General features: G+C 66.5%; 96 protein-coding genes, 2 tRNA genes, 1 other RNA gene, 7 pseudogenes and 1 riboswitch (2 of these 107 running past the window's edge). Of the genes and pseudogenes, 76 read left to right on the forward strand and 30 right to left on the reverse strand.

Translation table 11 applies throughout. The features are described 5' to 3' along the window. Window positions 1-319, reverse strand: partial view of an Lrp/AsnC family transcriptional regulator gene (locus tag ACIDOCELLA78_RS99120; RefSeq protein WP_201727730.1) — the 5' portion only. The gene continues 128 nt to the left of window position 1, outside the view; the window shows 319 of its 447 coding nt (coding positions 1-319); it begins with the start codon at window positions 317-319; the stop codon falls past the left edge of the window. Between the two features lie 115 nt (window positions 320-434). Between ACIDOCELLA78_RS99120 and rocF the strand changes: the two genes are divergently transcribed. The 20 genes and pseudogenes from rocF to ACIDOCELLA78_RS99220 all read left to right on the forward strand — a co-directional run bounded on the left by rocF (window position 435) and on the right by ACIDOCELLA78_RS99220 (window position 19,869). After that, entirely contained in the window at window positions 435-1,403 is a 969-nt protein-coding gene (rocF, locus tag ACIDOCELLA78_RS99125; protein WP_249675038.1) for an arginase, read from the forward strand. Further along, window positions 1,400-2,047 (forward strand): annotated as a pseudogene (locus ACIDOCELLA78_RS99130) (ornithine cyclodeaminase); the annotation flags it as partial. The gene rocF and the pseudogene ACIDOCELLA78_RS99130, both read left to right, overlap by 4 nt. Window positions 2,048-2,126: 79 nt before the next feature. Then, the gene (locus tag ACIDOCELLA78_RS99135) at window positions 2,127-2,954 is read left to right on the forward strand and encodes an IS5 family transposase (RefSeq protein WP_201727504.1); all 828 of its coding nucleotides are present in this window, start codon (window positions 2,127-2,129) and stop codon (window positions 2,952-2,954) included. Between the two features lie 25 nt (window positions 2,955-2,979). After that, window positions 2,980-3,405: pseudogene (locus tag ACIDOCELLA78_RS99140) on the forward strand (ornithine cyclodeaminase); the annotation flags it as partial. Between the two features lie 281 nt (window positions 3,406-3,686). Next, a complete protein-coding gene (locus ACIDOCELLA78_RS99145) occupies window positions 3,687-4,229 on the forward strand; it encodes a hypothetical protein (protein WP_201727731.1) in 543 nt (180 codons plus the stop codon). Between the two features lie 373 nt (window positions 4,230-4,602). Next, window positions 4,603-5,001, forward strand: a complete 399-nt coding sequence (locus ACIDOCELLA78_RS99150) for an NADH-quinone oxidoreductase subunit A (RefSeq protein WP_201727732.1) — start codon at window positions 4,603-4,605, stop codon at window positions 4,999-5,001. Between the two features lie 4 nt (window positions 5,002-5,005). Next, window positions 5,006-5,701: an NADH-quinone oxidoreductase subunit B gene (locus ACIDOCELLA78_RS99155; RefSeq protein WP_201727733.1), complete on the forward strand. Its 696-nt coding sequence runs from the start codon at window positions 5,006-5,008 to the stop codon at window positions 5,699-5,701. A gap of 10 nt (window positions 5,702-5,711) precedes the next feature. Then, window positions 5,712-7,489, forward strand: a pseudogene (gene nuoC, locus ACIDOCELLA78_RS99160) (NADH-quinone oxidoreductase subunit C/D). Beyond that, window positions 7,476-7,973 carry an NADH-quinone oxidoreductase subunit NuoE gene (gene nuoE, locus ACIDOCELLA78_RS99165; RefSeq protein ID WP_201727734.1) on the forward strand — a complete coding sequence of 166 codons (498 nt, stop codon included), beginning with the start codon at window positions 7,476-7,478 and terminating at the stop codon, window positions 7,971-7,973. The pseudogene nuoC and the gene nuoE overlap by 14 nt, the downstream one beginning before the upstream one ends. Continuing rightward, the gene (locus ACIDOCELLA78_RS99170; RefSeq protein ID WP_201727735.1) at window positions 7,973-9,277 is read left to right on the forward strand and encodes an NADH-quinone oxidoreductase subunit F; all 1,305 of its coding nucleotides are present in this window, start codon (window positions 7,973-7,975) and stop codon (window positions 9,275-9,277) included. The genes nuoE and ACIDOCELLA78_RS99170 overlap by 1 nt, the downstream gene beginning before the upstream one ends. After that, window positions 9,274-10,500, forward strand: a complete 1,227-nt coding sequence (nuoG, locus tag ACIDOCELLA78_RS99175) for an NADH-quinone oxidoreductase subunit NuoG (RefSeq protein WP_249675040.1) — start codon at window positions 9,274-9,276, stop codon at window positions 10,498-10,500. Before ACIDOCELLA78_RS99170 ends, nuoG begins: the two co-directional genes overlap by 4 nt. A 155-nt stretch (window positions 10,501-10,655) precedes the next feature. Further along, window positions 10,656-11,981, forward strand: coding sequence for a molybdopterin-dependent oxidoreductase (locus ACIDOCELLA78_RS99180; protein WP_374223221.1), 1,326 nt, complete (start codon window positions 10,656-10,658; stop codon window positions 11,979-11,981). Beyond that, window positions 11,978-12,949: an NADH-quinone oxidoreductase subunit NuoH gene (nuoH, locus tag ACIDOCELLA78_RS99185; protein WP_201727736.1), complete on the forward strand. Its 972-nt coding sequence runs from the start codon at window positions 11,978-11,980 to the stop codon at window positions 12,947-12,949. Before ACIDOCELLA78_RS99180 ends, nuoH begins: the two co-directional genes overlap by 4 nt. A gap of 13 nt (window positions 12,950-12,962) precedes the next feature. Continuing rightward, a complete protein-coding gene (gene nuoI / locus ACIDOCELLA78_RS99190; RefSeq protein WP_007423370.1) occupies window positions 12,963-13,475 on the forward strand; it encodes an NADH-quinone oxidoreductase subunit NuoI in 513 nt (170 codons plus the stop codon). Window positions 13,476-13,506: 31 nt separating this feature from the next. Continuing rightward, the gene (gene nuoJ, locus ACIDOCELLA78_RS99195) at window positions 13,507-14,007 is read left to right on the forward strand and encodes an NADH-quinone oxidoreductase subunit J (RefSeq protein WP_201727737.1); all 501 of its coding nucleotides are present in this window, start codon (window positions 13,507-13,509) and stop codon (window positions 14,005-14,007) included. Window positions 14,008-14,011: 4 nt separating this feature from the next. Next, window positions 14,012-14,320, forward strand: coding sequence for an NADH-quinone oxidoreductase subunit NuoK (gene nuoK, locus ACIDOCELLA78_RS99200; RefSeq protein WP_174502903.1), 309 nt, complete (start codon window positions 14,012-14,014; stop codon window positions 14,318-14,320). 4 nt (window positions 14,321-14,324) lie between these two features. Next, window positions 14,325-16,181, forward strand: a complete 1,857-nt coding sequence (nuoL, locus tag ACIDOCELLA78_RS99205) for an NADH-quinone oxidoreductase subunit L (RefSeq protein ID WP_201727738.1) — start codon at window positions 14,325-14,327, stop codon at window positions 16,179-16,181. Further along, the gene (nuoM, locus tag ACIDOCELLA78_RS99210; RefSeq protein ID WP_201727739.1) at window positions 16,178-17,695 is read left to right on the forward strand and encodes an NADH-quinone oxidoreductase subunit M; all 1,518 of its coding nucleotides are present in this window, start codon (window positions 16,178-16,180) and stop codon (window positions 17,693-17,695) included. The genes nuoL and nuoM overlap by 4 nt, the downstream gene beginning before the upstream one ends. Further along, the gene (locus ACIDOCELLA78_RS99215) at window positions 17,692-19,146 is read left to right on the forward strand and encodes an NADH-quinone oxidoreductase subunit N (protein ID WP_201727740.1); all 1,455 of its coding nucleotides are present in this window, start codon (window positions 17,692-17,694) and stop codon (window positions 19,144-19,146) included. The genes nuoM and ACIDOCELLA78_RS99215 overlap by 4 nt, the downstream gene beginning before the upstream one ends. Before the next feature lie 291 nt (window positions 19,147-19,437). After that, the gene (locus tag ACIDOCELLA78_RS99220) at window positions 19,438-19,869 is read left to right on the forward strand and encodes a CBS domain-containing protein (RefSeq protein ID WP_201727741.1); all 432 of its coding nucleotides are present in this window, start codon (window positions 19,438-19,440) and stop codon (window positions 19,867-19,869) included. A 48-nt stretch (window positions 19,870-19,917) separates the two neighbouring features. Here ACIDOCELLA78_RS99220 and ACIDOCELLA78_RS99225 read toward each other — a convergent pair. From ACIDOCELLA78_RS99225 to thyX, 3 genes are all read right to left on the reverse strand, one after another. Further along, window positions 19,918-19,992: transfer RNA gene (locus tag ACIDOCELLA78_RS99225), tRNA-Thr, on the reverse strand. A gap of 47 nt (window positions 19,993-20,039) precedes the next feature. Then, entirely contained in the window at window positions 20,040-21,266 is a 1,227-nt protein-coding gene (gene hemA / locus ACIDOCELLA78_RS99230) for a 5-aminolevulinate synthase (RefSeq protein WP_201727742.1), read from the reverse strand. Window positions 21,267-21,397: 131 nt separating this feature from the next. Continuing rightward, window positions 21,398-22,330: an FAD-dependent thymidylate synthase gene (gene thyX, locus ACIDOCELLA78_RS99235; RefSeq protein WP_201727743.1), complete on the reverse strand. Its 933-nt coding sequence runs from the start codon at window positions 22,328-22,330 to the stop codon at window positions 21,398-21,400. A 60-nt stretch (window positions 22,331-22,390) separates the two neighbouring features. Between thyX and ssrA the strand changes: the two genes are divergently transcribed. Then, window positions 22,391-22,734: a transfer-messenger RNA gene (gene ssrA / locus ACIDOCELLA78_RS99240) on the forward strand. Window positions 22,735-23,101: 367 nt separating this feature from the next. On the opposite strand, the gene ACIDOCELLA78_RS99245 is transcribed toward ssrA, so the two are convergent. Beyond that, window positions 23,102-23,533 (reverse strand): hypothetical protein, encoded by a 432-nt coding sequence (locus ACIDOCELLA78_RS99245; protein ID WP_201727744.1) that lies wholly within the window; start codon window positions 23,531-23,533, stop codon window positions 23,102-23,104. Further along, window positions 23,530-24,075, reverse strand: a complete 546-nt coding sequence (locus ACIDOCELLA78_RS99250) for a ParA family protein (protein WP_249675043.1) — start codon at window positions 24,073-24,075, stop codon at window positions 23,530-23,532. The genes ACIDOCELLA78_RS99245 and ACIDOCELLA78_RS99250 overlap by 4 nt, the downstream gene beginning before the upstream one ends. Before the next feature lie 138 nt (window positions 24,076-24,213). Between ACIDOCELLA78_RS99250 and ACIDOCELLA78_RS99255 the strand changes: the two are divergent. The 26 genes and pseudogenes from ACIDOCELLA78_RS99255 to ACIDOCELLA78_RS99380 all read left to right on the forward strand — a co-directional run bounded on the left by ACIDOCELLA78_RS99255 (window position 24,214) and on the right by ACIDOCELLA78_RS99380 (window position 55,491). Further along, a pseudogene (locus tag ACIDOCELLA78_RS99255) lies at window positions 24,214-25,619 on the forward strand (NAD(P)H-hydrate dehydratase). An 89-nt stretch (window positions 25,620-25,708) separates the two neighbouring features. Beyond that, window positions 25,709-25,888, forward strand: coding sequence for a hypothetical protein (locus tag ACIDOCELLA78_RS99260; protein WP_201727745.1), 180 nt, complete (start codon window positions 25,709-25,711; stop codon window positions 25,886-25,888). A gap of 122 nt (window positions 25,889-26,010) precedes the next feature. Beyond that, window positions 26,011-26,119: riboswitch (glycine riboswitch) on the forward strand. Between the two features lie 146 nt (window positions 26,120-26,265). Further along, window positions 26,266-27,366, forward strand: coding sequence for a glycine cleavage system aminomethyltransferase GcvT (gene gcvT / locus ACIDOCELLA78_RS99265; protein WP_201727746.1), 1,101 nt, complete (start codon window positions 26,266-26,268; stop codon window positions 27,364-27,366). 11 nt (window positions 27,367-27,377) lie between these two features. Then, window positions 27,378-27,752, forward strand: a complete 375-nt coding sequence (gene gcvH / locus ACIDOCELLA78_RS99270; protein ID WP_201727747.1) for a glycine cleavage system protein GcvH — start codon at window positions 27,378-27,380, stop codon at window positions 27,750-27,752. Between the two features lie 14 nt (window positions 27,753-27,766). Beyond that, window positions 27,767-30,648: pseudogene (gcvP, locus tag ACIDOCELLA78_RS99275) on the forward strand (aminomethyl-transferring glycine dehydrogenase). 91 nt (window positions 30,649-30,739) lie between these two features. Beyond that, window positions 30,740-31,318 carry a lipocalin family protein gene (locus tag ACIDOCELLA78_RS99280; protein ID WP_249675046.1) on the forward strand — a complete coding sequence of 193 codons (579 nt, stop codon included), beginning with the start codon at window positions 30,740-30,742 and terminating at the stop codon, window positions 31,316-31,318. 83 nt (window positions 31,319-31,401) lie between these two features. Continuing rightward, the gene (locus ACIDOCELLA78_RS99285; protein WP_201727750.1) at window positions 31,402-33,144 is read left to right on the forward strand and encodes a S49 family peptidase; all 1,743 of its coding nucleotides are present in this window, start codon (window positions 31,402-31,404) and stop codon (window positions 33,142-33,144) included. A 308-nt stretch (window positions 33,145-33,452) separates the two neighbouring features. Continuing rightward, window positions 33,453-33,911, forward strand: a complete 459-nt coding sequence (gene mraZ / locus ACIDOCELLA78_RS99290) for a division/cell wall cluster transcriptional repressor MraZ (RefSeq protein ID WP_201727751.1) — start codon at window positions 33,453-33,455, stop codon at window positions 33,909-33,911. Continuing rightward, a complete protein-coding gene (gene rsmH / locus ACIDOCELLA78_RS99295) occupies window positions 33,908-34,849 on the forward strand; it encodes a 16S rRNA (cytosine(1402)-N(4))-methyltransferase RsmH (RefSeq protein WP_201727752.1) in 942 nt (313 codons plus the stop codon). Before mraZ ends, rsmH begins: the two co-directional genes overlap by 4 nt. Beyond that, window positions 34,846-35,700: a hypothetical protein gene (locus ACIDOCELLA78_RS99300; protein ID WP_201727753.1), complete on the forward strand. Its 855-nt coding sequence runs from the start codon at window positions 34,846-34,848 to the stop codon at window positions 35,698-35,700. Before rsmH ends, ACIDOCELLA78_RS99300 begins: the two co-directional genes overlap by 4 nt. Then, complete coding sequence (locus tag ACIDOCELLA78_RS99305; RefSeq protein WP_201727754.1) at window positions 35,697-37,787, forward strand: penicillin-binding protein 2; 2,091 nt, start codon at window positions 35,697-35,699, stop codon at window positions 37,785-37,787. Before ACIDOCELLA78_RS99300 ends, ACIDOCELLA78_RS99305 begins: the two co-directional genes overlap by 4 nt. A gap of 4 nt (window positions 37,788-37,791) precedes the next feature. Then, on the forward strand, window positions 37,792-39,237 hold the full coding sequence (locus ACIDOCELLA78_RS99310; RefSeq protein ID WP_201727755.1) for a UDP-N-acetylmuramoyl-L-alanyl-D-glutamate--2,6-diaminopimelate ligase: 1,446 nt from the start codon (window positions 37,792-37,794) through the stop codon (window positions 39,235-39,237). Further along, complete coding sequence (murF, locus tag ACIDOCELLA78_RS99315) at window positions 39,234-40,589, forward strand: UDP-N-acetylmuramoyl-tripeptide--D-alanyl-D-alanine ligase (RefSeq protein WP_201727756.1); 1,356 nt, start codon at window positions 39,234-39,236, stop codon at window positions 40,587-40,589. Before ACIDOCELLA78_RS99310 ends, murF begins: the two co-directional genes overlap by 4 nt. Then, a complete protein-coding gene (gene mraY / locus ACIDOCELLA78_RS99320) occupies window positions 40,589-41,677 on the forward strand; it encodes a phospho-N-acetylmuramoyl-pentapeptide-transferase (protein ID WP_201727757.1) in 1,089 nt (362 codons plus the stop codon). The genes murF and mraY overlap by 1 nt, the downstream gene beginning before the upstream one ends. Further along, window positions 41,674-43,059 carry a UDP-N-acetylmuramoyl-L-alanine--D-glutamate ligase gene (murD, locus tag ACIDOCELLA78_RS99325; RefSeq protein WP_201727758.1) on the forward strand — a complete coding sequence of 462 codons (1,386 nt, stop codon included), beginning with the start codon at window positions 41,674-41,676 and terminating at the stop codon, window positions 43,057-43,059. The genes mraY and murD overlap by 4 nt, the downstream gene beginning before the upstream one ends. Continuing rightward, window positions 43,059-44,222, forward strand: coding sequence for an FtsW/RodA/SpoVE family cell cycle protein (locus tag ACIDOCELLA78_RS99330; RefSeq protein WP_201727759.1), 1,164 nt, complete (start codon window positions 43,059-43,061; stop codon window positions 44,220-44,222). Before murD ends, ACIDOCELLA78_RS99330 begins: the two co-directional genes overlap by 1 nt. After that, window positions 44,219-45,355, forward strand: coding sequence for an undecaprenyldiphospho-muramoylpentapeptide beta-N-acetylglucosaminyltransferase (gene murG, locus ACIDOCELLA78_RS99335; protein ID WP_201727760.1), 1,137 nt, complete (start codon window positions 44,219-44,221; stop codon window positions 45,353-45,355). Before ACIDOCELLA78_RS99330 ends, murG begins: the two co-directional genes overlap by 4 nt. Further along, on the forward strand, window positions 45,352-46,791 hold the full coding sequence (murC, locus tag ACIDOCELLA78_RS99340) for a UDP-N-acetylmuramate--L-alanine ligase (RefSeq protein WP_201727761.1): 1,440 nt from the start codon (window positions 45,352-45,354) through the stop codon (window positions 46,789-46,791). The genes murG and murC overlap by 4 nt, the downstream gene beginning before the upstream one ends. Next, window positions 46,788-47,712: pseudogene (gene murB / locus ACIDOCELLA78_RS99345) on the forward strand (UDP-N-acetylmuramate dehydrogenase). The gene murC and the pseudogene murB overlap by 4 nt, the downstream one beginning before the upstream one ends. Beyond that, entirely contained in the window at window positions 47,709-48,614 is a 906-nt protein-coding gene (locus ACIDOCELLA78_RS99350; protein WP_201727762.1) for a D-alanine--D-alanine ligase, read from the forward strand. The pseudogene murB and the gene ACIDOCELLA78_RS99350 overlap by 4 nt, the downstream one beginning before the upstream one ends. After that, the gene (locus ACIDOCELLA78_RS99355; RefSeq protein ID WP_201727763.1) at window positions 48,602-49,480 is read left to right on the forward strand and encodes a cell division protein FtsQ/DivIB; all 879 of its coding nucleotides are present in this window, start codon (window positions 48,602-48,604) and stop codon (window positions 49,478-49,480) included. Before ACIDOCELLA78_RS99350 ends, ACIDOCELLA78_RS99355 begins: the two co-directional genes overlap by 13 nt. A gap of 13 nt (window positions 49,481-49,493) precedes the next feature. Further along, complete coding sequence (ftsA, locus tag ACIDOCELLA78_RS99360) at window positions 49,494-50,801, forward strand: cell division protein FtsA (protein WP_201727764.1); 1,308 nt, start codon at window positions 49,494-49,496, stop codon at window positions 50,799-50,801. A gap of 64 nt (window positions 50,802-50,865) precedes the next feature. After that, window positions 50,866-52,431, forward strand: a complete 1,566-nt coding sequence (gene ftsZ, locus ACIDOCELLA78_RS99365) for a cell division protein FtsZ (RefSeq protein ID WP_201727765.1) — start codon at window positions 50,866-50,868, stop codon at window positions 52,429-52,431. Window positions 52,432-52,629: 198 nt separating this feature from the next. Further along, on the forward strand, window positions 52,630-53,004 hold the full coding sequence (locus ACIDOCELLA78_RS99370) for a hypothetical protein (protein ID WP_201727816.1): 375 nt from the start codon (window positions 52,630-52,632) through the stop codon (window positions 53,002-53,004). A 51-nt stretch (window positions 53,005-53,055) separates the two neighbouring features. Beyond that, window positions 53,056-53,682, forward strand: coding sequence for a DUF4131 domain-containing protein (locus ACIDOCELLA78_RS99375; protein ID WP_249675049.1), 627 nt, complete (start codon window positions 53,056-53,058; stop codon window positions 53,680-53,682). Window positions 53,683-53,757: 75 nt separating this feature from the next. After that, a complete protein-coding gene (locus ACIDOCELLA78_RS99380; protein ID WP_201727483.1) occupies window positions 53,758-55,491 on the forward strand; it encodes an IS1634 family transposase in 1,734 nt (577 codons plus the stop codon). 67 nt (window positions 55,492-55,558) lie between these two features. Here ACIDOCELLA78_RS99380 and ACIDOCELLA78_RS99385 read toward each other — a convergent pair whose 3' ends face one another. Next, on the reverse strand, window positions 55,559-55,708 hold the full coding sequence (locus ACIDOCELLA78_RS99385) for a hypothetical protein (RefSeq protein WP_249675051.1): 150 nt from the start codon (window positions 55,706-55,708) through the stop codon (window positions 55,559-55,561). On the opposite strand from ACIDOCELLA78_RS99385, the gene ACIDOCELLA78_RS99390 reads away from it, so the two are divergent. Then, complete coding sequence (locus ACIDOCELLA78_RS99390; RefSeq protein WP_283770809.1) at window positions 55,695-56,357, forward strand: ComEC/Rec2 family competence protein; 663 nt, start codon at window positions 55,695-55,697, stop codon at window positions 56,355-56,357. The two genes, ACIDOCELLA78_RS99385 and ACIDOCELLA78_RS99390, sit on opposite strands and share 14 nt — an antisense overlap. After that, the gene (locus ACIDOCELLA78_RS99395; protein WP_283770812.1) at window positions 56,246-57,025 is read left to right on the forward strand and encodes a ComEC/Rec2 family competence protein; all 780 of its coding nucleotides are present in this window, start codon (window positions 56,246-56,248) and stop codon (window positions 57,023-57,025) included. The genes ACIDOCELLA78_RS99390 and ACIDOCELLA78_RS99395 overlap by 112 nt, the downstream gene beginning before the upstream one ends. A 531-nt stretch (window positions 57,026-57,556) precedes the next feature. Here the strand turns inward: ACIDOCELLA78_RS99395 and ACIDOCELLA78_RS99400 are convergent. The 3 genes and pseudogenes from ACIDOCELLA78_RS99400 to ACIDOCELLA78_RS99410 all read right to left on the reverse strand — a co-directional run. After that, window positions 57,557-58,048, reverse strand: a pseudogene (locus tag ACIDOCELLA78_RS99400) (glycosyltransferase family 2 protein); the annotation flags it as partial. Then, on the reverse strand, window positions 58,038-59,522 hold the full coding sequence (locus ACIDOCELLA78_RS99405; protein ID WP_201727766.1) for an exopolysaccharide biosynthesis polyprenyl glycosylphosphotransferase: 1,485 nt from the start codon (window positions 59,520-59,522) through the stop codon (window positions 58,038-58,040). The gene ACIDOCELLA78_RS99405 and the pseudogene ACIDOCELLA78_RS99400, both read right to left, overlap by 11 nt. Before the next feature lie 51 nt (window positions 59,523-59,573). Then, window positions 59,574-60,014 carry a GtrA family protein gene (locus ACIDOCELLA78_RS99410; protein ID WP_201727767.1) on the reverse strand — a complete coding sequence of 147 codons (441 nt, stop codon included), beginning with the start codon at window positions 60,012-60,014 and terminating at the stop codon, window positions 59,574-59,576. Between the two features lie 188 nt (window positions 60,015-60,202). Here ACIDOCELLA78_RS99410 and ACIDOCELLA78_RS99415 point away from each other — a divergent pair, with 188 nt between their 5' ends. The 8 genes from ACIDOCELLA78_RS99415 (at window position 60,203) to pqqE (ending at window position 67,378) form a co-directional block, all read left to right on the forward strand. Then, on the forward strand, window positions 60,203-60,700 hold the full coding sequence (locus tag ACIDOCELLA78_RS99415) for a (2Fe-2S)-binding protein (RefSeq protein ID WP_201727768.1): 498 nt from the start codon (window positions 60,203-60,205) through the stop codon (window positions 60,698-60,700). Window positions 60,701-60,766: 66 nt separating this feature from the next. Continuing rightward, window positions 60,767-63,172, forward strand: a complete 2,406-nt coding sequence (locus tag ACIDOCELLA78_RS99420; RefSeq protein WP_201727769.1) for a xanthine dehydrogenase family protein molybdopterin-binding subunit — start codon at window positions 60,767-60,769, stop codon at window positions 63,170-63,172. Between the two features lie 12 nt (window positions 63,173-63,184). Next, on the forward strand, window positions 63,185-63,979 hold the full coding sequence (locus ACIDOCELLA78_RS99425) for a xanthine dehydrogenase family protein subunit M (RefSeq protein WP_201727770.1): 795 nt from the start codon (window positions 63,185-63,187) through the stop codon (window positions 63,977-63,979). Window positions 63,980-64,197: 218 nt separating this feature from the next. Continuing rightward, on the forward strand, window positions 64,198-64,275 hold the full coding sequence (pqqA, locus tag ACIDOCELLA78_RS99430; protein ID WP_174504788.1) for a pyrroloquinoline quinone precursor peptide PqqA: 78 nt from the start codon (window positions 64,198-64,200) through the stop codon (window positions 64,273-64,275). 58 nt (window positions 64,276-64,333) lie between these two features. Then, window positions 64,334-65,257 carry a pyrroloquinoline quinone biosynthesis protein PqqB gene (gene pqqB, locus ACIDOCELLA78_RS99435; protein ID WP_201727771.1) on the forward strand — a complete coding sequence of 308 codons (924 nt, stop codon included), beginning with the start codon at window positions 64,334-64,336 and terminating at the stop codon, window positions 65,255-65,257. Next, window positions 65,254-65,994: a pyrroloquinoline-quinone synthase PqqC gene (pqqC, locus tag ACIDOCELLA78_RS99440; protein ID WP_201727772.1), complete on the forward strand. Its 741-nt coding sequence runs from the start codon at window positions 65,254-65,256 to the stop codon at window positions 65,992-65,994. Before pqqB ends, pqqC begins: the two co-directional genes overlap by 4 nt. Further along, window positions 65,991-66,266, forward strand: coding sequence for a pyrroloquinoline quinone biosynthesis peptide chaperone PqqD (gene pqqD / locus ACIDOCELLA78_RS99445; protein ID WP_201727773.1), 276 nt, complete (start codon window positions 65,991-65,993; stop codon window positions 66,264-66,266). Before pqqC ends, pqqD begins: the two co-directional genes overlap by 4 nt. Further along, window positions 66,263-67,378 carry a pyrroloquinoline quinone biosynthesis protein PqqE gene (pqqE, locus tag ACIDOCELLA78_RS99450; RefSeq protein ID WP_201727774.1) on the forward strand — a complete coding sequence of 372 codons (1,116 nt, stop codon included), beginning with the start codon at window positions 66,263-66,265 and terminating at the stop codon, window positions 67,376-67,378. Before pqqD ends, pqqE begins: the two co-directional genes overlap by 4 nt. Here the strand turns inward: pqqE and rlmB are convergent. After that, window positions 67,360-68,190 carry a 23S rRNA (guanosine(2251)-2'-O)-methyltransferase RlmB gene (gene rlmB / locus ACIDOCELLA78_RS99455; RefSeq protein ID WP_201727775.1) on the reverse strand — a complete coding sequence of 277 codons (831 nt, stop codon included), beginning with the start codon at window positions 68,188-68,190 and terminating at the stop codon, window positions 67,360-67,362. The two genes, pqqE and rlmB, sit on opposite strands and share 19 nt — an antisense overlap. A 65-nt stretch (window positions 68,191-68,255) precedes the next feature. Between rlmB and ACIDOCELLA78_RS99460 the strand changes: the two genes are divergently transcribed. Further along, window positions 68,256-68,341: transfer RNA gene (locus ACIDOCELLA78_RS99460), tRNA-Tyr, on the forward strand. A gap of 77 nt (window positions 68,342-68,418) precedes the next feature. Here the strand turns inward: ACIDOCELLA78_RS99460 and ACIDOCELLA78_RS99465 are convergent. Together ACIDOCELLA78_RS99465 and pncA are read right to left on the reverse strand one after the other, a co-directional pair. Further along, window positions 68,419-71,517, reverse strand: coding sequence for an AsmA-like C-terminal region-containing protein (locus ACIDOCELLA78_RS99465; protein WP_201727776.1), 3,099 nt, complete (start codon window positions 71,515-71,517; stop codon window positions 68,419-68,421). A gap of 13 nt (window positions 71,518-71,530) precedes the next feature. Beyond that, the gene (gene pncA / locus ACIDOCELLA78_RS99470) at window positions 71,531-72,142 is read right to left on the reverse strand and encodes a bifunctional nicotinamidase/pyrazinamidase (protein WP_201727777.1); all 612 of its coding nucleotides are present in this window, start codon (window positions 72,140-72,142) and stop codon (window positions 71,531-71,533) included. A gap of 126 nt (window positions 72,143-72,268) precedes the next feature. Between pncA and ACIDOCELLA78_RS99475 the strand changes: the two genes are divergently transcribed. Further along, a complete protein-coding gene (locus ACIDOCELLA78_RS99475) occupies window positions 72,269-73,021 on the forward strand; it encodes an SDR family oxidoreductase (RefSeq protein WP_201727778.1) in 753 nt (250 codons plus the stop codon). 11 nt (window positions 73,022-73,032) lie between these two features. Beyond that, window positions 73,033-74,814, forward strand: coding sequence for an IlvD/Edd family dehydratase (locus tag ACIDOCELLA78_RS99480; RefSeq protein ID WP_201727779.1), 1,782 nt, complete (start codon window positions 73,033-73,035; stop codon window positions 74,812-74,814). 88 nt (window positions 74,815-74,902) lie between these two features. Here ACIDOCELLA78_RS99480 and ACIDOCELLA78_RS99485 read toward each other — a convergent pair whose 3' ends face one another. The 5 genes from ACIDOCELLA78_RS99485 to ACIDOCELLA78_RS99505 form a co-directional block, all read right to left on the reverse strand. Continuing rightward, window positions 74,903-75,697 (reverse strand): YiiX/YebB-like N1pC/P60 family cysteine hydrolase, encoded by a 795-nt coding sequence (locus ACIDOCELLA78_RS99485; protein ID WP_201727780.1) that lies wholly within the window; start codon window positions 75,695-75,697, stop codon window positions 74,903-74,905. Window positions 75,698-75,829: 132 nt separating this feature from the next. Further along, a complete protein-coding gene (gene cueR, locus ACIDOCELLA78_RS99490; protein WP_201727781.1) occupies window positions 75,830-76,243 on the reverse strand; it encodes a Cu(I)-responsive transcriptional regulator in 414 nt (137 codons plus the stop codon). Window positions 76,244-76,268: 25 nt separating this feature from the next. Continuing rightward, window positions 76,269-79,331 (reverse strand): efflux RND transporter permease subunit, encoded by a 3,063-nt coding sequence (locus tag ACIDOCELLA78_RS99495; protein ID WP_201727782.1) that lies wholly within the window; start codon window positions 79,329-79,331, stop codon window positions 76,269-76,271. A 7-nt stretch (window positions 79,332-79,338) separates the two neighbouring features. Further along, window positions 79,339-80,523, reverse strand: a complete 1,185-nt coding sequence (locus ACIDOCELLA78_RS99500) for an efflux RND transporter periplasmic adaptor subunit (protein WP_201727783.1) — start codon at window positions 80,521-80,523, stop codon at window positions 79,339-79,341. Then, window positions 80,520-81,848: an efflux transporter outer membrane subunit gene (locus ACIDOCELLA78_RS99505; protein ID WP_249675078.1), complete on the reverse strand. Its 1,329-nt coding sequence runs from the start codon at window positions 81,846-81,848 to the stop codon at window positions 80,520-80,522. The genes ACIDOCELLA78_RS99500 and ACIDOCELLA78_RS99505 overlap by 4 nt, the downstream gene beginning before the upstream one ends. Window positions 81,849-82,675: 827 nt before the next feature. On the opposite strand from ACIDOCELLA78_RS99505, the gene ACIDOCELLA78_RS99510 reads away from it, so the two are divergent. Together ACIDOCELLA78_RS99510 and ACIDOCELLA78_RS99515 are read left to right on the forward strand one after the other, a co-directional pair. Then, the gene (locus ACIDOCELLA78_RS99510) at window positions 82,676-82,912 is read left to right on the forward strand and encodes a TetR/AcrR family transcriptional regulator C-terminal domain-containing protein (RefSeq protein WP_249675057.1); all 237 of its coding nucleotides are present in this window, start codon (window positions 82,676-82,678) and stop codon (window positions 82,910-82,912) included. 130 nt (window positions 82,913-83,042) lie between these two features. Then, the gene (locus ACIDOCELLA78_RS99515; RefSeq protein ID WP_249675059.1) at window positions 83,043-84,374 is read left to right on the forward strand and encodes a glycosyltransferase family 1 protein; all 1,332 of its coding nucleotides are present in this window, start codon (window positions 83,043-83,045) and stop codon (window positions 84,372-84,374) included. A 17-nt stretch (window positions 84,375-84,391) separates the two neighbouring features. Here the strand turns inward: ACIDOCELLA78_RS99515 and ACIDOCELLA78_RS99520 are convergent, their stop codons facing one another. Then, window positions 84,392-84,967 (reverse strand): FkbM family methyltransferase, encoded by a 576-nt coding sequence (locus tag ACIDOCELLA78_RS99520; protein ID WP_201727819.1) that lies wholly within the window; start codon window positions 84,965-84,967, stop codon window positions 84,392-84,394. Window positions 84,968-85,125: 158 nt separating this feature from the next. Between ACIDOCELLA78_RS99520 and ACIDOCELLA78_RS99525 the strand changes: the two genes are divergently transcribed. Beyond that, window positions 85,126-86,802 (forward strand): IS1634 family transposase, encoded by a 1,677-nt coding sequence (locus tag ACIDOCELLA78_RS99525; protein WP_201727475.1) that lies wholly within the window; start codon window positions 85,126-85,128, stop codon window positions 86,800-86,802. Window positions 86,803-86,835: 33 nt separating this feature from the next. Here the strand turns inward: ACIDOCELLA78_RS99525 and ACIDOCELLA78_RS99530 are convergent, their stop codons facing one another. Next, on the reverse strand, window positions 86,836-88,860 hold the full coding sequence (locus ACIDOCELLA78_RS99530) for a type I polyketide synthase (RefSeq protein ID WP_307850861.1): 2,025 nt from the start codon (window positions 88,858-88,860) through the stop codon (window positions 86,836-86,838). 599 nt (window positions 88,861-89,459) lie between these two features. Here ACIDOCELLA78_RS99530 and ACIDOCELLA78_RS99535 point away from each other — a divergent pair. Continuing rightward, window positions 89,460-90,500 (forward strand): polysaccharide biosynthesis/export family protein, encoded by a 1,041-nt coding sequence (locus ACIDOCELLA78_RS99535; protein WP_249675064.1) that lies wholly within the window; start codon window positions 89,460-89,462, stop codon window positions 90,498-90,500. Window positions 90,501-90,622: 122 nt separating this feature from the next. On the opposite strand, the gene ACIDOCELLA78_RS99540 is transcribed toward ACIDOCELLA78_RS99535, so the two are convergent. The 5 genes from ACIDOCELLA78_RS99540 to ACIDOCELLA78_RS99560 all read right to left on the reverse strand — a co-directional run bounded on the left by ACIDOCELLA78_RS99540 (window position 90,623) and on the right by ACIDOCELLA78_RS99560 (window position 96,434). Beyond that, window positions 90,623-91,918, reverse strand: a complete 1,296-nt coding sequence (locus tag ACIDOCELLA78_RS99540; protein WP_201727786.1) for a capsule biosynthesis protein — start codon at window positions 91,916-91,918, stop codon at window positions 90,623-90,625. Further along, entirely contained in the window at window positions 91,915-92,913 is a 999-nt protein-coding gene (locus ACIDOCELLA78_RS99545) for an NAD(P)-dependent oxidoreductase (RefSeq protein WP_201727787.1), read from the reverse strand. The genes ACIDOCELLA78_RS99540 and ACIDOCELLA78_RS99545 overlap by 4 nt, the downstream gene beginning before the upstream one ends. After that, window positions 92,910-94,067 carry a GNAT family N-acetyltransferase gene (locus ACIDOCELLA78_RS99550; protein ID WP_201727788.1) on the reverse strand — a complete coding sequence of 386 codons (1,158 nt, stop codon included), beginning with the start codon at window positions 94,065-94,067 and terminating at the stop codon, window positions 92,910-92,912. The genes ACIDOCELLA78_RS99545 and ACIDOCELLA78_RS99550 overlap by 4 nt, the downstream gene beginning before the upstream one ends. A gap of 112 nt (window positions 94,068-94,179) precedes the next feature. Beyond that, on the reverse strand, window positions 94,180-95,226 hold the full coding sequence (locus ACIDOCELLA78_RS99555) for a hypothetical protein (RefSeq protein WP_201727789.1): 1,047 nt from the start codon (window positions 95,224-95,226) through the stop codon (window positions 94,180-94,182). Beyond that, a complete protein-coding gene (locus tag ACIDOCELLA78_RS99560) occupies window positions 95,223-96,434 on the reverse strand; it encodes a glycosyltransferase family 1 protein (RefSeq protein WP_249675066.1) in 1,212 nt (403 codons plus the stop codon). Before ACIDOCELLA78_RS99560 ends, ACIDOCELLA78_RS99555 begins: the two co-directional genes overlap by 4 nt. 162 nt (window positions 96,435-96,596) lie before the next feature. On the opposite strand from ACIDOCELLA78_RS99560, the gene ACIDOCELLA78_RS99565 reads away from it, so the two are divergent. Genes ACIDOCELLA78_RS99565 through ACIDOCELLA78_RS99580 form a run of 4 tightly spaced genes read left to right on the forward strand, consistent with a single transcriptional unit; the run spans window position 96,597 to window position 100,449 of the window. Then, entirely contained in the window at window positions 96,597-97,655 is a 1,059-nt protein-coding gene (locus tag ACIDOCELLA78_RS99565) for a 2-aminoethylphosphonate ABC transporter substrate-binding protein (protein ID WP_201727790.1), read from the forward strand. A gap of 48 nt (window positions 97,656-97,703) precedes the next feature. Beyond that, window positions 97,704-98,789: an ABC transporter ATP-binding protein gene (locus tag ACIDOCELLA78_RS99570; RefSeq protein ID WP_201727791.1), complete on the forward strand. Its 1,086-nt coding sequence runs from the start codon at window positions 97,704-97,706 to the stop codon at window positions 98,787-98,789. After that, entirely contained in the window at window positions 98,786-99,643 is an 858-nt protein-coding gene (locus ACIDOCELLA78_RS99575; protein WP_201727792.1) for a 2-aminoethylphosphonate ABC transporter permease subunit, read from the forward strand. Before ACIDOCELLA78_RS99570 ends, ACIDOCELLA78_RS99575 begins: the two co-directional genes overlap by 4 nt. Further along, a complete protein-coding gene (locus tag ACIDOCELLA78_RS99580) occupies window positions 99,640-100,449 on the forward strand; it encodes an ABC transporter permease subunit (RefSeq protein WP_201727793.1) in 810 nt (269 codons plus the stop codon). Before ACIDOCELLA78_RS99575 ends, ACIDOCELLA78_RS99580 begins: the two co-directional genes overlap by 4 nt. Window positions 100,450-100,570: 121 nt before the next feature. Here the strand turns inward: ACIDOCELLA78_RS99580 and ACIDOCELLA78_RS99585 are convergent, their stop codons facing one another. Next, window positions 100,571-101,797 carry a hypothetical protein gene (locus ACIDOCELLA78_RS99585; RefSeq protein WP_201727794.1) on the reverse strand — a complete coding sequence of 409 codons (1,227 nt, stop codon included), beginning with the start codon at window positions 101,795-101,797 and terminating at the stop codon, window positions 100,571-100,573. A gap of 515 nt (window positions 101,798-102,312) precedes the next feature. Between ACIDOCELLA78_RS99585 and ACIDOCELLA78_RS99590 the strand changes: the two genes are divergently transcribed. The 7 genes from ACIDOCELLA78_RS99590 (at window position 102,313) to ACIDOCELLA78_RS99620 (ending at window position 107,581) form a co-directional block, all read left to right on the forward strand. After that, window positions 102,313-103,434, forward strand: coding sequence for a sigma-54-dependent Fis family transcriptional regulator (locus tag ACIDOCELLA78_RS99590; RefSeq protein WP_249675068.1), 1,122 nt, complete (start codon window positions 102,313-102,315; stop codon window positions 103,432-103,434). A 251-nt stretch (window positions 103,435-103,685) separates the two neighbouring features. Further along, entirely contained in the window at window positions 103,686-104,678 is a 993-nt protein-coding gene (locus ACIDOCELLA78_RS99595; RefSeq protein WP_201727795.1) for a hypothetical protein, read from the forward strand. Window positions 104,679-104,744: 66 nt separating this feature from the next. Continuing rightward, on the forward strand, window positions 104,745-105,065 hold the full coding sequence (locus tag ACIDOCELLA78_RS99600) for a hypothetical protein (protein WP_201727796.1): 321 nt from the start codon (window positions 104,745-104,747) through the stop codon (window positions 105,063-105,065). A gap of 23 nt (window positions 105,066-105,088) precedes the next feature. Then, window positions 105,089-105,805, forward strand: a complete 717-nt coding sequence (locus tag ACIDOCELLA78_RS99605; protein ID WP_201727797.1) for a C39 family peptidase — start codon at window positions 105,089-105,091, stop codon at window positions 105,803-105,805. A 28-nt stretch (window positions 105,806-105,833) separates the two neighbouring features. After that, window positions 105,834-106,550: a hypothetical protein gene (locus ACIDOCELLA78_RS99610; RefSeq protein WP_214006269.1), complete on the forward strand. Its 717-nt coding sequence runs from the start codon at window positions 105,834-105,836 to the stop codon at window positions 106,548-106,550. A 14-nt stretch (window positions 106,551-106,564) separates the two neighbouring features. After that, window positions 106,565-106,948 (forward strand): hypothetical protein, encoded by a 384-nt coding sequence (locus tag ACIDOCELLA78_RS99615; protein WP_201727799.1) that lies wholly within the window; start codon window positions 106,565-106,567, stop codon window positions 106,946-106,948. A gap of 153 nt (window positions 106,949-107,101) precedes the next feature. After that, window positions 107,102-107,581: a hypothetical protein gene (locus ACIDOCELLA78_RS99620; RefSeq protein ID WP_201727800.1), complete on the forward strand. Its 480-nt coding sequence runs from the start codon at window positions 107,102-107,104 to the stop codon at window positions 107,579-107,581. Between the two features lie 181 nt (window positions 107,582-107,762). On the opposite strand, the gene ACIDOCELLA78_RS99625 is transcribed toward ACIDOCELLA78_RS99620, so the two are convergent. Next, window positions 107,763-109,235, reverse strand: a complete 1,473-nt coding sequence (locus tag ACIDOCELLA78_RS99625) for a hypothetical protein (RefSeq protein WP_201727801.1) — start codon at window positions 109,233-109,235, stop codon at window positions 107,763-107,765. Window positions 109,236-109,612: 377 nt separating this feature from the next. On the opposite strand from ACIDOCELLA78_RS99625, the gene ACIDOCELLA78_RS99630 reads away from it, so the two are divergent. After that, window positions 109,613-110,809, forward strand: coding sequence for an ROK family transcriptional regulator (locus ACIDOCELLA78_RS99630; protein ID WP_201727802.1), 1,197 nt, complete (start codon window positions 109,613-109,615; stop codon window positions 110,807-110,809). 102 nt (window positions 110,810-110,911) lie between these two features. Here the strand turns inward: ACIDOCELLA78_RS99630 and ACIDOCELLA78_RS99635 are convergent, their stop codons facing one another. From ACIDOCELLA78_RS99635 to hpnD, 3 genes are all read right to left on the reverse strand, one after another. After that, a complete protein-coding gene (locus ACIDOCELLA78_RS99635; protein WP_201727480.1) occupies window positions 110,912-111,946 on the reverse strand; it encodes an IS630 family transposase in 1,035 nt (344 codons plus the stop codon). A 317-nt stretch (window positions 111,947-112,263) separates the two neighbouring features. Next, on the reverse strand, window positions 112,264-113,496 hold the full coding sequence (gene hpnE, locus ACIDOCELLA78_RS99640; RefSeq protein WP_201727803.1) for a hydroxysqualene dehydroxylase HpnE: 1,233 nt from the start codon (window positions 113,494-113,496) through the stop codon (window positions 112,264-112,266). Further along, window positions 113,493-113,734 carry the 3' end of a presqualene diphosphate synthase HpnD gene (hpnD, locus tag ACIDOCELLA78_RS99645; protein ID WP_249675071.1) on the reverse strand. It continues 625 nt past the right edge of the window, so 242 of the gene's 867 nt are visible here — the last part of the coding sequence; its start codon lies off the right edge, out of view; it ends in the stop codon at window positions 113,493-113,495. The genes hpnE and hpnD overlap by 4 nt, the downstream gene beginning before the upstream one ends.

A 113,734-nucleotide genomic window follows, 5' to 3' on the forward strand; every position in this document is an offset into this window, starting at 1 on the left:
CGACGATGAGATCCCATTTGCCGTTCGTGGTGTGGATCTCGATGATTTCGGGAAAGCCGCCGAGGGCGCGGACGACCTGGTCCGCGGCGCGCCCCTCGACCTCGATCAGCATGATCCCCCGCACGGGGGCCGCGACCGTATCGGCACGCAGCACGACCGTGTAGCCGATGATCACCCCGCCACGCTCCAGCCGTTCGATCCGGGCGCGAACCGTGGCGCGCGAGACGCCCAGCGCGAGGGCGAGGTCGGAAATGCTTCGCCTGCCATTGTGGCGCAACAGGGTGATGAGTCTGTCATCGAGAGAGACGGGCTGTTCCATGGAGGGGTTCCGCATTCTGATCAAAAATATCAGGCAAACTGGCAAAACAGGTAGTCATTTTTATCAATAATTCGGCTCACCTCCGCCATCGTTCCGTAGTTCCCTTGGAGGATGGATGCAGATTGATCGCGGGGGTGTGATGGCGCAGCAAAAGCGATGCCGGCTGATTGGCGCCCCGGTTCAGGACGGGGCGGGACGACCTGGCTGCGATATGGGGCCAAGCGCCTTCCGGGCGGCCGGGATCGCCAGGGCGATCGCCGAACTCGGCCATGCCGTGGAGGATCTGGGCAATGTCGCCCCTGCGCCGGCCCGGCCGGCGCCTCATGGCAATCGCGCGATCCGGGAGTTGCCGGCGGTTGTGGGCTGGACGTCGGCCCTGGCCGATGCGGCCTATGCCGCGTTCGATTCGCCCGATGTGTTTCCGGTTTGCCTCGGCGGCGATCACAGCCTTGCCGCGGGATCGCTGACCGGGCTTTGCCGCAGGGTGACGGAGTGGCGGAAGACGTTTTTCGTGCTGTGGCTGGATGCCCACCCGGACCTGCATACTCTGGAGACGACCAGAAGCGGCAACTTGCACGGCGTGCCGATGGCCTATGCGACCGGGCAGCCGGGGTTCGAGGGGTTCTTCCCGCCGCAGCCGGCCATCGTCGACCCCGCGAATGTCTGCATGCTCGGCATCCGCAGCGTCGATCCGGCGGAGCGGCGGGTGATCGAATCTGCCGGCATGACCGTTCACGATATGCGGGCGATCGACGAGCACGGCATTGCGCCATTGCTCCGCGCGTTTCTGGGGCGGGTGGCGGCGGCGGGCGGGCACCTGCATGTGAGTCTCGATGTCGATTTTCTCGACCCCGGGATTGCGCCGGGCGTGGGGACGACGGTGCCTGGCGGGGCGACGGTCCGCGAGGCGCATCTCGTCATGGAAATGCTGCATGACTGCGGCCTCGTCGGCAGTGTCGATCTCGTCGAACTCAACCCGTTCCTCGATGAACGCGGACGCACCGCCGTTCTGATGGTTGACCTGCTCGCCAGCCTTCTCGGCCGGCGGGTGCTGGATACCCCGACAAGGAGTTACGCCGGATGAATCCGAGATTGAACATCGTGCCGTTCGTGAATGTCGACAACATGATGAAGCTGGTGCTGCGCCACGGCGTTGAACAGTTCATCACCGGGCTGGCCGCTCAGATCGAGGATGATTTCCGACGCTGGCCGAGCTTCGACAAGACCCCCCGCGTCGCATCGCACAGTCCCGAGGGGGTGATTGAACTGATGCCCACCAGCGATGGCCGGACCTACGGGTTCAAATACGTCAACGGCCATCCGAAGAACATGCGCGAGGGGCGGCAGACGGTCACCGCTTTCGGGGTTCTCGCCGATGTCGGGACCGGTTATCCCGTTCTGCTTTCGGAAATGACACTCCTCACGGCGCTGCGGACCGCGGCGACCTCCGCGGTCGCGGCAAGGCGGCTCGCCCCGCGGGACGCCCGATGCATGGCCATTATCGGCAATGGCGCGCAGTCGGAATTTCAGGCGATCGCGTTCCGCAGCCTGCTTGGACTCCGCCAGCTCCGGCTGTTCGACATCGATGCGGCCGCGACGCGCAAATGCATGCGCAACCTGTCTGGATTCGATATCGACGTAACGCCCTGCCGGTCGGCGGAAGAGGCGGTGTCCGGCGCGGATATCATCACAACGGTCACGGCGGACAAGCAATACGCCACGATTCTGAGAGCCGGACCGAAAAAGATAGTTGAGCGATTTCAGTAAGTTGTGATTCAGTTCGTTTGCGAAGACGGACGGAGACACGATGACCTGGACTGAAATCGCTCGGCGACGATATTGCCGGGCCGGATTGCGCTACGCAAGCGACCTCACCGACGCTGAATGGGCCATGATCGAGCCGTTCATGCCCGCTCCGCAGCATCGAGGCCGACCCCGAAGGGTGGCGCTTCGAAGGATTGTGGAGGCCATCTTCTACATGCTGGCAACCGGCTGTCAGTGGCGCCAGATCCCGAAGGAATTCGCTCCGTTCACCACCGTGCAGGGGTATTTCTACCGCTTCTGTCGTGACGGCACGTTCGATCGCATCAATCACGTCCTAGTCATGCAGGCGCGGGAAATGGCCGGACGCGAGGCTTCGCCCACAGCCGGTGTGATCGACAGTCAGTCGGTCAAGACCACCGAAGCCGGCGGGCCGCGCGGGTTCGATGCCGGAAAGAAGATCAAGGGCCGCAAGCGCCACATCATCACAGATACAATCGGCCACCTCGTCGGTGCCGTCGTTCATCATGCCGGTATTCAGGACCGCGACGGGGCGCCCGACGTGCTCAAATCCGTCAAATCCCTGTATCCCTGGTTGCGGCACATATTCGCTGACGGCGGTTATGCCGGTCCTAAACTCAATGGACGCCTCGCCAAAATCGGCAAATGGACCATACAGATCGTAAAGCGCTCCGACGCCGCGAGCGGGTTTGAACTCCTGCCGCGGCGCTGGGTGGTAGAAAGAACCTTCGCCTGGCTCGGCAGATGCCGACGTCTCGCAAGGGATTTCGAGGCCACCGTTACCAGCGCCACCGCATGGCTCTTCCTCGCCCATATCCGCCTGCTCACACGAAAAATCGCCCGTCACCGATAGTCGCACTACCATTCAGATTCGGGCTCTGAGCGACAACATGGTTGGCTCGGGAGTTCATATCAATGCGGTCGGCGGTGACTGTCCTGGAAAAACCGAACTGCATCGGGATATTTTGCTGCGTTCGGATATATTTGTCGAATACATGCCACAGACCCGTATCGAGGGGGAAATTCAGCAACTTCCCGCGGATCATCCGGTCACGGAACTTTGGGAGGTGATTTGCGGGACGGCCGAGGGGCGGCGGGATGCGAGACAGATCACGGTGTTCGACTCGGTCGGCTTTGCGACGGAGGATTTTTCGGCGCTGCGCTATGTCCGCTCATTGCTGGCGGGAACGGGGCTTTACGACGAACTCGACATGCTGGCCGATCCCGACGAACCGCGAGACTTGTTTGGCATGCTGCTCAGGGCCTCCAAGGGGCCGGCCAGCGATGACGACCGCGCGGGATAAAGATGCTCCAAGCCGAATTTCGTCGCCTGTTGATCCAGATCATGTCGGGGAACCGTGAAAGCATTGTATTGACGAGACAGACGTTTCTCCCAGACGTTTTTTTCCCTGTTCCAAACTAATGCCCCGGCCTTGGTCGGGGCTTCTTTTGTTTCGATTTACGGTATCGATTTTTATTTATGAATTTTATCAAATTGTTTGATAACATTATTAATTATATATTCATGATTAGACGATAAGCGACTCGGCGGTGAACTGAAAACCTACGAAAAGCAGGCTGGGTCATGGAGTTTTTCAAACGGTCGGAGTGGTTGTTGCTCGGGCTCCTGTCGGGCTGTTTTTCAGCGGCAATCATTGTCCTTGCCGCCAAATATACTTATGATAATCATATATATTTATTTTCGAATAAAAATTACTACAATCAGAGAAGTATGTATTATTTCAAGCAGATAAAAAATTATAGAAATCTTGAGCCAGGTCAGTTGATTCATATGATCAATAGCGAAAATCAAAAACAGAAAAACTTTTCAATTTCATTCGATCAAAGCAATACAAATAAATACAGAATAAATATAAAAAATATTTCTGAAACCACCTGTCGATTCATGGTGGATATGTCTTTCAGTTCAAACATAATAAAGGATGTTTCGATCAATAAAAAATCGATCGCCATGTTTCAGGTTCAGCCAGTCGAAGGGCCTTTCATCCGGGTGAATGGCAAGGCTGTCACGCTCGCTCAGGATGACTATGCTCGAAGACAATGCCGGGCCAGCGGAACGGGACTCCGGATCGGCCTCGGTATTGTTATCCATCCGCGCGATGATTGATGCTCTATTTATCAATGCCATAGAGCACTCCATCCGATCCGGATGGATCGGAAAGCGCTCCAGAAAAAACAATTATCTCCGGCTCGGGCGGCGGCGGACATGTCGGGCAGGCGTCATGCGTTTCGGGTTCGCCGCGGGGCGACGGGCGCCCTCCGCCGTGATGCGCTTCATTCGCCTCTTGCCGTTTGTCCGTCGCACGGGGCGATAACATATTGATTTTCATGCCGTTGGAAATTTGAATATTCCCATTGATGAAAGTCTTCTTGACAGACGGCAAGTGAGTAGTGTCAGTTAAGAAACTAATAGTCCTGTCGTTTTGCGGTTGGCATCGTTTTTCGCGGTGTCCGCGCTGCTGGTGGGAAGGACGTCGACTATGGAGTATTCAGCCCATTATTGGGTAATGCTGCTGTATACCTGTTGCGTGGTCGTGCTGGTCGCGGGCATGATCGGGGTGTCCCACTTTCTTGGTCAGCGGCACCTGAAGCGGGCCACCAGCGAGCCCTTTGAATCCGGCATCGTCACCGTGGGCTACGCCCGCTTCCGGCTGCCCGTGCAGTTCTATCTGATTGCGATGTTCTTCGTGATCTTCGATCTTGAAGCGGCGTATCTCTATGCGTGGGCCACCGCCGTTCATGAAGCGGGATGGACCGGCTATTGCGTGATCGCGGTCTTCGTTCTCGCGCTGCTTGCCGCGCTCGTCTATCTGTGGCGCGCGGGGGCGCTGGAATGGGGGCCGAGGCCGCGGCGGCTTGCCAGGGCGCGGGGGCGCTGAGGCGATGCGGTTCACCTTCGGCAAAGGCGGAACGGGACAACAGGCTTCCACGACGGCGCCGCTGCTCCGCGGCCTCGGCGCCGCCGGCCATCCGCCCGCCGCATCCCCCGGCGGCGGCACCTTCACCGACGCCGTGCGCCGCAACGTCGCCCTCGGCCGGCTGGAGGACATGGTGGCCTGGGGGCGGAAATATTCGATCTGGCCGTTCAATTTCGGCCTCTCCTGCTGCTATGTCGAGATGGCGACGGCCTTCACCAGCAAGTTCGACATCGCCCGGTTCGGCTCGGAAGTGCTGCGCGCCACCCCGCGCGAGGCCGACCTGATCGTCATCTCCGGCACCGTCTTCGTGAAGATGGCGCCCGTCATCAAGTATCTCTACGACCAGATGCTGGAGCCGCGCTGGGTGATCTCGATGGGCGCCTGCGCCAATTCGGGCGGGATGTATGACATCTACGCCGTCGTTCAGGGCGCTGACAGCTTCCTGCCCGTCGATGTCTACGTGCCCGGCTGCCCGCCGCGGCCGGACGCGCTGCTTGAAGGGCTGACGCTGTTGCAGAATTCGATCGGCTCCGAACGCCGGCCGCTGAGCTGGATGATCGGGCCCAACGGCGCCGAGAAGATCGAGCGGCCCAGCTTCCGCGATCTCAAACACCAGGAGAGGCAAGCGGCCGGCAGCCTCCCCACGCCGGACAGCGTGTAGGGAGGGCGGGATGCTGACGGAATTCAACAGCATCCCCGCCACAGAGGCCGAACAGCGCATCGTGTCCGACCTGGTCCGCACGCTCGGGCCGATCGCGTTCACCCTGCAACAGACCGCCGACCAAATCCCGACCATCTGGATCGATCGCGACATCCTGCACGCCGTGATCCGGCACCTGCGCGAGGGCGCAGCGCAGCGGTTCCAGATGCTCTATGACCTCACCGCGATCGACGAACGCCAGCGCGTCCATCGCGACGGCCTGCCGAAAGCCGATTTCACCCTCGTCTATCATCTCGTCTCCTTCGAGCGGAACGACGATGTGCGCATCAAGGTGCCGCTCGCCGAGGGCGCGCTGGAGGTGAGAAGCATCGCGGATATCTGGCCCAACGCCAACTGGTATGAGCGCGAGGTCTGGGACATGTTCGGCATCGGCTTCGCCGGCCACCCGACCCTGTTCCGCATCCTCACGCCGCCGACCTGGACCGGGCATCCGCTGCGCAAGGACTATATCGCCCGTGCCACCGAAATGGGCCCCTACATCCTCACCGAGGAGAAGGAGCGCGCCGAACAGGAGGCGCTGCGCTTCAACCCCGAGGCCTGGGGCATGAAGCGGCACAGCGAGAACTCCGACTTCATGTTCCTCAATCTCGGCCCCAACCATCCGAGCGTCCACGGCGTGTTCCGCATCATCCTCCAGCTCGAGGGCGAGGAAATCGTCGACGCCGTGCCCGAGATCGGCTTTCATCATCGCGGCGCCGAGAAGATGGCCGAGCGCCAGTCCTGGCACACCTACATCCCCTATACCGACCGCATCGACTATCTCGGCGGCGTGATGAACAACTTCCCCTACGTGATGGCGGTCGAGCGCCTCGCCGGGATCGAGGTGCCCTCCCGCGCGCAGATGATCCGCATCATGCTCGCCGAGCTGTTCCGCATCGCGAGCCATCTCGTTTTCTACGGCACCATGTCGCAGGATGTCGGCCAGCTTTCGCCGGTCTTCTACATGTTCTCCGACCGCGAGCGGGTGTTCCAGATCATCGAGGCGATCTGCGGCTTCCGCATGCATCCGGCCTGGTTCCGCATCGGCGGTGTCGCGGCGGATCTGCCGCAGGGCTGGGACCGGATGATCCGCGACTATCTCGACTACCAGTCGAAGCGGCTCGATGAATACGACAAGCTCGTCATGCGAAACCGCCTCTTCAAGGCGCGCACGATCGGCGTTGGCGCCTACACGCTGGAGGAGGCGCTGGACTGGGGCGTGACCGGCCCCGGGCTGCGCGCCTGCGGCCTTGGCTGGGACTATCGCCGCGAGCGCCCCTATTCGGGATACGACCAGCTCGAGTTCGACATTCCGATCTGCCACAACGGCGACTGTTACGACCGCGTGGTCGTCCATATCGAGGAAATCCGCCAGAGCCTGCGCATCATCCGCCAGTGCCTCAACAACATGCCGCCCGGCCCTACAAGTCCGACCACCGGCTGACGACGCCGCCGCTCAAGGAGCGGACGATGCAGGACATCGAAACCCTCATCACCCATTTCCTCAATGTCAGCTGGGGGCCCGTTCTGCCGCCGGGCGAGGCGATGGTCAGCATCGAGGCGACCAAGGGCATCAACGGCTATTACCTGGTCGCCGATGGCGACACCGTCTCCTACCGCACCCGCATCCGCACCCCCTCCTTTCCCCATCTGCAGATGATCCCGCTGATCAGCCGCGGCGCCTATGTCGCCGATCTGATCGCGATCATCGGCAGCATCGATTTCGTGATGGCCGATGTCGACCGCTGAACACGATCCGGCATCGGCGCCGCTCGATCCCGCCCTGCGCGAGACGATCGCCACTCTCAGGCGGGAGTCCGAAACCCCGCGCGCCGCCGGGATCGACGCGCTGAAGGCGGTGCAGAAGCGCCACGGCCATGTCTCCGACGACCATCTCGCCGAAGTGGCCGCCCTTCTCGACATGACGCCCGCCGAGCTTGATGGCGTCGCCACCTTCTACAACCTGATCTTCCGCCGCCCGGTGGGCCGGCATGTCATTCTGCTGTGCGACAGCGTGGCCTGCTGGGTGATGGGCGCCACCGCCGCGCGCAACCTGCTGCGCCAGCGCCTCGGCATCGAGCCGGGGGAAACCACGCCGGACGGCCGCTTTACCCTTCTGCCGATCGTCTGCCTCGGCTGCTGTGACCGCGCCCCGGCGATGATGATCGGCGACGACCTGCACGGCGACCTCACCCCCGAGCGGATCGACGCGATCCTGGAGCAATACAGGTGATGGCGATGGTGGACAGACCGCTCACTTCATACATCCAGCCCGGCCGCCAGCCGCTCGACATCGCCGGCTACGAGCGCGCCGGCGGCTATGCGGCGATGCGCAAGGCCTTCGGCATGTCGCCGGAACGCGTCGTCGAGGAGGTCAAGCGGGCGAAGGTGCGCGGCCGCGGCGGCGCGGGCTTCCCCGCCGGCCGCAAATGGGAAGGCGTGCAGCACGGCGAGGATGCGCCGCGCCACCGCTACCTCATCATCAATGCCGACGAGATGGAGCCCGGCAGCTTCAAGGACCGTCTCCTGCTCGAAGCCGCGCCGCATCTGATGATCGAGGGGATCATCATCGGCGCCTTCGCGGTTCAGGCCGAGACCGCCTATATCTTCGTCCGCGGCGAATACGTGCTGGCGATGGAGCGGCTCTCCCGCGCCGTGGCCGAGGCCGAGGCGCGCGGCTATCTGGGCGCCGACATCCTGGGCTCCGGCTTCTCGCTCACCATCCACGTCCATGGCAGCGGCGGGCGCTATATCTGCGGCGAGGCCAGCGCGTTGTTTTCCGCGCTGGAGGGCAAGCGCGCCGTGCCGCGCACCCGCCCGCCGCGCTCGACGACCAGCGGCCTGTGGGGCAAGCCGACCGTCGTCAACAATGTCGAAACGCTGTGCTGCGTGCCCTCGATCATCGAGCGCGGCGCGGACTGGTTTCTCGGCCTGAGCCGTAGCGCGACCGAAGGCGGCACCAAGCTCTACGGCGTCAGCGGCCGGGTCAAGCGCCCGGGTCTGTGGGAACTGCCGGTGGGCACGCCGCTCAACGAGATCATCGAGGAGCATGCCGGCGGCATGCGCGAGGGCTACGAGGCGCGCGCGGTGCTGCCCGGCGGCGCGTCGACCGCGTTCATCATGCGCGAGACTTTCGACGTCCCGATGGATTTCGACTCCGTCGGCAAGATCGGCAGCTGGCTCGGCACCGCCAACATCCTGGTGCTGGACCAGAGGCGCTGCCCGGTCGGCCTGCTGCGCAACATCGAGCATTTCTTCGCCCAGGAATCCTGCGGCTGGTGCACCCCCTGCCGCGACGGGCTGCCCTGGGTCGAGCGCATTCTCGCGGCGCTGGAAGCCGGCGAGGGCGCGGCGGATGACATCGAGCTGCTCGCCCACCATGTCGACTTCCTCGGCCCCGGCCGCACCTTCTGCGATCTCGCCCCCGGCGCGATGGCGCCGCTGCGCAGCGGCCTGAAATTCTTCCGTGAGGAATTCGAACGACATGTCAGTGAAGGGCGCTGCCCCTGGCACGACACGGCGGAGGGCTGGGCATGACGACCTTCGAGGTGGACGGCAAGACCCTGACCGCGAAGCCCGATGAAAACCTGCTCCAGGCCTGCCTCGGCGCCGGGCTCGACCTGCCGTATTTCTGCTGGCACCCGGCGCTCGATTCGGTCGGCGCCTGCCGGCAATGCGCGGTCAAGCAGTATGACGGGCCGGACGACCAGACCGGCCGCATGGTGATGGCCTGCATGACCCCGGTGCCGGAGGGCGCGCGCTTCTCGATCGCCGATCCCGAGGTTGTCGCTTTCCGCGCCAGCGTGATCGAGTGGCTGATGGTCAACCACCCGCATGACTGTCCGGTCTGCGAAGAGGGCGGCGAATGCCACCTGCAGGACATGACGGTGATGACCGGCCACACCTATCGCCGCTACCGCTTCACCAAGCGCACCCATCGCAACCAGGATCTCGGGCCGTTCATCAAGCACGAGATGAACCGCTGCATCGCCTGTTACCGCTGTTCACGCTTCTATCGCGACTATGCCGGCGGCCGGGATATCGATGTTTTCGCCGCCCATGATCACGTCTATTTCGGCCGCCACGCCGATGGCGCGCTGGAGAGCGAGTTCAGCGGCAATCTCATCGAGATCTGCCCGACCGGCGTGTTTACCGACAAGACGTTTTCCGCCCATTACGTCCGCAAATGGGACATGCGGGGCGCGCCCTCGATCTGCGCCCATTGCGGCCTTGGCTGCAACACCATCGCCAATGCCCGCGCGGATCGCCTGCGCCGGATCGTCAATCGCTACAACGGCGCGGTCAATACCTATTTCCTCTGCGATCGCGGGCGCTTCGGCTATGGCTTCGTCAACCAACCCGACCGTCTGCGCGCGGCGATGGGGCGCGGCGATGATGGAAGCCTGGCGGCGATCGACCGCGACGACGCGATCGCCCGGCTCGCCGACCTGCTGCGCGCCGGCGGCACCGTCATCGGCATCGGCTCGCCGCGCGCCTCGCTGGAATCGAACCACGTTTTGCGCCAGCTCGTCGGCGACCGGAATTTCTACCCCGGCGTCAGCGCGGGGAGGCGCGCCTGTTGCGCCTCGTCGCCGATATTCTCGGCTCGGGCGCCGTGCATGTCCCCTCGCTGCGCGAGATGGAGACGGCGGATACGGTGCTTGTTCTCGGCTCGGACCTGCCCAACGCCGCCCCGCGCGCGGCGCTCTCCATCCGTCAGGCTTCGCGCGGCGCCGGCATCGCGCGGGCGGCGGCGGTGAAAATTCCCGTCTGGCAGGATACCGGCGTGCGCAATCACGCCGGCGACACGCGAAGCCCCGTGTTTATCGCCACCCCCGCCTCGACACGGCTGGACGACATCGCCCAGCGCGCCCTCCGCGCCGCGCCGGACGACATCGCGCGGCTCGGCTTCGCGGTGGCCGCCCGGATCGACCCCGCGGCACCGGATGTTCCCGATATCACCGAAGACCTCGCCGCCGCCGCGCGCGAGATCGCCGAGGCGCTGCTCGCCGCGCCGAACCCGCTCGTCGTCTCCGGCGTCGAGAGCGGCGAGGAGAGCATCATCCGCGCCGCCGCCAACATCGCCGCCGCCCTGCGCGCCCGCGGCAAGACGCCGGCGCTGCTGCTGAACGTTCCCGAATGCAACAGCCTCGGCCTCGCCCTGATGGCGGCGGGGGAGGCCAGTGTCGAAACCGCGCTGGCGCGGCGGGCATCCCTCGTCATCGTGATCGAGAACGACCTCGACCGCCGCGCGCCGGCGGCGGCGATCGAGGCCGGGCTCGCCGCCGCGCGCCTCGTGGTGCTCGACCATTCCGACAGCCCCACCACGCGCCGCGCCGATCTCGTCCTGCCCGCCGCGAGCTTCGCCGAGGCCGAAGGCACCCTGGTCAGCGCCGAGGGGCGGGCGCAGCGCTTCTACCCGCCGATCATCGCCGAAGACGGCATCGCCGAATCCTGGCGCTGGCTTGTCGCCGCCGCCCGCACGGCGGGTCTCGACGCCTGCGAGGGCCTGACCACGATCGAGGCCATTGCCGCGGCCCTGGCGGCGGCGATGCCGCGTTTCGCCGGCCTGCCTGCTGTCGCGCCGCCGGCGGATTTCCGGGTCGTCGGCTCCCGCATCGCCAGCGAAACCCGGCGCTATTCCGGCCGCACCGCGATCGATGCCGGGCGCAGCGTCCATGAACCGATGCCGCCCGTCCCGGCGGACTCGCCCTTCAGCGCGACGATGGAAGGCCATCACGGCACCATCCCGCCGGCCCTGCGCCCGGTGTTCTGGGCGCCGGGCTGGAACTCGGTGCAGTCGCTCAACCGCTTCCAGGCGGAAATCGACGGCCCGCTCAAGGGCGGCGATCCCGGCGTGCGCCTGCTCGAAGCGCGGCCGGACGCCACGCTTCGCTACGACGCAACGATCCCCGCCGCGTTCTCCCCGCGGCTGGACGAGTGGCGCGCGGTCCTGCTGCCCCGCGTCTTCAATGACGATGAACAGGCCGGCCGCGCCCCGGCGATCCGTGACCGCGCGGCACCACCCGCGCTCGTCCTCAACGCCGCGGACGCAGCCTCGCTCGGCGTCGCCGCCGGCCAGCCTGTTTCCTGCGCGATCGGCGATGCGCGGGAGGATCTGGCGGTCGAGATCGATCCCGCCCTGCCGCGCGGGGTCGTGGGTCTCGCCGGCCTCGCGCAGACGGCGCACGCCGTGCCCGCATGGCTGCGGCTGCGCCCGGCGGAGCCGAAGGTGTCATGACCCACGGCAACGAGATCGTCATCGGCCTGCTGAACGTCGTGATCGGCCTCGCGGTGCTGATGGCGGCGGCTGGCCTGCTGACCTGGATCGAGCGCCGCCTGCTCGGCTTCTGGCAGGACCGTTACGGCCCCAACCGCGCCGGCCCCTTCGGCGTGCTCCAGGTCGTCGCCGACGGGATCAAGCTGCTTTTCAAGCAGGATTGGATTCCCCCCTTCGCCGACCCGGTCATTTTCGTCATCGCCCCGGCGATCTCGATGGTCACGGTGATGCTCGCCATCGCCGTTGTTCCGGCGACGCCGATGATCGGCATCATCGGCAATCTCAATGTCGGCCTGCTGTTCTTTCTCGCGATGAGCGGGCTCGGCGTCTACTCGGTGGTGCTCGCCGGATGGTCGTCGAACAACAAGTTCTCGCTTCTCGGCGGCATGCGCGCCGCCGCCCAGATGGTCAGCTACGAGGTCTTCATGGGGCTGTCGCTGGTGGGCGTGGTGATGCTCGCGGGCTCGTTCAACCTGACCGATGTCGTCCACAGCCAGCGGCATCTCTGGTACGTGGTGCCGCAATTCATCGGCTTCGTCGTCTTCTTCCTCGGCGGCATCGCCGAAACCCATCGCCTTCCGTTCGATTTGCCCGAGGGCGAGAACGAACTCGGCGCCGGGTTCCACACCGAGTATTCCGGCATGAAGTTCGGCATGTTCTTCGTCGGCGAATATATCGGCATCATCGTCGTCTCGGCGATGACGACGGTGCTGTTCCTCGGCGGCTGGTATGGCCCGCTGCTGCCGCCGTTTCTCTGGTTCGCGATCAAGACCGGGTTTTTCGTCGCCTTCTTCATCCTGCTGCGCGCCGCCCTGCCGCGCCCGCGCTACGATCAGTTCATGGCGTTCGGCTGGAAAATCCTGCTGCCGCTCACCTTGCTGAACATTCTCGTCACCGGCGCGCTGATGCTCGCCGGGCCGGCCGCATGAAGGGGAGGGGGTCATGCTGAGTTCGCTGGTCACGCTCTGGTACACGTTCCTGCATTTGTTCCAGCGCAACGTGACGGTGTCGTATCCCGACGAGATGCCCTATCTCGCGCCGCGCTATCGCGGCCGGATCGTGCTCACCCGCGACCCGGACGGCGAGGAACGCTGCGTCTCCTGCTATCTCTGCGCGGTCGCCTGCCCGGTCGACTGCATCAGCCTGCAGAAAACCGAAGCCGAGGGGCGCTGGTATCCCGAATTCTTCCGCATCAATTTCTCCCGCTGCATCTTCTGCGGCTTCTGCGAGGAGGCCTGCCCGACCTACGCGATCCAGCTCACCCCGGATTTCGAGATGAGCGAATACGACCGGCAGAACCTCGTCTACGAGAAGGAGCACCTGCTGATCAGCGGCACCGGCAAGTATCCCGACTACAATTTCTACCGCGTGTCCGGCCTCGCGATCCCGGGCAAGGACAAGGGCGAGGCCGCGCGCGAGCGCAAGCCGATCGACACGCGCAGCCTGCTGCCATGAACCGCGACGGGAGGGGAAGGCATAACGGATCATGAACGCCACCTTCGTCATCTCCGCGATCATCGCGGTCGTCGCGACGGCGATGATGATCACCCGCCCGTCCGCGGTGCACGGGCTGCTCTATCTCACGGTCTCGCTGCTCGCCGTCGCGCTCGTGTTCTTCGTGCTCGGCGCGCCCTTCGCCGCGGCGCTCGAAGTCATCATCTATGCCGGCGCCATCATGGTGCTGTTCGTCTTCGTCATCATGATGCTGAACATCGGCGAGGCGGCGGCCCGGCTCGAAAGCAGCTGGCTTCGCCCCGCAACCTGGATCGGCCCGTCGATCCTGGCCCTGCTGCTGGCCATCGAACTCGGCGGTGTCGCCCTCTCCGGCGGCCTGCCGCGGCCCGCCGCCGCGGTGATCGGCCCGCATGCGGTCGGCGTCGCGCTGGTCGGCCCCTACATGCTCGCGGTCGAGCTGGCCTCGTTCCTGCTGCTCGCCGGGCTGGTCGCGGCGTTTCATCTCGGCCGCTCGATCATGGGACCGGAGTAGCGCGATGGCGACGGTTCCGCTCGACCAGGGTCTGCTGCTCGCCGCGATCCTTTTCGCGCTCGGCCTCGTCGGCGTGCTGGTCCGCCGCAACCTGCTGTTCATGCTGATGTCGCTCGAGGTGATGCTGAACGCGGCCGGCGTCGCCTTCATCGTCGCCGGCGCCCGCTGGGCCTCGCCGGACGGGCAGATCATGTTCATCCTCGTGCTCACGCTCGCCGCCGCGGAAGTCTCGGTCGGGCTGGCGCTCATCCTGCTGATGCACCGGCGCATTCCCACGCTCGACGCCGATGCCGGCGACGGTCTGAGAGGGTAGAACGATGCAGCATTTTCTCTGGCTCGTCCCCGCCCTGCCGCTGCTCGGCTCGATCGTGCTCATGCTCGGTGCCGGGCGACTGTCGCACCGCGCCGAGGCGCTGACCGGCGTGCTTTCGGTGGGCCTCGCCGCCGTCATCGCCTTCGCCATCGCCGGCGCCTTCCTGCTGCACCCGCCGCCGGGCGCCGCCTACCAGCAGGCCCTGTGGCGCTGGTTCGCGGTCGGGCGTTTTTCCTTCGGCATCACCCTGCGGGTCGATCCGCTCTCGCTGCTGATGATGCTCGTCACCAGCGGCGTCGGCTTCCTCATCCACCTGTTCTCGACCGAATTCATGGAGGGCGAGGACGGCTATGGCCGCTTCTTCGCCTATCTCAACCTCTTCGTCGCCGCGATGCTGCTGCTGGTGATGGCTGACAATTTCCTCGCCCTCTACGCCGGCTGGGAAGGGGTCGGGCTCTGTTCCTATCTGCTGATCGGCTTCTGGTGGCGCGACCCCGCCAACGGGCTCGCCGCGCGCAAGGCCTTCATCGTCACCCGCGTCGGCGATACCGCCTTCCTGATCGGCCTGCTGCTGATCGCCAGCCGCCTCGGCACGCTGAACATCGCCGGGGCGATGCGCGAGGCCGCCCACACCTGGCATGTCGGCGCGCCGGCCGCGACGCTGATCGCCTTCCTCCTGCTCGGCGGCGCCGTCGGCAAGTCCGCGCAGTTGCCGCTGCAGACCTGGCTGCCCGACGCGATGGCCGGCCCCACCCCGGTCAGCGCGCTCATCCACGCCGCGACGATGGTCACCGCCGGCGTCTACCTCATCGCCCGCACCCATGTGCTGTTCCTGCTCGCGCCGGCGGCGGAAATCACCGTCGGCATCGTCGGCGCGGCGACCCTGCTGCTCGCCGGCTTCAGCGCGCTGGCGCAGAACGACATCAAGCGCATCCTCGCCTATTCGACGATGAGCCAGATCGGCTACATGTTCCTTGCCCTCGGCGTCGGCGCCTGGCGCGCGGCGATGTTCCACTTCATGACGCACGCCTTCTTCAAGGCGCTGCTGTTCCTCTCGGCCGGCGCCGTCACCATGCGCCTGCATCACGAGCAGGACATCTACCGGATGGGCGGCCTCGCCCGGCGCCTGCCCGCCGCCTTCTGGAGCTTCCTGATCGGCAGCGCCGCCCTCGCCGCCCTGCCGCTGATCACCTCGGGGTTCTACAGCAAGGAGGCGATCCTCTCGGGCGCCTGGGCCGACGGCAATGGCGGCCGCGTGCTCTGGCTCGCCGGCGTGATCGGCGCGTTCGTCACCGGGATCTATATCTTCCGCGCCGTCTTCATCGCCTTTTTCGGCGAGGAGCACACCCCTGTCAGCGGCGCCTATGGCTGGCGCGTCGTCATGCCGCTGGTGGTGCTCTCGGCGCTGTCGCTGGTCGGCGGCTTCATCGAGCTGCCGCCGGCCTTCGGCCACGTCACGCTGCTCTCCAGGCTCCTCGCGCCGGTGCTGCCCCCGACCAGGGAGGTGACCGACATGACCCCGCTGCTGCTCGCCAGCGCCGCCTCCATCCTCGGGATCGCGCTGGCCGCCGCGCTCTACTGGCGCCCGTCCCGCCCGCCGGCCGAAACGCCGCTCTGGCGGTTCTGGCATGGGGCCGCCGGGTTCGACGCGTTGTATGACCGCCTGCTGGTCCGCCCCGTGATCTGGGCCGCCCGCATCGACCGCGACGATTTCATCGACAGGGTCTATGACGGCGTCGCCTGGGGCACTCAGGCGCTTCACCGGGCGATCCGCCGCACCCAGACCGGCAATGTTCGCCTCTATGCCGCGAGCCTGGCCATCGGCTCGGTCGGCCTCATCGCGATCGCGGTGCTGCGATGATCCTGTTCTGGCTCATCCTGTTCCCGACGGTGGGCGGCGTGCTGGCCTGGATCGCCGGCGCGCGCGACCCGGACGCGCCGCGCTGGGTGGCGATCGCGGTGCTCACGCTCGAACTTCTCGTTGCACTCCCCCTGATCGGCGCCGCCCTCGCACCCGGCCACGGCGCCTGGATCGCGCAGTTCGACCACTCGTGGATTCCGCAGCTCGGCATCTCCTTCGAACTCGATCTCGACGGGCTGAGCCTGGTCCTGATCCTGCTGACGATCGTGCTCAGCCTCGTCTGCGTCGTGATTTCCTGGACCGAGATCACCGACCGCTCCGGCCTGTTCCACGCCAACCTGCTCTGGACCACCGCCGGCGTCATTGGCGTCTTTCTCGCGCTCGACCTGTTCCTGTTCTTCTTCTTCTGGGAACTGATGCTGGTGCCGATGTATTTCATCATCGCGCTGTGGGGGCACGAGAACCGCTCCTACGCGGCGATCAAGTTCTTCCTCTTCACCCAGGGCAGCGGCCTGCTCATGCTGGTGTCGATCCTCGTGCTCGTCTTCATCCACCAGCGCGCGACCGGCGATCTGACCTTCGACTATCTTGCGCTGCTCGGCACGAAGATGAGCCCGACGACAGGCTTCCTGCTGATGCTCGGCTTCTTCATCGCCTTCGCGGTGAAGCTGCCGGCGGTGCCGTTCCACACCTGGCTGCCGGACGCCCATACCGAAGCCCCGACCGCGGGTTCCGTGCTGCTCGCCGGCATCCTGCTGAAAACCGGCGCCTACGGCCTGATCCGTTTCGTGGTGCCGCTGTTTCCCGCGGCGGCGCATGCTTTCGCGCCGGTGGCGATGGCGCTCGCGGTCGCCGGAATTCTCTACGGCGCGCTGCTCGCCTTCGGGCAGAACGACCTCAAGCGCCTGGTCGCCTACAGCAGCGTCAGCCACATGGGCTTCGTCCTGCTCGGCGTCTTCGCCTGGAGCACGCTCGCGCTTCAGGGCGTGGTCGTGCAGATGCTGGCGCACGGCATCAGCACCGGTGCGCTCTTCGTGCTGGTCGGCGCCTTGCAGGAACGCATCCACACCCGCGACATGCGGCGCATGGGCGGGCTCTGGGGGATGGTGCCGCGCCTGTCCGCCTGCGGCATGTTCTTTGCCATCGCCTCGCTCGGCCTGCCCGGCCTCGGCAATTTCATCGGTGAATTCCTCATCCTGCTTGGCAGCTTCCAGGCCAGTGTGGTCTTCACCGTCATCGCCACTTTCGGGCTGGTCGCCGCCGCCGCCTATTCGCTGCTGCTGGTCCAGCGCGCCTTCCACGGCGCGCCGCAGGAGCCGGCGCATCATCGCGCGATCGCCGATCTCTCGCCGCCGCATCTCGCCGTCATGGCGGTGCTGGTGGTCGCCATTGTCGGGCTCGGCCTCTATCCGCAGCCGGTCGTTGACGAGGTGGCGCCGGGCCTCGCCGCCGTGCAGCACAGCGCCGCGGTCTCGGCGGCGTTGCCCGAACATGTCGCGGAGCGCGCGCCATGACCGCCCCGGCCTTGACCGCCCCGGCCTTCGCCGCCTTCGCGCCCTTCACCCTGCTCGGCGCGGTGACGATCCTGGTCATGCTGCTGATCGCCATTCGCCGCGATCATCGCCTTATCGCCCTGTCGACCATCGCCGGCCTGCTGCTTTGCTGCATCGCCCTGCCGCTCGCCGCCCCCGCATCCCCGGTCGCGGTGACGCCGCTTTTCGTGATCGACGGCGCCGCGCTGTTCTACGCCGGGCTGGTGCTCGTCTCCGCCCTGGTCGTCGCCGCGCTCTCGTGGATCTATCTCGACCGGGTGGGCGAGGGGCCGCGCGAGGAATACTATCTGCTTCTGCTCACCGCGACTCTGGGCGCCGCCATTCTGCCGGCGAGCGTGCATTTCGCCTCGTTCTTCCTCGGCATCGAAACGCTCGGCATCTCGCTGCTCGGGCTGATCGCCTATGCCGGCCCGCGCGGCAGCGCGGCCGAGGCCGGCACCAAATATCTCATCCTCAGCGGCGCCGCCTCGGCTTTTCTGCTGTTCGGCATGGCGCTGATCTATGCCGCCTTCGGCACGATGTCCTTCGCCCGCATCGGCGCGCTCGTCCATGAAGCCGGCCCGGCCGATCTCTACCGCCTCGCCGGCATCGCGCTCATTCTCGCCGGCGTCGGCTTCAAGCTCTCGCTGGTGCCGTTCCACATGTGGACGCCCGATGTGTATGAGGGCGCGCCCGCGCCGGTTACCGCCTTCATCGCCGTGGTTTCTAAAATCGCGGTCTTCGCCGTGATCCTGCGCTTCTTCGCCCTCGCCGGCGGTCATGCGGATGCCTCGCTCCGCGCCGGCATCGCCGCGGTCGCGATCCTGTCCATGCTCGCCGGCAACCTGCTCGCCCTGCTGCAGACCAACGTGAAGCGCCTGCTCGCCTATTCCTCGATCGCCCATCTGGGCTACCTGCTCGTCGCCTTTCTCGCCGCCCCGGCGCTCGGCGTGGATGCCGCGGCCTATTACCTGGCGGCCTACGCGGTCACCAGCCTCGGCGCCTTCGGCATCGTCGCCCTGCTCAGCGCGCCCGGCGCGGGGCGCGACGCCGACCGGATCGAGGATTATCGCGGCCTGTTCCGCACCCGCCCGTTCCTTGCCGCGGGCCTCGCGTTGATGCTGCTCTCGCTTGCCGGCATGCCGCCGACGATGGGCTTCATCGCCAAATTCTACCTTGTCGTCGCCGGTGTCGGCACCGCGTTGTTCTGGCCGGTCGCGGCGCTGCTGCTCGGCAGCGTGATTGGCCTGTTCTATTACCTGCGCCTGTTGATCGCGATGGGCTTGCCGCCCTCGCCGGAGGATGATCCTGCGCGTCGCCTCGATGTGCCGGTATCGGGCCGCGCTCTGATCGGTGTGCTCATGGTGGCGCTCGTGGTTCTGGGAACCTATCCCGCGCCGGTGATGTCTTTCATAAAGATGATGCTCGGGTAGAGCCTCGTCCGGCCGGGTAATTCTTCAAGAAACCCTTGCCTTTTGCATGGCTGGCCTCTGGCGTAGATCATTAAAGTACTGGTTCTGCCGGGGCGGAGGGATCATAGTTTCTGAAAACGGCTTATCGGAACCGCTCCCGTAAAGTCTTTGTTTGGCTCTTGGAGTTTGGCTCTTGGAGTTTGGCTATCGGGGTTTGGCTATCCGGATCGGAGTTCCCGAGGGGGCGTTCAGCGAGGATCGTCTTTCCGGCGATCGTGACAAGACCCGTATCGCCACGACGGAGAATGAGCGATGACAACGATTCGACAGATTCTGGACCAGAAAGGCTGGGGGGCCGTCGTCCTCAAGGGGCGGCAGTCGGTCCCCCAGGCGGCAAGGTTTCTTGCCGCGAAGCGGATCGGCGCCGCGCCGGTGGTCGACGATGGCGGCGGACTTGTCGGAATGCTGTCCGAGCGCGACATCATGAGATCGGTCGGCGATTTCGACGGCGACATCAAGACCCGCACCGTCGCGGATCTGATGACGCGCCTGGTCGCCTCTTGCACGCCCGATGTCACCATTCTCGACGCCATGCTGGCCATGACCACCAATCGCTGCCGTCATCTTCCGGTTTTTGAGGACGATACGCTCGTGGGGCTGGTGAGCATCGGCGATCTCGTGAAAGCCCGCATCGAGGAAGCCGAATTCGAGGTCGACTCCCTGAGGGCATACATCGTGTCGTGAGGGGGCCCGGCGGCCTCGACCCTTCGTTTCGAACGCAAGGAGGGGAGATGGTGCCGACACCCAGGATTGAACTGGGGACCTACTGATTACGAATCAGTTGCTCTACCGCTGAGCTATGTCGGCATGTCCCGGAGCCTATAACGAGGCTTGGCTCACCCTGCAAGATCGAATCAGGCCGCGGCCGTCGCCTGGTCTCCGGACAGGATGTGGCGCAGCGCCCGGACCAGTTCGTCCATCATTGCCTCGGTATGTTTCGGGCCGGGCGTAAATCGCAGCCTTTCTGTTCCGGCGGGCACCGTCGGGTAGTTGATCGGGGTCGCATACATGCCGAATTCGCGGATCAGCCGCATCGAGACCTCGGTTGCCCGTGCCGCGTTGCCGATCATCAGCGGGACGATGTGGCTTTCCGTCGACAAGCGCGGCAGGCCGGCCTGGTCGAATTTGGATTTCAGCAGGTTCGCCCGCTCGAACAGCGTATCGCGCCGGGCCTGATCCACCTTCAGCCGCCGGATCGAGGCGAGCGCCGCCGCAACGGTGGGCGGGGGCAGGGCGGTGGTGAAGATGAAGCCGGCGGCGACCGAACGGATATAGTCGATCACGCTGGCATCGCCGGCGATATAGCCGCCGTGGCAGCCATAGGCCTTGGCGAGCGTGCCCTCGATGATGGTGAGGCGGTGGGCGACGCCGTCGCGCTCGGAGACGCCGGCGCCGTGCGGACCATACATGCCGACGGCGTGAACCTCGTCGAGATAGGTGATGGCGTTGTATTTGTCGGCGAGGTCGCAGATCGCCCCGATCGGGGCGATGTCACCGTCCATCGAGTAGACGCTCTCGAAGGCGATCATCTTCGGCGCGTCAGCCGGCGCGGCCGCCAGCCTGGCCTCGAGATCGGCCAGGTCGTTATGGGCGAAGACATGCACCGTCGCCGCCTTGCCGCCCTTGATGCCGACGATCATCGAATTGTGGTTCTGCGCGTCGGAAAACACGTGCCAACCGGGCATGGAGTTGAGGATCGCGGTCAGCGTCGCCTGGTTCGAGACATAGCCCGAGGTGAAGAGCAGGGCGGCATCCTTGCCATGCAACGCGGCAAGCTCCGCCTCCAGCGCGACATGGATCGGCGAGGAGCCGGCGATGTTGCGGGTGCCGCCGGCGCCGGCGCCCATCGTGCGCGCGGCCTCGATCGAGGCTTCGATCACCTCCGGGTCGGTGCCCATGGCCAGATAGTCGTTCGAGGACCAGACCAGGATGTCCTGGGTGTGGCCTTCCATCGTCACCTTGTAATACGGAAAGCGGTCGGCCAGCTTTTCCAGCGCGACGAACCGGCGATAGCGCCCGGCGGCGCGGATGTCGGCCAGGGCCTTGTCGCATTGGGCGATGAACGGATGGTCGCGATTCATACGGTGCTCCTCGCAGTCCCTCGGGGCGATGCCGTGTCCGCGCCCGGATTGCATGTCATTGCGCGGAAAGTTGCGCGTCTCGTCAAGGACATAAGTTCAAACAGCCGAAATATTTCGTAAAAAGGCGTCGGTCAGATCGGCCCGGGCGGGGCGAGGGCGGCCATCATCTCGTCCCATTCGCGTTTCGAGAGGCCGGATTGCGGCTGATCAACCGGTTCGCCGGCCAGCATCCGGCGCAGGACGGCCAGCATCGTCGCCGAGAAGCTTGCCGCCCCCATGCGGTATTCCTCGAACGCCCGGCAACTCGCCGGAACCCATGCGCGGGCGATGTCGAGGATGGCCTCGGCATAGGCGCGGATCTCGTACTGGGCGTGCGGATCGGCGCGCAGCGAGAGGAAGTGGAAGAGGTTGTGCAGGTCGGTCTTCCAGTACCACTGGGTATAGGTGTTGAGCGTCAGATTCATCCGGGCGAGTTCCCGCGCGAGGCCGCGGCGGGAGGGGTCGGCGCCGCCCTCGTTCAGCATGTGTTCGTAATGCGTATAGTTCCGCCCGGCATCCGCGCGCAGCATGGCGAGCACCTCGGCCGCCTCGTCGCCCTCGAGCAGATCGCCGCGGCCCTGGCGGTTGCTGGCTGACTGCGCGGCGAGATTGGCCGGGGAGGGGATGTAGAATTCCCGGTCCATCACCGAATAGCGGGCGGAGTATTCGTTGACGTTCGCGGTGCGATGGCGGATCCACTGGCGCGCCACGAAGATCGGCAGCTTCACGTGCAGCTTGATCTCGCACATTTCGAAGGGTGTGGAATGCCGGTGGCGCATGAGGTAGCGGATCAGCCCCTCGTCCTCGCTCACCTTGCGGGTGCCCCGGCCGTAGGAGACGCGCGCCGCCTGAACCACCGCGGCATCGTCGCCCATATAGTCGATGACGCGAACGAATCCGTGATCGAGCACGGGCATCGCACTGAAGAGCATGGCCTCGAGCGCCGGCACGGTGGCGCGGCGGGTCGGCGCGGTTTCGGCGCGCGCGGCCTCGATCTCGGTGCGGTCGGAATCGCTGAGCGGCATGGCGGCAGTCCCTGGTTGAGCGATCCTCCTATGCCCGCCGGCGGCCAGGGGCAAGAAGGGGCTCTTTCACAGACGATGGACCTCGCCTATATAGGCAGTGTCGGGGTCACCGACTATGGCGATAAACGATGCGTGGAATAAACGTAGTGGACCCGGGGGCAGTACCCGGCGCCTCCACCAGTTTCCCCGCCGGTCCGGTTCGCATTGCGCAAATCGAACTGCCGGCGGATCAACGGGGGCGAAACAGGCTCGACACGCGTGGTAAAGACCCATCTTTCGCTCGGCATGGTTCCGCCGTCATCGGGCCGTATCACAAGTGCCAACGATAACTTCGAGGCGCTCGCTATCGCTGCATAAGCGATAAGCGCGGCACGGGGGGCGCCGGGCAACAGAAGCCCCCCACCTTGTCACTGTCTCGGATGGGACAAAAAAAGCGGCCGGTCTTTGACCGGCCGGCATCATTTAGATGCTAACTAAAGAGGCTCCCTAAACTTGGCGGCTGGCGTCCGAACCATCGTTCCTGCGCACGACCCACGTTCGTTTGCGGTTTCCGAAAACATCGTAACGCCACAGTCATTAAATGACCGAGAATCATGACGCGGGCAAGACCCTTTCGTGTCGCATGGGGGTCATTGAAAGAAAAAATGTGTTACATGATGTGAGAAGCGGGCGAAGATTGCGAAGTGTTGCGCGGGCTGGCTTCGCCAAAGGAGTGCTCTACCGGATGCGGCGGCCTCCGCTCGCTCACCGCTTCGTCAAGTCGTTGAATTTTCACTGCCCTGTCACGGCGATGACCAGGATGATGAAGGCCAGGAGAAGATTGGCGGCGATCAGCCGGTTGATCCGGCCGATGCCTGTCGCCAGCACCTCCGCATCGTTCTTCGCCATGGATTCGTCATGCAATGGCAGCAATCCGAAGCGGAGAACGAGCGTCAGGACCGCCATCACGATTCCGAGAGACTGCATCGCGTCGACCGTCCAGCTCCAGTCGCGGGGCGGTCCGAGTTCGGCGAAGGCGAGTCCCCAGCCGGATGCGAGGGTCAACGCCATGGCGGGGATCGTTGCGGAAAACTGCCTGCGCCACGCGGCGCCGTCGCGGCGCCCCGCCACCAGAAGGGCGAGCAGCAATCCACTCCATGCGGCAAAGCCACCGATGTGAGCCAGTCGTAGCGCTGAAATTGCCGCGAGGCCGGGCTCGCTCACGACAGGAGTGCGCGCAGCCGTTCGGCGGCGGCCATGATTTCCTGGCCGGCGAGGGTTGCGGGCGTGGTTTCGGCGATGCCGAGACCGTCGGCGAAACTGTTGGCGTAGGCGGCCCGGTTGCCCAGCGCCGTATCGAGCAGTTGAAGCCGCCGCGCGGTGATTTCCGCTTCGAGGCGCCGCCGCAGTCTCGATGCGGCAGGCGCCCGATTGAACATCAGCGCCACCGGCCGGCGTTCCTCGGTCGCCAGGGTCAGCGTGCCCTCGGCGGCCCATAGATCGGGCGGCGTGGGGTTCAGCGGGATCAGCACGAGATCCGCGCCGCGGATGGCGCGCCGCGCGTTGGAATCGAGGACCGGCGGCGTGTCGATCAACACGAGATCACAACTGCCGCGCAAGCTTTCCAGCGCGTTGCCCAGCCGCCATCCGGAAACCGACTCGACGGCGAGATCGGCCCTCGCCCTGGGATTGGCTGCCCGCAGCCGTCCCCAGGCGCCGAGGGTTCCCTGCGGGTCGATATCGAGCAGGCCGACGCGTGCGCCCATGCGAGGGCAACGCCGAGCTGCGCTGCAAGCATCGTCTTGCCCGCGCCGCCCTTCTGTTGCGCTACCGCGATCACCCGCGCCATCGACACCTCCTGTTCCACTTCGGGAGACTAGCAAACGCCGCGCTTTCTGTCTCACATGGGCGCCATGGACGCATTGTATTCTCCATCGGACATGGCCCGTATCGATGCCGCCGCGCCGTGTTGCGGCGTGAGCGGTATCGCGCTCATGGAAAATGCCGGGGCCGCGGTGGCGCGGATCATCCGGCGGCGCTTCAGTCCGGGCCGGGTGCTTGTTCTGGCCGGGCCGGGGAATAATGGCGGCGATGGGTATGTCGCCGCGCGTCATCTGGCGCAGTGGGGCTGGCCGGTGGTTGTCGCGCCCGTTGCGCCGCCAAGACCGGGCGGCGACGCGGCGGCGATGGCGGCGCTCTGGCGCGGCCCTGTCGTGCTGCCCGACCGCGCGCGGATCGGCGCCGCCGACATCGTCATCGATGCCGTGTTCGGCGCCGGATTGAAGAGGGATATCGACCCGGGCATCGCCGACCTCCTTGCCGCGGCGCGCCGCATCGTCGCGATCGACATGCCCAGCGGAGTCGATGGCGCAACCGGCCATGCGCGGGGGCGGCCCGCCCGGGCCGATCTCACGGTGACTTTCGAGGCGTTCAAGCCCGGGCATCTTCTCTATCCGGGGCGGGGGTTCTGCGGCGAGATCCTCCGCGCCGCGATCGGCATGCCCGCGGCGGCATTCGCAGCCGTCGAACCGAAAACCTGGCGCAACACGCCGGCGCTCTGGCGGCTCCCGCGCCCCGAAGCGACGGGCCACAAATATCGCCGTGGCCACCTGACGATCCTTGCGGGACCGATGGGCGGGGCGGCGATTCTGGCCGCGGCCGCGGCCCGGCGCGTGGGGGCGGGGCTGGTGACGCTGAACGGTGCCGGGCTGGGCGCGGTGCCGCCGGGCGTGATCGTCAGCCCGGCTCGGCCCGCAGACCTGCTCGCGGACCCGCGGCGGCGGGTGTGGCTGTGCGGTCCGGGCCTGGGCGTGGACGCGGCGGGCGCCATGCTGCGCTCTCTTCTCGACGCCGGGCGCACCGTCGTGGCCGATGCCGATGCGCTGACCTCGGCGGCCGGGGCGGCGGAGCGCCTGCGGGGCGTTGCCGCCATCACCCCGCATGACGGCGAGTTCGCCCGCCTGTTTCCCGATCTGACGCAAGACCGCCTGACCCGGGCCCGAATCGCCGCGGCGAGGGTGGGAGGGGTTGTTGTGCTGAAAGGGCCGGACACGGTGATCGCGGCGCCGGATGGACGCGCCGCGATCAACGACAATGCGCCGCCCTGGCTGGCGACCGCCGGATCGGGCGACACCCTGGCCGGCATCGTCGGCGGATTGCTGACGCAGGCATGGCGGCGTTCGAATCCTGCTGCGCCGCCGTCTGGCTGCATGGCGCCGCGGCATCGGCGGCGGGGGCGGGGCTCATCGCGGAGGATCTGGCGGAATACCTACCGATGGTTGCGGATGAAATAAAAAATTTCAAAAATTAAACAAAATCGGCCGGAAATGCAGCTTAAGATCGGTGGCGAGAAACGCTGCGTTAACTTATTCTTAAGTCATGTTGGTTATAGCACTTTGCATGATCAGTGCAGCGTCATTATCGGCCTTTGCGGCGCCGATCGGCCCGTCATCGCTGGAAATTCCGCCGCTCCGTGTGACCCCCGCTTCGCCGGCATCAAGCGAGCCCTCGGCGACGTCCCGCCCGTCTGCCGCGCCCTCGGGGGCGATGCGCGGCGCGTATCTCGACATCACCGTCTGACCCGGCTGGTTTTTCCGGTTCGCTTTCGGTTCGCATCTGTCCGGAAAACCCGGCAGGGTGCCAGCAAGCCGAAAAGCAGCGCTTGCGTTCCCCGCTGATCTGAGTTTACACAAGGCCATTCACTCCTCCATGCGGGAGAGAGCGGCGCTTCCGGGTCCATCCGGGTCGCGCCGCCGCCGAAGGCGCAACCGGCCCCCGGAAACGCTCAGGCAAAAGGACCGCAACGGAGCAAGGATCTCTGGAAAGCCGGCGCGATGCGCCGCACCGAAGGCGTAAGGCGCGGTTCACCCCGCGCCGAATCTCTCAGGTTCCGCGACAGAGGGGGGTCAGACTGGGCGGTTCTGCACCCGTCCGCTGGTGTCGCGGGAGATCTGGTCTTGGCCGATTCAGCATTGCTTACCGTGCCGCTCGATGCGCTGCATCGCAGCCTCGGCGCGCGAATGGTCGATTTCGCTGGTTACGACATGCCGGTGCAGTATGACGGCATCATCGCCGAACATCTGCATTGCCGGGCGCAGGCCGCGTTGTTCGATGTCTCGCATATGGGCCAGGCGGTGCTCGAAGGCCCCGATGCGGCGGCCGCGCTGGAACGTGTGGTGACCGGCGATATCAGGGGGCTGAAGCCGGGCCGCCAGCGCTATACGCTGCTGATGAACGCGCGGGGCGGGATTGTCGATGATCTGATGGTCGCCAATCTGGGCGATCGCCTGCTCCTTGTTCTGAATGCCGGGCGCAAGGATGTCGACGTCGCGCACATCCGCGCTCACCTCCCTGAAACCGTCGTGCTGACCACGCAATTCGACCGCGCCCTGCTCGCCCTGCAGGGGCCCGAGGCCGGCGCCGTTCTGGCCGCTCTCGCGCCGGACGCCGCGGCGATGCGCTTCATGGATGCGCGCGAGACGTCGGCGTCAGGCATTCCGGTCACGATCACCCGCTCGGGGTATACCGGTGAGGACGGGTTCGAGATCGGCCTGCCCGCGGCGGACGCCGAGACGCTGGCGCGCGCCCTTCTCGCCGATCCGCGGGTGAAGCCGGCCGGCCTCGGCGCGCGGGATTCGCTGCGGCTTGAGGCCGGGCTGCCGCTCTATGGCAACGATATCGACGAAACCCGGGACCCGATTTCCGCCGGGCTCGGCTTCGCCATCGGCAAGACGCGCAAGATGGGGTGGGATTTCCTGGGCGGCGATGCCGCGCGGGCGGTGCACGATGCCGGCCCGCGCGAACGCCTGGTCGGGCTTCGCGCCGACGGCCGGGCTCCGGTGCGCGCCGGCGCCGAACTCCGCGATGCCGCCGGGCAGCCGGTCGGGCGCATCACCTCGGGCACGTTCGGGCCGAGCGTCAACGGGCCTGTCGCGCTCGGGTATGTCCGCGCCGACTGCGCCGCGGATGGCTCGACCCTGATCGCCGGGCTGCGCGGCCGCGATATCGGCATGACCGTCGTGCCGCTGCCTTTCGTTCCGCATCGTTATCATCGCTGAAAGAGGACCAGATGACCGAGATCCGATTTTCCAAAGACCATGAATGGATCAGGCTCGACGGCGACGTCGCCACCGTGGGGATCACCGATCACGCGCAGTCGGCGCTCGGTGACGTCGTGTTCGTCGAACTGCCGGAGGCGGGGCGGCATGTCGATGCCGGCGAGGGCTGCGCGGTGGTGGAAAGCGTCAAGGCCGCGTCGGATGTCTACGCGCCGCTCTCCGGCACGGTGACCGAGGCGAACGGCGCGCTGGCCGACGAGCCGGGCATGGTCAACGCGCAGGCCGAATCCGGCGCCTGGTTCTTCCGCATGACCCTGGACGACCGCGCCGCCTTCGATGCCCTGCTGACCGCCGACGATTACCAGGCCTTTCTCGCAACGCTCTGACCGGAGCCGCCGCCATGCCGGATACCGCGCCCCAGACCATCGACGATTTTGCCGCCCTGCTGGCCGAGGAGCGCTTCGCCCTGCGCCATATCGGCCCCGGGCCGCCGAGCGCGCGGCGATGCTGCGCGCGCTGGGGGCTGCGGATCTCGACGCGCTGATCGCTCGCACCGTGCCGGAGACGATCCGCATCGCCGCGCCGCTCGACCTGCCGGCGGCGCTGACCGAGGGCGAGATCCTCGACGATCTGCGCCGCTACGCCGCGGGTAACGAGGTCAAGCGCAGCCTGATCGGGCTCGGCTATCACGGCACCGTCACGCCGCCGGTCATCCTGCGCAACGTGCTGGAAAATCCCGGCTGGTATACGGCCTATACGCCGTACCAGGCCGAGATCGCCCAGGGGCGGCTGGAGGCGCTGCTGAATTTCCAGACGATGATGGCGGAACTCGCCGGGCTCGACCTCGCCAATGCCTCGCTGCTCGACGAGGGCACGGCGGCGGCGGAGGGCGTCGCGCTCGCGCATGCGGTACACAAGGGCGGATCGACGGTGATCGCCGTCGCCGCCGACCTGCATCCGCAGAGCCGGGCGGTGATCGCCACCCGTGCCGCACCGCTCGGCTGGACGCTGGCCGATGTGGCGCCGGGGGATGCCGCCGCGATCGAGCGGACGAAGCCCTTCGCCGTGGTGCTGCAATACCCGGGGACGACCGGTGCCGTGCGCGACCTGTCGGACGAGATCGCGGCGGCGCATCGCGCCGGGGCGCTCGCCATCGTCGCGGCCGACCCGCTGGCGCTCACCCTGCTGCGGCCGCCGGGCGAGATGGGGGCGGATATCGTGCTCGGCTCGGCCCAGCGCTTCGGCGTGCCGATGGGCTTCGGCGGGCCGCACGCGGCCTTTTTCGCGACGCGCGATTCGCTGAAGCGGCACATGGCGGGCCGGCTGGTGGGCGTTTCGGTCGACGCGGCGGGGGAGGCCGCGCTGCGCCTCGCCTTGCAGACGCGCGAGCAGCATATCAGGCGCGAGAAGGCGACCTCGAATATCTGCACCGCGCAGGTGCTGCTGGCGGTGATCGCCGGGTTCTATGGCGTGTGGCATGGGCCGGAAGGGCTGGCGCGGATCGCCCGGCGGGTGCATCTCGCGGCCAGGCTGCTCGCCGGCGCGGCGCGGGCGGCGGGGTTGCCGCTCCGGCACGACACGTTCTTCGACACGATCGCGATCGAGGCCGGCGCGGGGGCGGACGCGCTGACGCAGCGGGCGCTGCGCGCGGGGTTCAATCTGCGGCGCGTCGATGATGGCTGCGTCGCCATCGCGCTCGACGAGACGGTGACGGCGGCGGAGATCGCCGCTCTGGCCGGCGTGATCGGCGGCACGGCGGATGCCGCGGCCTCGCCGCTCGCCGCGCTGGCGCGGCAGAGCGCGTTCATGAATGCGCCCGTATTCCACGCGCATCGCTCGGAGCATGCGATGCTGCGCTATCTCAAGCAGCTCGAGGACAAGGACGTCGCGCTCAACCGCAGCATGATCCCGCTCGGCTCCTGCACGATGAAGCTGAACGCGACGGCGGAGATGATCCCGATCACCTGGCGCGCCTTCGCCGACATCCACCCCTTCGCGCCGATCGAGCAGACCCGGGGCTACCGGGCGCTGATCGCCCGGCTGTCGGACGATCTCGCGCGGATCACCGGCTTCGCCGCGGTCTCGTTGCAGCCGAATTCCGGCGCCCAGGGGGAATATGCCGGGCTGCTCGCGATTCGCGCCTTTCATGCGGCGCGCGGCGAGGAGCATCGCGACATCTGCCTGATCCCGTCCTCGGCGCATGGCACCAACCCGGCCTCGGCGACGATGGCGGGCTATCGGGTGGTGGTGGTCGGCTGCGACCGGGCGGGGAATATCGACCTCGCCGACCTGGAGGCGAAGATCGCCGCGCATGCGGGGAAGCTCGCCGCGCTGATGATCACCTATCCCTCGACCCATGGCGTGTTCGAGGCGAGCGTGCGGGATATCTGCGCGCGCGTGCACGCGGCGGGCGGGCAGGTCTATATGGATGGGGCGAACATGAACGCGCAGGTGGGGCTGACCTCGCCGGCGGCGATCGGCGCCGATGTCTGCCATCTCAACCTGCACAAGACCTTCTGCATTCCGCATGGCGGCGGCGGGCCCGGCGTGGGGCCGATCGCGGTGGCGGCGCATCTCGCGCCGCATCTGCCCAACCATCCGCTGCGGCCGGATGCCGGGCCCTCGACCGGCTATGGGCCGGTGAGTGCCGCGCCGTTCGGCTCGGCGTCCATCCTGCCGATCCCCTACGCCTATATCCGCATGATGGGGCCGGACGGGCTGCGCGAGGCGACGGCGGTGGCGATTCTCAACGCCAACTACATCGCCCATCGGCTCGCGCCGCATTACCCGATCCTCTATACCGACGCGAACGGCATGGTGGCGCATGAATGCATCATCGATTGCCGGCACTTCCAGGCCGAGGCGGGCGTGCTGGTCGAGGATATCGCCAAGCGGTTGCAGGATTACGGGTTCCATGCGCCGACCATGTCCTGGCCGGTGCCGGGCACGCTGATGATCGAGCCGACCGAAAGCGAGACGAAGGCGGAACTCGACCGGTTTTGCGAGGCGATGATCGCGATCCGCGGCGAGATCGCCGATGTCGCGGCCGGCGCGCTCGACCGGGCGGACAACCCGCTGAAGAACGCGCCGCATACCGCGGCCGAGGTGATGGCGGCGGCGTGGACGCACGGCTATGGCCGCGACCGCGCCGCCTTCCCGCTGCCGTATCTGCGCGCCGCGAAATACTGGCCGCCGGTCAAGCGGGTGGACAACGTGTATGGCGACCGTAACCTCGTGTGCTCCTGCGCGCCGCTTTCGGCCTATGCCGAGGCGGCGGACTGAGCCGGGCGCGGTTTCGGAAAACCGGGGCGGGACCACATCCAGGGCTGTGCGGGGAGCGTAATCCCGGCATGGCCCTGAATGGAGACCCATCATGATGACACTCGCCCGCCGCTCGCTGCTCGCGGCAGCCCCGGCGCTGCTCGCCGGCTGCACCTTCGACACCAGCCCCTATCCCCTGCCGCCGCTGCGCCATGCGCGCGTCGATCTCGACCGGTTCATGGGGCGCTGGTACATCATCGGCCATATCCCGTATTTCGCCGAGGCCGGATATGTCGGCGCCAATGCGGTCTATACGCGCCGGCCCGACGGGGCGATCGATGACCAGTATAACGCCTATCCCGGGAGCTTTGCCGCGAAACGGTTCCGGTTCACCTCGGTCGACGAGGTGGAGCCGGGGACGGACAATGCGGTCTGGCGCGTCACCCTGCTGAACGGAATGATCGGCGTGCCGTATGTGATCATGCATGTCGAGCCCGATTATTCGGTGTTTCTCGGCGGGTTTCCGAACCGTTCGCTGGGCTGGATATTCGCGCGCGCGCCGCGGATGGACGCGGCGACCTATCGCGCGATGCTCGACCGTTTCTATCGCCAGGGCTACGACGCGCGGCGGTTCCGGCGCGTCGCGCAGTTTCCCGACCAGATCGGCCAGCCCGGCTTCGAGCGCGTCTGAACGGCGGGGACATGGCGTTTTTGGGGCCTTGCCGCTGACCCGATGCGTCGGCATATCAGGGTTCATGAGGTCGAGCGCCGCCCATGAGTGAGTTCGCCGCGCCGTTGCGCGGCCTGGCCAGGCTGCTGTGGCGGGTGGCGCGCGCGGCGGTGTTCGTGGTCGGGCTGGCGACGATCGCGCTGGCGGGCGCGGGGGCGTGGGGGCTTCACCGGCTGGCGCGCCAGACGGTCCGGCTGCCGGCGCATTTCGTGCTCACCCTCGATTTGCAGGATGCGCCGCCGGACGTGGCCGCATCGCCGGCGTTGCTGGCGCGGGCAACCGGCGCGCGCCCGACGCTCGAACAGACCATCGCGGCGATCGACCGTGCCGCCACCGATCCGCGGGTGCGCGGCATCGACATTCTGCTCGGCGGTGGGTGCTGCGGCCTGACCACGGCCGAGGAGTTGCATGACGCGCTCTCCCGCTTCCGGGCGGTTTCCCACCGGCAGGTGGTCGCCCGGGCCATGTCGTTCGACGGGGCGGCAGGGCTTGGCGCCTATGTCGTCGCCACGGCGGCAAACCGCATCGAGCTTTCCGATGCCGGCGATTTCGGGGTTACCGGCCTTGCCCTGCAAAGCCCGTTCGCGGCGGACCTGCTCAAGATGGCGGGGGTCGAGGCGCAGTTCGCCCATATCGGCAAATACAAGACCTATCCGGAATTGTTCACCCGATCGGGGCCCTCGGCCGCGGCGACCGAGATGATGAACAGCCTCGCCGGCTCGCTCTACGAGTCCGCGCTGGTGCCGATCGCGGCACGGTTGAAACGCAGCCCGGACCAGGTGAAGGCCCTGCTCGACCAGGCGCCGTTCAGCGCAGGACAGGCGAAGCAGGATGGGCTGGTCGACACCGTGCTGCCGCTTTCGGCCCAGATTGCCCATGTGCATGGCCTTCATGTGCGGCTCGCTCAGTATATCGCCGCGATGCGGTCCGCGCCGGCGGGCGCCCCCAAGGTGGCGCTGATCGTCGCGCATGGCGACATCAACGCGCCGGACGCACCGGAGCGGAGCGGCGGGATCGATCCGGGGCGCCTCGCGCATGAAATCGCGGTCGCGGTGGCCGACAAGTCGATCCGCGCGATCGTGCTGCGGCTCGACACGCCTGGCGGCACGGTGACCGGCTCGGCCATGGTTGGCGCCGAGGTCGCGCATGCCGCCAGTGTCCACAAGCCGCTGATCGTCTCGATGGGCGCGCTCGATGCATCGGGCGGCTACTGGATTTCGAGCCACGGCGCGGTGCTGGTGGCCGATCCGGCAACCCTGACCGGCTCGATCGGCGTGCTTGGCGGCAAGTTCAGCTTCGGTGGGCTTCTCGCCCGGCTGGGCGTCAACGTCAGCGCGGCCTCGCGCGGGGCGAACGCGCTGTTCGACAGCGCCGTGACGCCCTGGACGCCGGCGCAACTGGCCAGCCTGCAGGGGCAGCTCGATCTCGATTACCAGAAATTCATCGGCTGGGTCGCTGCCGGCCGCCGGATGAGCCCGGCGCAGGTCAATGCGGTGGGGCAGGGGCGGGTTTGGACCGGCGCGCAGGCCCGCAGCCGAGGCCTGGTCGACCGGCTCGGTGGATATCACGCAGCCTTCATGGCCGCGCGCGCCTTGCTCCATCTGCCGGCGGGCGCCCCGCTCGACATCGTGCCAGGCAATGCGCAACCGGGGCTCGGCGTGCTCATCGCCTCTCTGGCGCGGCGCGCGAGCCCCCTCGGCGTTGCCGAATTGCCAGAGCCCCTGCGCGGGCTTCTCGCGCTCACGCGGCTGCATCGGCTGTCAATGATACCGGTCGAATTCCGGTAGGGCCGCGAGTCGGCCTTCCATTAACAAACGGTTAATCAAAATCCACCCTTTCGCCGCAAATCTGGAACAAAACAGAAACACATCGAATTGACGGGTGGCGAAGTCCTCCGCGTCACTGGCGATTCCGATTTGTTGCTCTTTTTAAGTGGAAATTTTGCGAGCGACAAAGATAAATCCCTTTGACGCCCATGATTCCCCATGATATCCCATGACAACCCATAGCGAATCCGGCTGACGTACCGTCCTGATGTCGGAATGTTTGCAGCGAGGCATATCAACGGCGAGACGAAAGGGCCGCGACAGCGCCGATGAGCCAGTTTCTCGGCACTCACAGGAACAGGTTGGACGCCAAGGGCCGGGTATCGGTCCCGGCGGCGTTTCGTGCCGCCCTGCGCCGGGATGGCGACTCGCACGGCCTGATCCTGCGGCCATCGCACAAGCATCGCTGCATCGAGGCTTGGCCGACGCCGGTGTTCGAGGCGCTGGCCACGCGTCTGCAAGGTCTCGACCTGTTCAGCGATACCCACGATGACATGGCGGCGGCGCTCTACGCCGATGCCTGGCCGCTCGAAGCCGACAAGGAAGGAAGGGTTCTGCTGCCTGAGCCGCTCGTGGAGCATGCGGGGTTGCGTGACAGCGTGGTGTTCATGGGGCTGGGGCGGACATTCCAGATCTGGGAGCCGGACGCGGCCGACCGTCGCCGGGCCGAGGCGCGGGAGCGCGCGCGGATTGGCGGACTCACCCTGCCGGCGGGAGCGTCGGCATGAATGGCGAGTTTTCCCATGTGCCGGTGCTGCGCGAGGAGGCGGTGACGATGCTCGCGCCGCGCGATGGCGGGGTTTATCTCGACGGAACCTTCGGCGGCGGCGGATACAGCGCTGCCATTCTGGAGGCGGCGTCCTGCGCGGTCTGGGCGATCGACCGCGATCCGGCGGCCATCGGGCGCGGCGCGGCGCTGGCCAGCCGGCATCCCGGCCGGCTGCATCTCGTCGAGGGCCGGTTCGGCGACCTGCTCGATCTGCTGCGCGATCGTGGGGTGACAGCGCTTGACGGCGCGGTGTTCGATTTCGGGGTGTCGTCCTACCAGCTCGACGATCCGGCGCGGGGCTTCTCCTTCCGGGCCGATGGGCCGCTCGACATGCGCATGGGCGCGGCCGGGCCGACCGCGGCCGATATCGTGAACACCTTTGCCGAGGCGGAGCTGGCCGACATTCTTTTCCATTTCGGCGAGGAGCGGGCGTCGCGGCGGATTGCTGCCGCCATCGTCGGGCGCCGCGCCGCGCAGCGCTTCGAGACCACCGCCGATCTTGCGTCGGTGATCCGCTCGGTGGTCCGGCCCGACCGCTCCGGGATCGATCCGGCGACGCGCAGTTTCCAGGCGCTCAGGATCGAGGTGAACCAGGAACTCGCCGAGATCGAGCGCGGGCTTGAGGCGGCGTCTTCGCTGCTGGCGCCCGGCGGGCGGCTCGTCGCCGTTTCGTTCCATTCGCTGGAGGATCGCATCGTCAAGCGCTTCATGAATGCGGCGACCGGTCATGTCGCCGCGCCCTCGCGGCACGATCCCTCCGGTCTCGCGCGGCAAGCGGCCGCGCCGCGGTTCCGCGCCCTGACCCGCGGCGTCGTCACGCCGGGTGAGGCGGAGGCCGCCGCCAACCCGCGCGCCCGGTCGGCGCGGCTGCGGGGCATCGAAAGGCTTGCGGCATGATCCGCCCCGTCACCCTCGTCACCGGGCTGCTGATGCTGGGCTCGGGCGCCTGGCTGTTCGTGGTGAAGCACCGCGCCGGCACGCTCGATCACCAGATTGGCGGGGTCACCGCGCAGATCCGCAGCTCCGAACAGCGCATCCGCGTGCTGCGTGCCGAATGGGCGCTTGAAACCGATCCGAACCGGCTGACCCGGCTTGCCGCGATGTTCATGTCGCAGCTCAAGCCGATGAAGCCGGATCAGCTGGTGTCATGGCAACAACTGGCCGATGCGCTGCCGCCGCCGGGCGCCGAGGCGCCGCATCTGCCGCTGCCGCCGCCTTTGCCCGGGGATGTCTCCGGCGCCCCCTCATCCGCGCCCGTCGCCGCGGTAGCGGCGCCTCGGACTGTCGCCGCGGCAGCGGCGCCTCGGACTGTCGCTCTCGCGACGATCCCGCCGCCGCCGCCGGTGGCGAACCGGGCGTCCTCCAGGGCGCGAACCGTGCTGGCGATGGTGAAGTCGCATACGGTTGCGCGGCCGGTTTCGGCTGCGCACGCACCGGCCCATCACGCCGTCGTTGCCGTCGATCGGCCCGCCCGCCACCAGCGCAACGCTGCCTCGTCATCCGTCGTCGCCGATGCGCGCCGGCCGCAGATGCTCGGCGCCTCGGTCCTCGCGCCCCGGCCGGCGGATCATTCCGTGGCACCGGCGATCCGGCCGATCCGGGCCAGCGATCCCCTGCCGTTCCCGCATTCCCGGCGTCCGCCGCGATCCGCGCGCGCCGCGGCCCCGGCGCCGCATGCGGCCTCGGTTTTCGGCGGCTATGCCGCGAGCTTGCCGCCACCGCGCCCGGCGGACGGAGGCGTGCCATGACCGCACCTCCGCCCCGCGACAGCCTCTCGCCCCGCGTTCCCGGAACCGGCCGTGACGCCACGCGCCGCGCCGGCGCGCCCGAGCGCGGCGCGACACCGCGGATGGAGCATGTGCGCGTCACCTCGCCCGATCTCGTGCGCCGCGCCGCGATCGGCACGCTGCACCGGCGGCTTGCCGCCGGGTTCGGCGGATTTGTCCTGATCTTCCTGCTCCTCGCGGCGCGGGTCGTGTATGTCACGGTCGTCCATCCGGTGCCGCCCGACAAGGCGGCGATCGCGGCGCAGACGCCGTCGACCACCATCGCGCTGCCGCCGCCCGCGCGCGCCGAGATCACCGACCGCAATGGCGAAATTCTTGCCGTTTCGCTGCCGGCGGCGGCGCTGTACGCCAATCCGAAGCAGGTTCAGGACCCGGGCGTCGCGGCGCGCGAGATCGCGGCGGTGATTCCCGGGCTCGATCCGGGATTTCTCGAATCACGGCTTGCCGACCGCGCGCATGATTTCGTGTATCTCGATCGCAAGTTGACGGCCTCGCAGGAGCTGGCGGTCAACCGACTCGGGATTCCCGGCGTGTATTTCGAGAACACGGAGCGGCGGCACTATCCCCAGGGCAATCTCGCGGCGCATATTCTGGGCGGGGTGACGCCCGACCAGCGCGGCATCGCCGGCGTCGAGGACTGGTTCAACAAGCGGCTGACCGCCGACCCTGGCAAGCCGCTTCGCCTGTCGATCGACATCGGCGCCGAGGGGATCGTGCGTCAGGCGATCTGGGGGGCGATGTCGGATTACGATGCCAAGGGCGCTTGCGGCATCGTCATGTCGGTGCGGACCGGCCGGGTTCTGGCGATGGCCAGCGTGCCGGATTACAAGGCCGACGATCTCGGCACGGCACCCGCCGATGCGCGCTTCAACCGCTGCGTTTCCGGCGATTATGAGCCGGGCAGCGTGTTCAAGCTGCAGACGCTGGCGATGGCGATCAATTCCGGGATGATCGAGCCCTGGGACCGGTTCAACACCACCCATCCGCTGCATGTTGGCCGGTTTACCGTGACCGATTTCGAGCCCGCGCATATCTGGATGGCGGTGCCGCATGTCCTTGCCGTGTCATCCAATATCGGCGCCTCGCGAATCGCGACCATTCTGGGGCCGCAAATCCAGCGCACCTGGCTGCGCAAGCTCGGCTTCTTCCGCCGCCCGCCGATCCAGCTGCCGGAAGCAACGCCGCCGATGTATCATCCGAAGTCGAGCTGGAAACTGCTGACGACGATGACGGTCAGCTTCGGCAACGGCATCGCGATGTCGCCGCTGCAACTGATTTCGGCGGTTGTGCCGGTCGTCAATGGCGGGATCTGGTATCCGCCGACGCTGCTCGACCGGGGTACGCCGCCGGCGGGGGTGCGGGTGATGAGCGAGCGGACCTCGCTGATCATGCGCAAGATGATGCGCAACGTCGTCACAGCACCGGATGGCACCGGCGTCTATGCCCGGGTGCCGGGTTATCTGGTGGGCGGCAAGACCGGCACGGCGCAGGTCGTCGGGCCGAACGGGCGGTATCTGCGGCATCTCAACAACGCCTCGTTCATGGCGGCGTTTCCGATGAACGACCCACGCTATGTGGTCTATGTCGTCGTGCTGCAGCCGCATGCGACGAAGCAGATGCTGCCGTTCTGCCACGGGTTCACCACCGGCGGCTATGTCGCCGCGCCGGCCGTCGCCCAGATCATTTCGCGGATCGGGCCGATGCTCGGCATCATGCCGCTGTCCGGCCAGGCGCTTGCCGCGGCACAGGCGGCACTGTCGATCCCGCTCGATCCCAGGGCGCCGCCGGGGCGGCTCGCGCTGGGGCCGGGGCACCTGTTCCCGCCGGGGGCGAGCAAATACGCCTATCTTCTCGCGCACCAGACGCCGCCGGCGAACATGGATGTCGCGGCGCATGACCGGGCGCTCGCACGGACCGAGATGTGGCAGCCCTTGGCGGCACCGGCGGCGCAGACGGTGAGCCTGCCCCCGGCGACCGCTTCCGGCGCCCGCACGCCCGGGAACCGGATCATGAATATCGCCCTGCCGGTGACGCGTGCGGGGGGGTGAACTGATGGACGGTCTTGCACGTTACGGCGCCGCGCCGGGCTGGACCCTGCCGCGGGAGGCCGCGTTTTCGGGGATCACCGCCGACAGCCGCGCCGTGCGCGAGGGCATGATCTTCGCGGCCCTGCCGGGCGCGCGCGCCGATGGGCGCGATTTCATTGCCGAGGCGGTTTCGCGCGGTGCTGCCGCGGTGCTGGCGCCCGCTGGCACGCGCTGGCCGCCGGGCGTGCCGCCACGCCCGCTGATCGAGGATGCCGAACCGCGGCGGCGCCTCGCCGAGATCGCGGCGACGCTGGCCGGGCCGCCGCCGGAGACGATCCTCGGCGTGACGGGAACCAACGGCAAGACCTCGACGGTGGATTTCATCCGCCAGATGAGCGCCGCCAGCGGCAGGAAAGCCGCCTCGCTCGGCACGCTCGGGCTGATCGCGCCCGGCTTCGCGCCGGGGACGAGCCTGACCACGCCGGACCCGGTGACGCTGGCCGGAACCCTTGCCATGTTGCGGGCTGCCGGCATCGACACCGTCGCGCTCGAGGCCTCCTCGCACGGGCTCGACCAGTTCCGCCTGCACGGGGTGCGTTTCGCCGCCGCCGGGTTCAGCAACCTGACGCGCGATCATCTCGACTACCACGGCGACATGGCGTCGTATCGCAAGGCCAAGCTGCGCCTGTTCGACGAGCTGTGCCAGCCCGGCGCGCCCGCGGTGGCGATGGCGGATCTGGACACTGCAACGCTGGCGGCGCTGCGCGAGATCGCGCAGGCGCGGCGGCTGGATTTCGCGACGGTGGGCGCGGGCGGCAATCTGTTCGATCTGCGCGGCATCGCCGCGACGCCGTCGGGTCAGGTGCTGTCGGTGGCGCAAGGCGGCGTGACACGCGAGATCGACCTGCCGCTTCCGGGGCGGTTCCAGGCGGATAACGCGTTGCTCGCCGCCGGACTCGCGCGCGCCGCCGGCGTATCCGACCCGCTCGGCCTGCTGCCGGGCCTCGCGCCGGTGCGCGGGCGGCTGGAACGCGCGGCGGTGCTGCCGAACGGGGCGGCCGCCTATGTCGATTACGCCCATACGCCGGATGCGCTGGAGCGGCTGCTGATCGCGCTGCGTCCGCACGCGGCGGGGCGGCTGGTGCTCGTGTTCGGCGCCGGCGGCGATCGCGATCGCGGCAAGCGGAGACTGATGGGCGAAGTGGCCGCCCGGCTCGCCGATGTCGCCATCGTCACCGACGACAATCCGCGCAGCGAGGGTCCCGCCGCGATCCGCGCGGAAATTCTGGCGGCCTGCCCGGACGCGCGCGAGATCGGCGACCGGCGCGCCGCGATTGCGGCAGGGCTTGACGAATTGCGGGCGGGCGATGTGTTGGCCGTGGCCGGCAAGGGGCACGAGAGCGGGCAGATCGTCGGCGATGTGGTGCTGCCCTTCGACGATGCGGCGGTGATCAGGGACCTCGCGGCATGAACGCCTTGTGGACCGCGCGCGACCTTGCCGCCGCCACCAGCGGCACCTGGCTGCGCGGCGAGGCGGCGGCTGCCGGTGTCTCGATCGACAGCCGGACGATCGCGCCGGGCGAGTTGTTCGTCGCCTTGTCGGATGCCCGCGACGGGCATGATTTCGTGCCCGATGCCGAGGCGCGGGGCGCTTCATGCGTGCTCGTGTCGCGCGATGTCGGCGCCGGGCCGGCATTGCTCGTCGAGGATGTGCAGGCCGCGCTGACCGCGCTCGGCGCATTCGGCCGGGCGCGCAGCCGGGCGCGGGTGGTCGCGGTGACCGGGTCGGTCGGCAAGTCCACCACCAAGGAGATGCTGCGGCGCATCCTCGCCGCGTTCGGCGCCACCCATGCGGCCGAGGCGTCGTTCAACAACCATATCGGCGTGCCGCTGACCCTCGCGCGGCTGCCGGCCGATGCGGATTTCGCGGTGGTGGAAATCGGCATGAACCATCCGGGCGAGATCGCGCCGCTTGCAGCCCTCGCGCGGCCGCATGTCGGTATCATCACCGCGATCGGATCGGCGCATCTGGGGCTGATGGGCTCCATCGAGGCGATCGCCGACGAGAAGGCGGATTTGCTGCGCGGCCTGGTGCCGGGCGGCGCCGCCGTGCTGCCGCGCGGGCCGTTCCTGCCGCGGCTTGCGCGCCGGGCGGGGGATGGCGTGAGCGTGATCAGCTTCGGTGCGGACGAACACGCCGAAGCCATGTTGATCGAGGCGGTGAACGATGCCGACGGGGTTGCGGTGGCGGCGAATATCCTGCGCATCCCGCTCCGGTGCCACCTCGCCGCGCCGGGGACACACATGGCGATGAATGCGGTGGCGGCGTTGGCGGCGGCGGCGGCGCTCGGGCTCGACCCGGCGCGGGCGGCCGCGGCGCTCGACGGATTTGCGCCCATGGCCGGCCGCGGGGCGCGGCGTCGGGCGATCGTCAATGGCGCGAGCGTCACGCTGCTCGACGAAAGCTACAACGCCTCGGGCAATTCCGTCCGCGCGGCGCTCGAGGTTCTCGCCCTGCTGCCCGGCCGGCGCATCGCCGTGCTCGGCGACATGCTCGAACTCGGCGACTTCGCCGATGCCGAGCATCGTGATCTCGCAGCACCGGTGGCCGGCGTCGCCGATCTCGTTTTTGCCTGCGGGCCACATATGCGCGTGATGTTCGATGCCCTGCCGCAGCGCCAGCGGGGCGCCTGGGCGGCCGATGCCGCCGCCCTCGCGCCGGCGGTGCGCGCGGCTCTTGCCGAGGGCGACGCGGTTCTGGTGAAGGGGAGCTACGGGTCGCGGATGCGTGATGTGGTCGCGGCGCTCGAGGATGAATTCTGATGCTTTACGCGTTGCTTCTGCCGCATGTCTCGGCCTTCCATGTCCTGAACCTGTTCCGTTACATCACGTTCCGCGCGGGCGGCGCGTGCCTGACGGCGTTGATCGTGAGTTTCCTGCTGGGGCCAGGGCTGATCCGCTGGCTCAAATCGCTCCAGAAGCAGGGCCAGCCGATCCGTGCCGATGGGCCGGAACGTCATCTGATCGAGAAGAAGGGCACGCCCACGATGGGCGGCTTCCTGATCCTGATCGCGCTGACCGTCTCCACGCTGCTCTGGGCCGATCCGCGCAACGGCTATGTCTGGGCGGTGCTGATGATCACCATCGGCTATGGCGCGCTCGGCTTCGCCGATGATTTTCTCAAGCTCACCAAGCGCAACACCAAGGGCGTGCCAGGGCGGATCAAGCTCGTCGTGCAGGCCGCGCTCGGGCTGGGTGCTGCGGTGTGGATCACCCGGCTGATGCCGGGCTCGATCGCCGATTCGCTCGCCGTGCCGATGTTCAAGAATCTGATGATCCCGTTCGGACCGCTGTTTCCGCTGGTTGCGATGTTCGTGATGATGGGCGCGTCCAACGCGGTGAACCTGACGGACGGACTCGATGGACTCGCCATCGTGCCGACGATCATCGCCGCCGGCGTGTTCGCGCTGATCGCCTATCTGGTCGGCAACCGGATCTTCGCGCATTACCTCGAAATCAATTTCGTGCCCGGAACGGGAGAACTGGCCGTGTTCTGCTCGGCGCTGATCGGCGCGGGCATGGGTTTTCTCTGGTTCAACGCGCCGCCCGCCGCCGTGTTCATGGGCGATACCGGCTCGCTCGCGCTCGGCGGCGCGCTGGGCTCGGTGGCGGTGGCGACCAAGAACGAGATCGTGCTGGCGATCACCGGCGGACTCTTCGTCGTCGAGACCGTTTCGGTCATCGTGCAGGTGTTCTGGTATAAAAGGACGGGGCGGCGCGTGTTCCTGATGGCGCCGCTGCATCACCATTTCGAAAAGAAGGGCTGGGCCGAGCCGACCGTGGTGATCCGGTTCTGGATCGTCGCGATGATCCTCGCGCTGATGGGCCTCGCGACCCTGAAAATCCGATGAGCGCGCCAGTGAAAACGTGGAAACCGGTGTTCGCGGGGCGGCATTACGCGGTGATGGGGCTCGGGGTGAATGGTTTGCCGGCGGCGCGGGCGCTCCGGGATATGGGGGCCGAGGTCATCGCGTGGGACGATAACGCGGCGCGGCGCGGCGCCGCCGCCGCCGAGGGCTTCGCGCTCGGCCGGCCGAGCGCGGCATCGCGTCTCGACGGGCTGGTGCTTTCGCCGGGCATTCCGCACGCGCTGCCGGCGCCGCACCCCGAGGCGGCGGCGGCCATCGCGGCCGGCGTGCCGATTCTGACCGATGCCGAATTGCTGTTCCGGGCCGTTCGCTGCTCGGGAAGCGCTGCGCGGTTCGTCGGCATCACCGGCACCAACGGCAAGTCCACCACCACGGCGCTGCTTGCGCATATCCTCGCCGAGGCGGGGGTCGAGGTTGCGGCGGGGGGCAATCTGGGGCCGGCCGCGCTCGCCCTGCCACCGCTCGGCGATGACGGCGTCTATGTGCTCGAAATGTCCAGCTACATGTTGGAGCGAATCGAAAACATGCGCTTCTGTGCTGGAGCAATGCTGAATCTGACCCCCGATCACCTCGACCGCCATGGCAATATGGCGGGATATGAAGCTGCAAAGTCTCGGCTTTTTGCCGGGCAGGCGGCGGGGGATGTTGCCGTGTTCGGAATCGACGACGCCCTGACGGCGGCGATGGCCGACCGATTCGAGGGAAACGCGGGACGAGTCGTGCGGATTTCCGGCAGCCGGGCCGCGGATATTTTCGCGCGCGGCCGGATGCTGGTCGATCATGCCGGTGTCATCGCCGATCTCGACGCGGCCGGCGCGCTCCCCGGCACGCACAACGCGCAGAACGCGGCCGCCGCGGCGGCGATCGCGCTCGCGCTCGGCGTGCCGCGCGAGGCCATCGGCGGGGCGATGCGGTCCTTTCCCGGCCTGCCGCATCGCCAGCGCCTCGTCACCACGGTTGCGGGCGTCGCCTTCATCGATGACAGCAAGGCGACCAACGCCGAGTCGGCGGCACGGGCGCTCGACTGCCATGACCGCCTGGTCTGGATCGCCGGCGGAATCGGCAAGGACGGCGGCATCGAATCGCTGGCGCCGTGGTTCTCCCGCATTGCCCATGCGGTGCTGATCGGTCGCGATGCGGCCATCTTCGCGGCGACGCTCGGTGACGCGGGTGTATCGTTCGAACACGCGCAGACGCTCGAACGCGCGGTTCCCGCCGCCTTCGCGGCGGCGCGGCATATGGGCGCCGGCACGGTGCTGCTCTCGCCGGCAGCGGCGAGCTTCGACCAGTTCACCGATTATGCCGCGCGGGGGCGGCGCTTCGCCGAACTGGCCATGCGCCTCGGTCAGATGGAGGCGATGTAATGCCCGTCCTTTCCCGCGCGGATGATTCGGTCGTCGGACGGTGGTGGTGGAGCGTCGACCGCGTCATGCTCACCGCCCTGCTGTTGCTGGTGGGCGTGGGCTATGTGCTCGCCTTCGCGGCGACGCCGGCGAACAGCCTGTCGCTCGACGATCCGAACACGATCGTGATGGTCCGCCAGATCGTCTATCTGTTCGCCTCGGGCCTGCTGATGGTCGGCGTCTCGATGCTCGACCTGCACCATGTGAAGCTCGCGGCGCTCGCGATCGGGGTGGTGTTTCTGGTGCTGACCGGCTTCACCCTGGTCCATGGCGTCGTTGTGGATGGCGGACGGCGCTGGATCGCGCTGCCGGGCTTTACCATCCAGCCCTCGGAGTTCCTCAAGCCGGCGCTCGTGATCGCCTCGGCGTGGCTGCTGGCCGAACGGCGCCGCACGCCGGGGTTTCCGGGCATGTTCGCGGCGGTGGGGCTGAACGCCATCGTCGTGCTGATCCTGTTGCGCCAGCCGGATGTCGGGACCACCGCGCTCGTGCTGGCGACGTTCTTTGTCCAGCTTTTCCTCGATGGACTGAATCCCGCCTTTGTCGGTCTCGGTCTTGCCGGGTTCGGGATCGGCGGGATCGCCGCCTTCGAGCTGATCGCGCATGTCCACAAGCGGGTGATGCTGTTCCTGCACCCGACGAAGGACAAGGCCTACCAGGCGATCACCGCGCTGTCGGCCTTCGCCAATGGCGGCCTCTGGGGGCGCGGGCCGGGCGAGGGGCAGGTGAAACATTACCTGCCGGATGCGCGCGCCGATTTCGTGTTCGCGGTGGCGGGAGAAGAGTTCGGCATGTTTCTTTGCCTCGGCATCATCGCGCTTTACGCCGTGATCGTGCTTCGCGGCCTCGCGCGGGTGCTGCGCGAGACCGATCCGTTCGCCGCCCTTGCCGCGACGGGTCTGCTGACCAGTTTCGGCTTGCAGGCCTTCATCAACATGGCGTCGTCGCTGTCGATGATTCCGACCAAGGGAATGACGCTGCCCTTCCTGTCCTATGGCGGCTCCGCAGTGCTGGCGACGGGCTTGCAAATGGGCTTCCTGCTGGCCCTGACGCGGCGCCGGTCGCATGCCGAGAGTGCGGCGGACGGGCTGTTCAGCTTTGGCGCGCAGGACCGGGTGGCATGAGGGGCGCGATGCTGCATCCGATCGTCATCGCGGCAGGCGGCACCGGTGGCCACATGGTTCCGGCGGAGTCGGTGGCCGATGAACTCATGCGGCGCGGCCAGCGGATCGTGCTGATGACCGATGCACGGTCCGCCGCGCTCAAGTCGCCGGTGTTCGAGGGCTGCGAGAGGCATGTTCTGGCCGGCGCCGGGCTGGCGGGGCGAAGCCTTGGGCGCCGCCTGTCCGGTATGGCGCAACTCGCGCGCGGCACGGGCGCGGCGCGGCGCATTCTCGCGAAACTCGATGCCGCCGCCGTTGTCGGGTTCGGCGGCTATCCCTCGGTGCCGCCGGTTCTCGCGGCGGCGACGCTGCGGCGGCGCCCCGCCATCGTGCTGCACGACCAGAACGCGGTGCTTGGCGGCGCCAACCGCTTCCTCGCGCGGTTCGCCGACCATATCGCGCTGAGTTTCGAAGCCACCGCGGGGCTGCCCGCAAGGGCGCGCGCGACCGTTACCGGCAATCCGGTGCGCGCCGCCATCTCGGCGCTTGCCGCATCGCCCTATGCGCCGCCCGGGGAGACGACGCCCGGGGGGACCACGAACGGAGGGACTATCCGGCTGCTCGTGCTGGGCGGCTCGCTCGGCGCACGCGTGTTCGCCGCCCTTGTGCCGGCGGCGCTGGCGCTGCTGCCCGAGGCGTTGCGCCGGCGGATCGTGCTGACCATGCAGTGTCCGGCTGAGGCGATCGGCGAAGCGCGCGGCGCGCTCGATGCCGCGGGGATCGGGCATGAGCTGGCGCCCTTCTTCAGCGATGTGGCGCCGCGCATGGCGGCGGCGCAACTGCTGATTGCGCGCTCCGGCGGATCGACCGTCGCCGAGGTGGCGACGATCGGGCGGCCGGCGATCTTCATTCCGCTCGCGATCAACACCGACCAGCGGCACAATGCCGATGTTCTCGCGCGGTGCGGCGGCGCGCTCCGGCTCGACCAGGCGACAACGACGCCCGAACTTCTGGCCCGCGCGCTCGGCACCCTGCTTGAGGACCCGGCCCGCCTCGCGGCGATGGCCGAGGCGTCGACCGGCGCGCGGATCGAGGGGGCGGCGGCGCGGCTGGCCGATCTTGTTCTTTCGGCAATCGCGGAGCGCGTGCGATGAGGGCCATGCCGCTATCGATCGGGACGATCCATTTCGTCGGCATTGCCGGGATCGGCATGTCCGGCATCGCCGAGGTGCTGCACAATCTCGGCTATTCGGTGCAGGGGTCGGACCTTTCGGAAAACGCCAATGTCGCGCGCCTGCGCGCGGCCGGGATTCCGGTCGCGATCGGGCATGACGCGGGGAATCTCGGCAGCGCGCAGGTCGTTGTGGTGTCGACCGCGGTGCCGCGCGACAATCCCGAGGTGCAGGCGGCGCGCAAGCGGATGATCCCGGTGGTGCGGCGCGCCGAGATGCTGGGCGAGCTGATGCGGCTGCGCTGGTCGGTCGCGATCGGCGGCACCCATGGCAAGACGACGACGACGAGCCTGGTCGCCGCCGTGCTGGAAGGCGCGGGGCTCGACCCGACCGTGATCAATGGCGGGATCATCAACGCCTATGGCACCAATGCGCGGCTCGGCGGCGGCGACTGGATGGTGGTCGAGGCCGATGAGAGCGATGGCAGCTTTCTCCGCCTGCCGGCGGTGATCGCGGTCGTCACCAACATGGACCCCGAGCACCTCGACCATTGGGGCTCCGCCGAGGCGATGGAGGCGGGATATCGCCAGTTCGTCTCGAACATCCCGTTCTACGGGTTTGCGGTCCTGTGCATCGATCATCCCGGCGTACAGCGGATGATTCCGGACCTGTCGGATCACCGGCTGATCACCTACGGCCTGTCGCCGCAGGCGGATGTGCGGGCGGAGCGGATCATGTCCGACCGCAATGGCGCGACATTCGAGGTGCGCCTGTCCGAACGCGTGGCCGGGCGCGAGCGGGTGCTCGCGCCGATTCGCCTGCCGATGCTTGGCAACCATAACGTCCAGAACGCGCTGGCGGCGATCGCGATCGGCATCGAGATGGAGGTGCCGGAGGTCGATCTGCGCGCGGCGCTGGCGAGTTTCCGCGGCGTGAAGCGGCGGTTCACCAAGACCGGCGAGGTGGCCGGCATTACCGTGATCGACGATTACGGCCATCACCCGGTCGAGATCGCGGCGGTGCTGCGGGCGGCGCGGCAGGCCGGGGCGAGGGACGTGATCGCGGTGGTGCAGCCGCATCGCTATTCGCGGCTGGCCACGCTGTTCGAGGATTTCTGCACCTGCATGAACGATGCGGGCAAGGTGATCGTCGCCGATGTCTACCCGGCGGGCGAGGAGCCGATTCCGGGCATCGACCGGGACGCGCTGGTGGAGGGGCTGCGGGCGCGTGGCCACAAATCGGTCGTCTCGCTCGGCAGCCCCGATCATCTGGCCGAGATGATCAACGCGATGGCGCGTGCCGGCGATTACGTGGTGTGCCTCGGCGCCGGGTCGATCACCAACTGGGCGCAGGCGCTGCCCAACCAGTTGCAGGCGCTGATCGAGACCACCCGCCGCGGCGCCGGGGGCATGCGATGATGGCGGCACCGGTCATGGCCGACTGGCGCGCCGCGCTGCCGGCGGTGCGCGGACGCATCGGCTTCGATGTGCCGCTCGGCCGGTGACGTGGTTCCGCGTCGGCGGGCCGGCGGAGGTGATGTTCCGCCCCGCCGATATCGAGGATCTGAGCCGTTTTCTCGCCGCCCTCGCGCCGGAAGTGCCGGTGCTGCCGATCGGCGCCGCGTCCAACCTCATCGTGCGGGATGGCGGGATCGGGGTGTGATCGTGCGGCTGGTCGCGGATTCGCCGAAATCGAGGTTCAGCCGGATGGAATCGTGGCGGGGCGGCGGCGCTCGACGCGACGATCGCCGAGCATGCGGCGGCGGCGGGGCTCGCGGGACTCGAATTCCTCTCTGGCATTCCGGGCTCGCTCGGTGGCGCCGTGGCGATGAATGCCGGCGCCTATGGCGCGGAGATCCGCGATGTTCTGGACTGGGCCGAGATCGTCGGGCGGACGGGACGGTGGCGCGCTATGCCGCTGGCGATCTCGCGCTGACCTACCGGCACGCGCGGCTGCCGGAGGGCGGGATCGTGGTGCGGGCGCGGCTGCACGCGCGGCCGGGCGACGCGGCGGCGATCGCGGCGCGGATGGCGGAGATCCGCGCGAGCCGCGAGGCGACGCAGCCGGTGCGGGCGCGAACGGGCGGCTCGACCTTCCGCAACCCCGAGGGCGACAAGGCCTGGCGGCTGATCGACGAGGCGGGCTGCCGCGGGCTCGTTCACGGCGGCGCCCAGGTTTCGGAAAAGCACTGCAATTTCCTGATCAATCTCGGCGAGGCGACGGCTGCGGATATTGAAGGGCTGGGCGAGACGGTGCGCCGGCGCGTGCGCGAGCTGACCGGCATCGAGCTGATCTGGGAAATCCGCCGGGTCGGCCTGCCGGGCCGGGGGGCGGCATGAAGCGCGTCGCGATCCTGCTCGGGGGCATTTCGGAGGAGCGCGAGGTCAGCCTCGCTTCCGGACGGCAGGTCGCGGCGGCGCTGCGCCAGGCCGGATATGACGTGTTCGAGATCGAGGTCGGCGCCGATCTCGGCGCGGTGATCGCGGCGCTGACGCCGGCGCCGGACGCTGTGTTCAACGCGTTGCATGGCCGTTTCGGCGAGGACGGGACGATCCAGGGCGTGCTCGACTACATGGGTATCCCCTATACCCATTCCGGCGTGCGGGCATCGTCGATGGCGATGGACAAGGGCGCAGCCAAGGCGGTTTTCGCCGCCGCCGGCCTGCCGCTGGCGCGGCACCGCATCGTCCCGCTCGACGAACTCGCGGCGGCCGATCCGCTGCCGCGGCCCTATGTCATCAAGCCGGTGAACGAGGGCTCGTCGGTCGGCGTGTTCATCCTGCGCGACGGCGATAATCGCCGTGCCGACATCGCGCATGCCTGGCGCCACGGAGCGGTGGCGATGGCCGAGGAATATGTCCCCGGGCGGGAACTCACCGTATCCGTGCTCGAGGACCGGGCGCTGGCCGTCACTGAAATCCGCGCCGAGGGGTTTTACGACTATACGGCGAAATACGCGGCCGGCGCCTCGCGACACGAGATTCCCGCGCAGGTGACGCCCGCGGTCGGCGCGCGGGCGCGGGATGTCGCGGTCGCGGCGCATCGGGCGCTTGGCTGCCGTGGGGCGACGCGCGCGGATTTCAGATATGATGACGAAACGAACCGGCTGGTGCTGCTGGAGGTGAACACCCAGCCGGGCATGACGCCGACCTCGCTGCTGCCCGAGCAGGCGGCCCATTGCGGCATCGATTTCCCCGCGCTGTGCGCCTGGATGGTGGAGAACGCCGCATGCCGCGTGTGAGGTCGCGCAAGACCAAGGTGCAGGACCGGCCGAGCCCGCGCACCCTGCTGCTGCGCCGGTTGCGGCGGGCGGGGCGGCCGACGGCGGTGCTGGGCGTCGTCGTTCTTCTGCTGATCGCGGTGCCGCTCGGCTTGCGCGGCGTGGTCGCCGTGGTCCGGCCCGTGCGCGCGGCGGCGGCGAGCCTGGCGGCGGACGCCGGATTCCGTGTTGCCCATATCGAGTTGCAGGGCGTGGCGCCGGGCTCGCGCGCCGTGGTCGAGCGGGTCATCGACGTCGAGCGGGGCCAGCCGATCTTTGCGGTCTCGCCGGCGGCGGTGGCGGCGCGGGTCGGCGCGCTGGGCCTTGTCCGCACCGCCGTGGTCGAGCGCGTGCTGCCGAACACGTTGCGGATCGAGGTAACCGAGCGCCGCGCCCTCGCGATCTGGCAGCGGCCGGACGGACGTTTCGCGCTGGTCGGCCCCGGCGGCGCCGTGCTGGAGGATCGCGACGCTGGCGCGGCACGCGTGCATGACCCGAGCCTGCGGTTGCTGGTCGGCGCCGGCGCGCCGAAACATGCGCAGGACCTGCTCGACCTGCTCGCGCGGTTCCCCGCGATCGCTTCGAAGGTCGTCGCGGCCGAGCGGATCGACCGGCTGCGCTGGAACCTGATCCTGCGGGACAGGACGGTTGTGGAACTGCCGGATTCCCATCCGGCGCGCGCGCTCGCCGTGCTGATGCAGGCGGAGCGGAAGATCCGCCTGCTGGAGCGGCCGGTGCGCCGGATCGATCTGCGGCTGGCCGACCGGCTGGTGGTGCGCCCCTATCCGAAAGGTTTCGTGACCGAAGCCGCAACGCCATCGACCGCCGCAGGGAAGCACAATTCATGAGGGAGGCACGGGCATGAACGATCTCTCCCGCCGCGCGACACTCACCGCGACACGGGCCGATCCTCGCCAGCAGGACGCGCGCCGCCAGCCCGCGCGCTCCGGCCCGTTCGGCGTGCTGGATATCGGCTCGACCAAGATTTCCTGCCTGATCGGCCGCGCCGAGAGCGACGGACGGCTGCGCGCGCTCGGCTTCGGCTGGCAGCGCGGGCGGGGCGTGAAGTCGGGCGGCATCGTCGATCTGGAAGAGGCGGAGAAGGCCATCCGCGCCGCTGTCGGCGCGGCCGAGGATCAGGCCGACATGCGGCTGAAATCGGTCACGGTGAACCTCTCCTGCGGGCAGCCGGAGAGCCGGCTGTTCAACGTGCAATGGCCGATCGACGGCCGCGCCGTGACCGAGGATGACATCCGCCGCGTGGTGCGCGAGGCGCGGGCCCGCGCGGCATCCGAGGGGCGCGGCACGATCCATGCCCTGCCGCTCAATTTCTCCACCGACGAGACCGGCGGCGTCGCCGATCCGCGCGGCCTCTATTGCGACACGCTGACCGCGCAGCTTCACGTGGTCGACGCCGCCACCACGGCGATCAAGAGCGTCACCGCCTGTCTTGAGCGCTGCGAACTCGAGATTGCCTCGATGGTGTCGGCGCCGTTCGCCTCGGGCCTTGCCACGCTGGTGGAGGATGAGCGCGAACTCGGCGCGACCGTGATCGACATGGGCGGCGGGACGACGACGATCGCGATCTTCGCCGAGGGGCAGATGCTGCACACGGCGCAACTGCCGGTCGGCGGCAATCACGTCACCAACGACGTGGCCCGGCTGCTCTCCACCCAGGTGGCGCATGCGGAGCGGCTGAAGACGCTGTATGGCACTTGCCAGGAAAGCCCTGACGACGCCCGCGAATTGCTGCCCGTGCCGCTCGTGGGCGAGGCGGAGCACCAGATCGCCAAGGTGCCGCGCAGCGCCCTGGTCTCGATCATCCGCCCGCGGCTCGAGGAGATTTTCGAGCTGGTGCGCGACCGGATCGAGACATCCGGGCTTGGCCGCGCCGCTGGGGCGCGCGTGGTGCTGACCGGCGGCGCATCGCAACTGGTCGGTGCCCGCGAACTCGCGGCGCAGATCCTCGACCGCCAGGTGCGGATCGGCAAGCCGCTCGGTGTGATCGGCCTGCCCGACGCGGCCACCGGGCCGAATTTCGCCACGATGATCGGGCTGCTCGCCTTCGCCACCGGCGATGGCCAGACGATGCATGACATCGACTTCAGCCTCGCCGCGCCGCAGGGCCGGCTGGCCCGATTCATGAATTTTCTCGTGCGGCGGATGTGATGACAGATCGCGATCGCATCCCCGCCGCCCCCCGTTTCACGCCCGCCTGCCAGGAGACGCAGACATGACCCTGAACCTGATCCGACAGACCACGACACAGACAGATTTCACGCCGCGCATCACGGTGATCGGCGTTGGCGGCGGCGGCACGAACGCGGTCAACAACATGATCGCGCTGAACCTGCCGGGCGTGGAATTCGTCGTCGCCAATACCGACGCGCAGCAGCTGATGCTCTCGCGCGCCGAGCGCCGCATCCAGCTCGGGCCGCATATCACCCAGGGCAATGGCGCGGGCGGGCGGCCGGAAATCGGCAAGGCCTCGGCCGAGGAGGCGTCGGAAGATCTGGCACGGCATCTCGACGGCGCGCATATGGTGTTCATCACCGCGGGCATGGGCGGCGGCACGGGCACGGGTGCGGCGCCGGTGATCGCGCGGATGGCGCGCGAGCGCGGCATCCTGACGGTCGGTGTGGTGACCAAGCCCTTCGCCTTCGAGGGGCGGCGCCGCCTGCGTTCGGCCGAGGACGGGATCAACGAGCTGCAGCAGTTCGTCGACACGCTGATCGTGATTCCGAACCAGAACCTTTTCAAGGTGGCCAACGAGCGGACGGGCTGGAAGGAAGCCTTCGAGATGGCCGACCATGTGCTGTACATGGGCGTGCGCGGCGTTACCGACCTCATGGTGGTCCCGGGCCTGGTGAATCTCGACTATGCCGATATCCGTTCGGTGATGTCGGTGATGGGCAAGGCGATGATGGGCACCGGCGAGGCCGAGGGCGAGGATCGCGCGATCCGCGCGGCGGAGGCGGCGATTTCCAATCCGCTGCTCGAAGACACCAACATGAAGGGCGCGCGCGGGCTGCTGATCAACATCACCGGCAGTTCCGACTTCTCGCTGCACGAGCTTGACCAGGCGGCGAACCGCATTGCCGAGGAAGTCGACGAGGATGCCAACATCATGGTTGGCATGGCGCTCGACGAGAGTCTCGGCAGCCGGGTCCGGATTTCGGTGGTGGCGACCGGGATCGACACGCCAGTGCCCGCGCAGGCCGAGCGGCCGCGCCTTGCCGCGGTGTCGGGCGACAGCGTGATGGTGGAGGCGAATGCCACCGTCGCGGCACAGGTTCAGGCGCCGGCCGGTCCGGCCGCGCCGACGGTCGGCCTGCATCAGCCCCAGCCCCAGCCTCAGCCGCAGCCGCAGGTGCTGCATCCCCAGCCTGCGGCCGCTCCTGTGGCCCCGCGCCAGTATGCCCAGCCGGAAGCGCCGGCAAGGGCGCCGATTTCGGCGCCGGCGGCCTATCGTGAGGCGCCCCGGGCCGCCGAGCCGCCCCGCAAGCAGAGCCTGTTCAGCCGGATGACCAATGGGTTCCGCAGCGCGGCCGCGCCCCAGCCCGTCCAGCCGGCGGCAGAGCCGCCGCGGGCGGCGATGCCGGCCTGGCCGGCGCGGGATGAGGCGTCCTATCCGCCGCAACAGGCCCCGCGCGACCTGCCGCATGTCGGGGCGCCGGATGGCGCGTCCCACCATCTTCCGCAGCAGCAGCAGCATGAGCCGCGTGCGGCCGTGCGGCTCAGCCACAACGAGGAAATCGGCATCGATATCCCGGCATTCCTCCGTCGTCAGCAATCCTGACGACGCGGCGATCCGGCCGGCGGCACCGGGCGCGTCATCCGATCGGGTGACCCCGCCCGCCGGCGCTCTGATGTCGTGCTCTGTGATATTGATGATCAGAGCATCACCCGCTGGGTTGCGCAGGCGGATGCCCAAATCCGCCCGCTCACCGCGTTGTGCACTTGCCGCGTGCGCCATCGCGGCGCCATCTTCCCGCGCATGACGGATGCTCTCGGATTGCTGCTGCTGGCCGCCGCGATCGGTGCGTGGCTGGCGTTCGACGCCACGCGGGACAGGGGTGAGCGCCCGACCAGCGATGCGGGCGCGAAGGCCATGCTGCACGGCGTCGTCGGCAGTCTTGGTCTTGCGGCTCTTGTCGTCTCGCTGGATCGCCATCCGGTGGCGCCGCGCATGGGGCTTGGCGGGTTTGGCGCCGGCGCGGAACTCCTGCTCGGGCTTGCCCTCTGCCTTGGCCTTTCCGTGATCGTCATCGCCTCGCGCGGGCGGCGCATTCCGGGCCTGCTGCTGGCGATTCACGCCACGCTCGCCATCGCAGGCCTCTCCCTCGTCCTCGCCATCGCGGCGCTCGCCTGATTTTGCGCTTTCGCAACGATCCGGGATGAAATAGGATAACTCAACTTTTAGTTGAGTCATCCTTTGGGCGCCGGACTGACCATCGACAGAACGACGAGGCCGGCGGCGATCGAATCGCCGGTTTCCGGCTATAGCACCGCGTCCTATGCCGGGCGCATCGTCCTGTTCCTGCCGGTTGCGATGCTGGCCGGCGTGCTGCTCTATTTCGATCTTGACCGGGAACCGCCCGTGTGGATCGCGCCCGTGGCGATCGTCGTGGCGGGCGGCGGCCTTGCCTTTGGCTGGCATGGGCCGGTTTTCCGGCGCATCGCCGCCCTGGCCCTTTTCGCGGCGCTCGGCTTCGGTCGGGCGCAGTGGCAGACGATGGCGATGCCGCCGCCGATCCTGGTGCCGCATGGCGTGGTCACCGTTGCCGGGCGCGTCAGCTCGATCGATCTCCTCGCGACCGGCCGCCGGGTCAGACTCGCATCGCCACGGCTGAATGGCGGGCCTGCGCTGGCCCGCGCGGTGCGGGTCAAGCTTCGCAAGGGCGACGATCTTGGTCTTGCGGCCGGAGACGTTATCCATGTGCGCGCCTTTCTGTTCGCCCCCTCGCGCCCGGCCTATCCCGGCGGGTGGTCGTTCGGGCTGAAGTTTTTACTTGGGAATGACCTGAACGTGGCGGATAGCCTCGCGTAGCGCTGATTTCTTGCGAGCGTTTTGTGTCCATAAATGGGGCTTGCGGTGCGACTCGATCTGTGATTCGCTCGGGTTATGTTCATCGATGTGGTTCCGAATGGCCGATCGGCGCCGGCCGTGCTGTTGCGGGAGAGTTTCCGCGAGGGGCGGAAGGTTCACAAGCGTACCATCGCCAATCTGAGCCAGATGCCGCCCGCGTTGATCGATGGCCTACGAGCGCTGCTCGCGGGTGGCGCGGTGGTTGGTGGTGCCGATCAGGCGCTGGAGATCCGGCGTTCGCTGCCGCATGGTCATGTGGCGGCGGCACTCGGGATGATGCGCAAGCTCGGGATACCCCGCCTGCTGGGCCGGAGGGCGTCGCGCGAGCGCAGTCTCGCCCTGGCGCTGATCGCCGGCCGGGTGATCGCGCCGGGATCGAAGCTCTCGACCCTGCGCGGCCTGAACCCGGAGACCGCAACATCGAGCCTCGGGCAGATGCTTGATCTCGGTGTCATTGAAGAGCGCGAGATCTATGCGGCGCTGGACTGGCTGGGCACGCAGCAGGGGCGGATCGAACGGGAGTTTGCAAGGCGCCATCTGCGCGACGGCACGCTGGTGCTCTACGACGTCAGTTCATCCTACCTCGAAGGCCGGCATTGCGAACTGGCACACCACGGATACAGCCGGGATCACCGGCCCGATCGGCCGCAGATCGTCTATGGTCTGCTGTGCGATCGCGAGGGGCGGCCGATCGCAGTGGAAGTGTTCGAAGGCAACACCGCCGATCCGGCGACGATCGCCGCCCAGGTGGAGAAACTCAAGCGCCGGTTCCATCTCGAGCGCGTCGTCCTGGTGGGTGATCGCGGAATGATCACCACGGCGCGGATCCGCGAGACGATCAAGCCGGCGGGGCTGGACTGGATCAGCTGCCTGCGCGCGGGGCAGATCCAGGATCTTGCCGAGGGACCGCTGCAGATGTCGCTGTTCGACGAGCGCGATATCGCCGCGATCACGTCGCCCGATTATCCGGGCGAGCGGCTGATCGCCTGTCGCAACGCCGCCCTGGCGACCGAACGACGGCGCAAGCGCGAGGCGCTGCTCGTGGCCACCGAGACGGAACTGGCGCGGATCCGGGATGCGACACGGCGCAAACGCGCTCCTCTTCATGGCGAGGCCGCGATCGGGCTGGCGGTGGGGGCGGTGATCAACCAGCGCAAGATGGCCAAGCATTTCGATCTCACCATCACCGCCAGCCGCTTCGATTTCCAGCGCAACGCCGCCAGCATCGCGCGCGAGGCGGCCCTCGACGGCATCTATGTCATCCGCACCAGTGTGAGCGCGGACGTCATGAGCGAGACCGAAGCCGTGTCAGCCTACAAGGATCTCTCACGGGTGGAACGGGCGTTCCGGTCCCTCAAATCGGTCGATCTCGCGATCCGCCCGGTGCATCACTGGCTCTCGCCGCGGGTGCGTGCCCACGTCTTCCTCTGCATGATGGCCTATTACGTCGAATGGCATCTGCGCGACGCCCTCAAGCCCCTGCTGTTCCAGGATCACGACCGGCCAGGCGCGGAAACTGAACGCTCATCGCCGGTTGCCCCCGCATCGATATCCCCGGCCGCCGATCGCAAGCGCGGGCGACGCCGCAACGACCAGAACCTGCCGATTTCGAGCTTCACCGACCTGATGGCGCATCTCGCCACACAGACCCTCAACACCGCCTCCCTACCCAAGGCGCCGAACGCCACCTTCACCGCTCTGGCAAACCCCACGTCGCTGCAAACCACCGCCTTCGCCCTGATCGGGATCGACCCCATGCGTGTCCAGTAAGCGGCAAAATCAGATCTCGAAGTTCACCGATAAATACAGGGAATTTGCTTTCGAATCAGTGAAAACTTCAGTTCGGGCGGGACCAGTTTTTCTCCGGGATTGGCGCGGTCGGCTTCGCGGTCAGCAAGGTCGTCATCACCCGCGCCGGCCGGCCGGGATGGGCCGGCGCCCTGAGGCGGCTGCGCGAGGCGATCGCCGCCCGGGTGCTGAACGCCATGCCGCCGGAGACCGGGCCGGTGGCGGCGACCTTGCTGACCGGGTTCGAGTCGGCGATTCCCGCCCGTGAGCGGCAGGATTTCATCACCGCCGGTCTTGCCCATATCCTCGCCGTCGCCGGGTTGCATGTCGGTATCGTGATGGGCGCGTTGTTCACGGTGGCGCGCCTCGCGGCCGGACTGTCCGAGGCGCTGCTCCTGCGGGTTCCGGCGAAGATCATCGCCTCGCTGGTCGCCTTCGCCGGCGGCCTGGTCTATGCGGCGCTCACCGGCTTTCACGTTCCGATCGTGCGTAGTCTCGCGATGGCGGGCCTGGTGCTGCTTGGCATCGTCGCGGGGCGCCGGGCGCTGTCGTTGCGCGGGCTGGCGCTGGCGGCCTTCGTGCTGATCCTGATCGAGCCGCAATCGGTTCCGGGCCCGAGCTTCCAGATGAGTTTCTCGGCCGTCCTGGCGCTGATTGCCGGCTACGAGGCGCTGGGCCGCCGGTTTGCGATAGGGGGGATGGATGGCGCCAGCGCCTCGGGCGGCATGTGGCGGCACTGGCCTTCACCTCGCTGCTCGCCGGCGGTGCGTCGATGCCCTTCGCGGCCTACCAGTTCCAGCAGGTGCAGCCATACTACATTCTCGCCAACCTGGTCGCGGTGCCGCTGACGGCGCTGATCGTGCTGCCCGCGGGGATCGTGGCGCTGCTGCTGATGCCGCTGCATCTCGAGGCGCTGGCGCTGGCGCCGATGGGGTGGGGAATCGCCGCGATTCTGGCCGTCGCCCGGTTCGTCGGCACATTGCCGCACGCCCTCATCGTCATCGGGCCAAGCCCGGGCTGGCCGGTCGCGCTGCTCGGCTTCGGCATGGCGCTGCTGGGCCTGCTGCGGGGCCGGGCACGGCTCTCGGGCGCGCCGCTGGTTCTGATCGGCATTGCGGGCATGATGATGGGCCGCGCGCCGGATGTGCTCGTCGCGCCGACCGCGTCACTCATTGCGGTGCGGGATGGCGCGGCGGTGCGGGTTCTCATATCCCGGCGGCCGGACAACTACACGCTGGCGCAGTGGCGCCCGGTCTTCGCCCATGACCGCGTGCTTGTGGCCAGGGCGGCCGATGTCTGCGCCGGCGGCCGGTGCCGGTTCGATCGTGGGCGTGTGCTGTATCTCGCCGGTCCTGCCGCGGCGCAAGGCGGGTGTGGCGGCGCGCGCGTGGTGGTGTCGCCGGAGCCCCTGCGCGGCGCCTGCCGCGGCCGGGGGCGTGTGGTGATCGACCGTTTCAGCGTCTGGCGGGATGGCGCGATTGCCCTGCGGTTCAGGGGGGGCGTGTGCGGCGGATGACGGATCGGGGCGTGCAGGGTGCGCGGCCATGGGTGCCGGACTGGCCGCCGCGCTGGCGCCGGCGCCGATAAGGCGCGCCGCGCCCGGCAGCCGGTGGCGGGTTTCGTGGCGGAAGACATAGCGGCGCGTGGCGGCGGTGTTGTCCTGCCGGGGGCGGGTGCGCGCCAGGGCGCGCGCCTCGGCAATCGCCGCGACCGTCTCGCCGAGGCGGGAGGTCATGGCGCCGCGCGCGAGGTAGACGCCGGCGCGCAGCGCGAATCCCGCCGGTCCATCCCAGTCATGAGCGATGATCAGGCGGTTGCGGACGAAGTGGCGCCATCGTCCCGCGCTCCAGCCCATGCGCGCTTCGGGCGACACCGCGTGGATGACGGCCAGATCGCCGTGATGCTCGATCCGCCAGCCGGCCGCGATGGCACGGCGCGCGAATTCATATTCCTCCCAGGCGAAGAACAGCGTCGCGTCGTATCCGCCGAGCTGCTCGAAACAGGCGCGCGACAGGGCATGGCCGCAGCCGACGAAGGTGGTCGCGGTAAAATGCCTCGCCGCGTGCCGCGCGAGGCGCGCGGGATATCCCCAGCTCGTCCGGTCGAGGCGTGCGCCATCGGCGGCGAGGATACGAAAGCCGATCGCGCCGAGGCGGTCGGCTTCGGCGAGGCGCCGCGCGGCGCGCGCGGCCGTGTCGTGGCCGGCGAAGACGGCATCGTTGTCGAGGCTGATGATCGCGCTGCCGCGCCCGAGCGCCGCCGCGAGATTGCGGCCACCCGGCACGCCGAAATTTCGCGCGACGCCATAAAGCGCCACATGCCCGAACTGGCTGGCGGCGGTCGCCAGGGCCGCGCGCATGGCGGGATTTGAGGCCTGGTCGAGCACGATGACATGGCTGTCCATGCCGGTCTGGGCGGCGGCGGAGCGGAGGGCGGCGAGGGTTTCGCGCGGCCGCTGATGGCTGAGAATGACGATATCCGCATCATAGCGGCGGCGGGGGGGCGGCGTTCCCGCCAGCAGGTGCGGTTCAGACCGCATTGCGCCCGATCAGAACGGCGGGAACCGTGCGCAGCAGGATCGCGATATCGAGCCAGACCGACCATCGTTCGATGTAATCGAGGTCGGCGGCGACGCGCGCGGCGACGAGGTCGCGCCGGTCCACCGGTCCGCGCAGGCCCCGCACCTGGGCAAGGCCCGTCAGCCCCGGCTTTACCCGGTGGCGAACCCCGTAAAACGTGATCGCCTGTTCGAAGGTGAAGTCGCCGCTGCCGGTATTCGGCGCGTGGGGCCGGGGACCGACCAGCGACATGTCGCCGCGCAGCACGTTGACGAGCTGCGGCAGCTCATCGAGCGAGAGGCGGCGGAGAAGGCGGCCCAGCCGGGTGATCCGCCGGTCGCCCGCCCGCGCCTGGACGATGCGGGCGTTGCCCTGCGTGGCGTGAAGCGGGCGCATCGTGCGGAACTTGAAAACCGTGAAGGGCACGCCGTCCAGCCCGATCCGGCGCTGCCGGAACAGAACCGGGCCGGACAGGCGCAGCGCGAGGGCGATGGCGGCGAGGAGCGGGCTCAGCAGAACGATCAGAAGGCCAGCGCCGACAATGTCCATCCCCCGTTTCGCCGATGCGGCCAGCGGCCGGATCGGCCGGTCGAGCGCCGTGACGAGGCGAAGCCCGAGACTCGCCGCGAGGTCGCCGGCGCCGATTTCCGCGGCGGCGTCGAAGGCGAGACGTATCCTGACCGGCTGGTCGGCGAGGCGGGCGAGCAGCGCGTCGAGCCGGGCGCGTGTCTCCGCCCCGTCGCCGCGGCGGATGAAAACGATGAGATCGCCGATCTGGCCGGACCGGATCATGGCCTCCAGCGTCGCGGCATCGGCAATCGCGCGCAGGCCTGACGAGCCCGCGAGCCCCCAGCAGAAGACATACCCAAGGCGATGATCCGCGAGGCGATCGAGCCGGGCGCAGACCGAGCGGTCGCACGGCGCGGTGGTGACCAGGGCCGCGGCGCCCCGGGCAACGCCGATCTCATGACGCCGCCAGATCCGGGCCACGGCAACCCGGCCGCCGAACAGCAGGGCCGCTGTCAGGGCAAAGGCGGCAATCGCCCAGCCGAACGACGTGCCGAGCGGCGGCGTGGCCGGCGACGGCCGCAGCATCGCGATCCGCAGGAGCGAGAGCACCTCCGCCGCGACGAGGGCGCGCGCGATCGCCGCGGCGTGATCGAGCGGCGCGCGCACCGGCCCCACCTCGTACAGTCCCGAGCCGGCCAGCGTGATGACGGTCAGTGCGGCGTAAACGAGCTGGTCGAGTGGCCCGCGCGCCATGGTGGGGGCGGGCAGCAGAAACTGCGAGCCGAGTTGCGGGCCGAGCCAGGTGGCGGCGAGATCGGCCAGCAGCAGCAGGCCGATTCCGGCATGCGCGCCAATCCAGGGGCGATGGTTGCGCGCACGCGACTCTCGGCCCAGCGCCCCGGTGCGGGCAGATTTGGCAGGAGACTGGAAAACGGTTTGCGACATCGGTCCGGAACGACCTCGGTTTTCAAAAACACAACTGAAGATTGTGTTTAATTAAACGAAAACGAGGCGTCGGGAAAGCAGAAAGTTAATCAGGAAACCCGAAACGGCCCCCGCGCACACGGCCAGAACCGGGTAGTGACGGGGTAAGGCGAAGCTGGCGATGAGCAGGGAATAGGCGCCGCGGTTGATCGAGAAGCCGATCATGTTCACGAACAGGAAGCGCAACCACTGCGTGTGGGCGGGTTGCCGGGCGCGGGCCCGAAAGGTCCAGAGCCGGTGCAACATCCAGTTGCAGCTTGCCGCGACGAGATAGGCCGCCATCCCCGCCCCGTACAGACCGAGGCTGGGGATAAGCGCATAGACCGCGGCGATATCCATGAGCAGGCCGAAGACGCCAACCGTGCCGAAGCGCAGCAACTCGCCCGCCGCGTCGCGATGGCGCGCTGGAAGGCGGCTGGTGATCAGCGCGATGGGCGAGGGCAGGGCCGGCATGCGGCTGGACAGTTAGCAGGCCTGCGGCAGGGCGCAAACTGGCCTGTGACAAATTCTGTCAAATTCGCACCTTGCGCCAAGAAAGCCATCCGGTTCTCTTGACCAACGCCGAATAGCCCCATCATCATGGGTGAAGGAAGCGGATCGTCCGGGCGGATGGTCGCGCGCCATCATGAACGGAGGAATCAATGCCCCAGGTTAAACTCACGGTGAACGGCAAGCCGGCGACCGCCGAGGTGGAAGCGCGCACGCTGCTCGTCGAGATGCTGCGCGAAAACCTTCACCTGACCGGCACGCATGTCGGGTGCGACACCAGCCAGTGCGGCGCCTGCGTGGTCAAGATCGATGGCAAGTCGGTGAAGTCGTGCACGATGCTCGCGGTGCAGGCGAATGGCAGCGAGGTCACCACGATCGAGGGGCTGGCGGCGGCCGATGGCACGCTGCACCCGATGCAGGAAATGTTCCGCGAACATCATGGTCTGCAATGCGGCTTCTGCACTCCGGGCATGGTGATGAGCGCGATCGATCTGGTCGAGAGCCATCCGGAAGGGCTGACCGAGCAGCAGATTCGCGAGGAACTCGAAGGCAATATCTGCCGCTGCACGGGCTATCATAATATCGTCAAGGCGATTGCCGCCGCTTGGCCGCTCATGCACGGGCGCGAGCTGCCGCAGGCCGCCGAATAAGGCTTGGGCCGCAAGAGGTAAGGCGCCCGTATTTCCGGGCGCAAGAAAAATTTCGGGAGATCATCCATGAACGACACGACCTTGCCGCACATCGTGAAGGGCGGCATTGGCGACTCGCCGAAGCGCGTGGAAGACCGCCGGTTCCTTTCAGGCCGCGGTCACTACACTGACGACATCAACCGCCCCGGCCAGACCCATGCCGTCTTCAAGCGCTCCGATGTCGCCCACGGCGTGATCCGGTCGATCGACACCTCCGCCGCGCGGGCGATGCCGGGGGTTGTCGCGATTTTCACCGGTGACGACATCGCCAAGGCGGGCATCGGCGGCGTGCCGTGCGGCTGGCAGATTCACAGCAAGGATGGCTCGCCGATGGTCGAGCCGCCGCATCCGGTGCTTGCGCAGGGCAAGGTCCGGTATGTCGGCGATGCGGTGGCGATGGTGATTGCCGAGACCGTCGACCAGGCGAAGGACGCCGCCGAGGCCCTCGTGATCGACATCGATCCGCTGCCGGCCGTCTCCAACATGGTCGCGGCGACGGCCGAGGGCGCGGCGCTCGTGCATGACGACGCCAAGGGCAATGTCTGCTTCGACTGGCATATCGGCGACAAGGACGCGGTGGATGCCGCCTTCGCCAAGGCCCACAAGGTCGCGACGATCGACCTGGTCAACAACCGGCTGGTGCCCAACCCGATCGAGCCGCGTGCGGCGATCGGCGATTTCGACCAGTCGACCGGCGAACACACGCTCTACACCACCAGCCAGAACCCGCATGTGATCCGGCTGCTGATGGGCGCGTTCGTGCTGCAGATTCCCGAGCACAAGCTGCGCGTCGTCGCACCCGATGTTGGCGGCGGGTTCGGCGCCAAGATTTTCCACTACATCGAGGAAGCGGCGGTGACCTGGGCGGCCGCGCAGGTGAACCGGCCGGTGAAATGGACCTGCGAGCGCAGCGAATCCTTCATCACCGACGCCCATGGCCGCGACCACATCACCCATGCCGAGCTGGCGCTGGCCGAGGATGGCGCGTTTCTCGGGCTGCGGGTGAAGACGATGGCCAATCTCGGCGCCTATCTCTCGACCTTTGCGCCGTCGGTGCCGACCTATCTCTCGGCGACGCTGCTCGCCGGCGTCTACACGACGCCCGCGATCTATTCGGAAGTGAAGGCGATCTTCACCAATACCGTGCCGGTCGATGCCTATCGCGGGGCCGGCCGTCCGGAGACGACGTTCCTGCTGGAGCGGCTTGTCGACGTTGCGGCGAAGACGATGGGGATGGACCGTGTCGCCATCCGCCGGCGCAACTTCATTCCGGCCGACGCCTATCCGTATCAGACGCCGGTGGCGCTGCAATATGACAGCGGCAACCACGAGGCGACGCTGGCGCGCTGCATGGAGCTGGCCGACTGGAGCGGTTTCGAGGCTCGGCGTGCCGAATCGGCGAAGCGCGGCAAGCTGCGCGGCATCGGCATGTCGACCTATCTCGAAGCCTGCGGCATCGCGCCGTCGGCGGTGGCTGGCGCGCTCGGCGCAAGGGCCGGTCTCTACGAGGTCGCCAACGTGAAGGTCCATCCGACCGGATCGGTGACGCTCTATACCGGCACGCACAGCCACGGCCAGGGGCATGAGACGACCTTCGCCCAGCTCGTCGCCGACCAGCTCGGCGTGCCGTTCGAGCAGGTCGAGATCGTGCATGGCGACACCAGCAAGATTCCGTTCGGCATGGGGACCTACGGCAGCCGTTCGCTCGCGGTCGGCGGCTCGGCGATCGTCAAGGCGGTCGACAAGATCATCGCCAAGAGCAAGAAGATCGCCGCTCACCTGATGGAAGCCTCGGTCGACGACATCGAGTTCAAGGACGGCAAGTTCACCGTCGCCGGCACCGACAAGTCGAAGGCGTTCGGCGAGATCGCGCTGACGGCCTATGTGCCGCACAACTACCCGCATGACGAACTCGAGCCGGGCCTCGACGAGACGGCGTTCTACGATCCGAAGAACTTCACCTTCCCCGGCGGATGCCATATCTGCGAGGTCGAGGTCGACCCGGACACGGGTGTCGTCAACCTGCTCAACTTCACCGCGGTCGACGATATCGGCCGGGTCATCAACCCGATGATCGTGCACGGCCAGGTGCATGGCGGCGTGGCCCAGGGGATCGGCCAGGCGCTGCTCGAACACGCGGTCTATGACGAGACCGGCCAGCTCCTGTCCGGATCGCTGATGGATTATACCATGCCGCGCGCGGATAATCTGGTGAATATCCATGTCGGGACCGAGTCGACGATGTGCACCCACAATCCGCTTGGCGCCAAGGGGGTTGGCGAGGTCGGCGCGATCGGCAGCCCGCCGGCGGTGATCAACGCCGTCGTCGATGCGCTGCGCGATTATGGGGTCACCCATATCGACATGCCGGCGACACCGCAGAAGATCTGGTCGATCATCAACGCGGCGACGCCGCGGATGGCTGCCGAGTAACGGAGAGACGCAATGTACGATTTCAATTATCAGAAACCGGCCGCGATCGACGACGCGGTCAAGGCGCTGGGGAGCGATCCCGAGGCCAAGGCGCTTGCCGGCGGCATGACCTTCATCCCCGTGCTCAAGCAGCGGCTGGCCAAGCCGAGCACGGTGGTCGATCTCGCCGGGCTCGGGCTCTCCGGCATCCGCCGCGAGGGCAATGCGCTGGTCATCAAGGCGATGACCACGCATCGCGAGGTGGCCAATTCGAAGGACGTGGCCGACGCGATCCCGGCGCTGGCGCATCTGGCCAGCCATATCGGCGACCGGCAGGTTCGCTATCGCGGCACGATGGGCGGCTCCCTGGCCAATAACGACCCTTCCGCGTGCTATCCTTCGGCCGTGCTCGCCCTCGGCGCCACGATCCGCACGACCCGGCGCGAAATCGCCGCGGATGACTATTTCCAGGGCATGTTCACGACGGCGCTCGAACCGGATGAACTGATCGTCGAGGTCTCCTTCCCGATTCCGGAAAAGGCCGCGTATGAAAAATTCCCCAACCCGGCGTCGCGCTATGCGATGGTTGGCGTGTTCGTGGCGAAGACCGCCGGTGGCGTCCGCCTCGCCGTGACCGGTGCCGGCAACAACGGCGTGTTCCGCCATACCGCGATGGAGCAGGCGCTCTCGGCCAGTTTCTCACCGGACGCGATTCGCGACGTGAAGACGCCTGAAGGCGACATGAACAGCGACATCCATGCGAGTGCGGCCTATCGCGCGCATCTCGTGGGGGTGATGGCCCGCCGCGCGGTTGCGGCCTGCGGCTGAGCGTCTTCGGGACGTGATCGGAAAAGGGCGGCCTTCGGCCGCCCTTTTTTGTGCGGTCATTGCCGGCCAGGTGCTGTCCCGTTTTGTCACAACCGGGCGTGACCGGCCTTTCCCCACTTGCGTCCTATTCGACATGTCGTATTGTCACGTCACTTCGCATCTCGCGGAGACAAAAGCGGAAAACGCATCCCTATCACAACGATCCAGGAGACAAATCCATGTGGACCAAGCCGAAGCTCGTCGAAATCGCCGTTGGCACCGAAATCAACTGCTACGCCTGCGCTGATCTCGGCTGATCTGAACCAAGGCACCGGAACCGATGCGTTGCGCCGGTTCCGGTGAACTCCCGAATCGATGAAACTGATCATTCTCGGTGCCGCTGCCGGAGGCGGATTTCCGCAGTGGAACTGCGCCTGCGCCAATTGCGCGCGCGCCCGGCGCGGTGATCCTGCGGCACGGCCCCGTACCCAGGCGGCTCTCGCCGTCAGCGTCAACAATTCCGATTACGTGATCTTCAACGCCTCGCCCGATCTGCGCGAACAGATCCTGGCGACGCCAGCGCTGCAGCCCCGTTCAGGCCTGCGCGACAGCCCGATCGCCGCGGCCGTGCTGACGGGCGGGGATGTGGATTTCACCGCCGGCCTGCTCAATCTGCGCGAAGGCCATCGGTTCGCCCTGTATGCCGGGCGCCGGATTCTCGATCTGATCGAGGACAGCAAGATATTTCGTGTGCTCGATGGCGGGCTGGTGCCGCGCCGCGAACTGCCGGTCGACATGCCGACCCGGCTCGCGGATGGCATGGGGCGGGATCTGGGCATGACGGTCGAAGCCTTCGTGGTGCCAGGCAAGGTGGCACTTTACGCCGAGGATGCCAGCCGGACGGATTTCGGCTCCTCCGAGGGCGATACGATCGGCCTGCGCATCGCCGATGATGCGGGCAAGGCGTTCTTCTACATTCCCGGCTGCGCCCGGGTTTCGGCGGATGTGGCCGCCCGGGTGCGCGGCGCCGGGCTCGTGCTGTTCGACGGCACGCTCTGGCGCGACAACGAGATGATCGAGGCGGGACTGCTGCCCAAGACCGGCGCGCGGATGGGGCATATCAGCGTCAGCGGGCCGGAAGGTTCGATCGCCGCCTTCGCCGGGCTCGATGTTGGGCGGAAAGTGTTCGTTCATGTCAATAACAGCAACCCGATGATCCTCGACGATACGCCCGAACGGGCCGAGGCCGAGCGCGCCGGCTGGACCGTGGCGCATGACGGGATGGAGATCGAGCTATGACCGTGCTGCTGAGCCCCGATGAGCTGGAAGCGGCGCTGCGCGCCGTGGGCGCCGCGCGATACCACAACCGCCATCCGTTTCATCAGCTTCTGCACGGTGGCAAGCTGGACAAGCGCCAGGTGCAGGCCTGGGCGCTCAACCGCTATTGTTACCAGGCGGCGATCCCGATCAAGGACGCCGCGCTGATGGCCCGCACCGACGATGCCGAGCTGCGCCGGGTCTGGCGGCAGCGGCTTGTCGATCATGACGGCACTGCGCCGGGCGAGGGCGGCATCGTCCGCTGGCTGGCCCTGGCCGAGGGGCTCGGGCTCGATCGCGATACGGTGGTGAGCGAGCGCCGCGCCCTGCCGGCGACCCGCTTTGCCGTGCGCGCCTATGTCGATTTCGTGCGCGACCGTTCGCTGCTGGAGGCAGTGGCCTCTTCGCTGACGGAAATGTTCTCGCCGACGATCATTTCCGAACGCGTCTCGGGCATGCTCGCGAATTACGATTTCATCACCAGGGAAACCCTGGCCTATTTCAACGCGCGCCTGGATCAGGCGCCGCGCGACGCCGATTTCGCGCTCGACTATGTCAAGCGCCATGCCCGCACGCCCGAACAGCAGCAGCAGGCGATCGCGGCGCTCACCTTCAAGTGCGACGTGCTCTGGGCGCAGCTCGACGCCCTGCACCATGCCTATGTCAGCCCCGGCCTGATCCCGCCCGGCGCGTTCGGTCACGAAGGCGTCTGGTCGTGATCCTGACCGAGGCCAGCGTGCCCCGGCTGCCGCGGCATGTCCGGTTCCGGTTCGATGCGGCGCGCAACTGCCACGTTCTGCTCGCCCCCGAGCTGGTCATCATGCCGGATGCGATCGCCGTCGCCATTCTCGAGGCCGTCGATGGCGCGGCGAGTGTCGGCGGCATCGCCGACATTCTGGCGGCCCGCTACGAGGCGCCGCGCGACGCGGTGCTTGCCGACTGCATCGAGATGCTCAACGATCTGGCGAAAAAGGGGATGATCGCGGCATGAACGATCTTGCACCCGCGGCGGTGAAGCGCGCGGCCGTCGCGCCGCCGATGGCGATCATGATGGAGCTGACCCATCGCTGCCCGCTGAAATGCCCGTACTGCTCCAACCCGCTCGCCATGGACCGCGCCCGCGAGGAGATGGACACGGCGACGTGGATGCGCGTGATCAGCGAGGCCGCGGCGCTCGGCGCGTTGCAGGGGCATTTTTCCGGCGGCGAGCCGATGGTGCGTGACGATCTGGCGCAGCTTGTCCAGCACGCGCATCGCGAAGGGCTCTACACCAATCTGATCACCTCCGCCGTCCTGCTCGACCAGCAGAAGATGCACGCGCTGGCCGAGGCCGGGCTGGATCATGTCCAGATCAGTTTTCAGGGGGCCGAGAGCGGCATCGCCGATCACGTCGCTGGGCTACGCAACGCCCATGTCAAGAAGCTCGCCGCGGCCAGGCTCGTGCGCGATGCCGGCCTCGCGCTCACGGTCAATGCGGTGATGCACCGCCAGAACCTGCACCAGTTGCCCGCCATGCTGGATCTCGCGGTCGAGGCCGGCGCCCAGCGCATCGAGGTGGCGCATGTGCAATATTACGGCTGGGCGCTCAAGAACCGCGCCGCACTGATCCCGACGCGCGCCCAGCTCGACGAGGCGACCCGCATCGTGGACGACGCCCGCAAGCGGCTCGAAGGCGTTCTGAACATCGATTACGTCGTTCCCGACTATTACGCCTCGCGCCCCAAATCATGCATGAGCGGCTGGGCGAGGCGGTTCTTCAACGTCACGCCATCGGGCAAGGTGCTGCCCTGCCACGCCGCCGAGACGATCGGCCATCTGCGGTTCGACACGGTGCAGGAAAAGCCGCTCGCCGAAATCTGGCTGCATTCGGAAGCCTTCAACGCCTATCGTGGCACTGACTGGATGCCGGCGCCCTGCAAGGGGTGCGATCGCGCCGAGATCGACTGGGGAGGCTGCCGCTGCCAGGCGCTGGCCATCACCGGCGATGCGGGCGCGACCGACCCGGCCTGCGGCCTGTCCCCCCATCATGACATGATGCTGAACCTCGCGGTCGAGGAAAGTGCCGCCGGCAGCGAAACCTTCGTCTACCGGATGATTTCGTAGAGCGCGACGGCCGCCGCCGCCGACACGTTCAGGCTTTCCATCCCGCCCGGCATCGGCAGCGAGACCAGCTCGTCGCAGGTTTCGCGGGTGAGACGCCGCAGACCTTCGCCCTCTGCGCCGAGAACGAGGGCCGCCCGCCTGCCGCCCAGCGCGTCGCGCGAGAGGAACGACGCGCCGGCGGCGTCGAGCCCCATCACCCAGAGCCCCGCGGCCTTCAGCGCGATCAGCGCCCGCGCGATGTTGACCGTCCGCAGCAGGGGCATGCGCTCCAGCGCGCCGGATGCCGCCTTGGCGAGCGCGCCGCCTTCCTCGGGCGCGTTGCGCTCCTGCGCGATGACCATCGCCGCCCCGAAGGCCTGCGCCGAGCGCAGGATGGCGCCGACATTGCGCGGATCGGTGATCTGATCGAGCACGAGCACCGGCCCGGGGCGCTTCAGGGCGTCCGCCAGGGTGGGGGCGACCAGCGGGTCGGTCTGCAAGGCGATTCCCTGATGCACGATTCCGCGGCCCAGCATGTGTTCCAGCCGGTCGCGCTCAACCCGTTCGGGCTGGATGGCCCAGGGTTGCGGCAACCGGGCGGCAAGCGTCGCTTCCCCCTCTTCCGTCACCAGCAGCCGCCGCAGCCGGCGCGCCGGGTTCGCCAGCGCCGCCTCGACGGGGTGAAGCCCGTAGAGCCAGAAGCCGCCGCCGGGCGCCTGCGGGCGCCGCTCGCGCGCGTTGTCGCCATGGCCGCGCCCATGTGGCGGGGTTGTGCGATTTTGCTTGTGCGTCCGCCCGCCGCGCGGGTGTGACTGAGGGTCGCGTCTGTCCATGGCGGCTCTCTAGCGTGCGCGGGGCGCTGTTGACAACGCTGGCCTGATCGAAGATTACGGGCGGCGGAGAGGTGCCCGAGTGGCTAAAGGGGGCGGACTGTAAATCCGCTGGCGCACGCCTACGTTGGTTCGAATCCAACCCTCTCCACCACTCTCTGGAAATTCGATTATTGTGGGTTCGGTTCGGCGAGCGGCGATGCTTGCTGGCCGGCCCGGCGCATGCGTGCGCTATCGCGGCGGCGGGGCGGCTGGGCCGGGTTTGGCCGCGGCGAGGGCGTGGCGAATCCAGAAGATGCCCTTGGCGATGTCGACGCGCCGCTTCGGATGTGAGGTCGGGCCGCTGATATCGATCGACAGTTCGGGGCCGGGCTTCGCATCGGGACTCGTCGGATGGACGGCGAGTTCGAGCTCGACCCGATCCCCGACGAGATCGAGGTGACCATTTGCGCTCATGCTTCCGGCCGGCCCGCTGAGGGCGGCATGGTCGAGCCGGATCGTGCGGTCGCCAAGCGTCGCGGTCAGGTTGAGCAGGCTGAAAGCCGAGTGCCCCGCACTGAGGGCGGACCGCAGCATGTGAGACGCCGCGATCATGCCGATCGGGTGCGGCGCGCGGGTCGCCGCGGCGAGGGCCTGGCCCGCGGCCGCGAGGTTCAGCCCGCGCAGCGAAATGTCATGGCTGGTTGCCGTCACGCTGCCGCTCAGCGTGTGCAGCCAGGCGGGGCGTTCATCCCCCTGCGCCATCAGATCGGCTCCGATATCGAGGGTTCCGCCGGCAAGCGGCAGGTCGAGCCCGTGAGATGCCGCGAGGGCGGCGATCGCTTGCGAGTCCCCGCCGGCAAGCCGGGCACGCAGGCTGAGCGTCGGCGGCGTGCTGCCCGAGGCGCCGGTGAGAACGGCCCGGCCGGAGAGCTTGCCGCCGGCGAATCCGGCGCTGCCGATATCGATCGACAGATGCGGCGCCAGCTTTCCCTGGTCGAGCCTGATCCCGAAATCCGCCCGCCGGGCGAGCGTCTCGCCGTAACGCTCGATCCGCGCGGCGGTCAGACGCGGCATGTCGATCCGCATATCACTGCCAAGGGCGGCGTGCGCCAGCTCGATCAGCATGGCGGGGGCGGGAAGCGGCAGCGTGTCGGCCGTCATCCGGCCGAAGATCCGCCTGGGGCCATGCGCCGTGTCGACATCCACCCGGCCGGAGAGGGTGAGCGCGCCGAGCGAGGCGACAAAATCCGAGAGGCCGAAGCCGCCGGGCGTCACGTATCCGGCCGCGCTGAGACTGGCCGAACCCGGGCCCGGCCAGCCCAGCCCCTGGCGCTCGCCAAGCAGGCTGGCGCCGCCGAGGCTGAGGATCAGCCGTGCTGCGTTCGGCGCGCGGACCGCGAGCGATCCGGCGGCGGTGCCGGCGGCAAGATCGATCCTGGGGCGCGCCGCCGCGCGCACCATGCCGATGCGCAACCGGATATGCGTCGCCAAGGCGTCGGGCCTGCCGTCCGCCAGGGCCGTGAGCGAGAAATCGTGCCGGAATGCGGGATGATTGTCCCATGCGGCCGGCAGTCCGAACGCCTTCGCCAGGGTCGTCGCCTCCCGGCTTGCGTCCGGCCCGGCCAGAAACAGGCGGGTTCTGACGATCTCGCCATCCGCCTTGCGCAGTCCCCGCCCGATCAGCAGCGCGCCTCCCATGCGCAGGGTCGCGAGACGGATATGAAGACCGCCCCCCGCCGCCTTGTCGCGCAGGCTGGCGTCGATCCTGAGATCGCGTCCAACCACCCGCGAAGATTCGTTCGGTCGACGGGCTGGCGTTTCCAGCGCTCCCACGGCGATCCGCACCGGCCCGGCATAGCGTGGTGCCGGATCGGAGAGCGTCGCCAGCAGATCCTGGACCATCGTCTGGTCAAGGGTGAGCCGGTCGAGGTCGATCCGGGCGGCGATGCGCGTTGCCTGGCCGGGCGACGGGGTCAGGCGCAAGGCGGCGGTGAAGCCGGTCAGGGCCGGCCCCATCGCCACATGGCCGGCGACATCGTCGAGCGCCAGCGTGCCGCCGGGCGTAACGCTCGCCAGGCCAGTGGCGTCGAGCCGGCCCGCGTTTCCGGGCCATGCGGGCAGATAGGGCAGTTGATGCCGCAAGATGGCGAGCGTTGCCGCGGGGTCTTGCGCCTGCAGTGTGAAATGTCCGTTCAGGGCTGGCGACATTTCGCCGGAAAATCCGAGTCTCGCCTGCCCTGGCAGCGGAGCGGACAGAAGCTGCGCCCGCAGCGAGGCATCATCGGCGAGCAACGAGCCGCGGGCGGCGTTGACCGGCAGCCCGGAGAGCGTGCCGGAGACGTCGAGCGCGGCGGCGACCGGCAGCTGACGCCGCAAGCGGGAGACCAGGCCGGCGGCCAGATCGAGGTCGACTCCCGTCGCCCGGGCGGTCACCCGCAGCAGCGGCGCGGGCGCGAGGGCGAGCACGGTATCTCCGACCGCCCGCATCGCTCCCGCTCGCAGGGTGACGTCATCGAGCCGGACCTGCTGTCCGGTCGCGGCGAGTCTTGCCGTGATGTCGAACGGCGCGGCGGATGCCTTCAGTGCCGGCAGCAGGCCGGCCACGGCGGTCTTGTCGGCTTTCGCCTCCAAGGCGCCGGCCAGGAAACTGTCATGGCCGAGCGTGCCGTGGAACATCAGCTCGGCATGGCCGTCGCCGCGGAGCTTGAGCGTGGCGGTCACCGGCGCCGGCCCGGTGCTGCCGGTATCGTCGATATCGAGCGTCATCGCCGCCTCGACGCCGCCGATCCGCATCGTGCCGCCGGCGGCGATCACCGCGCGCGGGCCGCCGGTGAAGATCGACAGATTGGCGTGGTCGAGCCGCAGCGGGCCGACATGGAACGTGCCGTCATCGATGGTGGCGTGCAGCGAGCCGAGCCAGGGCGGCGGCGCGATCGCGCCAGCGCCGCCGGGCAGCGGCCATGGCAGGTTGATGTCCGGCCGGCGCAGGGTCAGCCTGTGGGCGCGAAGCCGGCCGAACAGCAGCGGGCCTGGAGAGAGTTCGAGCTTGAGAACCGAGGCGGTCGCCTGCGCGCCGTGCGGGCCGCCGATGATCACGTCCTCCGCCACCAGTTGCGGATCGGGCAGCAGCGAGAGGGTGATCCGCCCCTCGATGAACACCGGCCGGCCGACGACGTGGCTGGCCAGACGTTCGATCGCGCCACGATGGTAATTCCCCGAGACCAGAAGCGGGCCGAAAACCGCGGCGAGCCCGAGCAGCGCGATCAGCCCGATCGCGGCGGCGGCCAGAACGCCCCGCCGGCGCGCGGCCCGCTGCCTCTTGCGCCGGAAATCGCCGTCTTCGTCCATGTCTCCGCTGGTATCAGACCGAAGCGACCCGCGCCACGCCGGCCGCCATCATCGCCTGCCATGACGCCGCCAGAGATCCCTCAAGGTCGATTCCCCGGCAGGCCGGCTCGATCACCCGCGCCTCCAGCCCGAACCGCCGCGCATCCAGCGCTGACCAGGCGACGCAGTAATCGGTCGCGAGGCCGCAGAGATCGACCCGTTCGATGCCGCGCGCGGCGAGCCACCCGTCGAGGCCCGTGCGGGTTGTGCGATCGGCTTCGAGGAAGGCGGAATAGGAGTCGATCAGCCGGTTCGATCCCTTGCGCTGGATCATCGCGGCATGGGGAACGTGAAGATCGCGATGCAGCGCGGCGCCGGCAGTGTCCATCACGCAGTGATCCGGCCAGAGCACCTGCGGCCCGTAGGCGAGGGGGATCGTCCCGAACGGGTCCTGTCCCGGGTGCTGGCTGGCGAAGGAGACGTGATTGGCGGGATGCCAGTCCTGCGTGATCACCACGGTCTGGTAATGCCGCGCGAGCGCGTTGATCACCGGCACCACCGCATCGCCATCGGGCACGGCCAGCGCGCCGCCGGCGCAGAAATCCGCCTGAACATCGATGACGACAAGGGCCGTGCGGGAATCCATCGGCGGAGAATAGCCGGCATGGGGCTGCCGAGATAGAGGGCGTGACGGTTGCCGAGGATGTCCGTTATCGGTAATAATCAAATTGCTGGCGGAAGGCGGGCAACACTGCGGGGAGGCAACGATAAAATGGCACATTTCGGGCGGGTTGCGGGAAAGACTGCGCTGGTGACCGCCGCGGGGCAGGGCATTGGCCGTGCCATTTCCGAGGTGCTGGTGCGCGAGGGAGCGCGGGTGATCGCGACCGATCGCGATCCGGAGGCTCTCGCGGGCCTTGCCGGCGCCGAGACGACGCGGCTCGATGTGCTGGACGATGCCGCGATCCGCGCGCTTTCGGCTTCGCTCGGCCGGGTCGACATCCTGGTGAACGCGGCCGGCCATGTGGCGCACGGGTCGGTGCTCGACTGCTCGGACAGCGACTGGACGTTTTCATTCGATCTGAACGTGACGGCGATGTTCCACATGATCCGCGCGTTCCTGCCGGGCATGCTGGAGGGCGGCGGCGGTTCGATCGTCAACATCGCCTCCGCCGCCGGATCGATCAAGGGTGTGCCCAACCGCTTCGCCTATGGCGCGTCGAAGGCCGCCGTGGTCGGGCTGACCAAATCGGTCGCGGCGGACTACGTGACGCGGGGTGTGCGCTGCAATGCGATCTGCCCCGGAACCGTGGAAAGCCCGTCGCTGCGCGGGCGCATCGCCGCGCTTGCCGCGTCCCGCGGTGTCGGTGAGACGGTCATCGAGGCCGAATTCGTCGCCCGGCAGCCGATGGGCCGGCTCGGCACGCCGGAGGAGATCGCCTCGCTCGCCCTTTATCTAGCGTCCGATGAATCCCGCTTCACCACAGGCGTCGCCCATGTGATCGACGGCGGCTGGTCGAACTGAAGGAACATGCCATGAGCAGCACCCCGAAACGTCTCCGTTCCACAGAGTGGTTCGACAATCCCGGCAATCCGGGGATGACGGCGCTCTATCTCGAACGCTACCTCAATTACGGGCTGACGCGCGAGGAGCTGCAATCGGGCAAGCCGATCATCGGCATCGCGCAGACCGGCAGCGACCTTTCGCCCTGCAACCGCCATCATCTCGAACTCGCCAGGCGCGTTGCCGATGGCATCCGTGCCGCCGGGGGCGTGCCGATCGAGTTTCCGGTGCATCCGATCCAGGAAACCGGCAAGCGGCCGACCGCCGCGCTCGACCGCAATCTGGCCTATCTCGGCCTTGTCGAGGTGCTTTACGGCTACCCGCTGGACGGCGTGGTGCTGACCACGGGCTGCGACAAGACCACGCCGGCGATGCTGATGGGGGCCGCGACGGTTGATCTGCCTGCCATCGTGCTGTCTGGCGGGCCGATGCTGGACGGGCATTTCGAGGGCGAGCTGGTCGGCTCCGGCACCGTCGTGTGGGAGGCGCGCCGGCGGCTCGCCGCCGGCGAGCTCGACTACGACAAGTTCATCGACATGGTGGCCGGCTCGGCGCCGAGCGTCGGCCATTGCAACACGATGGGCACCGCATCCTCGATGAACGCGATGGCCGAGGCGCTCGGCATGTCGCTGCCCGGCTGCGCCGCCATTCCCGGCCCCTATCGGGAGCGCGCGCAGATCGCCTATGAAACCGGCAAGCGCATCGTCGCGATGGTGCACGAGGATCTGCGGCCATCTAAGATCCTGACCCGCGAGGCGTTCGAGAATGCCATTGTCTGCGCTTCGGCGATCGGCGCCTCGACCAACTGCCCGCCGCATGTCATCGCGATCGCGCGGCATATCGGCGTCGAACTCGACATCGGGGACTGGGACCGGATCGGCTACGAGATCCCGCTTCTGGTCAACATGATGCCGGCGGGCAAGTATCTCGGCGAATCCTATTATCGCGCGGGTGGGCTGCCGGCGGTAATTGGCGAGCTGATCCGCCAGGGCAAATTCCACGCCGACGCGCTGACCGTCAGCGGCCGCAGCATGGGCGAGGAGAATGCGGGCAAGCGCAGCGCCGATGCCGACGTGATCCGCGGCTTCGACGACCCGCTGGCCGAGCACGCCGGCTTCGCCGTGCTGAGCGGTAATCTGTTTTCCAGCGCGATCATGAAGACCTCGGTGATTTCAGAGGAGTTTCGCAATCGCTACATGCGCCGCCCCGGCGACGAGGACGCGTTCGAGGGCCGCGCGATCGTCTTCGAGGGGCCGGAGGACTATCACCACCGGATCAACGATCCCGCCCTGAATATCGATGAAAACTGCATCCTGGTGATCCGCAATTGCGGGCCGATCGGCTATCCCGGCTCGGCCGAAGTGGTGAACATGCTGCCGCCCGATGCGCTGGTCCGCCAGGGCGTGAACCAGCTCCCCTGCATTGGCGATGGCCGGCAGTCCGGCACGTCGGGCAGCCCTTCGATCCTGAACGCCTCGCCGGAATCGGCGGTCGGCGGCGGGCTCGCGCTGCTGCGAACCGGCGATGTCATTCGCGTCGATCTCAAGGATCGCAGCGCCAACATCCTGATCGAAGAGGCGGAACTCGCGGCGCGGCGGGCGGCGTTGTCACTGCCCGATCTGGTGAACCAGACGCCGTGGCAGGAAATCCATCGCCGGTTCACCGGCCAGCTCGAAACCGGCGCGGTGCTGGAGAACGCGCCGCAATATCAGCGCGTCGCCGAACGTTTCGGTGTGCCGCGCGACAATCACTGAACACACCGCTGAAGCCGCTCGGGGCCGGTTCCCGGCGGCTTCAGGACCGTGGAGCGCGACATTCGACCCGGAAGGATCGGAACACGCTCTATCGCCAGAGGTGGCGCCCCGCGCCATCCGGCCCCCGCAGCGCCTGCCGCGCGGCTTCGAGCGCGGCAGGCCCGCCGGCCAGAGAGGGTTTCACCACCTCGAAATAGGGCGAAACATCGAAATCCCGCGGCACGAAAAGCTGATGGTCGCGCACGCGCAGGATTTCGGCGACGCAGACGTCGCAGTCATGGGCGTGCGAGCCGTGCGGGCCGGTCATCGGCAGGATCGGATAAAGGACCGTGTGGAACGCCTGCGCTACCAGCGTCGAACAGATCGCCCGTGTCGGGTCGCCGGCGCCGAAGGCGATGAGCCTGCGGCGCAGATGCACCGGAACCGGCGGAATCGGGATCATGTAGCGCAGCAGGTCGAACACGTTTCTCAGATCATACTGCGCGCCGAGGCGCGAGAGGGTGTAATCGATCACCCTCTGCCGTTCGTTTTCCGACAGGCCGACGGGCCGGCAGATCCGCAGATGGTAATCCCGGAAGGCTTCGAGCCCGACCAGCCGCACGCCTTCCACCACGTCGGCTTCGACGAAGCAGGGTTCTGGCGGCTCGGCCGGGTTGCGGCGGCGCAGCCCGACATAGAGCGCCACATGCGACCAGGTGGACTGGGTGAGATATTTGATGGCGATGCTGAACCGGCTGTGCCCTTCGACCAGCACGACATCTCCGGGCTCGAGGCATGAGGCGAGCAGCGCGACATCGGTGGCCGGGGCGATGGCGTGCTGATGGGCGGGGGCGGAGAGAAACCGCGCGAGCCGCCCGCCGATCCATCCGGCGATCCGGTTCATCGCCCGTGTAATCCCGCTGCGCCGTGTCGGATCAAACGTCGTTCTCCCGGTGGCCGTGTCGTGCCGGCTTCGCACGCACGATCATAAGCCGAGGTCAGGAGGGGAGGCAAAGGCGCCGCGCGGGAACGGGCGTCAGTCTCCGGGGCTCGCCAGTTCGTCGAGGATCGGGCAATCCGGCCGGTCGCTCCCCTCGCAGCTATGGACCAGGTGGCGCAACTGTGCGCTCATCGCCTGCAAGGCCGTCACCTTGGCGTCGAGCGCGGCGATATGGGCGACGGCGATGGCGCGCACCTCGCGCGAGGGACGGTTGCGATCCCGCCAGAGCGAGAGCAGCGCCCGTATGTCGGCGATGCTGAAGCCGAGATCGCGCGACCGGTGGATGAAGCCCAGCTCATGCACCAGCGCCGCGTCATAAAACCGGTAGTTGTTGGTCTCGCCGCGCAGGGGCGGCGCGATCAGGCCGATCCGCTCGTAATGGCGGATCATCTTGGCCGAAACGCCGCTCAGCGCCGCGGCTTCGCCGATGGTGATCCCGGTTCCGGTCATGTCGCCAATCCCTGGCAGGAGGAGGTCAGCCGGGGCTGACCTCTTCTTCCGTGCGATGCTTCTGCCCAACCACCATGTAGACCGCCGGCAGCACGAACAGCGTGAACAGCGTGCCGATCGACAGGCCGGCGGCGATCACCATGCCCATGTTGAACCGCGCCGCGGCACCGGCGCCGCTCGCGATGATCAGCGGCAGAACGCCGAGCACCATTGCGGCCGTCGTCATCAGGATCGGCCGCAGCCGGATGCCGACCGCGTGCTCGATCGCCTCGCGCTTGGTCATGCCGGCGAGCTGCGCCTCGTTCGCCACCTCGACGATGAGGATGCCGTGCTTGCTGATCAGGCCCATCAGCGTGACGAGGCCGACCTCGGTATAGATGTTCAGGCTGAGCCCGAAGCCGAGATAGATGAAGATCAGCGCGCCGACGACCGCCATCGGCACCGACACGAGAATGATCAGCGGATCGGTGAACGAATTGAACAGCGCGGCGAGGGCGAGGAAAATCACGATCACCGCGAAGCCGAACGTGGCCAGGAAGCCGCCCTGCTGCTGGATGAACTGGCGCATCGGCCCGCCGTAATCGACATCATAGCCGCTCGGCAGGTCTTTCGCGGCGATCTGCTGCAAGACTTTCACCGCCTCGCCGGTGGAGACGCCGGGAGCCGCGACGCCCTGGATGGTGGCGGCGTTGAGTTGCTGGAAGTGATTGACCGATTCCGGGATCACCTCGTTGCGGATCGTCGCGATCGCGCCGAGCGGGATCGGCACGCCGTTGATGTTGGCCACCGGATAGTCGAGCAGCTGCGACACGTTCAGCCGGCTCTTCTGGCCCACCTGCGGAATGACCTTGTAGGAGCGGTTGTCGAGGCTGAAATAATTGACGTAGAGCCCCCCGAGGGCCTGGGCCATCGCCGCGCCCACCTGGCTCATGTCCAGACCGAGCGTTGCCGCCTTGGCGCGGTTGATGACGACCGTGGCCTGCGGCTGGTCGATCTTCAGGTCGCTTTGCAGGAAGATGAACTTGCCGGTCTTGAGAGCGGCGCCGAGCACTTTCTGCGCCACGCCGTTGAGCGTGCTGAACGGATCGGTGGTCTTGATGACGAACTGCACCGGCAGGCCCTGCGAGCCGGGCAGCGGCGGCGGCTGGAACGCGACGATCTGCTGACCGGCAATCCCTTCGGCCGCCTGTTTCTGGATTTCGTTCTGCAGCAGGGTCGAATTCGTCGTCCGGTCCGTCCATGGCTTCAGCACCATGCCGGAAATCGCGAAGGTCGGCGTTTCGAACTGGAACGTATGCCCGACGGATTTGTGCGACATCATCAGCCGGTTCAGCTCGCGGTCCCAGAGCAGCTTCTGCTGCAGCGTGGCGTTCGGCGCCGAGGTCGAGGACAGGATCACCACCCCCTGGTCTTCCTGCGGGGCGAGTTCGCTTTTCGCCCCCGTCGCCAGGAAGTAGATGCTGCCGAGAACGATGGCGCCGAAGGTGAGCGTGACCGGCAGGGTCCGCAGGCTGCCCCGCAGCATCCGCATGTAGCGCCGATGCACCGCGTTGAAGAGGCGGTCGATGAAGTGAACCAGTCTTGCCTCCCAGTCGGTGCCATCGCGCGGGATGTGGTGCAGCAGGCGCGAGGAGAGCATGGGCGACAGGGTGAGGGCGATGATCGCCGAAACCGTCACCGCCGAGACAAGGGTGAAGGCGAACTCGGTGAACAGTGCGCCGGTCAGGCCGGACTGAAAGCCGATCGGCACATAGACCGCGGCGAGAACGACCGTCATCGCGACGATCGGGCTGGCCAGTTCGGCGGCGGCGTTGATCGCCGCGTGCAGTTTGGTCTCGCCATTGTCGAGATGGCGGTTGACGTTCTCGACGACGATGATCGCGTCGTCCACCACCAGCCCGATCGCAAGGACGAGGGCAAGCAGGGTGAGCAGGTTGATCGAGAAGCCGAGCATCAGCATCGCCGCGAAGGTGCCGATCAGCGACAGCGGAATCGCGATCACGGGGATGAACACCGATCGCGGCGTGCCGAGAAAGGCGAACACCACCAGCACCACGATCAGCAGGGCCTCGATGAGTGCGGCGACCACCTCGTGGATCGACGCGTTCACGAAGGCGGCGGAGTTATAGACGATCGCGCCGTCCAGCCCCGCCGGCAACTGTTTCCTGATTTCCGGAAAGCGCGTCTCGACGCCGCGGATCACCGACAGCAGGTTGGCGGAGGGGGCGACCTGGATGCCGATATAGACACCCGGCTTGCCGTCGAACGCAACTTCGGATTCATAGCTGTCCGAGCCGAGCTGCACCCGCGCGACATCGCCGAGGCGCACGATCGCGCTCCCCGACTGCTTGACGATCAGGCGACGAAACGCCGCGGCGCTGTGCAACGAGGTCGATGCCGTCAGCGTGTCCTGCGTCATCGCGCCCTTGGTGCTGCCGAGCGCGCTGATGAAGTCGTTGCCGGCAAGGGCGTTGTAGACGGTGGTGGCGGTCAGCCCGTAGGCGGCGAGCTTCGCGGGCTCGAGCCAGATCCGCATCGCGAAGTTCTGCGCGCCGAGAATTTCCGCGGTCTGCACGCCCGGCACCGATTGCAGCTGCGGCTGGACGACGCGGGTGAGATAGTCGGTCACCTGGTTCGGCGAAAGCACCTTGCTCTTGAAGCCGATATACATCGCGTCGAGCTGCTGGCCGACCTGCAGCTTGAGCTGCGGCTGCTGCGTGCCCGAGGGGAGCTGGTTGAGCACCGACTGGATCTGCGCCTGGATTTCGGTCAGCGCCTTGTCGGGATTGTAGTTCAGGATGAGATAGACCTTGATCGTGCTGGTCGAGGTCTGGCTCTGCGATGTCATGTAGTCGATGCCGTTGACCTGGGCGATCGCGTGCTCGATCGGCGTGGTCACGAAACCGGCGATCGTGTTCGGATCGGCCCCCGGATAGCTGGTGGTGATGGTGATGGTGGCGTTCTCGGTCTTCGGATATTCGAGCACCGGAAGCCCGCCGAGCGCGCGCAGCCCGAGCACGAGGATCGCGGCGCTGACCACGATCGACAGCACCGGGCGGCGGATGAAGAGTGTCGTGAGATTTTTCATGGCGCGCTTATTCGTTCGGCACCGAGGGGTTCGGCAGGTTCTGCGGCAGGATCTTGTTGTTGATCGCCACCGGCGTGCCGTTCTTCAGCTTCACCTGCCCCGCGACGACGACCTCCTCGCCCGGCTTGACGCCCTTGAGCACCGCGACCTGATCGCCCCTTGTCTGCCCGAGTGTGACAAAGACCTGCTCGGCGGACTTGCCGGTCTTGCTCTGCTTGTCATGTTTCACGAGAAACACCGTGTCGCCGTAGGGATTATAGGCGATCGCGGTCTTGGGCAGGGTGATCTCGGTTCTGGGCGCGCCGATATCGATGCTGACCCGCGCGAACATTCCGGGCCGCAATTCGTCATGCGGATTGGTCAGCACCGCGCGAATCTGGATCATCCGCGTCGCGGTGCCAACCGCCGAGTCGAGCGCCGTGACCTTGCCGCTGAAAACGATGCCGGGGAATCCATCCACCGTCACCTCGACCTTCATGCCGGGATGGATCGTCCTCAGAGCGGTCTGCGGCAGGTAGAAATCCACCGCGATCGGATCGAGCTGCTCCAGCGTTCCGATCGCCGTGCCGGCGGCGAGGAATTCGCCGACATTCACGGCGCGAATGCCGATCCGCCCTGAGAAGGGGGCGTAGATCTTCTTCTCCCGCATCAGCACTTTCTGGCTTCGCACCTGCGCTTCCGCGCTGGCGAGGTTCGCCCGGTCGGTATCGACCGTCTGCGCGCTGACCGCGCGCGCCTGATATTGCGCGAGATCGCGGCGATAGGTGATGCCGTCGAGCTTCGCTGTCGCCTCGAGTTGGGCGAGCACCTCGTCGTCATTGTTGGGGCGTAGTGTCAGCATCAGCTGCCCCTTCTTCACATCCTGGCCGGAGCGGAAATCGATCGTGTCGACGATGCCGGCGACCTGTGCCGAAAGTGCCGCGCCCTGCAGCGCCACGAGGCTGCCGGTGGCGTTTTCGGTGTCCTGGAACGGCGTCTGCTTCGCGACCATCGTCGCGACGGTCTGCGGCGGGTTCTTCAGCTTGGCGATGAACTTCGCGATCATCACGTCGCGGAACGCGCCGAAGCCGAAAATGGCGCCGAGCACCAGAGCCACGAGCACGAGCATCACGATCATGCGCAGCACGACCGAAGGTTTCTTCGCCTTGCGCGCGGGTGTTTCGCCGGTGGTTCCGGGGGTGGGCGCCGTCATGGCAATACTCCACAGCAGGTTTCGACTTGCTTCTTCACGTCTTGCCGGTGCCACCAGCCGCCGCCGAGCGACTGGAACAGCGCCGCCGTGTCGGCATAGCGCTGGGCGGTGGCCTTGATGCGGTTGATCGCCGCGGTCTCGTAGGTCTGCTCGGCGGTCAGCACCGAGGTATAGGGGACGCCGCCGAGGCGGAACTGGCGCTCGACAAGGTCGAGGCTGCGCCGCGCGTCCTGTTCGGCGGCGGTGTCCGCGGCGAGGGCGATCGCGTCGTAATGCAGCGCCTCCAGCGTGTCGGCCACGTTCTGGAAGGCGAGCACCACGGTGTTCTCATAGGTCTCGGCTGCGGCCTTCATGGTCGCGACCGCGGCGCGGCGTTTGCTGAGCAGCGTTCCGCCCTCGAAGAGCGGCTGGGTGAGTCCGGCGGCGAGGTTCCAGATCAGCGTCTGCGGCGCGAACAGGGCCTGGCCGTTCAGCGCTTCGTGGCCGATGCCGGCCGACAGGGTGATTTGCGGCAGCATGTTCGCGGTGGCGACGCCAACAAGCGCCGTGTCCTGGTGCAGCACCGCAGCGGCCTCGCGAATATCCGGCCGCTGCCGCACCAGCGCGGAGGGCAGGCTCACCGGTAGCCGACCTGGCAGCGTCAGGTCGGCGAGGGTGAAATCGGCCATGTGAAACTGGCTTGGGGCCACGCCGTCATAGGCGGCGAGCTGGTCGCGGCTCTGGGCGAGCTGCTTGCGCAGGGGCGGCAGCGTCGCCTCGGTCTGGGCCAGTTGCGTCCGTTGTGTGAGGGCGTTCGTCTCGGGAATGCCGCCGAGTGCCACCTGGCGGTCGAGAATGTCCAGCAGCCGCTTCTCCGCCTGGATGATCTTTTTCGTCGCGGCGATCTGCGCCGTCAGCGACGCTTCGGTCACCGAGGCGGTCACGATGTTCGCGGTCAGCGAAAGATAGGCGGCCTCGAGCGCGAAGCGCTGCTGCTCGGCCTGGGCGCGCAGGCTCTCTACCTGCCGGCGCGTGGCGCCGAACATGTCGGGCGCATAGGAAACCGCTACCGAGGCGTTGCGCAGCGCGTAGGTCGCGTTGGCGCCGCCGGAGCCGACCGCGGTCGTTCCCAGCGCGCTGCGCAGCCGTTCCGCCTGGAAACTGCCGGACACCGAGGGGAAAAATCCGCCTTCGGTCGCCCGCGTGCTCTCGCGCGCGGCGAGGAGGGTATCCTGCGCGGCTTTGAGGCTCGGGTTGTTGGCGAGCGCGCCGCGGATCAGCGCGTCCAGACGCGGTGAATGAAACAGCTCCCACCACGCCCCGGCGACTTTCCGCCCGACCGCCAGATCCTGCGCCGCGCCGCCCTTGCCGCTGGTCGCGGCGGTCCGGTGGGGCAGGGGGTGGAGGTGTAGCCGCGCAGCGCCGGGGGCGCGGGCTGATGATAATCGGGCCCGACCGCGCAGCCGGCGAGCAGCGCGGTGCCAAACAGGGCCGTTGCCAGCCCGGCACGGCGACGCATCGGAGTAACAGTGGACTTCATGATATATGACACCTGTCGCGCGCTGCCTGTCTGGTCCGGTTTGGCCGCGAGCAAGCGCGCAAGAGCCTCCTTGATGGATGTCTGGAAACTATCGAGTTTCCTGCCGATACGTCAAGATGCGCGGAGCGGAAGTTTTTCGTGTTGAAATCGGCGGTCTTTCTTGCGAATTGAGAGTTCAGCGAGGAACCGACCGATGAACATTGTCACGAAAGTCTGCCGCCGGCGCGATACCGCCGATTCGGCGCGACAGCGGCGGGACGCGCTGATCGAAACGGCTGAGCGGATATTCCTGCGGAAAGGCTATCACGCCACGACGATGGACGACATTGCCGCCGAGGCCGGGATGTCGAAGCGGACGCTCTATCAGCTTGTCGAATCGAAGGAGGATCTGTTCACCGCCCTTCTCGAACGCCGCCGCCGCCCGCTCGATGTGTCCGGCATCGAAACCGAGGGCCGCGCGGTGGAGGACGTGCTGAACGACATGATCCGGCTCTGGGCCCATCATGTCATGAGCCCGTCGATCATCGCCCTCGCGCGCCTGATCATGGCGGAATACATGCATGGCCGAACCCTGTCGCGCCTGCTCGACCGCGAGGGCGCCAAACCCTGCCGCGATGCCTGCGCGACTATTTCGTGGCCTGCAATGCACGCGGCGATCTCGCCATCGACGATCCCGAGGAGACCGCGCACATGCTCTACGGCATGGCGATCGGAAACATCCACATCGAAATGCTGCTCGGCATCGGCAAGACGCGCACCCGCACGGAAATCGACGCCCGCATCGCCCGCGCGGTGACACTGTTTCTCGACGGGGCACGCGCCGCGCGCGAATGCGCAACGCCGGGCCGCGAAACTCTGGCGGGCGGCTGAAGCGTTTCCCGCCGCGCATTGCTTCACGCGGGTCGCATGCCGGGCATGGCGCCATCCGGCCGATCGGGGTATCGGTGTTAAACCTATCCGTTACCACATCTGACCGGACATCACGAGGACCTTGACGAGCGTGAGTGCGACACCCCCGGATGCCAGCGCGGCGCCCCCTGCCAAGACAATCATGATCGACGGCCGCAATCTCGACCTCGAACGCGGCACCGGTGTTGCGACCTATGCGCGCAATCTGAGCTACTGCATCCGCGATCTCGGCTATCGGGTGGGTGTGCTTTACGGGAACAAGCCGTCCGCCAAAATGAGCCCGGCCATGAAGGAGATTGCGTTCTTCGACACTTACCAGCCGCGAATATCCCCGCTCACCCAGGCCTGGAAAGACGTGTTGAACTGGGGGCGTGCGAGGATTGGCTTCTCCGCCACCCAGGTGCCGATGAGCGGCCTCGTGATCGCGGATTCCTTCGCCTCCCGTCTGCCCTATTTCGACGCCATTCATAACAGCCCGGATCTGTTCCGCGTTTCGCACGCGAATTTCAGCCGTTCCGCGCCGCTGCGCCGGGTGCAGTTCGAGGCGCCGCCGGATTTGATGCACTGGACCTACCCCTTGCCGCTGCATGCGCGGGGGATTCCCAATGTCTATACCCTGCACGATCTCGTGCCGCTGCGCCTTCCGCACACGACGCTGGACAACAAGCGGCGCTATTTCCGCCTGGTGTCCGCGATCTGTGAGCGGGCGGACCATATCGTCACCGTTTCGGAATCGTCGAAGGCCGATATCATCCAGCTGTTCGGGGTTTCGCCCTCGCGGGTGACGAACACCTACCAGTCCGTCTACGTGCCCGAGGCCTATCTCAACCGCCCGGCTGAGGCGGTTGCGCGGGAGCTGGAGGGCATATTCGGCCTTGAATATCGCAAATACTATCTGTTCTGGGGCTCGATCGAGCCCAAGAAGAATATCGGCCGGATGATCGAGGCCTATCTCTCAAGCGGCGTGCCCACGCCGCTGGTGATTGTCGGCGCGCAGGCGTGGAAATCGGAGCATGAACTCAAGCTCCTGGAAGACCTGCAGACGGGGACGGGGCGGCGCAACAACATCATCCGCCTGAACTACGTGCCGTTCGCGCTGCTGATGACGCTGATTGCCGGCGCGCGGGCGGCGCTGTTTCCCTCGCTTTATGAAGGGTTCGGCCTGCCGGTGCTGGAGGCGATGCAACTCGGCACCCCGGTGATCACCTCGAACGCCGCTTCCCTGCCCGAGGTGGCGGGCGATGCCTGTGTGATGGTCAACCCCTATGAAACCAGGGCAATCGCCCGTGCCATCGCGATGGTCGATGGCGACGAGGCGCTGCGGGACGAGCTTGCGACGCGTGGCCTCCGGCAGGGGGCGTTGTTTTCGCCGGAGGCGCATGCGGGGCGGCTAAAAAATATCTATGATAAATTACTTAAATAAACACAAAACGAACCGAATCAATTTGGCAATAGTATTAGATCTGGCAATTTTTCATTATATTCAACGACTGCACCCGTAAACGGGTTGATTGCCGTATAATTTATCGACGAAATCACAGAGAACATATCAGCCGATTCTTCCAAAGAAAACCAATCAAACCATTCAATTTGGATAATCGGACGCCTTTTGACTAAAAAATCGCGCGATGCGCGTAATATCTCTTTATCGTATCCTTCACAATCAATTTTAATAAATGATAAAGACTCTGCTTCATCTTCCGTAAGGAATTTCTTGACAAAAGATTCAAGTGTATAGCCATGTGCTTTAAAGGAATATCCTGTTATTGATTTCAGTCTTTCCTGCAATTCATTTGAAAATGTGTCCGAAATGATTCCTCCATTACAATTCGCATTTCCGTGATCATTTATAACAATCTCGCAATCCGCGTCGGATATCGCTATACGAAGAGGAATAATATCGCATATATGAGAATTTAGCGCTGCGTTAATTTCTAACACTTTAAAAACATCTGGATTAGGCTCAATCGCGAAAACCTTACCTCTAGTATCTCCATTCTTGCCCGACTTAAACAGTCAAACCCGGAACGATACGGTATCGTAAGTTGAGATCTTTGATTTCACTCGAGATTTTCGTAGGCACGTCGGGATTTTGCAAAAACGTGGTGCTAAATAATTGCGTAAATTGCTTCTTTTAACTTGATTTATGATTGGTTTTCGGCTGCCAATTCGGCATGTTCGTGCGCGAGAAGCGAATCAACGGCTACAGCTACCTTTATCTGGTCGAGAGCGTCCGTGAGGACGGGCGCAGCAAGCAGCGCATCATCAAGAACCTGGGCCGGAAGGAAGTCGTCCTGGCCGATGGAGGTCTCGACCGCCTCGCCGCCTCGATCGCGCGCTATGCCGACCGTGCCTCGGTCCTGGCCCAGCTGGCGGCAGGCAATCCGGACGGGCTGAGCTGCAAGCGGATCGGCGCGCCGCTGTTGTTCGGCCGACTGTGGCAGGAGAGCGGGATCGCTGCTGTGTTCGAGGAGCTGCTGGCCGGGCGGCAGTTCGAGTTCCCGGTCGAGCGCGCGGTGTTCGCCACCGTGCTCCACCGGATCATGGTCTCGGGCTCGGATCGCGCCTGCGACAAATGGCTCGAGGATTACGACATTCCCGGCACCGAGGAGCTCGGCCTGCATCACCTCTACCGCGCCATGGCCTGGCTCGGCGAAGAGCTGCCGGACGAGGAACAGGGGGATGCCACGCCCTTTGCGCCACGGACGGTGAAGGATCTGGTGGAAGAGCGTCTCTTCGCCCGACGGCATGATCTGTTCACCGACCTCTCGGTCGTGTTCATGGACACCACCTCGCTGTATTTCGAAGGTGCCGGCGGCGAGACGCTGGGCGCGCGGGGCCACTCCAAGGATTACCGCCCACAGCTCGCGCAGATGATCCTCGGCGTGGTGATCGATCAGGACGGAAGGCCAATCTGCACCGAGATGTGGCCAGGAAACACCGCCGATGTCTCGGTGCTGGTGCCGGTGATCGACCGCCTGCGGTCGCGCTTCGGCATCGGCCGGGTCTGCGTCGTCGCCGATCGCGGCATGATCAGTGCCGCGACGATCGCCGCGCTGGAGGAGCGCGGGCTGGAATACGTGCTCGGCGCAAGGGAACGCACCGACCGCATCGTCCGCGAGGTGGTGCTGGCCGATGAGCGCCCCTACACCCCGCTCTGCCTCGAGCGCGCCGGTGGCGACGAGACCCAGCTCTTCATCAAGGAGGTCAAGGTCGCGGGCAAGCGCTATATCGTCTGCCGCAACGAGGCGGTGGCCATCGAAGAGGCCGAGACCAGGCGCAAGGTGGTCGCCGCCCTCGATCGTCAGCTGACGCGCGGCGATAAGGCGCTGATCGGCAACTCCGCCTATCGCCGCTTCCTGCGCCCGGTCAGTGACGCAAAGCCCGGCCGCAAGCACAAGCTGTTCGAGATCGACGCCGGCAAGCTCGCCGAGGAAGCCCGCTTCGACGGCGTCTTCGTGCTGCGCTCCAACGCCCGGATTTCACCGCTGCAGGCGGTGATCCGCTACCGGGACCTGCAGAATGTCGAACGGCTGTTCCGTGTCGCGAAGGCGACAATGCGCACCCGGCCAATCTACCATTCCTCCGACGCCGCCATCCGCGGCCACGTCTTCTGCTCGTTCCTCGCGCTGATCCTGCACCAGGCGCTCGACGAAAAACTCCGCCGGGCCGGCAAGCGCGTCGAATGGGCCGATCTCCTGCGTGATCTCGACCGCCTCCAGGAGGTCACCATCAGCAAGCGCGGGCAGCAGATCGTCCTGCGCACCCCAGCAACCAACTCGATCGGGCCGATCTTCAAGGCCGCCGGCGTCGCCCTGCCAGCCAACGTGCGAGACGCATCCGCTTCCTGATCCAAATCCTCCCGAAAGCCGCAGGGTGTGGTGCTAAGAAACCACGCGCCCACAATACATGGCTGTTTTCATTGGACTATTTTCAGGTCGCTGTTCAAGTCGGGCCTGGCTGCGCGCGACGATCACGCGGCAGGCTGCCTCGATATCCAGCGCGCCGGAGGCCCATGCCGCGGCGATCTCGCCGACGCTGTGTCCCATGGCCGCTTCCGCCGCGATGCCGAGTTCGCGCAGCCGCTTCGTGGTCGCGACCTGAAGGGCAAACAGCGCGGGCTGGGCAATCGCTGTATCCTCAAGCACGGACGTGTCGTCCGCGGCGAGGGCCGCGAGGATGTCAGGCCCCCCCTGCCGTCCGATCATCCGCCCGATTTCAGCGACGTCGCGTGCGAATGCCGGCCAGTTTCGCAACAGGCTGCGGCCCATTCCGGTCCATTGCGCGCCGTTGCCGGAATAGATGAAGGCGGTTCTCGCCGGGCGGGGGAGCGCCGCGCCGCGCACCACGCCGGGGGCGTTTGCGCCGGATGCAAAGGCGAGCAGGGCGGCGCGCTGGTCCTCGTCCTCGACATCGACGATGGCCAGCCGTTCGCGCAGCCAGTCGCGCCGGGTCCAGGCGGCATGGGCGATCCTGCCGCGATTCGGCGCCGTGCCGAGCAGTTCGGCGTATCGTCCGGCCAAGGCCCGCAAAGCCGCCGGATCCTGTGCCGAAAGGACGAGCGGCCGGGGCAGCCCGGCTGCCGGCTCGGGAGCGTCGCCGTGCGCATCCCCGCCCGCTTCAATGATCGCGTGGCCATTCACCCCGCCGAAGCCGAAGGAATTGACCGCGACCCGCCGCAGGCCCGCCGTCGGGAGAGCCTGCTGCTGACGCACAACGTCGAGCCCAAGCCCCTCGAAGTCGATGGCGCGGTTCAGTATCGCCGCGTGCAAGGTGGGCGGAACGGCGCCGTGCCGGGCCACCAGAAGCGCCTTGGCAAGACCGGCAATGCCGGCGGCCGCCTCCATATGGCCAAGATTGCTCTTGACCGAGCCGATGGGCAGGGGGCCGGTTCGCGTCTGCCCGTAAACCCTGCCGACCGCGCCAGCCTCGATCGGGTCGCCAACCTTGGTGCCGGTGCCGTGTGCTTCGAGATAATTGATTTGGTCGGGGGCAAGGCCGCTTTCGGTCAGAACCCGCCGCATCAGTTCTTCCTGGGCGGCGCCGCTCGGGATGGTCAGGCCGGTCTTGCGGGCGCCATCCGTATTCACGCCCGTCGCGCGGATGATGCCGAGAACACGGTCGCCATCCCGCTGTGCCTGGGCGAGCGGCTTGAGCATGAACATGCCGCCGCCCTCGGCGCGGACATAGCCGTCGCCCCCCTCGGCGAACGACCGGCAGCGGCCCCCGGCCGAAAGCATCGAGGCCTTGGTGAAGCCGATGAAAGGATAAGGGTGGAGCAGAAGATTGACGCCGCCGACGAGTGCGGCGCTGGCCTCACCGGTTTTCAGCGCAAGGCATGCCTGATGCAGCGCGACCAGCGATGAGGAGCATGCGGTGTCGACCGCGATGCTCGGTCCCCGCAGGTCAAGCACGTAGGAGATACGGTTTGCGGCAACGCTCATCGTGTTGCCGGTCATGGTGTGGGCTGTCAGCGTCGCCAGGTCGTCAACCAGTCGAACGCCATGATCGAGTCCGGAAATTCCGAGATAGACCGCGCAGTCAGTTCCCGCCATGCGCGACGGCGGAATCCCGGCATCCTCGAAGGCCTCCCAGGCCAGTTCAAGCAGCAATCGCTGCTGGGGGTCCATCAGTTCCGCTTCGCGCGGCGAAATGCCAAAAAACTGGGCATCGAACGCACCGACCCGCTCGATGACACCTGCGTTAAATGTGATGCTCCGTCCCGGCTCGTTGCGACGCGGATGCATCAGCAGCCCGACAGGCCACCGATCGTCACCGATCTCGGTTACGAGATCGCGTGCCTCGCACAAGGCGCGCCAGAGATCGTCGGCGCCACAAATTCCGCCGGGAAGGCGAAGCGACATGCCGACGATCGCAACCGAGGATACATCAGAAACTATGGCCGGCATTCACGAATTCTTGAACTCAATGATGAAACGCCCATGACAGTGTTGAAAAAAGAGAATACTCTTTCGTTTGACGTATTTTCTGTTCCTACAACAAAATCTTCAACATACATACTCTATATCCTGTCGTCGGACCAAGACGGCAAGAGGACTGCCAGAAACAAACCACCTGCGCGATCGCAGATCGGTTTCGTTGCGCCAACCAACATTCCCGGTGGACCTGGACCCAAATGCCTCCTCATCAAAGGATACCCGGTCATCGCAGCCGTTCCGATAGAGGCCCGGTAACATGATTAACACATTTCGATCATCGCGGCGACCGCTCTTGCGCGTGGATGAGGTTCAGTTAGAACCGGGGGCATGTTCGCCAGCGTGGTGGTTGGAAGGGATCATGTCGTCTTGCCGAAACCGAAGAGATGGTATTGCCAAATCCTGCGAGGCCCTTGCCCGGGAATGACCGTCCTATGATCGGCTCCTCTTTTCGCGCCCTCTCCCTCGCGCTCGGGGTCGGGGCAAGCCTTGGGCTTGCGGGTTGTTCGCGATATCTGCCAAGTGCCGGCCCTCGCACGGGGGCTGTTGAATCGGCGCCGAAGACCGCATCGTTGCATGGTATCGAACTGGTCAGGGTAAATTACGGCATCGCCGCCGCGTTGCGGCAGGATGCGAGGCAGGCGCGGTTCTCTGCTTCGTTTTCCGGCCCCGTTCACGCCGATCACGAGGTCGCCGCCGGAGATGTTCTGGCGATTTATATCTGGGAAGCGCCGCCGGCTGTGCTGTTCACCTCGCAGACCACCACGGCGATGGGACTGTCCGGCGGAGGCACCGGAACCGTATCGCTGCCGCCGCAGACGGTGGACAATGCGGGCAACATCCGGGTTCCCTTCGCGGGGACGATCCATGTCGCCGGTCTGTCCGTCGCACAGATCGAGTCCCGGATCGCTGCGCGGCTGGCGGGCAAGGCCAACGAGCCGCAGGTGATCGTGCGTCTCGCTTCCAACAATACGCAGGACATTACCGTTGTGGGCGATGTCCGGCGCAGCATGGAAGTGCCTGTCACCCCCGGCGGAGTCCGTTTGTTGCGGGCCCTGGCCCTGGCAGGCGGGGTGTCGAGGCCGGTGAGCAAGACATCGATCCAGCTTTCCCGGGATGGTAAAGTCGCCGTATTGCCGCTTGAGACCATCCTCAAGGACCCGACTGAAAATGTCCCGCTGCGCGGCGGCGATGTGGTTACCGCGTTATACGAGCCTCTCAGTTTCACCATTCTCGGGGCGACCGGCCGGAACGCCGAAGTCAGTTTCGAGGCGAGCGGAATCTCGCTCGCCCAGGCGATCGCCAGGTCTGGCGGCCTTAATGATAATCGCTCGAACCCGGCAGGGGTGTTCCTGTTCCGGTTCGCCAAGCCCGATGCACTCAAATGGCCGACACCGCCAAAAATGTTGGTTCGTGGAAAGGTGCCGGTTATTTTCCAGTTCGATCTGCGCGATCCGGCGACGTTCTTCGCTGCCGAAACCTTCCCGGTGCACAACAACGATCTGATTTATGTGAGCAACGCGCCGGTGACCGATCTGCAGAAGGTGCTCAACGTCGTCAGTTCGATTGTTTATCCGTTCCAGACCCTGCAGAGCGCGGGCATCATAAAATAGCGCTCCGACGGATGTCTGCCGGAGGCTTTTGGGAGAGGCGGTGGTCAAACGGGTATATTTGGTCCAGAGCATCAATAGCATAGCGCAACATATCCGCTCCTAACGGATCGGATGCACATAATTTAAATCGCGTCGGGTTGCGGCACCATCAGCGGATTGCGTTCGTGTTGCGGTAGTTTCCGTCCCTCGATTTCCCGCTCGCCGACGCGGTTGTTCGCAAGCCGCCATGCCGCGTTGTCGACTGCTGCGGCCAGGCCGGCTTTTCCAAAAAATGTTCCACGAATTTGCACCGTGTGAGACAATGCGAGCAGAAAGTCGCGCACCAGCCCGGCATCCGGAGCCGCGCCTTCGGTCCAGAACGCATCGAGCGTGCCCTGGAAGCTCATCCCGGGAACGTCGAAGACGGCCTGCCCCAGCACCTTGAGGGGGCGGCCAAGTTGCAGCGCGCGGAGGCCCGTCGTGCTGTTGACGGTAACCACACCGCTGGCGCCGCGGATGAGGTCATCCAGACTCCCCCCCCGCAAGTAATGCACGCGCCCGGCGATGCCGAGCGCACCGGCAATCTCGTTCATCACTCTCTGCCATTGCACCAGGGCCGGATCCCACGGGTGTTCCTTGAGAACCAGCTGGGTATCTTCCGGCGCATGGCGGGCGAAAGACGTCAGCACCATGCGGATCGCATCGCCGACACCGTCGAAATCCGAATAGGCGACGATCTGGAAATCGAAATTCAGTTGCAGCGGAAAGACGTAATACCGCGCTCCGGAAGTCGAAATGTCGCGCACGAATAGCTCCGCCCCCTCGCGTAGCCGCCTGTTGGCATAGAGCCGCACCGCGCAGGCCGCGGTGTAGAGAAGCGTATGCGGGCGGCGATCGCTGCGCCGGTAGAACGGGTAGAGCCATCCCAGCAGCACATTGGCGAAATTGTGGATCAGATCGCCGCAGGCCATGCGGGCGCCACTATCTGCGTACTGCGCCGACCAGTCCGGCTCCGGCAGTCCCTTCGCCAAGCCCCGGATCGCGGCGGGGTCGCGTGGAAAGCGCGACGCACCGCTCATGCCGTCGCGTTCGAAGGTGATCCAGTCCGGCCGGAGATAGCCGAAATCGGTGACGGTGACCGCGATACCCAGCGCCTTCGCCGCCGCGACGGCTTCCCGATGATAGTAACGCTGTTCACCGAGCAGCACGAGATCGGTGACTCCCTCGCGCTCGAAGAAGCGGGTGATGAAGTCCGGCCAGCCCTTGTAGGTTCCCCGGTAATTCACCGCAGAGGGGCCACGCCAGAACAGCGCATCGCCGGTGCAGAGATTGATCCGCGTGGTGCGCAGCCCCGCTTCGCGCAGCCGCGCGGCAACGTCCTTGAAGAAGGCGCAAGGCATGCCCTGGAGGAAAACGACGTGGCGGCCGGCCTTCGTCATGCTGCGATCTCCCCATACCAGCTGACCGAGCGCCGCATCGCGTCTTCGTAGCCGACCTCTCCGAGGGGGGCGCCGGCATCCCGCAGCGCCGAGATATCGTGCCCGCAGGTGCGGCCGAAAATCCGCACCAGCAGGCGATGGAGCAGGGGTTCGCCGCGCAGCAGGCGGGCGCGCCACGGCAACTCGGCGAGCATGGCGGCGGCATCGGCCAAGCGGAACGGCAGATCGATGACGATCCCGCGCCCTTCGATTCCCGCGCGAAGATCGCCGACGAAGCGGCCCCAGCTGATCGATACCGGGTCGCGGACATTGAAGCACCGGCCGATCGCGGCAGGCGCCGTCGCCGCCCAGATCATGCAGTCGATCAGGTTCTGGACATAAAGAAAGCCGCAATCAGCCTTGCCGCCATCGATGGTCAGCATCAGCCCGCGCCGAAGTTCGTCACCGATCCGGCGGATGAACTGGCTGCCTGGCCCGATCACGTTTGTCGGGCGCAGGATCGCCACAGGGAGTCCCAGCCTTGCCGCCGTCTCGCGCAGCACGGCCTCACCTGCGGCCTTGCTCCTGCCATAGCCGAAGGCGCCACCGTTCGCGGGGGCCGCCTCGGTTGCGGCCGCATGTGGGAATCCGTACACATCCACCGACGACAGGTGTACAAGCCGTGCCGGTTTGGCCCGTTCGGCGGCGATGGCGTCGAGCAGGTTGCCGATGCCGGAAATGTTTACCGCCGCATAGGCCGGCCAGCGATCCCAGGTGTTCACGTTGGCGGCGCAATGAAAGATCGTCCCCGCACCGCGCACGGCGTCTCTGAGCTGGTCGGCGGCAGCCATATCGCCAATGACGATATCCGCCGTCTCGCGCAGATCCGCCGGCAATCGGGATGCGTCGCGCACAAGCAGCCGGGGTCGCATGCCCATGCCGCGCAGGCGGGCGGCGAGATGGCCACCGATGAAGCCGGTGGCGCCGGTGACCAGAACGGGTTCGGCGAGGCTCATGCCGCCTTGCTCCCGGCGGCCTTGAAAATGTCCCGTGGCGCGGGCGCGGGGACCTCGTTCAACAGGTTGTAGCCGAGGCCGACGAATGGGTTGATGAGCCCCCATCGCGCCCGGACCGCAACCCGGATCGGCGTCACCACCGCGCCGAGATCCTGTTTGATCGGGTAGGTGGTCAGCCCCATTTCGAGGCGCCGTACGCCGAGCTGGATCGCGGTCTCGACGACTTTCTGCGCGATATAAAGATAGAGATTATCGTTTGCGGCAACGTCGCGGCCGACATACAGCCACCGGAGCATGTCGCCGTCGACCATCAGCAGAGCGTGCCCTGCCAGCTCGCCGTGCCGGTAGAACAGCAGCGCCTTTGAGCGAGAGCCCATCATGCGCGCGTAATGGCGATAGAATTCCGGCGTGAGCACCTCGCGCTGGAATTCCTTCGCGTTTTCGTGAACGAGCATCCATTGTTGGTGAAGTATGGTCGCAAGCTCGTCGAAATCCTCGACCAGACGATGTGTCACGCCCGCTTCGACATTGCGGCGAAGATGCTTTTTCAGCTTGCTGCGGAAATAGCTCCGCATCGCGCCGAGATAGTCGTCGGGGTTTTTCCAGACATTCTCGATATAGGTATTCGGAAGGCTGCCAATCCAGTGATAGCCATGCCGGCGGAACTCGGTTTCAAGAGCGAAGCTTTCCGGCTCGAAATCGCGCGCCACGATGAAGAGCTGGCCCTCCTGCCGGGCCACGCGCATCAACACCTCATGCAGGGCGGCGACGATATCGGCATCTTCGATATCGTCGCGACGCACGAAAGGGGGGCTGGTGATGGTGATCGGCGTGCCGCATTCGAGCATGCGCAGCTTGAGGAAATTGGGAAAAACCCGTCGCATCCCGTTGAGCAGCGTCCGAAGCACCCCGGTCGCGAAAATCGCGATGTCGGTGGTCACGTTGTAGAAGCTGCTCAGCCCCGCCGCCTGTCCCTGCTCATCGAAGAACAGCACATAGCGATACTCGAAATCGTTAAGGCCCGAGGCTTCCAGAACGCTCCAGAACGTGCGGCTTAAGGTTTCATGTGAGCCGGTGATGAGGTCGTCCCAGATTTGTCCGGGAACATCCGCGATCCGCTGGTAAATTTCCGCCCGCAACCGCCGGTTCGCCACGCCCATCCCACCTTAAGTACTACTGCCATGTAATCCTTTGTCACGTTTGTCCGGCGCAATAAAGGGGCAAATTCGCTGCCCGGTGGCCAGAATCTGCCTTGTCGGAATCGACTCAGCGCACCCCGATAAAGAGGCGCAGCAGGGCGCGATAGAGTTCCTGAAATGGGCGTTTTGTGCCGGCCTCGCGCGACTTCCAGGATGCGAGTTCGGCCAGCGCATCCTCGGGTTCGATCGGTGACGTGGCGCCGATATAGACGGGGTAGAGGATCAGCGCGCCGGCCACGAGCTCGTCGAGGCTGAGCCGGCGCGTCCGGCGCGGGATCGGCAGCTTGTCTTCCGTCAGCCCCCAGCCGGCGTAGAAGGGCTGGCCATGACAAACCACCTTCAGGCCGCGCAACAGGGCTTCGAAGCCGGCGAGGGAGGTCATCACATGAACCTCATCCACCGATTCGAGCACGTTCTGCATCGGGGTGTCGGTCATCACCTCGTCGGCGATTTCCGCGGCGCGGGATTCCGCGATCCCCGCGCGGCGCAGCCGTGCCACCACGTCCGGGTGCGGCTTGTAGACCAGATAGGCGTCCGGTTTCGCGGCCCGCACGGCCTGCAAAAGCCCGATATTCGATCGCAGTCCCGGCGCGCCGAACGCCAGCGACGCATCGCTTTCCACCTGCCCGGGCACCAGAACCACCTCCCGCGTCCCCGCCGGCCGCTGCCATTGCGGGCCCGCGAGATTGTATTTCGTAAGCCCCGCCCGCAGCACGCCCTGTCGCAGCGCCGCGGCCCGCTCCCGCAACGCTTCCGGCATGGCCCAGCCTTCGAGCAGCTCCTCGAGATCCGATGGCCGGGACGAATCGTAATAGAGGCCGCGCCGGTCGATGACCCAGGAGAGCGGCCGGGTCAGTTCGGCGCCAAGGCCCACCGATCGGAGAAACCCATCCTCCATGCGCGCGACCGGCAGATTCGCCCTCGTCCCCGCCGGCACCGGCGCCATGCCCCAGAGCAGCAGGCCGCCCGCCTCGGGCGCCCCGGCATCGGCGCCGACGAATTTCAGCCTGCGGCCAGGCAGGCAGCGGCGCACATAGCGCCACTTCCATCGCGGGAAGCCATGAACGGTAACGATGTCCGGCCAGTCAGACAGAAGCGCGGGCGGCGGGTTCATGCCGGTTGTCCCGTGCCGAGCCGGTCAAGGAAATCGCCGACGATGCGGAAATGACCGGCCCAGTCCGGCGCGGCATAATGTCGCAGCCGCGTCATCTGCGCGCCGCGCGCCGCGCTGTCTGGCATCGCGTAATCGAGGATCAGGCGTTGCCAGGCCGGACCATCCAGCGGGTCGAGATAGTCCGGAATATCACCGGCCACTTCGCGGAACACCGGAAGGTCGCTGGCAATCGCCGGAACGCCGAGGGCGAGGGCTTCGGCCAGCGGCATGCCGAACCCCTCGACGAAGGAGGGAAACAGCAATGCCCGCGCCCCGGCAAGCCAAGTGGCCAGCGTGTCATCATCGCAGCCGTTCAGCTCGCGGACCTTGCCGCGCAGCACGACGCAGCGCTCTAGCAGGTCGATCACCTGCTCGCACTCCCATCCGCGCTGACCGATGATCACGAGCGAGGGAACCGTCTCCGCGCGGGTCGTCTCCAGCATCCGGCGCCACAGATGCAGCATCGCGAGGTGATTCTTGCGTGGCTCGATCGTGCCCAGCATCACGAAATAGGGAGCGGTCTCCTGCGGCGCTGCCGCCGGCAGTTTCAGCGGTTCGGTGCCCAGCGGGGCGACCACGAGCGGTGGCATCCGCAGGTTCCGCCCCTCCGCGTAACGTGCAAGATCGCGCGCCGTGACCTCGGAGTTCACCGCCAGCCCCGCCCCGGTCTCGATCATGGTTGCAAGCCGCATTTCATGGCGCGCGGTCTCGCCAGGCCGGCAATATTCGGGATGGGTGATCGGGATCAGGTCGTGCAGGAAATAGACCGGCCGCAGCCCGAAGCGCTGGACCATGGCGCCATAGGAAACCTCGTCCAGCCCGCTATGGCCGGTATTGAACAGCATCGAACCCGGCCTGATCCGGCGCGGCGCGAGAAAGTGCTGCGCGACGAGCGTGCGTACCACTCGCGCCGCCGCTCCCGGCTCGCCGAGCAGGGCGCCGAAAAGGCGCATCGCCGCCTGTTCGCGAATCTGCACCCAGCGCCCCCGGTGCCTCACCAGCGCCATCGCCCCGGTCCCGAAATGGCGCAGATAGGCAAGGCTAACCCGGTCTATCCCCGTCGGCCGCTTGCCTTCGAGCAGCCGGCCGGCAAGCCGGGTGACATCGAACAGAAGGTCGGGCCGCCCGCCCTCTGACGCCCCGCGCCGCATGATTTCAGCTTCTGCCATCGGCAGCGCCTCTACCACGCATGGCATGGCCAATGCCAACCCGTTCGTCTCGGTGCCTAGCCTTTTGCGGGTATCACGAAACGATAACACGGACGCGCTTGATCGGCCCCCCTGGCGTGATGCCTGTTATGAACCCGCAAACACGCAAAAGCGGAGTTCAAGATGCCAATCCCGACCCCGATCCGAACCGGCGTTTCGCGCCGCACCGCGCTGGCCGGCTCCGCCGCTGTGGCGAGCGTGGCGGCCACGCGCGCCGCCCGCGCCAGCGGCGTCGTCACCGTGTATTCGGCCGATGGCCTGAAGGATGGCAAACCCAACTGGTTTGACACCGTCTTTGCCGCCTTCACCAAAAAAACCGGCATCGCGGTGCGGTATGTCGAGGCGGGCTCGGGCGTGGTGGTCAACCGTGTGCTCGCCGAACGGTCCAATCCGCAGGCGGATGTGCTGGTGACCCTGCCGCCCTTCATGCAGAAGGCGGCATCTCTCGGTGTGCTGGCGCCGATGAAGCCATCGTCTCTCGGCGTCATTCCGGCTTCCACCCGCAGCGCCCGCGATCTCTGGTTCCCGCTGGTCAACAACTATGCCTGCTGGATCTACAATACGGCAGAACTGAAGGCGCCGCCGGCGACCTACGCCGCGCTGCTCGCGCCGGGCCTGAAAAACCGGCTGCAGTATTCAACCCCCGGCCAGGCCGGTGACGGCACCGCGGTGATGCTTGAGATCATCCAGGCGATGGGCGGCGCGGATCAGGGGTTTGCCTATCTGCGCAAGCTCCAGGCCAACAATCTGGGACCGTCGGCCTCGACCGGGCGCCTTGCCGGGCTCGTCGACAAGGGCGAAATCCTCGTGGCGAATGGCGATGTGCAGATGAATTTCGCCCAGATGCGGCAATACCCGCATCTCGGCATCTTCTTCCCGGCGCATGGCGGCCGCCGCATCACCATGCCGATCCCCTACGATATCGCCCTTGTGAAGAATGCGCCGCACGCCGCCGCGGCGGCGAGGCTGATCGACTTCCTGCTGGGTCGCGAGGCGCAGGACTCCGTCTATGATGTCGCCCGCGGCTTTCCGGTGCGGAGCGATGTTCCGGCGCGTGGCAAGACGGCCGAGGCGCTGGCCGGGATCATGCACGGTGTCGATGTCTGGTCGCCGGACTGGACCGGGGTTCTGGGCGGGCTCGATGCCAACATCGCCCGTTGGCATCGCGTCACCGGCAGTTGAGACCGGTGCCGGCCGCGCGCGGCGTGACGGGCCAGATGGGACCAGGCATTGCGCGACGCTGATCCCGACACTTCGCTGACGGCGTCCATCGCCCTCGATACCGTGACGGTGCGGTATCGAGGGGCGGTGGCGCTCGATCGCGTTTCGCTGTCTGTGGCGCCGGGCGAAGTCAAGGTGCTGCTCGGCCCGTCCGGGTCGGGCAAATCCACCATCCTCCGCGCGATTGCCGGCTTCGTGCCGCCGACTTCGGGGCGGATCATGCTGGCCGGGCGCGATGTCACCGCGCTGCCGCCCCATGCCCGCGGGCTTGGCATGGTCGTGCAGAATTACGCGCTGTTTCCGCATCTGACGGTGGCCGCCAATGTCGGCTTCGGTCTCAACGCGCGTCGCCTGCCGAAGCCGGAGATTGCCGAGCGTGTTGCCGCCTGTCTCGATCTCGTCGGCATGGCCGGTTTTGCCGGCCGTTATCCGCGCGAACTTTCCGGCGGTCAGCAGCAGCGCGTCGCGATTGCCCGGGCGCTGGCGATTCGCCCGCCGGTCCTGCTGTTCGACGAACCGCTCTCCGCCCTCGATGCGCCCTTGCGTGCCGGGCTGCTGGATGAACTTCGCAGCCTTCATGCCAGACTGCCGGCACTGGCCATCGTTTATGTCACGCACGATCAGGGCGAGGCCATTGCGCTTGGCGACCGGATCGTGCTGATGCGCGAGGGCCGGATTGCCGCGTGCGGGACTCCGCGCAGCCTCTACGAAACGCCCGAACATCGATACGCCGCGGAATTTTTCGGCCAGGCAAATCTGCTCCCGGTCCGTCTCGAAGCCTGCCATCGCGATCTCGCGGTGGTGAATTTCGACGGACAGCACCTGACGGTCAGGACCGCATCGGGAAGCCCGGCTCCGCGTCCGCTGCTCTGTCTGCGCCCGCATGCGATCGAAATCGGCGCAACCGGCCCGAACCGGATTGCAGCGCGGATCACCGGCGTGCAGTGGATGGGGCCGGTGCAGCGCGTCCAGGCCGTGGCGGGAGCGCACCCGCTCAGGATCGATCTGCCGGCAGGGCAGGGCGCTCCGGCGGTCGGGGCCATGGTGACGCTCGGCTTCGATCCCGGCCGCGCCTGCCTGGTTGCGGAGGCATGAACGGCACCGGGCCAGGCGCCGGCCGGCGATGGCGGCGCGCCATCACACTGGTGCCGCTCCTCGCGGCGGTTTTCCTTCTGTTGCTCTATCCGCTTGGGTTGATGATCACCGCCGCCTTCCGCGGGGCAAAGGGCTGGAGCCTCGCGCCGGCACTGCAGGTCATCAGCTCCCGGGTCTTTGCAAGCGCACTCGGCCACACGCTGCAGATCGCCCTGACCGCGACGATCTTGTGTCTTCTGCTGGGGTTTGTCCTGGCATTGCTTCTCAACCTGGCGCCGTTCCGCGGTGCGGCGTCCCTTGGCCGGCTGGTGGACGCCTATCTTTCCTTTCCCTCGTTTCTGATCGCGCTTTCCCTCACGTTTCTCTACGGAAACGCCGGCCTGATGACGGCGCTGCTTGCGCCGCTGCTCGACGGTTCACGTCAGTCGGCGAGTTTTCTCTACGGGTTCTGGGGTGTCGTCCTGGCGGAGGTGACGTTCTATACGCCTTTCGTGCTGCGTCCGCTGCTCGCCGGGTTCCAGTCGCTCGATCCCGCGCTGCTCGAAATGGCGAGCGGTCTCGGCGAGGGGCCGATCGGCGTGGTCCGTCGCGTCGTTGTCCCGGCACTGCTTCCGTCCCTGCTGGCGGGTGGCGGACTCTGCCTGCTGCTGACGTTGAATGAATTCGGCATCATGCTGGTGATGGGGGCAAAGAATGTCATCACCCTGCCGATGCTGATCTATGGCGATGCGGTGCAGCAATTCAACTATGCGGGGGCGAGCATCATCGCGGTCTGCGACGCTGGTCTCTCGCTTGCCGTCTTTGCGCTCTACCGCCTCGGCATTACCCGGCTCGGCGCGTGGCTGGCCTCATGAGCCAGCTGGTGTTCCTGCCGACGACGAAGCGGTGGGCCCGCCTTGCCGTGGCGGCGCTGTTCGGGGGTGTGTTCGGCCTGCCCCTGCTTCTGCTGTTGCTGGCCGCTTTCACCGCGCAATGGAATGGAGTGCTGCCTTCGCGCCTGACACTTCATCATATGCGTGCATTGGCGTCGGGAGATCAGGGCGCCGCCCTGCTGCACAGTGTTGCAACCGGGTTGCTGGCCTCGGCCGGCGCGCTGCTGCTCGGGGGTGGCGGGGCGCTGGCGGCGCGCGGCCTGCCGCGTTCCCTCCGCCGCGCGCTCGACACGCTCTATTTCCTGCCGGTCGCGCTGCCCTCGTCGACGATCGGCCTCGCCCTGCTGATCGCCTTCAGCCGCAAGCCGATTCTGCTGAACGGAACGGCGATTCTGGTCATCCTCGCCCATGTCGTCCTGGTCATGGCCTATGCCTATGCAACGATCGGTGCGGGCCTTGAGCTTCTGCCGCAAAACCTTGAAGAGATCGCCGGGTCGCTCGGCGCGACGCGGTCGCGGGTTCTCATCACGATAACGCTGCCGTTGCTTCTGCCGCAGATCCTGGCGGCGCTTTCGCTCGGCTTCGCCCTGTCGATGGGAGAGCTGGGCGCGTCGATCATGCTGTATCCGCCGCAATGGGTGACGGCGCCGGTCGAGGTTTTCGCCCTGACCGATCGCGGGGATATCTACGCGGGCGCCGCCCTCGGTGCAGCCCTTCTGGCCTGCGCGTTTGCCGTGCTGGCGCTGCTCAGTCGCCGCGCTTCATGGCAGGGCGAGTGCCGGCCATGACTGAGGGCGGCTTTCCGGACCCCGCCGGATCCGGAAAGTGCCCTATGATGTTGATAACCAGAGCATCTTTATCCGATCAGATGACTCAATCCGATCGGATGATGCTCTAGCCATGCGCCCCTTACGGGCGGATCGACGCGACCGACACGCTGTTCTGCACGATCGAGTTCGCTCCGGCATTCTGGGCAGCCATCAGAATACCGCTCGTCCCGTTATAGCTCTGGCCCATCGACACCGCGTTCGTCTGCCCGATCGAAGAGGCATAGTTTCCGCTGAGCGATGCCTGATTGAACGATGAAGCCGCAGCCAGGGCCAGTGCGCTGGCAGGGGCAACCCGCGCGCTGATTGCCGTGACCGCAGCGGCGTTCTGCACGACCGCGTTCGACCCGGTATTCTGGGCGAGACCAAGCACGCCGGTCGAATGATCCATGCTGCTCTGCACGGTCGAGGTTGTCGGGGTGTCGATGCTGTACGAGGTGTTTTGCCGCGAACGCGCTGAATTCTGCGCCTTTGCCGCGGCCTCCGCCGCGCCGATCGAACCCGCGGTGTCGAGCGCTGCCACGGCTGTCGCTGTCTGGACCGTGCTGTTGGCGCCACCGTTCTGGTTGATGGTGAAGATGCCGACATCATTGTTGAACGACTGGTTGACGGTGGCGAAGGGATCGCTCCCCTGCGCGGTCAGGCCGAAACTGGCCGGCGTACCACTTCCCGTTCCGCCGCCGGTCCCGCCGCTGGTCCCCGATCCGGTTCCGCCGCCGGTCCCGCCGCTGGTCCCCGATCCGGTTCCGCCGCCGGTGCCGCCGCTGGTCCCCGATCCGGTTCCGCCGCCGGTGCCGCCGCTGGTCCCCGATCCGGTTCCGCCGCCGGTCCCGCCGCTGGTCCCCGATCCGGTTCCGCCGCCGGTCCCACCGCTGGTCCCGCCGTTACTCCCCGATCCGCCATTATTGCCGGGCTGTCCGCCGGAGGATGCCGGGCTTGCCTGACCGTATCCGGGGTAATCATGATTCCCGGCTGAAATCGCCATGTTGCTGGCCGCGCCGATCACCACCCCGCGTCTGCCAATCCCGGGGCCGATGCAGAGCCCGCAGGAGGAGATGTATGCGACCGAGACGGAGTTCTGCAGGACGCTGTTCGCGCCGGCATTCTGGCTGCTGGTTCCAATCCCGGCGCTCTCGTCGAACGATCGGTTCGACACGGCAGAGGCGATGAAATGCCACTGTCCGGCGATATTGACGCCGCCATCATTCGAAAAATTCCGAATCGAGCGCGCATTATTCTGAGCAGCGGCAAGATTTATATAGCTCTCGATGGACTGATTCCCAGCGCGCGCCGCCACGCTGAAAATCAAAGCCGATGATACTCCAAATATAATTCTTGTTTTTTGTTTCATTGTTCGCCTCGCCTTGTCTTGTCCTGCCAGTGGCAGGCTCGGATAAAAATTGAGATTGCTATTCTAAATTTTCATTAAGCAATTTTAGTGCCATTCCAATTTTCTCACAGAGTACTGATTTAAAACAATTTTCATGATTTTGTCCGATCTGTCGCGGTGCTCAGCATTGCCGCCTTCGACAGTCTTGCGGCGTCACCTCAACGTCACACAACCAAGAATTGTATGATTTCCGGAATATTTTCCTTAAGTTATATTCCGATAAACGATATACAAATACATGAAAATTCTACTAAAAGTTATTTCATGATTTGTAACACACGTATAAAATGTGTTGCGTAATGGGTTACGGTTAATTATTAAGATTTCCGCGTGATAAACATAAAATTTGGGACCGGAGAATCTTTTTAATGATACGTTCGGGATGCTCTGAGAGACTTCCGGTCAGCGCCTATCGCGGCTCATACGCTTCCGGCGTGGTCGGCCGAAGCGATGCACAAAGAGATGTCGATGAGGCCAAGATTGCTGCGGTACTCCGCTCCGGTTCGGAGCGGTGCATCGTCGGTGACAGCCCGCAAATCCGCACGATCTTCAACCTGATCCGCAAATATGCGGCGAGCGATGCGCCGGTCCTGATCACGGGTGAAACCGGAACGGGCAAGGAACTCATCGCCCATGCGATTCACGATCGTTCGCCGCGTGCGCGGGGCCCGTTTCGTGTGATCAACTGCGCCGCCATTCCGCCGACGCTGATCGCCTCGGAATTGTTCGGCTATGAAAAAGGCGCGTTCACCGGCGCGGCGACCCGCAAGAAAGGCATCATCGAGGCCGCGCAGGGCGGCACGCTGTTTCTGGACGAGGTCGGTCATCTGCCGGCGGACATGCAGGGATACCTGCTGCGGGTCCTGCAGGAAAAGACCATCCAGCTGGTTGGCGGCGTCGACCAGATTCCGGTCGATGTGCGGATCGTTTCGGCAACGAATGTCGATTTCACCAGCCTGATCGATGCCGGAACGTTCCGAAGCGATCTGTTCTTCCGCCTCAAGGTGCTGACCATCCACAGCCCGCCGCTGCGGGAACGTGGGCATGACATTCTGACCCTTGCCCTGTTTTTCCTGCGCAAATTCGCCGGCGAGATGGGGCGGGGCGAGATGAATTTCACCGAGGCGGCGCAGCGGCGCCTGCTGTCCTACGGCTGGCCGGGCAATATCCGCGAGTTGATGGCGGTGGTTCAGCGGGCGGTCGTCGTTTGTGACGACGACACGATCGATGCGGGCGATCTCGAAGACGGGTTTGTGCCGGAACTGGTGCCTTCACCTCCGGCGGTGCAGCCGGCGCCGCGTCCGGCGAACGACACGGTGCGGCGGCCGCGGACCGAGCGGCGTCGCTCCGCCGCCGAGCGCCGCGGAGAGCTGGTCGACATGATCCGCCAGTGCGGCGGCAACCTGACCGAAGCGGCGGAAAATCTCGGCATTTCGCGGATGACGATCTATCGCCTGATCGAGCGGTTCAAGCTCGACCAGATGATCCAGGATATTCGTAACGAATGCCGCGAAGAGGATCGCGAATGTTACGCCGAGCAGACGGCGAAAACGTAACGCAATACGTCACATGAAATCATAAATAATTGTATTCGATATTTTTAATACTTCCAGAAATCATAAAATCATTGAAAACAAACAATATAATAAAACCAAATCCAGTTGGCATGCCAATTGCTTAACAAGATGCACAGACAGATTTGAAAAACATCAGTCTGTAATGAATGAAACAAGGGCTTCGTCAAAGGAAATGGCGCAGCCAACCCTTAGGGAAGTGGAGATTTATTGTCATGCGTAAAGTTCTTCTGATGGGCGCGGCCCTTTCCATCCTCGCGGTGACTCCGGTTATTGCTTTCGCCCGTAACGGCGATGACGGTGGGTCGCATCAGGGTAAGCACAACAACCATTCGCCGGCGCCGATCACTTTCGACGCGTTCGTTGCCTGGGCCTCTGCGGCCAATAGCGGCACTGTCGCCGGCAACGAAGCGAACATGGGCCGCCAGACCAACAGCGCCAGCCTGACCAATTCCTACAATTCGGGCGCCAAGGGCGTTTCGAACCAGGCGCAGAATGCCGGCGCCAACAGCCAGCTGCAGAACTCCCTGGCGCTCGCCTATGTCCACAACCCGAAGGGCAAGAGCTACACGGTCGGCCTCGGTCTCGCGGTTGCCGGTGCGGGCAATTATGGCGGCGTGATGGGCAACGAGGATGAGATCGGCCCGCGCAGCTCCTGGGACCGTGACGATGGCAGCGTGACCCAGACCGCCACGGTCGGCAACTCCTACGAGGGCTTCAATGGTGTCGCCCAGCTGAACCAGAACGCCGGCAACAACAGCCTGCTGCAGAACTCGGCGGCCGTTGCGGCGGTCAACCCGGTAAGCGGCACCGCCTTGACCCTCGCCGGTTCGCTCGCCGATGCGGACAATCAGGGTGCCGTCGCCGGCAACTACGCCCGTGAGCACAGCGCCAATGCCTCCTCGACCATCACCAAGTCCTTCGACCGTGTGAACGGCGTGGTCAACGTGAACCAGAACTCCGGCGCGAACAGCCTGATGCAGAATTCGGCCGCGATCGGAACGGTCAAGCTGGTTGCGGCGAGCTCCGACGCCCTCGCCGGCGCTGTCGCCAACGCCAACACGAATGGCGGCGTCTACTGCAATACCGCGAACCTCGCCAACGGTTCGGCCAAGGTGAGCATGGACAGCTCGTTCAACGGTGCGCAGGGCGTGCTGCAGGCCTCGCAGAATACGGGCGCCAACAGCCTGATCCAGAACTCGGTTTCCGTGGCTGCGGTCCGCTAACGCCGCGTGTGAGCCTGGCGTGCACATCCTCGCGATGTGCACGCATTCTCCTGAGGAGCGGCCTTCATGCCAAAAAAGATCCCAGCCACCTACATCCTCGCGCTGTCAATCATCGCGGTCCCGGTTGCCGGATATGCAGCCGGTGGCGGCAATCCGTTCGGCACGCCGGTTTCCGCCTCCGCCCTTGCCGCATCTCACGGGCGCGACATTCCGATGAGCAAGCTGAAGGCAACGTCCTTCGGCAATTCGGCATCCGGCACCACCGGCGCGATATCGAACAGCAACTCGATTTCCGGGAACGAGGGGCTGACCACGGTCATCCAGAACACCGGTAGCAATGCGCTGTTCCAGACCTCGACGGTCGTGAACATCACGCTCAACCACTAAGCCGCGATCGGGGGCGAGGCGCGATGTTCGGGTCGGTTTTCAGATTTGGCAGAGCCATCGCCCTGGTTGTGGCGGCCTGTCTCGCCTCCACCCAGGCCCGGGCCGATGTCTTGCAGTTCGCCTTGCCCAACACCGCGATCAGCGGCGCCTATATGCACGTGCGCAGCTGGCAGGATATGAAATTCACCAGCACGGTCCATCAGAAATATGATTTTTCCTGCGGCTCCGCGGCGCTGGCGACGCTTCTGACCTATGTCTATCACGTGCCGGTCAGCGAGGAGACGGTTTTCAAAAGCATGTACCGGCATGGCGACGAGGCAAAGATCCGCCGGCTTGGCTTTTCCCTGCTCGACATGAAGAACTATCTTGCCCGGCATCACATCCCGTCGAACGGGTTCAAGGCCAGCCTCGCGAAGCTGAGCGAGGTTCGGGTGCCGGCGATCGTCCTCATAGATTATCACGGGTATCATCATTTTGTTCTCGTCCGCGGCGTGCGCGATGGCGAGGTGCTGCTCTCCGATCCCAGCCTCGGCCTGAGGGCCGAGCCGGTTGCCACCTTCGCGAAGCAGTGGAGCGGCATTTTTTTCGCGATCACGTCAGATCTGCCGCAGGCGCGGCTCGCCTTCAACAATCCGGCGGTCTGGAACGCCGTGCCGCAGCCGCCGGTGTCTCTGGCTCACTTCCAGCTTCGCGATCTCGGACTGCCGGCCAATGGCTGGCAGCTGCAAAACACGTTTTAGGGAAATGGTGCGCGTCATGTCACGCTCGATGCTGATCATGCTTCTGGGTACCGCCAGCGTCCTGCCTCTCTCGATCGGCCGGGCTTCGGCCGCGGCCAGTCCGCCCGGCGGGGGATCGCCGGGCTTTGCCGTTTCCGCCGGCGCGGGCGGCTTTGCCTCACATGGCTTGCCGATTGTGCCGGATGCGATACTTGCCCGGATGCGCGGCGGATTTTCGCTGCCCAATGATCGCGGCATCGGCATCGATTTCGGCTTCTCGATCCAGACGCTCGTCAACGGGCAGGCCGTGCAGAACCTGTCAGGCGACATCAGCCATCTGACCCAGCAGATTTCCCCCGCCTTCCGCTCGACTTCACCCGATATGGTGAGCGGCGTCCTGAATGGGCAGGGATACACGTCCACCTCCCAGACTCCGCAGAGGGTCTCATCGTTCGGCGATGTCATTAATACGGCCAAACCTGCAGGCGTCATCAACAAGCAGAGTTCGACGCCCACGGGCACGACCTTCACAAGCTTCGTTCCGCCGGCGGGTGGTAATGGCGGTGGCGTCTCGGGTAACCAGCTCTACACGATGATCGCCAATACCGTCGGTTCTTCGGGAATGTCGACGCTGATCCAGAACCCGGTGAATGGCCAGATCATCCAGCAGACCCGCACGCTGAACATCGACATCAGCGGAATGCAGACCCAGCTTCTGAATGCCGCCCAGGCCAACCATGTAATGCAGGCCATGCTGCCACGGTGAGATGGAACCCGCTCATGCAAAAAATGCACGGAGGCTTCGGGCCTCTTCCTGGAAAATCCGCACTGGTGCGATCTCTTCGCTTCTGGCTCGGCGTGGCGGTAGCCGCCAGCGCCCTCGCCCCCGGACTTGCAAGAGCGCAGGGCGCGGAGCGCGCCGTGCGGTCTGGCGGCCATGTCGAATTGGTGACCATCCAGAAGATCGGTCTGCCCCTCTCGCCGCTATCGGTTCAACAGATGTCCTCGGCCACCGCCCAGGGCATCCCATCAGTTGCCCCCTCGCTCTCCGCGCAATCGAAGGGAGGCAATGGCGTTCTGCTCTGGGATGAAGTGGTACCTGGCCGGATATCGGCGCCCAATCCCATATCGGATGGCAATGTGAGCCTGAATATTGTTCACTGAAGCCCGGCGCCGCGGCCGATGCGAGACCTGGCCGGTATGTCCGCAACTCGACGATAACCTGCCGGATCGGATAGCAGCATGAGAGTGAAGTCGATGCGGGCGGAACGGAACCGTTCTGCTTTTGCGCCGGGGCGAGCGCGAGGCTTGCGGCATTTGGCGTGGCTGATCCCCGCCCTGGCTCTGGGCGGCTGCATGTCGAGTCATGGCCTGCAAACGGGCGCGCAGCCTGCCTCCGGAAGTGCCGCGGCGTCCGCCAGCGCGGTGGCACCGGCCGCCGGCCCCGGCCTTGGGACCGGCTATTCGAATTACGGCCAGCCGCTGACCAAGATCGGCTTCCTGCATCTGACCCTGGGCAACACGCTGTATCGCCCGCTTGCGGATGGCGGGCGGACCTCGATCTATGTTGCGCCGGGCGGCCAACTCACCATGCGCGTGGTCAGTCCCGAGGGGCACGTCGTCGATGAGACTGGCATCCAGTCGGTCAATCCGAAGGATGCATGCTGGAGCCTGAAGGGCAAGCAGCAGCCCTTGTGTTTCCGTCCTTACTGGAACGGCCGCCTGATGACGCTGCTCTTCGTCGGCGCGAATGTGCTGCCGGCGCAGTTTCTGGTGGAGCGCGGCCGGCATCTTTGAAGCGCCGTCCTGGAGCCTCGCCCGATCGGAGGGACTTCTCTGATCGGCTAATTGTTGTGCCTCATCCTCCTGCAACCGGCCTGCGTCCGGGCCTGTCTGATCCGGCATTGGCATTGCCGAGCCGTGCAAAAGAAAACGCGCCCGGGCCATTGACCCGGGCGCGTCGTTTTGGCCGGAAACCTCAGAAATTATATTCGAGGTAGAAGCGGCTGCTGAAGTAAGGGTTGTTGTAATGCGCGGTACCGGTATAGCCCGCCCGGTTTTCCGCAACGGTCACGTCCGTGTCTTCCGCCACCGAAAGCCCCTTGAGGATCGAGGACAGATCGTATGACGCATTCGCGTCGAGCGCCCAGAGCTGCTGGTTCGGAATGTAGTTGGCATTCGGGAAGCTGTAGGGGCCCGCATAGCTCGTGTAGTTTTGCGCATCCCCGCCATAGCCGTAGCGAACGAGATACCGCACATAAGTCACGCCCACCTTCAGCTTCTTGTTGAGGAAGTCGTAGTTGGACGTGATGCCGTACGCATAGCCCGGCCCGAGATTCGGAACGCCGTTCTGCATCGTGTCGGTGAAGCTGGTCCCGGTATTGTCGTTATAGGGGTGCAGCACGCCGCCGTGATGGAACGAGTTGTATTCGGTCGGAGCATAGTTGCCGATGAGCGCGATGCTGCCGTCGCCGAACGAGTAGCCAAGCTTGGCGCCGTACAGATGCGCATTGATCGAGTTCGAGCTGTTGCTGGTGAAAGCCTCGATCCGCGACGCATTGCCGGCCGAGTTGCCCTCGGTCAGCCCCTGCACCGAGCCGAAGATGGCCTGGCCGTTGGCGAGCGGCTGCACGAGATCGACCTGGCCATAAAGGAGCTGCGCGTACTGGTAGAAATCGTAATACCACGCCTGCGCCGTCAGCTGGGTCGAGCCGACATTGCCGTGATACCGCGCGCCGATCGCGATGAAGCCGTTGGTCGGCTTGGTGCCGGAATAGCGGTTGTTGGCAACGAAGGAGCTTGCATAGCGGCTTTCATAGGTGAACATCCGCGTCATGAAGACGCTGAACGCCGCCGGATTGCCATCGAGGCTGAGCGCGCCGGCATCGACCTTGTTCGAACCGTCGCCGAGCACGTTCACAACGCCGGCAACGCCCATGAAGGCGCGCGGGTTGAACGTGTAGTAATCCTGGTTGGCATACGGCGTCTGGATCAGCTGACGGCCGAAGCGGATTTCCACTTTCGGCGTCTGATACTGCAGATACGCCTGCCGGAACGACTGGATGCCGTAATGCGAACCGGTGAGTTCGCCATCGTAGTGAACTTTGTCACCGGCGTTGTTCTTGCTGTAGAGGCCGAGCGACTGTGCGGTATACCCGCCGAGGCCGACGCTGAACCCGTCGAACGAGCCGGTATGGGCGATCAGATGGCCGCCGATCGCGAAGGAGTGCGTGCTCTTCGTCGAGTGACCGTTGTTGCCATAGTCGAAGTGGATCGCGCCGACCATGCCCTGGAACGTGGTCTGCCGCAGCGCGTCGCCCAGGCTTTGCGCGTGCGCCAGCGGAGCGAGGCCGAAAAGGCTGATCACGCCCGCGGCGCATGCGGCGTGGCGCAGCTTCCGCGTCGCGGACCGGGCCGGGGCGCTGCCCGCCTGGTTGCCGATGTTTCGCATTATGGTTGAACCTCCATGTTGAAAGATTTTTTTGTTGGCGAAATCCGCGCCATGCGCGCGGATCCAGCCCGCCGCTTCGCCATCTGCGGCGGGTGGACAGAGGCGATGGCCGCGCCAGGCCATGCCGCGTGGAAAGCGCGCCGGGCTTGTGCCGCGCGCGGGTGTCCGCAAACCCGATGCTGTCGTTCAGTTGCCGCAACCGGCATCGTTTCGTCCCCGTCTGTTCTTCGTGCGGTGCGCTCTGCATCTCGCTTGCACGAATTATTTTTACTCTTTAAGAAACCAGTAGAGAGGAGCGTTTTCAATGTCAAGAAAGATTCATGGCGTCGGTTTCGCGGCCGGCAGGGCGCGATGATCCGGCCGCCGGGGGAGGGGAAATGACCCGGGCGCGCGTCAATTCGGCACTGGTCCGGCGGATCAATTCGGCGCGGCTGTTCCACATGATCCGCCAGAATCCGGGCATCTCGCAGCAGAAGCTCTCGCAGATTTCGGGGATCGATCCCGCGACCATCTCGATCATCATCAGCAATCTCGAATCGGGCGGGATCGTCCGCCGCGATACCGAGGCGCCGACCGGCCGCGCCGGTCGGCCGACCACCGCGCTCAGTCTCGATCCGCGCGCCGGCTATCTGGCCGGCATCGGCGTCGAGCCCGATGCCATCCGCATCCTGATCTCCACGATCGATGGCGCCGCCTGCACCGATCTCGTCGTGCCGGGCAGCACCTCCCCCGAGGATGCGATCGCCGCCGTGCGCGCCGGCATAACCGCCGCCCTGCGCGCGCTCCGGGCCCCGCGCAGCATGCTGCTCGCGGTCGGCGTCGCGGTGCCTGCGCTCGTCACCACCGGCGGCCGCGTCGTCTTCGCGCCGAATATCGGCTGGCGGGATCTCGACCTGGCCGGCACGCTCACCGCGCGGATGAAAGTTCCCGTCCGCGTCGAGAACGACGTGAAGGCCGCAGCCCTTGCCGAGCATCTGTTCGGCGCCAGTCGCGACATTGCCGATTTCATCTATGTCATGGGCCGGTCCGGCATCGGCGGCGGGCTCTATCTGATGGGCGAGCTTTATCGCGGCCCGCACGGGCTCGCCGGCGAAATCGGCCACATGAAGATCGTCCCGGGCGGGCGCCCGTGCGGCTGTGGCGCGCGCGGCTGCTTCGAGGCCTATGTTTCCGAACGCGCGATCCTGGGCGATCTTGCCGCCCGCGGCCACCGCGCTTGCGATGTTGCGGCCGCGCGCGAAGCCTGCGAGGCCGGCGATGCGGTGGCGCGGTCGGTGATGGCCGAAGCCGGCCGTCATCTCGGCCTCGGCCTTGCGAACCTGATCAATATCATCAGCCCGCGCCGCATCGTGCTCGGCGGCAGCCTCGCGCAACTCGCGCCGTTCCTGCTGCCCGCGGCGATGGAAACGCTGGAAGCCAATGCGCTCGCCGCGATCTACCGGGATGTCGAGATCGTCGTCTCCGAAATGAGCGGCATCGCCGCGTCCATGGGCGGCATCGCGCTCGCGCTCCAGCAATTCCTCGATGATCCGCCGGTTCGCCTCGATCGCGCCCGGCCCATGATCGAGTCGTGAACGATTGCCCAGACGATCAGTCATGCCGCAGGCGCGCATGCCGTTTCCCGTTGCCTCCCGATGCCGGCGCTGTTCTTGCGCGCCATGACTCTTACAAATTACTCAGCAGTCGGTAATATAGGCGACAGTTGGTGCTTTGAAGAATGATTGCACGAGACGTGGTTTGCGCTTGATGGCGGCGAGTTGGGCTTCGATTTTGTCCTGAAGCTTTTCGCCTTGGCGTAGCGGAGTCCGGGCGACGCCCGTCCGCTTCATGTGGCTCCAGACCAGTTCATCTGGGTTCAGGTCAGGGGCGTAGCCTGGCAGAAAATGCAACGTCAGCATTCCATTGGTCGACGCCACGTAGGCTTTCACCAGCGCTGTTTTGTGGGCAGGCAGCCCGTCGAGGACCAGGTGCACCGGCCTCGTGCGGTGCCGCATCATCCGGCGTAGCAGCGCTACGAACAACTCAGCATTCAGGCCGCCTTCATAAGTGCAATACCAGAACCCGCCGCGGGCTGTCACCGCCGAGGCGGCGCTGATCGATTGCCGTTGGCCCGGACGCTCGACGATCGGCGTCTGTCCCTTCACGCCCCAGGTCTTGCCATGCACGGCGTCGGCCCGAAAGCCGGACTCGTCCCAGAAAAAGACCTCGCCGCCACAGGACTTGGCCTGCCTGGCGATTTCAGGAAACCGCTCACGTCGCCATGCCTCGATCGCCTCCGGATCGCGCTGATAGGCACGCTGCAACGGCTTTTGCGGCGTCAGGCCCAGTTTCGACAGCAGTTCGCCCACAGCCGTCACACCGAGTTTGATACCAAACTTGCGCTCGATCAGTTCGGCCACAACGTGCCGGGTCCACAGCCCGAAATCCAGGCCGTATTGGCGCGGATCGCGGCCATTGATCCAACGCAACACCTGCTGCTCCTGGCGCGGCGTCAGACGCCGCGGCCGGCCGGTTGCCGGCCGTGACCGCAAGGCTTTCACCCCGACCCCAGGCTTCGATGCCGCGCTGAGCCATTTATAGATTGTTGTGCGGCTGAACCCGTATGAGGCAATCACCAAAGAGGCCGCTTCGCCCTCGCGCACCCGCTCTACAGCCATCAGCCGGATGGTTTCCAGGGTGCGATGATCAAATCTGCGACCGTCCCGTTTCATGCCAGAATTATATCATCCCCGCAAACATACGACTAGCAAAATGTCGTCTTAATTACCGACTGGTGAGTAATGTCAACCATTCCGCCTAAGTCACCGACGGTCAAGCGGAAATAACCGGATCGCGGGGCCGCCGAACTAACGAATGCCGAGTGTTGCAGATTTGCAAAGCTGTCGGCGCGCCATGAAACCGTTGCGAGATAGCATCGAAATAATGCCAAATCCCTGATTTTCCGTCTGAAACGGAATGTTGCGGCAGTGCGGTGCCAGTACGGCGTCGGCCCTGGGCTTTCGGCTTTCCTGGGACTCGAAAGTCGAGATCAGATCTCGTTTGCCGCGCTGCCGCCCGACCGGATCGCCCCTTCGATGGTCGAGGGCAGGCCCGTCGCGGTATAATCGCCGGCGAGAATCAGGTTGGCCAGAGCGGTGCGCGCTTCGGGCCGCCGGGCGAGTTGCGCGGGCGTTGCGGCAAAGGTTGCGCGCTTTTCCTTGACCACCCGATAGGGCGGGATCGTCCGCGGCAACCCGAAACCGCGCCGGAGGTCGGCCCAGACCTCGGCGGCCAGCTCGTCCGTATCCTGTCCGAGCCGGTCATTGGCGGCGCTGATGGTGACCGACACGACCTCGGATTTCTCGAACACCCATTCCGCGGTGCCGCCGATCAGCCCATAGAGCCCCGCCGGTCCGGGTTCGATTCCGGCACGGAAATGCAGGTTGATGATCGCCTCGTGCATCTGCGGCACCGTGAGCCCCGGCAGCAGCTCGGCCGCGACCCAGGGCGGCGTCGCCAGAATCACCGCATCCTCCGCACCGACGATCTCATCCACATTCGGGCCGGCCAGGCCGCTCACCCGCCCATCCGTCACCGTCAGCCCGGCCACCCGCGCGCCAAACCGCAATTCGGCGCCGTGCGTGCGCAGATAGGCGAGGGCGGGATCGACGAAGCTTTCCGAAAGCCCGACCTTCGGCATCCGCGGCATGGTCGCGGCGCCGCCGCGCGCGAGGCTCTCCCGCACCACGGCCGCCAGCGGCGCGGCGGAGGCGGCCTCCGGCTTCGTGTTGAGTGCTGCGATCGCCAGCGGTTCGAGCAGCCGGTCATACAGCGTGCCGAGCCCGCCCAGCATTCCGGCCACGAGGTCGTCCCGCCCGGCGCGCTCCAACCGCCGCAGCGCGAGATAGTCGAGCGCGCCCGTGCCCGGCACGCGCCAGCTCCGGCGCAGCACCCACCAGGGCAGCTTTCCGTGGTTGAGCCGCAGCGTCCAGGCTTCGCCCGAGGCGAGATCGATGAAGGGAAACAGCGGGCGGTCCGGCCCGGTCAGCGTGTCCTCGGCGCCGATTCGGCGCAGATAGGCCATCGTGTCGTGGTTGCCCGACAGCAGCAGGTGATTGCCGTTGTCGATGCGGCAGCCAAGAGCGGTATCGTGATAGGAACGGCAACGCCCGCCCGCCCATTTCGCCGCCTCGTGGAGCACGACCTGCCGCCCGCGCGCGGCGAGGGCGGTGGCGGCGGAGAGCCCCGCCATGCCGGCACCGATCACATGGACGCGGCTCATCGGCGCCGGTCGGTCCGGATGAGGAGCTCAGCGGCCAGGCGCAGCTTGCGCCAGGCGGGTAGGCTGGGACGCCGCTCGGGATGGGCGAACCCGGCCTCGCGCATCACGCCGAGCAGCGGCCGATAGGCGTCCGCCATCATCCGCGCCGGCAGCACCGCGCGGCGGTCGCAGCCGCGCATCGCGGCGTCGGCCTCGGCGAAATGCTGCTCCGCCAGACCGGCGATCTCGGCCATTGCCC

The organism is Acidocella sp. C78 (genome assembly GCF_907164655.1).

Bases quoted from the DNA above. Each gene is read 5' to 3' on its own strand.
- rsmH (WP_201727752.1), top strand. From the start codon at position 33,908: ATGAATGGCGAGTTTTCCCATGTGCCGGTGCTGCGCGAGGAGGCGGTG.
- ACIDOCELLA78_RS99575 (WP_201727792.1), top strand. From the start codon at position 98,786: ATGAACGGCACCGGGCCAGGCGCCGGCCGGCGATGGCGGCGCGCCATC.
- pncA (WP_201727777.1), bottom strand. From the start codon at position 72,142: ATGGATTCCCGCACGGCCCTTGTCGTCATCGATGTTCAGGCGGATTTC.
- ACIDOCELLA78_RS99495 (WP_201727782.1), bottom strand. From the start codon at position 79,331: ATGAAAAATCTCACGACACTCTTCATCCGCCGCCCGGTGCTGTCGATC.
- ACIDOCELLA78_RS99405 (WP_201727766.1), bottom strand. From the start codon at position 59,522: ATGTCGCAAACCGTTTTCCAGTCTCCTGCCAAATCTGCCCGCACCGGG.
- ACIDOCELLA78_RS99150 (WP_201727732.1), top strand. From the start codon at position 4,603: ATGGAGTATTCAGCCCATTATTGGGTAATGCTGCTGTATACCTGTTGC.
- ACIDOCELLA78_RS99300 (WP_201727753.1), top strand. From the start codon at position 34,846: ATGATCCGCCCCGTCACCCTCGTCACCGGGCTGCTGATGCTGGGCTCG.
- ACIDOCELLA78_RS99555 (WP_201727789.1), bottom strand. From the start codon at position 95,226: ATGAACCCGCCGCCCGCGCTTCTGTCTGACTGGCCGGACATCGTTACC.
- nuoM (WP_201727739.1), top strand. From the start codon at position 16,178: ATGATCCTGTTCTGGCTCATCCTGTTCCCGACGGTGGGCGGCGTGCTG.
- ACIDOCELLA78_RS99145 (WP_201727731.1), top strand. From the start codon at position 3,687: ATGGAGTTTTTCAAACGGTCGGAGTGGTTGTTGCTCGGGCTCCTGTCG.
- ACIDOCELLA78_RS99135 (WP_201727504.1), top strand. From the start codon at position 2,127: ATGACCTGGACTGAAATCGCTCGGCGACGATATTGCCGGGCCGGATTG.
- ACIDOCELLA78_RS99330 (WP_201727759.1), top strand. From the start codon at position 43,059: ATGCCCGTCCTTTCCCGCGCGGATGATTCGGTCGTCGGACGGTGGTGG.
- mraY (WP_201727757.1), top strand. From the start codon at position 40,589: ATGCTTTACGCGTTGCTTCTGCCGCATGTCTCGGCCTTCCATGTCCTG.
- ACIDOCELLA78_RS99630 (WP_201727802.1), top strand. From the start codon at position 109,613: ATGACCCGGGCGCGCGTCAATTCGGCACTGGTCCGGCGGATCAATTCG.
- ACIDOCELLA78_RS99155 (WP_201727733.1), top strand. From the start codon at position 5,006: ATGCGGTTCACCTTCGGCAAAGGCGGAACGGGACAACAGGCTTCCACG.
- ftsZ (WP_201727765.1), top strand. From the start codon at position 50,866: ATGACCCTGAACCTGATCCGACAGACCACGACACAGACAGATTTCACG.
- ACIDOCELLA78_RS99280 (WP_249675046.1), top strand. From the start codon at position 30,740: ATGATGACACTCGCCCGCCGCTCGCTGCTCGCGGCAGCCCCGGCGCTG.
- ACIDOCELLA78_RS99310 (WP_201727755.1), top strand. From the start codon at position 37,792: ATGGACGGTCTTGCACGTTACGGCGCCGCGCCGGGCTGGACCCTGCCG.
- ACIDOCELLA78_RS99595 (WP_201727795.1), top strand. From the start codon at position 103,686: ATGGGCGCGGCCCTTTCCATCCTCGCGGTGACTCCGGTTATTGCTTTC.
- ACIDOCELLA78_RS99465 (WP_201727776.1), bottom strand. From the start codon at position 71,517: ATGGACGAAGACGGCGATTTCCGGCGCAAGAGGCAGCGGGCCGCGCGC.
- murC (WP_201727761.1), top strand. From the start codon at position 45,352: ATGAGGGCCATGCCGCTATCGATCGGGACGATCCATTTCGTCGGCATT.
- ACIDOCELLA78_RS99485 (WP_201727780.1), bottom strand. From the start codon at position 75,697: ATGAACCGGATCGCCGGATGGATCGGCGGGCGGCTCGCGCGGTTTCTC.
- ACIDOCELLA78_RS99215 (WP_201727740.1), top strand. From the start codon at position 17,692: ATGACCGCCCCGGCCTTGACCGCCCCGGCCTTCGCCGCCTTCGCGCCC.
- ACIDOCELLA78_RS99625 (WP_201727801.1), bottom strand. From the start codon at position 109,235: ATGCGAAACATCGGCAACCAGGCGGGCAGCGCCCCGGCCCGGTCCGCG.
- ACIDOCELLA78_RS99615 (WP_201727799.1), top strand. From the start codon at position 106,565: ATGCAAAAAATGCACGGAGGCTTCGGGCCTCTTCCTGGAAAATCCGCA.
- ACIDOCELLA78_RS99305 (WP_201727754.1), top strand. From the start codon at position 35,697: ATGACCGCACCTCCGCCCCGCGACAGCCTCTCGCCCCGCGTTCCCGGA.
- ACIDOCELLA78_RS99635 (WP_201727480.1), bottom strand. From the start codon at position 111,946: ATGAAACGGGACGGTCGCAGATTTGATCATCGCACCCTGGAAACCATC.
- ACIDOCELLA78_RS99220 (WP_201727741.1), top strand. From the start codon at position 19,438: ATGACAACGATTCGACAGATTCTGGACCAGAAAGGCTGGGGGGCCGTC.
- nuoL (WP_201727738.1), top strand. From the start codon at position 14,325: ATGCAGCATTTTCTCTGGCTCGTCCCCGCCCTGCCGCTGCTCGGCTCG.
- ACIDOCELLA78_RS99170 (WP_201727735.1), top strand. From the start codon at position 7,973: ATGGCGATGGTGGACAGACCGCTCACTTCATACATCCAGCCCGGCCGC.
- ACIDOCELLA78_RS99610 (WP_214006269.1), top strand. From the start codon at position 105,834: ATGCTGATCATGCTTCTGGGTACCGCCAGCGTCCTGCCTCTCTCGATC.
- mraZ (WP_201727751.1), top strand. From the start codon at position 33,453: ATGAGCCAGTTTCTCGGCACTCACAGGAACAGGTTGGACGCCAAGGGC.
- ACIDOCELLA78_RS99285 (WP_201727750.1), top strand. From the start codon at position 31,402: ATGAGTGAGTTCGCCGCGCCGTTGCGCGGCCTGGCCAGGCTGCTGTGG.
- ACIDOCELLA78_RS99605 (WP_201727797.1), top strand. From the start codon at position 105,089: ATGTTCGGGTCGGTTTTCAGATTTGGCAGAGCCATCGCCCTGGTTGTG.
- ACIDOCELLA78_RS99480 (WP_201727779.1), top strand. From the start codon at position 73,033: ATGAGCAGCACCCCGAAACGTCTCCGTTCCACAGAGTGGTTCGACAAT.
- ACIDOCELLA78_RS99540 (WP_201727786.1), bottom strand. From the start codon at position 91,918: ATGACGAAGGCCGGCCGCCACGTCGTTTTCCTCCAGGGCATGCCTTGC.
- ACIDOCELLA78_RS99580 (WP_201727793.1), top strand. From the start codon at position 99,640: ATGAGCCAGCTGGTGTTCCTGCCGACGACGAAGCGGTGGGCCCGCCTT.
- nuoG (WP_249675040.1), top strand. From the start codon at position 9,274: ATGACGACCTTCGAGGTGGACGGCAAGACCCTGACCGCGAAGCCCGAT.
- pqqB (WP_201727771.1), top strand. From the start codon at position 64,334: ATGAAACTGATCATTCTCGGTGCCGCTGCCGGAGGCGGATTTCCGCAG.
- ACIDOCELLA78_RS99260 (WP_201727745.1), top strand. From the start codon at position 25,709: ATGATCAGTGCAGCGTCATTATCGGCCTTTGCGGCGCCGATCGGCCCG.
- ACIDOCELLA78_RS99380 (WP_201727483.1), top strand. From the start codon at position 53,758: ATGTTCATCGATGTGGTTCCGAATGGCCGATCGGCGCCGGCCGTGCTG.
- rlmB (WP_201727775.1), bottom strand. From the start codon at position 68,190: ATGGACAGACGCGACCCTCAGTCACACCCGCGCGGCGGGCGGACGCAC.
- ACIDOCELLA78_RS99355 (WP_201727763.1), top strand. From the start codon at position 48,602: ATGCCGCGTGTGAGGTCGCGCAAGACCAAGGTGCAGGACCGGCCGAGC.
- rocF (WP_249675038.1), top strand. From the start codon at position 435: ATGCAGATTGATCGCGGGGGTGTGATGGCGCAGCAAAAGCGATGCCGG.
- ACIDOCELLA78_RS99420 (WP_201727769.1), top strand. From the start codon at position 60,767: ATGAACGACACGACCTTGCCGCACATCGTGAAGGGCGGCATTGGCGAC.
- nuoH (WP_201727736.1), top strand. From the start codon at position 11,978: ATGACCCACGGCAACGAGATCGTCATCGGCCTGCTGAACGTCGTGATC.
- pqqC (WP_201727772.1), top strand. From the start codon at position 65,254: ATGACCGTGCTGCTGAGCCCCGATGAGCTGGAAGCGGCGCTGCGCGCC.
- nuoJ (WP_201727737.1), top strand. From the start codon at position 13,507: ATGAACGCCACCTTCGTCATCTCCGCGATCATCGCGGTCGTCGCGACG.
- ACIDOCELLA78_RS99565 (WP_201727790.1), top strand. From the start codon at position 96,597: ATGCCAATCCCGACCCCGATCCGAACCGGCGTTTCGCGCCGCACCGCG.
- hemA (WP_201727742.1), bottom strand. From the start codon at position 21,266: ATGAATCGCGACCATCCGTTCATCGCCCAATGCGACAAGGCCCTGGCC.
- ACIDOCELLA78_RS99500 (WP_201727783.1), bottom strand. From the start codon at position 80,523: ATGACGGCGCCCACCCCCGGAACCACCGGCGAAACACCCGCGCGCAAG.
- pqqE (WP_201727774.1), top strand. From the start codon at position 66,263: ATGAACGATCTTGCACCCGCGGCGGTGAAGCGCGCGGCCGTCGCGCCG.
- pqqA (WP_174504788.1), top strand. From the start codon at position 64,198: ATGTGGACCAAGCCGAAGCTCGTCGAAATCGCCGTTGGCACCGAAATC.
- gcvH (WP_201727747.1), top strand. From the start codon at position 27,378: ATGACCGAGATCCGATTTTCCAAAGACCATGAATGGATCAGGCTCGAC.
- nuoI (WP_007423370.1), top strand. From the start codon at position 12,963: ATGCTGAGTTCGCTGGTCACGCTCTGGTACACGTTCCTGCATTTGTTC.
- ACIDOCELLA78_RS99425 (WP_201727770.1), top strand. From the start codon at position 63,185: ATGTACGATTTCAATTATCAGAAACCGGCCGCGATCGACGACGCGGTC.
- ACIDOCELLA78_RS99545 (WP_201727787.1), bottom strand. From the start codon at position 92,913: ATGAGCCTCGCCGAACCCGTTCTGGTCACCGGCGCCACCGGCTTCATC.
- ACIDOCELLA78_RS99385 (WP_249675051.1), bottom strand. From the start codon at position 55,708: ATGGCGTTCAGCACCCGGGCGGCGATCGCCTCGCGCAGCCGCCTCAGG.
- nuoK (WP_174502903.1), top strand. From the start codon at position 14,012: ATGGCGACGGTTCCGCTCGACCAGGGTCTGCTGCTCGCCGCGATCCTT.
- ACIDOCELLA78_RS99410 (WP_201727767.1), bottom strand. From the start codon at position 60,014: ATGCCGGCCCTGCCCTCGCCCATCGCGCTGATCACCAGCCGCCTTCCA.
- ftsA (WP_201727764.1), top strand. From the start codon at position 49,494: ATGAACGATCTCTCCCGCCGCGCGACACTCACCGCGACACGGGCCGAT.
- nuoE (WP_201727734.1), top strand. From the start codon at position 7,476: ATGTCGACCGCTGAACACGATCCGGCATCGGCGCCGCTCGATCCCGCC.
- hpnE (WP_201727803.1), bottom strand. From the start codon at position 113,496: ATGAGCCGCGTCCATGTGATCGGTGCCGGCATGGCGGGGCTCTCCGCC.
- murD (WP_201727758.1), top strand. From the start codon at position 41,674: ATGAGCGCGCCAGTGAAAACGTGGAAACCGGTGTTCGCGGGGCGGCAT.
- ACIDOCELLA78_RS99350 (WP_201727762.1), top strand. From the start codon at position 47,709: ATGAAGCGCGTCGCGATCCTGCTCGGGGGCATTTCGGAGGAGCGCGAG.
- thyX (WP_201727743.1), bottom strand. From the start codon at position 22,330: ATGCCGCTCAGCGATTCCGACCGCACCGAGATCGAGGCCGCGCGCGCC.
- ACIDOCELLA78_RS99475 (WP_201727778.1), top strand. From the start codon at position 72,269: ATGGCACATTTCGGGCGGGTTGCGGGAAAGACTGCGCTGGTGACCGCC.
- ACIDOCELLA78_RS99525 (WP_201727475.1), top strand. From the start codon at position 85,126: ATGTTCGTGCGCGAGAAGCGAATCAACGGCTACAGCTACCTTTATCTG.
- murG (WP_201727760.1), top strand. From the start codon at position 44,219: ATGAGGGGCGCGATGCTGCATCCGATCGTCATCGCGGCAGGCGGCACC.
- ACIDOCELLA78_RS99600 (WP_201727796.1), top strand. From the start codon at position 104,745: ATGCCAAAAAAGATCCCAGCCACCTACATCCTCGCGCTGTCAATCATC.
- ACIDOCELLA78_RS99530 (WP_307850861.1), bottom strand. From the start codon at position 88,860: ATGCCGGCCATAGTTTCTGATGTATCCTCGGTTGCGATCGTCGGCATG.
- ACIDOCELLA78_RS99370 (WP_201727816.1), top strand. From the start codon at position 52,630: ATGACGGATGCTCTCGGATTGCTGCTGCTGGCCGCCGCGATCGGTGCG.
- ACIDOCELLA78_RS99560 (WP_249675066.1), bottom strand. From the start codon at position 96,434: ATGGCAGAAGCTGAAATCATGCGGCGCGGGGCGTCAGAGGGCGGGCGG.
- ACIDOCELLA78_RS99250 (WP_249675043.1), bottom strand. From the start codon at position 24,075: ATGGGCGCACGCGTCGGCCTGCTCGATATCGACCCGCAGGGAACCCTC.
- ACIDOCELLA78_RS99415 (WP_201727768.1), top strand. From the start codon at position 60,203: ATGCCCCAGGTTAAACTCACGGTGAACGGCAAGCCGGCGACCGCCGAG.
- cueR (WP_201727781.1), bottom strand. From the start codon at position 76,243: ATGACCGGAACCGGGATCACCATCGGCGAAGCCGCGGCGCTGAGCGGC.
- murF (WP_201727756.1), top strand. From the start codon at position 39,234: ATGAACGCCTTGTGGACCGCGCGCGACCTTGCCGCCGCCACCAGCGGC.